The organism is Nitratireductor sp., from assembly GCF_017794765.1.
Taxonomy (GTDB): domain Bacteria; phylum Pseudomonadota; class Alphaproteobacteria; order Rhizobiales; family Rhizobiaceae; genus Nitratireductor.
In genome coordinates, this window is sequence record NZ_CP051236.1 from 2,050,640 (window position 1) to 2,165,982 (window position 115,343).

The 115,343-nt window shown below is 59.4% G+C and carries 103 protein-coding genes, 2 tRNA genes and 3 pseudogenes (1 of these 108 cut by a window edge); 64 read left to right on the forward strand and 44 right to left on the reverse strand.

All coding sequences use genetic code 11. The annotated features are described in order from the left end of the window. Positions 1–577 precede the first annotated feature (577 nt). Both purN and purM read right to left on the reverse strand, forming a co-directional pair. A complete protein-coding gene (gene purN, locus HF949_RS09700; protein WP_292894433.1) occupies positions 578–1,252 on the reverse strand; it encodes a phosphoribosylglycinamide formyltransferase in 675 nt (224 codons plus the stop codon). After that, positions 1,249–2,316, reverse strand: a complete 1,068-nt coding sequence (gene purM / locus HF949_RS09705; RefSeq protein WP_292894436.1) for a phosphoribosylformylglycinamidine cyclo-ligase — start codon at positions 2,314–2,316, stop codon at positions 1,249–1,251. Before purM ends, purN begins: the two co-directional genes overlap by 4 nt. 201 nt (positions 2,317–2,517) lie before the next feature. On the opposite strand from purM, the gene HF949_RS09710 reads away from it, so the two are divergent. From HF949_RS09710 to HF949_RS09740, 7 genes are all read left to right on the forward strand, one after another. Beyond that, complete coding sequence (locus HF949_RS09710) at positions 2,518–3,075, forward strand: CDP-alcohol phosphatidyltransferase family protein (RefSeq protein ID WP_292894439.1); 558 nt, start codon at positions 2,518–2,520, stop codon at positions 3,073–3,075. After that, positions 3,047–4,198: an AI-2E family transporter gene (locus HF949_RS09715; protein ID WP_292894442.1), complete on the forward strand. Its 1,152-nt coding sequence runs from the start codon at positions 3,047–3,049 to the stop codon at positions 4,196–4,198. The genes HF949_RS09710 and HF949_RS09715 overlap by 29 nt, the downstream gene beginning before the upstream one ends. Before the next feature lie 4 nt (positions 4,199–4,202). Continuing rightward, entirely contained in the window at positions 4,203–4,892 is a 690-nt protein-coding gene (gene hdaA / locus HF949_RS09720; RefSeq protein ID WP_292894445.1) for a DnaA regulatory inactivator HdaA, read from the forward strand. Positions 4,893–4,992: 100 nt separating this feature from the next. After that, positions 4,993–5,202, forward strand: coding sequence for a hypothetical protein (locus tag HF949_RS09725; RefSeq protein WP_292894448.1), 210 nt, complete (start codon positions 4,993–4,995; stop codon positions 5,200–5,202). Between the two features lie 115 nt (positions 5,203–5,317). Then, positions 5,318–5,394 (forward strand) — tRNA-Pro (locus tag HF949_RS09730). 71 nt (positions 5,395–5,465) lie between these two features. Next, positions 5,466–5,771 (forward strand): ETC complex I subunit, encoded by a 306-nt coding sequence (locus HF949_RS09735; RefSeq protein ID WP_292900108.1) that lies wholly within the window; start codon positions 5,466–5,468, stop codon positions 5,769–5,771. Positions 5,772–5,787: 16 nt separating this feature from the next. Further along, positions 5,788–5,864 (forward strand) — tRNA-Arg (locus tag HF949_RS09740). 346 nt (positions 5,865–6,210) lie between these two features. Here the strand turns inward: HF949_RS09740 and HF949_RS09745 are convergent. The 5 genes from HF949_RS09745 to HF949_RS09765 form a co-directional block, all read right to left on the reverse strand. Continuing rightward, complete coding sequence (locus HF949_RS09745; protein ID WP_292894451.1) at positions 6,211–7,191, reverse strand: LysR substrate-binding domain-containing protein; 981 nt, start codon at positions 7,189–7,191, stop codon at positions 6,211–6,213. 309 nt (positions 7,192–7,500) lie between these two features. Next, complete coding sequence (locus tag HF949_RS09750) at positions 7,501–8,604, reverse strand: helix-turn-helix transcriptional regulator (protein WP_292894454.1); 1,104 nt, start codon at positions 8,602–8,604, stop codon at positions 7,501–7,503. A gap of 33 nt (positions 8,605–8,637) precedes the next feature. Next, positions 8,638–9,030, reverse strand: a complete 393-nt coding sequence (locus HF949_RS09755; protein WP_366931258.1) for a hypothetical protein — start codon at positions 9,028–9,030, stop codon at positions 8,638–8,640. A gap of 63 nt (positions 9,031–9,093) precedes the next feature. Then, the gene (locus HF949_RS09760; RefSeq protein WP_292894457.1) at positions 9,094–9,915 is read right to left on the reverse strand and encodes a glutathione S-transferase family protein; all 822 of its coding nucleotides are present in this window, start codon (positions 9,913–9,915) and stop codon (positions 9,094–9,096) included. A 3-nt stretch (positions 9,916–9,918) separates the two neighbouring features. Continuing rightward, positions 9,919–10,368: a cupin domain-containing protein gene (locus HF949_RS09765; protein WP_292894460.1), complete on the reverse strand. Its 450-nt coding sequence runs from the start codon at positions 10,366–10,368 to the stop codon at positions 9,919–9,921. A 113-nt stretch (positions 10,369–10,481) separates the two neighbouring features. Here HF949_RS09765 and HF949_RS09770 point away from each other — a divergent pair, with 113 nt between their 5' ends. The 7 genes from HF949_RS09770 to HF949_RS09800 all read left to right on the forward strand — a co-directional run bounded on the left by HF949_RS09770 (position 10,482) and on the right by HF949_RS09800 (position 17,609). Further along, complete coding sequence (locus tag HF949_RS09770; RefSeq protein WP_292894463.1) at positions 10,482–11,432, forward strand: LysR family transcriptional regulator; 951 nt, start codon at positions 10,482–10,484, stop codon at positions 11,430–11,432. 129 nt (positions 11,433–11,561) lie between these two features. Continuing rightward, the gene (locus tag HF949_RS09775; protein ID WP_292894466.1) at positions 11,562–12,041 is read left to right on the forward strand and encodes a DUF805 domain-containing protein; all 480 of its coding nucleotides are present in this window, start codon (positions 11,562–11,564) and stop codon (positions 12,039–12,041) included. Between the two features lie 227 nt (positions 12,042–12,268). Then, the gene (locus HF949_RS09780) at positions 12,269–12,613 is read left to right on the forward strand and encodes a DUF3592 domain-containing protein (protein ID WP_441338358.1); all 345 of its coding nucleotides are present in this window, start codon (positions 12,269–12,271) and stop codon (positions 12,611–12,613) included. Beyond that, positions 12,606–13,121, forward strand: coding sequence for a DUF3592 domain-containing protein (locus HF949_RS09785; RefSeq protein WP_292894469.1), 516 nt, complete (start codon positions 12,606–12,608; stop codon positions 13,119–13,121). The genes HF949_RS09780 and HF949_RS09785 overlap by 8 nt, the downstream gene beginning before the upstream one ends. After that, a complete protein-coding gene (locus tag HF949_RS09790; protein WP_292894472.1) occupies positions 13,118–13,456 on the forward strand; it encodes a hypothetical protein in 339 nt (112 codons plus the stop codon). Before HF949_RS09785 ends, HF949_RS09790 begins: the two co-directional genes overlap by 4 nt. Before the next feature lie 10 nt (positions 13,457–13,466). Beyond that, complete coding sequence (locus HF949_RS09795) at positions 13,467–14,090, forward strand: hypothetical protein (RefSeq protein ID WP_292894475.1); 624 nt, start codon at positions 13,467–13,469, stop codon at positions 14,088–14,090. A gap of 156 nt (positions 14,091–14,246) precedes the next feature. Next, positions 14,247–17,609, forward strand: coding sequence for an autotransporter domain-containing protein (locus tag HF949_RS09800; protein ID WP_292900114.1), 3,363 nt, complete (start codon positions 14,247–14,249; stop codon positions 17,607–17,609). A gap of 279 nt (positions 17,610–17,888) precedes the next feature. On the opposite strand, the gene HF949_RS09805 is transcribed toward HF949_RS09800, so the two are convergent. Next, entirely contained in the window at positions 17,889–22,604 is a 4,716-nt protein-coding gene (locus tag HF949_RS09805; protein ID WP_292894477.1) for a PKD domain-containing protein, read from the reverse strand. Positions 22,605–22,986: 382 nt separating this feature from the next. Here HF949_RS09805 and HF949_RS09810 point away from each other — a divergent pair, with 382 nt between their 5' ends. The 6 genes from HF949_RS09810 to HF949_RS09835 all read left to right on the forward strand — a co-directional run bounded on the left by HF949_RS09810 (position 22,987) and on the right by HF949_RS09835 (position 28,417). Then, positions 22,987–24,456 (forward strand): sensor histidine kinase, encoded by a 1,470-nt coding sequence (locus HF949_RS09810; RefSeq protein ID WP_292894480.1) that lies wholly within the window; start codon positions 22,987–22,989, stop codon positions 24,454–24,456. A gap of 11 nt (positions 24,457–24,467) precedes the next feature. Beyond that, positions 24,468–25,160, forward strand: coding sequence for a response regulator transcription factor (locus tag HF949_RS09815; RefSeq protein ID WP_292894482.1), 693 nt, complete (start codon positions 24,468–24,470; stop codon positions 25,158–25,160). 688 nt (positions 25,161–25,848) lie between these two features. After that, positions 25,849–26,856, forward strand: a complete 1,008-nt coding sequence (locus tag HF949_RS09820; RefSeq protein ID WP_441338360.1) for an IS481 family transposase — start codon at positions 25,849–25,851, stop codon at positions 26,854–26,856. A gap of 49 nt (positions 26,857–26,905) precedes the next feature. Then, on the forward strand, positions 26,906–27,478 hold the full coding sequence (locus HF949_RS09825) for a tyrosine-type recombinase/integrase (protein ID WP_292900116.1): 573 nt from the start codon (positions 26,906–26,908) through the stop codon (positions 27,476–27,478). Beyond that, positions 27,475–28,149, forward strand: a complete 675-nt coding sequence (locus HF949_RS09830; RefSeq protein ID WP_292894488.1) for a hypothetical protein — start codon at positions 27,475–27,477, stop codon at positions 28,147–28,149. The genes HF949_RS09825 and HF949_RS09830 overlap by 4 nt, the downstream gene beginning before the upstream one ends. Positions 28,150–28,219: 70 nt before the next feature. Next, entirely contained in the window at positions 28,220–28,417 is a 198-nt protein-coding gene (locus tag HF949_RS09835; protein ID WP_292894490.1) for a helix-turn-helix transcriptional regulator, read from the forward strand. A 944-nt stretch (positions 28,418–29,361) separates the two neighbouring features. Here the strand turns inward: HF949_RS09835 and HF949_RS09840 are convergent. From HF949_RS09840 to HF949_RS09855, 4 genes are read right to left on the reverse strand one after another with little or no spacing between them, the layout of a single operon-like run. Then, entirely contained in the window at positions 29,362–30,423 is a 1,062-nt protein-coding gene (locus tag HF949_RS09840; protein ID WP_292894493.1) for a hypothetical protein, read from the reverse strand. Beyond that, the gene (locus HF949_RS09845; protein ID WP_292894496.1) at positions 30,420–31,166 is read right to left on the reverse strand and encodes a hypothetical protein; all 747 of its coding nucleotides are present in this window, start codon (positions 31,164–31,166) and stop codon (positions 30,420–30,422) included. Before HF949_RS09845 ends, HF949_RS09840 begins: the two co-directional genes overlap by 4 nt. Continuing rightward, positions 31,163–33,760, reverse strand: a complete 2,598-nt coding sequence (locus HF949_RS09850) for an N-6 DNA methylase (protein ID WP_292894499.1) — start codon at positions 33,758–33,760, stop codon at positions 31,163–31,165. Before HF949_RS09850 ends, HF949_RS09845 begins: the two co-directional genes overlap by 4 nt. Before the next feature lie 12 nt (positions 33,761–33,772). Continuing rightward, complete coding sequence (locus HF949_RS09855; protein WP_292894502.1) at positions 33,773–36,313, reverse strand: DEAD/DEAH box helicase family protein; 2,541 nt, start codon at positions 36,311–36,313, stop codon at positions 33,773–33,775. A gap of 457 nt (positions 36,314–36,770) precedes the next feature. On the opposite strand from HF949_RS09855, the gene HF949_RS09860 reads away from it, so the two are divergent. Then, positions 36,771–38,099 (forward strand): tyrosine-type recombinase/integrase, encoded by a 1,329-nt coding sequence (locus HF949_RS09860; protein ID WP_292894505.1) that lies wholly within the window; start codon positions 36,771–36,773, stop codon positions 38,097–38,099. A 110-nt stretch (positions 38,100–38,209) separates the two neighbouring features. On the opposite strand, the gene HF949_RS09865 is transcribed toward HF949_RS09860, so the two are convergent. The 5 genes from HF949_RS09865 to HF949_RS09885 form a co-directional block, all read right to left on the reverse strand. Then, positions 38,210–40,150: a tetratricopeptide repeat protein gene (locus tag HF949_RS09865; RefSeq protein ID WP_292894508.1), complete on the reverse strand. Its 1,941-nt coding sequence runs from the start codon at positions 40,148–40,150 to the stop codon at positions 38,210–38,212. 128 nt (positions 40,151–40,278) lie between these two features. Beyond that, the gene (locus HF949_RS09870; RefSeq protein WP_292894511.1) at positions 40,279–44,817 is read right to left on the reverse strand and encodes an ATP-binding protein; all 4,539 of its coding nucleotides are present in this window, start codon (positions 44,815–44,817) and stop codon (positions 40,279–40,281) included. A gap of 87 nt (positions 44,818–44,904) precedes the next feature. Beyond that, positions 44,905–50,025, reverse strand: coding sequence for a hypothetical protein (locus HF949_RS09875; protein ID WP_292894514.1), 5,121 nt, complete (start codon positions 50,023–50,025; stop codon positions 44,905–44,907). A gap of 72 nt (positions 50,026–50,097) precedes the next feature. Then, the gene (locus HF949_RS09880) at positions 50,098–51,321 is read right to left on the reverse strand and encodes a type II toxin-antitoxin system HipA family toxin (RefSeq protein WP_292894517.1); all 1,224 of its coding nucleotides are present in this window, start codon (positions 51,319–51,321) and stop codon (positions 50,098–50,100) included. Next, positions 51,321–51,707: a helix-turn-helix domain-containing protein gene (locus HF949_RS09885; RefSeq protein ID WP_292894520.1), complete on the reverse strand. Its 387-nt coding sequence runs from the start codon at positions 51,705–51,707 to the stop codon at positions 51,321–51,323. Before HF949_RS09885 ends, HF949_RS09880 begins: the two co-directional genes overlap by 1 nt. A 588-nt stretch (positions 51,708–52,295) precedes the next feature. Between HF949_RS09885 and HF949_RS09890 the strand changes: the two genes are divergently transcribed. The 5 genes from HF949_RS09890 to HF949_RS09910 all read left to right on the forward strand — a co-directional run bounded on the left by HF949_RS09890 (position 52,296) and on the right by HF949_RS09910 (position 58,856). After that, a complete protein-coding gene (locus HF949_RS09890) occupies positions 52,296–53,489 on the forward strand; it encodes a DUF932 domain-containing protein (protein WP_292894523.1) in 1,194 nt (397 codons plus the stop codon). A 134-nt stretch (positions 53,490–53,623) separates the two neighbouring features. Next, positions 53,624–55,678 carry a ParB/RepB/Spo0J family partition protein gene (locus HF949_RS09895; RefSeq protein ID WP_292894526.1) on the forward strand — a complete coding sequence of 685 codons (2,055 nt, stop codon included), beginning with the start codon at positions 53,624–53,626 and terminating at the stop codon, positions 55,676–55,678. A 209-nt stretch (positions 55,679–55,887) separates the two neighbouring features. Beyond that, positions 55,888–56,973 (forward strand): DUF7146 domain-containing protein, encoded by a 1,086-nt coding sequence (locus tag HF949_RS09900; protein ID WP_292894529.1) that lies wholly within the window; start codon positions 55,888–55,890, stop codon positions 56,971–56,973. 351 nt (positions 56,974–57,324) lie between these two features. Next, positions 57,325–58,266 (forward strand): DUF2493 domain-containing protein, encoded by a 942-nt coding sequence (locus tag HF949_RS09905; RefSeq protein ID WP_292894532.1) that lies wholly within the window; start codon positions 57,325–57,327, stop codon positions 58,264–58,266. Positions 58,267–58,394: 128 nt separating this feature from the next. Then, positions 58,395–58,856 carry a hypothetical protein gene (locus HF949_RS09910; protein ID WP_292894535.1) on the forward strand — a complete coding sequence of 154 codons (462 nt, stop codon included), beginning with the start codon at positions 58,395–58,397 and terminating at the stop codon, positions 58,854–58,856. A 28-nt stretch (positions 58,857–58,884) separates the two neighbouring features. On the opposite strand, the gene HF949_RS09915 is transcribed toward HF949_RS09910, so the two are convergent. From HF949_RS09915 to HF949_RS09925, 3 genes are read right to left on the reverse strand one after another with little or no spacing between them, the layout of a single operon-like run. Next, a complete protein-coding gene (locus HF949_RS09915) occupies positions 58,885–59,496 on the reverse strand; it encodes a LysE family translocator (RefSeq protein ID WP_292894538.1) in 612 nt (203 codons plus the stop codon). Then, positions 59,493–60,197 (reverse strand): B3/B4 domain-containing protein, encoded by a 705-nt coding sequence (locus tag HF949_RS09920; RefSeq protein WP_292894541.1) that lies wholly within the window; start codon positions 60,195–60,197, stop codon positions 59,493–59,495. Before HF949_RS09920 ends, HF949_RS09915 begins: the two co-directional genes overlap by 4 nt. A gap of 6 nt (positions 60,198–60,203) precedes the next feature. Further along, entirely contained in the window at positions 60,204–61,031 is an 828-nt protein-coding gene (locus HF949_RS09925) for a helix-turn-helix transcriptional regulator (RefSeq protein WP_292894543.1), read from the reverse strand. Between the two features lie 717 nt (positions 61,032–61,748). On the opposite strand from HF949_RS09925, the gene HF949_RS09930 reads away from it, so the two are divergent. Further along, entirely contained in the window at positions 61,749–62,072 is a 324-nt protein-coding gene (locus HF949_RS09930; protein WP_292894546.1) for a DUF736 domain-containing protein, read from the forward strand. Between the two features lie 51 nt (positions 62,073–62,123). Here the strand turns inward: HF949_RS09930 and HF949_RS09935 are convergent, their stop codons facing one another. Next, on the reverse strand, positions 62,124–62,345 hold the full coding sequence (locus tag HF949_RS09935) for a helix-turn-helix domain-containing protein (protein WP_292894548.1): 222 nt from the start codon (positions 62,343–62,345) through the stop codon (positions 62,124–62,126). 168 nt (positions 62,346–62,513) lie between these two features. Here HF949_RS09935 and HF949_RS09940 point away from each other — a divergent pair, with 168 nt between their 5' ends. The 21 genes from HF949_RS09940 (at position 62,514) to HF949_RS10040 (ending at position 80,153) form a co-directional block, all read left to right on the forward strand. After that, complete coding sequence (locus tag HF949_RS09940) at positions 62,514–62,783, forward strand: DNA -binding domain-containing protein (protein ID WP_292894551.1); 270 nt, start codon at positions 62,514–62,516, stop codon at positions 62,781–62,783. Between the two features lie 135 nt (positions 62,784–62,918). After that, positions 62,919–63,086: a transcriptional regulator domain-containing protein gene (locus tag HF949_RS09945; protein WP_292894554.1), complete on the forward strand. Its 168-nt coding sequence runs from the start codon at positions 62,919–62,921 to the stop codon at positions 63,084–63,086. After that, the gene (locus HF949_RS09950; RefSeq protein WP_292894557.1) at positions 63,055–63,633 is read left to right on the forward strand and encodes a DUF2285 domain-containing protein; all 579 of its coding nucleotides are present in this window, start codon (positions 63,055–63,057) and stop codon (positions 63,631–63,633) included. The genes HF949_RS09945 and HF949_RS09950 overlap by 32 nt, the downstream gene beginning before the upstream one ends. A 40-nt stretch (positions 63,634–63,673) precedes the next feature. Beyond that, on the forward strand, positions 63,674–64,537 hold the full coding sequence (locus tag HF949_RS09955; protein WP_292894560.1) for a hypothetical protein: 864 nt from the start codon (positions 63,674–63,676) through the stop codon (positions 64,535–64,537). Between the two features lie 169 nt (positions 64,538–64,706). Beyond that, positions 64,707–64,988, forward strand: coding sequence for a helix-turn-helix transcriptional regulator (locus HF949_RS09960; protein ID WP_292894563.1), 282 nt, complete (start codon positions 64,707–64,709; stop codon positions 64,986–64,988). A gap of 5 nt (positions 64,989–64,993) precedes the next feature. Further along, positions 64,994–65,452 (forward strand): DUF2840 domain-containing protein, encoded by a 459-nt coding sequence (locus tag HF949_RS09965; protein ID WP_292894565.1) that lies wholly within the window; start codon positions 64,994–64,996, stop codon positions 65,450–65,452. After that, positions 65,449–65,961 (forward strand): S26 family signal peptidase, encoded by a 513-nt coding sequence (locus tag HF949_RS09970; protein WP_292894568.1) that lies wholly within the window; start codon positions 65,449–65,451, stop codon positions 65,959–65,961. Before HF949_RS09965 ends, HF949_RS09970 begins: the two co-directional genes overlap by 4 nt. 3 nt (positions 65,962–65,964) lie before the next feature. After that, on the forward strand, positions 65,965–66,600 hold the full coding sequence (locus HF949_RS09975) for a lytic transglycosylase domain-containing protein (protein WP_292894571.1): 636 nt from the start codon (positions 65,965–65,967) through the stop codon (positions 66,598–66,600). Positions 66,601–66,850: 250 nt separating this feature from the next. Next, positions 66,851–68,605 (forward strand): relaxase/mobilization nuclease domain-containing protein, encoded by a 1,755-nt coding sequence (locus HF949_RS09980; RefSeq protein ID WP_292894574.1) that lies wholly within the window; start codon positions 66,851–66,853, stop codon positions 68,603–68,605. 23 nt (positions 68,606–68,628) lie between these two features. After that, positions 68,629–70,635: a conjugal transfer protein TraG gene (locus tag HF949_RS09985; protein WP_292894577.1), complete on the forward strand. Its 2,007-nt coding sequence runs from the start codon at positions 68,629–68,631 to the stop codon at positions 70,633–70,635. Positions 70,636–70,646: 11 nt separating this feature from the next. Continuing rightward, positions 70,647–71,051 (forward strand): CopG family transcriptional regulator, encoded by a 405-nt coding sequence (locus HF949_RS09990; RefSeq protein ID WP_292894580.1) that lies wholly within the window; start codon positions 70,647–70,649, stop codon positions 71,049–71,051. A 180-nt stretch (positions 71,052–71,231) separates the two neighbouring features. After that, the gene (trbB, locus tag HF949_RS09995) at positions 71,232–72,215 is read left to right on the forward strand and encodes a P-type conjugative transfer ATPase TrbB (RefSeq protein WP_292894583.1); all 984 of its coding nucleotides are present in this window, start codon (positions 71,232–71,234) and stop codon (positions 72,213–72,215) included. A gap of 35 nt (positions 72,216–72,250) precedes the next feature. Next, positions 72,251–72,544 carry a TrbC/VirB2 family protein gene (locus HF949_RS10000; protein ID WP_292900118.1) on the forward strand — a complete coding sequence of 98 codons (294 nt, stop codon included), beginning with the start codon at positions 72,251–72,253 and terminating at the stop codon, positions 72,542–72,544. Next, positions 72,544–72,813: a VirB3 family type IV secretion system protein gene (locus HF949_RS10005; RefSeq protein ID WP_292894586.1), complete on the forward strand. Its 270-nt coding sequence runs from the start codon at positions 72,544–72,546 to the stop codon at positions 72,811–72,813. The genes HF949_RS10000 and HF949_RS10005 overlap by 1 nt, the downstream gene beginning before the upstream one ends. 4 nt (positions 72,814–72,817) lie before the next feature. After that, on the forward strand, positions 72,818–75,271 hold the full coding sequence (gene trbE / locus HF949_RS10010; RefSeq protein ID WP_292894588.1) for a conjugal transfer protein TrbE: 2,454 nt from the start codon (positions 72,818–72,820) through the stop codon (positions 75,269–75,271). Further along, positions 75,271–76,035, forward strand: coding sequence for a P-type conjugative transfer protein TrbJ (gene trbJ / locus HF949_RS10015; protein WP_292894591.1), 765 nt, complete (start codon positions 75,271–75,273; stop codon positions 76,033–76,035). The genes trbE and trbJ overlap by 1 nt, the downstream gene beginning before the upstream one ends. A gap of 2 nt (positions 76,036–76,037) precedes the next feature. Continuing rightward, positions 76,038–76,322 carry a putative entry exclusion protein TrbK-alt gene (gene trbK-alt, locus HF949_RS10020; RefSeq protein WP_292894593.1) on the forward strand — a complete coding sequence of 95 codons (285 nt, stop codon included), beginning with the start codon at positions 76,038–76,040 and terminating at the stop codon, positions 76,320–76,322. 3 nt (positions 76,323–76,325) lie between these two features. Further along, on the forward strand, positions 76,326–77,618 hold the full coding sequence (gene trbL, locus HF949_RS10025; protein WP_292894596.1) for a P-type conjugative transfer protein TrbL: 1,293 nt from the start codon (positions 76,326–76,328) through the stop codon (positions 77,616–77,618). Continuing rightward, positions 77,615–78,304 (forward strand): conjugal transfer protein TrbF, encoded by a 690-nt coding sequence (trbF, locus tag HF949_RS10030; RefSeq protein ID WP_292894599.1) that lies wholly within the window; start codon positions 77,615–77,617, stop codon positions 78,302–78,304. The genes trbL and trbF overlap by 4 nt, the downstream gene beginning before the upstream one ends. Then, positions 78,301–79,284, forward strand: coding sequence for a P-type conjugative transfer protein TrbG (gene trbG, locus HF949_RS10035; protein ID WP_292894602.1), 984 nt, complete (start codon positions 78,301–78,303; stop codon positions 79,282–79,284). Before trbF ends, trbG begins: the two co-directional genes overlap by 4 nt. Then, positions 79,281–80,153, forward strand: coding sequence for a TrbI/VirB10 family protein (locus HF949_RS10040; RefSeq protein ID WP_292894605.1), 873 nt, complete (start codon positions 79,281–79,283; stop codon positions 80,151–80,153). The genes trbG and HF949_RS10040 overlap by 4 nt, the downstream gene beginning before the upstream one ends. Here the strand turns inward: HF949_RS10040 and HF949_RS10045 are convergent. Continuing rightward, a protein-coding gene (locus tag HF949_RS10045) for an IS630 family transposase (RefSeq protein WP_292894608.1) occupies positions 80,143–81,091 on the reverse strand; the annotation gives its coding sequence in 2 pieces (ribosomal slippage) (positions 80,143–80,754 and positions 80,756–81,091; 948 coding nt in all). The genes HF949_RS10040 and HF949_RS10045 overlap by 11 nt on opposite strands. Positions 81,092–81,181: 90 nt before the next feature. Here HF949_RS10045 and HF949_RS10050 point away from each other — a divergent pair. Together HF949_RS10050 and HF949_RS10055 are read left to right on the forward strand one after the other, a co-directional pair. Continuing rightward, a pseudogene (locus HF949_RS10050) lies at positions 81,182–81,544 on the forward strand (TrbI/VirB10 family protein); the annotation flags it as partial. Then, positions 81,541–81,762 (forward strand): DUF2274 domain-containing protein, encoded by a 222-nt coding sequence (locus HF949_RS10055; protein WP_292894611.1) that lies wholly within the window; start codon positions 81,541–81,543, stop codon positions 81,760–81,762. The pseudogene HF949_RS10050 and the gene HF949_RS10055, both read left to right, overlap by 4 nt. 153 nt (positions 81,763–81,915) lie before the next feature. On the opposite strand, the gene HF949_RS10060 is transcribed toward HF949_RS10055, so the two are convergent. Next, positions 81,916–82,551 (reverse strand): TetR/AcrR family transcriptional regulator, encoded by a 636-nt coding sequence (locus tag HF949_RS10060; RefSeq protein WP_292894614.1) that lies wholly within the window; start codon positions 82,549–82,551, stop codon positions 81,916–81,918. Positions 82,552–82,785: 234 nt separating this feature from the next. On the opposite strand from HF949_RS10060, the gene HF949_RS10065 reads away from it, so the two are divergent. Next, positions 82,786–83,952 (forward strand): nitrilase-related carbon-nitrogen hydrolase, encoded by a 1,167-nt coding sequence (locus tag HF949_RS10065; protein ID WP_292894617.1) that lies wholly within the window; start codon positions 82,786–82,788, stop codon positions 83,950–83,952. Positions 83,953–84,400: 448 nt separating this feature from the next. On the opposite strand, the gene HF949_RS10070 is transcribed toward HF949_RS10065, so the two are convergent. The 10 genes from HF949_RS10070 to HF949_RS10115 form a co-directional block, all read right to left on the reverse strand. Beyond that, entirely contained in the window at positions 84,401–84,949 is a 549-nt protein-coding gene (locus HF949_RS10070; protein ID WP_292894620.1) for an AAA family ATPase, read from the reverse strand. A gap of 192 nt (positions 84,950–85,141) precedes the next feature. Then, positions 85,142–85,894 carry a sulfite exporter TauE/SafE family protein gene (locus HF949_RS10075; protein ID WP_292894622.1) on the reverse strand — a complete coding sequence of 251 codons (753 nt, stop codon included), beginning with the start codon at positions 85,892–85,894 and terminating at the stop codon, positions 85,142–85,144. After that, positions 85,891–87,084 carry an MFS transporter gene (locus HF949_RS10080; RefSeq protein ID WP_292894625.1) on the reverse strand — a complete coding sequence of 398 codons (1,194 nt, stop codon included), beginning with the start codon at positions 87,082–87,084 and terminating at the stop codon, positions 85,891–85,893. Before HF949_RS10080 ends, HF949_RS10075 begins: the two co-directional genes overlap by 4 nt. 104 nt (positions 87,085–87,188) lie before the next feature. Then, positions 87,189–88,082, reverse strand: coding sequence for a LysR family transcriptional regulator (locus tag HF949_RS10085; protein ID WP_292894628.1), 894 nt, complete (start codon positions 88,080–88,082; stop codon positions 87,189–87,191). 13 nt (positions 88,083–88,095) lie between these two features. Beyond that, a complete protein-coding gene (locus HF949_RS10090; RefSeq protein ID WP_292894631.1) occupies positions 88,096–89,247 on the reverse strand; it encodes an MFS transporter in 1,152 nt (383 codons plus the stop codon). A gap of 168 nt (positions 89,248–89,415) precedes the next feature. Further along, positions 89,416–90,132: a 2OG-Fe(II) oxygenase gene (locus HF949_RS10095; RefSeq protein WP_292894634.1), complete on the reverse strand. Its 717-nt coding sequence runs from the start codon at positions 90,130–90,132 to the stop codon at positions 89,416–89,418. Further along, complete coding sequence (gene ada / locus HF949_RS10100) at positions 90,129–91,193, reverse strand: bifunctional DNA-binding transcriptional regulator/O6-methylguanine-DNA methyltransferase Ada (RefSeq protein ID WP_292894636.1); 1,065 nt, start codon at positions 91,191–91,193, stop codon at positions 90,129–90,131. Before ada ends, HF949_RS10095 begins: the two co-directional genes overlap by 4 nt. 75 nt (positions 91,194–91,268) lie before the next feature. Then, positions 91,269–91,913: a DNA oxidative demethylase AlkB gene (alkB, locus tag HF949_RS10105; RefSeq protein WP_026353834.1), complete on the reverse strand. Its 645-nt coding sequence runs from the start codon at positions 91,911–91,913 to the stop codon at positions 91,269–91,271. 132 nt (positions 91,914–92,045) lie between these two features. Further along, a complete protein-coding gene (locus HF949_RS10110) occupies positions 92,046–92,801 on the reverse strand; it encodes an SDR family oxidoreductase (RefSeq protein WP_292894643.1) in 756 nt (251 codons plus the stop codon). A gap of 169 nt (positions 92,802–92,970) precedes the next feature. Beyond that, positions 92,971–93,489, reverse strand: a complete 519-nt coding sequence (locus HF949_RS10115; protein WP_292894646.1) for a DUF6428 family protein — start codon at positions 93,487–93,489, stop codon at positions 92,971–92,973. Positions 93,490–93,565: 76 nt separating this feature from the next. Between HF949_RS10115 and HF949_RS10120 the strand changes: the two genes are divergently transcribed. Further along, positions 93,566–93,877, forward strand: a complete 312-nt coding sequence (locus HF949_RS10120; RefSeq protein ID WP_292894649.1) for an ArsR/SmtB family transcription factor — start codon at positions 93,566–93,568, stop codon at positions 93,875–93,877. 180 nt (positions 93,878–94,057) lie between these two features. Here HF949_RS10120 and HF949_RS10125 read toward each other — a convergent pair whose 3' ends face one another. The 6 genes and pseudogenes from HF949_RS10125 to HF949_RS10150 form a co-directional block, all read right to left on the reverse strand. Further along, complete coding sequence (locus HF949_RS10125) at positions 94,058–94,627, reverse strand: carboxymuconolactone decarboxylase family protein (protein ID WP_292894652.1); 570 nt, start codon at positions 94,625–94,627, stop codon at positions 94,058–94,060. A 137-nt stretch (positions 94,628–94,764) separates the two neighbouring features. Next, a complete protein-coding gene (locus HF949_RS10130) occupies positions 94,765–95,349 on the reverse strand; it encodes a TetR/AcrR family transcriptional regulator (protein ID WP_292894654.1) in 585 nt (194 codons plus the stop codon). Between the two features lie 137 nt (positions 95,350–95,486). After that, positions 95,487–96,548: a LysR family transcriptional regulator gene (locus tag HF949_RS10135; protein WP_292894657.1), complete on the reverse strand. Its 1,062-nt coding sequence runs from the start codon at positions 96,546–96,548 to the stop codon at positions 95,487–95,489. A gap of 60 nt (positions 96,549–96,608) precedes the next feature. Then, positions 96,609–97,085 carry a DoxX family membrane protein gene (locus HF949_RS10140; RefSeq protein WP_292894660.1) on the reverse strand — a complete coding sequence of 159 codons (477 nt, stop codon included), beginning with the start codon at positions 97,083–97,085 and terminating at the stop codon, positions 96,609–96,611. Continuing rightward, positions 97,085–97,888, reverse strand: coding sequence for a TetR/AcrR family transcriptional regulator (locus HF949_RS10145; protein WP_292894664.1), 804 nt, complete (start codon positions 97,886–97,888; stop codon positions 97,085–97,087). The genes HF949_RS10140 and HF949_RS10145 overlap by 1 nt, the downstream gene beginning before the upstream one ends. A 508-nt stretch (positions 97,889–98,396) precedes the next feature. After that, positions 98,397–98,576 (reverse strand): annotated as a pseudogene (locus HF949_RS10150) (Qat anti-phage system TatD family nuclease QatD); the annotation flags it as partial. Positions 98,577–98,670: 94 nt separating this feature from the next. Between HF949_RS10150 and HF949_RS10155 the strand changes: the two are divergent. Continuing rightward, positions 98,671–98,989 (forward strand): annotated as a pseudogene (locus HF949_RS10155) (DUF3363 domain-containing protein); the annotation flags it as partial. A 29-nt stretch (positions 98,990–99,018) separates the two neighbouring features. On the opposite strand, the gene HF949_RS10160 reads toward HF949_RS10155, so the two are convergent. Further along, the gene (locus HF949_RS10160; RefSeq protein WP_292894667.1) at positions 99,019–99,921 is read right to left on the reverse strand and encodes a LysR family transcriptional regulator; all 903 of its coding nucleotides are present in this window, start codon (positions 99,919–99,921) and stop codon (positions 99,019–99,021) included. Positions 99,922–100,102: 181 nt separating this feature from the next. On the opposite strand from HF949_RS10160, the gene HF949_RS10165 reads away from it, so the two are divergent. The 7 genes from HF949_RS10165 to HF949_RS10200 all read left to right on the forward strand — a co-directional run bounded on the left by HF949_RS10165 (position 100,103) and on the right by HF949_RS10200 (position 106,352). Continuing rightward, positions 100,103–101,335 carry an MFS transporter gene (locus HF949_RS10165; protein WP_292894670.1) on the forward strand — a complete coding sequence of 411 codons (1,233 nt, stop codon included), beginning with the start codon at positions 100,103–100,105 and terminating at the stop codon, positions 101,333–101,335. A 23-nt stretch (positions 101,336–101,358) separates the two neighbouring features. After that, a complete protein-coding gene (locus HF949_RS10170) occupies positions 101,359–102,369 on the forward strand; it encodes an alpha/beta fold hydrolase (protein WP_292894673.1) in 1,011 nt (336 codons plus the stop codon). A 108-nt stretch (positions 102,370–102,477) separates the two neighbouring features. Next, positions 102,478–102,645 (forward strand): hypothetical protein, encoded by a 168-nt coding sequence (locus tag HF949_RS10175; protein ID WP_292894675.1) that lies wholly within the window; start codon positions 102,478–102,480, stop codon positions 102,643–102,645. Positions 102,646–102,698: 53 nt separating this feature from the next. Next, positions 102,699–103,283, forward strand: coding sequence for a TetR/AcrR family transcriptional regulator (locus HF949_RS10180; protein WP_292894678.1), 585 nt, complete (start codon positions 102,699–102,701; stop codon positions 103,281–103,283). Between the two features lie 66 nt (positions 103,284–103,349). Next, on the forward strand, positions 103,350–104,222 hold the full coding sequence (locus tag HF949_RS10185; protein ID WP_292894681.1) for an NAD(P)-dependent oxidoreductase: 873 nt from the start codon (positions 103,350–103,352) through the stop codon (positions 104,220–104,222). A 4-nt stretch (positions 104,223–104,226) separates the two neighbouring features. Next, entirely contained in the window at positions 104,227–105,441 is a 1,215-nt protein-coding gene (locus HF949_RS10190) for an MFS transporter (protein WP_292894684.1), read from the forward strand. 536 nt (positions 105,442–105,977) lie between these two features. Continuing rightward, positions 105,978–106,352, forward strand: a complete 375-nt coding sequence (locus tag HF949_RS10200) for a hypothetical protein (protein WP_292894687.1) — start codon at positions 105,978–105,980, stop codon at positions 106,350–106,352. A gap of 147 nt (positions 106,353–106,499) precedes the next feature. Here the strand turns inward: HF949_RS10200 and glnQ are convergent, their stop codons facing one another. The 3 genes from glnQ to glnH all read right to left on the reverse strand — a co-directional run bounded on the left by glnQ (position 106,500) and on the right by glnH (position 108,763). After that, positions 106,500–107,231 (reverse strand): glutamine ABC transporter ATP-binding protein GlnQ, encoded by a 732-nt coding sequence (glnQ, locus tag HF949_RS10205; protein ID WP_292894689.1) that lies wholly within the window; start codon positions 107,229–107,231, stop codon positions 106,500–106,502. Beyond that, positions 107,228–107,884 (reverse strand): glutamine ABC transporter permease GlnP, encoded by a 657-nt coding sequence (glnP, locus tag HF949_RS10210; RefSeq protein WP_292894691.1) that lies wholly within the window; start codon positions 107,882–107,884, stop codon positions 107,228–107,230. The genes glnQ and glnP overlap by 4 nt, the downstream gene beginning before the upstream one ends. A 135-nt stretch (positions 107,885–108,019) precedes the next feature. Continuing rightward, positions 108,020–108,763, reverse strand: coding sequence for a glutamine ABC transporter substrate-binding protein GlnH (gene glnH / locus HF949_RS10215; protein WP_292894694.1), 744 nt, complete (start codon positions 108,761–108,763; stop codon positions 108,020–108,022). Between the two features lie 195 nt (positions 108,764–108,958). Here glnH and HF949_RS10220 point away from each other — a divergent pair, with 195 nt between their 5' ends. The 3 genes from HF949_RS10220 to HF949_RS10230 all read left to right on the forward strand — a co-directional run bounded on the left by HF949_RS10220 (position 108,959) and on the right by HF949_RS10230 (position 113,259). Beyond that, on the forward strand, positions 108,959–110,527 hold the full coding sequence (locus HF949_RS10220; protein ID WP_292894697.1) for a sigma 54-interacting transcriptional regulator: 1,569 nt from the start codon (positions 108,959–108,961) through the stop codon (positions 110,525–110,527). 86 nt (positions 110,528–110,613) lie between these two features. After that, positions 110,614–111,813 (forward strand): aromatic amino acid transaminase, encoded by a 1,200-nt coding sequence (locus HF949_RS10225; RefSeq protein ID WP_292894700.1) that lies wholly within the window; start codon positions 110,614–110,616, stop codon positions 111,811–111,813. 282 nt (positions 111,814–112,095) lie between these two features. Beyond that, positions 112,096–113,259, forward strand: a complete 1,164-nt coding sequence (locus tag HF949_RS10230; protein ID WP_292900120.1) for an MFS transporter — start codon at positions 112,096–112,098, stop codon at positions 113,257–113,259. Between the two features lie 27 nt (positions 113,260–113,286). On the opposite strand, the gene HF949_RS10235 is transcribed toward HF949_RS10230, so the two are convergent. Then, positions 113,287–113,940, reverse strand: a complete 654-nt coding sequence (locus HF949_RS10235; RefSeq protein ID WP_292894703.1) for a GntR family transcriptional regulator — start codon at positions 113,938–113,940, stop codon at positions 113,287–113,289. Between the two features lie 393 nt (positions 113,941–114,333). On the opposite strand from HF949_RS10235, the gene HF949_RS10240 reads away from it, so the two are divergent. Then, positions 114,334–115,343: the 5' portion of an Ldh family oxidoreductase gene (locus HF949_RS10240; protein ID WP_292894706.1), read on the forward strand. 16 nt of this gene lie beyond the right edge of the window; the window shows 1,010 of its 1,026 coding nt (coding positions 1–1,010); it begins with the start codon at positions 114,334–114,336; its stop codon lies beyond the right edge, outside the window.

A 115,343-nucleotide genomic window follows, 5' to 3' on the forward strand; every position in this document is an offset into this window, starting at 1 on the left:
GCAAGACAGGCTCCATCGTTGCCGCGCGGGGTTTTCCGCCGGGGTTTGCCATCAGTTCGGGAAACGGGGCGCGTTTTTCGTGCCTCTCTGTTGGGTATTGAAGTGGCGCGAAAAGCGCGCCCCGCCGGCCGCTGTCCCGTCTGCCGGCCGGTCACTCGGGCGATCTGTGCCCTAGCGGCTTTTCCGCAACCGGCATGATGCCGGCCGCCGGCCTTTCGCGGGCCCTCACAGGCCTCGGGTTACCGAACCCGAGGGGGAGGCTGCCGTCACCCCTCCTGATCCCCGGCTCCGGACCCGGTTCCCGACAGGGGCGATGGGTGGGAGTGTAGTGGAGGTTTTGGGGTGGGGGAGAAAAGAGCGAATAGGGAGTGGCGAATAGCGAGTAGGGAACGCGCTTCGTCGACGTCGTCATCCCATGGCCTGACCATGGGATCCATGCCGTTGCGGTGGTGACGGGGTGCGGGTGAGAAAAATAGCGTGTCGCCTTGAAGGGCCGAAGTTTATCCCCGGCGTCCTGGCATGGGTCCTCGGATCAGGTCCGAGGATCACGAAGGTGTGGAGAAGGGGGCTCTTTCCCTCAACCGCGTCGTTCGCCGGGAGAAACAATCGCGATGTCCCGGTGTTCGTCCTCGACGCCGGAGAATACGGCAACACCATCGGACATGCGTACGCGACCTTCCGCGAGAAGGCGGAGCGCCAGGGGGTAGAGCCGATGCTCGACCTTGAGAACCCGCTCGCCAAGTGTCTCTTCCGTATCGTCGGTGAGAACGGGAACGGCGGCCTGGGCGATGATCGGGCCCTCATCCATCTCCGGCGTGACGAAATGAACGGTGCATCCGTGGACGCGCACGCCGGTTGCAAGTGCGCGGGCATGCGTATCAAGCCCGCGAAAGCTGGGCAGGAGGGCAGGGTGGATGTTGATCATACGCCCCTTCCATTTCTGCACGAAATCCGGGGTCAGAAGGCGCATGTATCCAGCCAGGCAAACGATTTCTGCCTTGAACTCGGTCAGAGCCTTGTGGATGGCGGCGTCATGCGCCTCGCGCCCATCATAATCGCGCGATGACACCACTCTTGTGGGGATGCTGTGCGTGGCGGCAATCTCGAGACCGCGGGCGTCGGCGCGGTTGGAGACCACACCGACTATCTCGGCTGGAAACGACGGGTCGATGGCGGCCGCGATGAGGGCCGCCATGTTGGACCCGCGGCCGGAAATAAGGACCGCTACCCTTTTGCGTGTCCGGCGCGTCATAGGGCGAGAGAACCGCGATAGGTGACGCCGGCGGCCTGGCGCGGGACGATCTGGCCAAGCATGGTGACATGCTCGCCCGCCTGCTGGAGGAGTGCCGCGATCTGTGCCGCCTCATCGGCGGCAACCGCCACAACCATGCCGATGCCGCAATTGAAGGTAGAGAGCATTTCGCTCTCGGCAACACCGCCGGTTCTGGCAAGCCAGGAAAAGACCGCCGGCACATCGATTGCGTCGAGGTCGATCTCGGCGGCCAGATGATCGGGCAGCACGCGCGGCAGGTTTTCGGGAAAGCCGCCGCCGGTGATGTGGGCGAGCGCCTTGATGCCCCAGGCGGCCTTGAGCGTTTCAAGGATCGGTTTGACGTAGATGCGGGTGGGCTCAAGCAGCGCTTCGCCCATCGTCTTGCCCGGCGCGAAAGGAGCCTTGTCGTCCCAGCCCAAACCGGCATCGGAAACGATGCGGCGCACCAGCGAAAAACCGTTGGAATGAACACCGGAGGAGGCGAGGCCCAGAAGAACGTCGCCCTCGTCAACGTCGCCTGTGGGCAGAAGACGTTCACGCTCTGCCGCGCCCACGGCGAAGCCCGCCAGGTCGTAATCCTCGCCGTGATACATGCCCGGCATTTCCGCCGTCTCGCCGCCGATCAGCGCGCATCCGGCCTGCCGGCAGCCCTCGGCGATGCCCGAAACGATGGCCGCACCCTGGTCGGGATCGAGCCTGCCGGTGGCAAAATAGTCGAGGAAGAAGAGCGGCTCGGCACCCTGAACGACAAGATCGTTGACGCACATGGCAACGAGGTCGATGCCGACCGTGTCGTGTCGGTTCGCGTCGATGGCGATCTTGAGCTTGGTGCCGACGCCATCATTGGCGGCCACGAGGATGGGGTCGGTGAAGCCTGCCGCCTTCAGGTCGAACAGGCCGCCGAAGCCGCCGATCTCGCTGTCGGCGCCGGGCCGGCGCGTGGCGCGCACCATGGGCTTGATTTTTTCCACCATCCGGCTGCCGGCATCGATGTCGACGCCCGCATCGGCATAGGTGAGGCCATTTTTGCTGTCCTGAGCCATTTCGTTCTCGCCGCCGCGTTTTTTTCGGCTTCTGACATGAAGGGGGCGCTTCTGCAAGGCGGGAGATATTAACAGGCTGGCCTATTGAAAGCGTGTCCTTACCCTACAATGTGTGAAAGCCTGCGATAAGTGTGACCCGAAACTGCCTTTGACCGCAACGAAAAGGGCCAGGCAGCGGGCGGCGAGGGTGGAGATTATTCATTGACGATACCCAACATCATCACGTTGATGCGCTTCTTTCTTGTTCCGGGCGTGGTGTTCGCTCTCCTTAAGGGCGAATATGGCTGGGCGTTTGCCGGTTTTCTGGCGGCAGGCATCTCTGACGGGGTGGATGGTTTTATCGCGCGGCATTTCGACCAACGTACCGAGCTTGGTGCCTATCTGGACCCGATCGCCGACAAGCTGCTCCTTGTCAGTGTTTTCGTTGTGTTCGGCTATATGATGGAGTTGCCGCTCTGGCTGGTGATTGCTGTCGTTTCGCGCGATGCGTTGATCGTCGGTGGCGTGCTGCTCGCCAATGTCATGGGGCACCCGGTGGCAATGAAACCGCTGTTCGTTTCAAAGGCGAACACGCTGGCGCAGATATTGCTGGCGCTGCTGGTTCTGGCGGAGCTCGCATTCGGATACAGTTCGGGCGCGGTGAGGATCGCGCTCATCGTGGCAACCGGGCTCTTGACCGTAGCTTCCGGAGCGGCCTATCTCGTCGCCTGGATCAAGCATATGGGTGGTTATGCGGAAAGTGACGCCGAAGGACGCTGAAAACGGGGCCGGGCCGGTGATCGCCCGCCCGACGCTGGCGCGCCATGTCGCCTTCTGGGGGCTGGCGGGGCTGGGGCTCGTCCTGTTTCTTTATGTTTTCAGTTCCATCCTGCTGCCGTTCCTCGCGGGCATGGTGCTCGCGTATTTTCTTGACCCAGTCGCCGACCGGCTGGAGGCGATGGGGCTGTCGCGTATCGCTGCGACGGTGCTTATCCTGATTGCATTCGTGGTGGCGCTCGTGCTCGGCCTGATGATCGTGCTGCCGGTGCTGGGCACTCAGCTGGCCGATTTCGCAAGCCGCTTGCCCGAATATCTGACGCGGTTGCAGGAACTGGCGAACCAGCTCGAGCCGGCATGGCTCGACAATTTCATCAATGGTGAGACCGACGCGGTGCGCGAGAATCTGAGCTCGATCCTTGCGCAGGGCTCGAGTTTTCTGGGCACGCTCTTCAAATCGGTCTGGAGTTCGGGCGTGGCGATCGTCAACGTGGCGAGCCTTTTCGTCGTCACACCGGTGGTCGCGTTTTACATGCTCCTCGACTGGGACCACATGGTCGAGAAGGTGGACAGCTGGGTGCCGCGCGACCATGTGGAGACGGTGCGCCAGATCGCCCGCGACATCAATGTCGCAACGGCGGGCTTCGTGCGCGGGCAGGGCACGCTGTGTCTCATTCTCGGCATTTTCTATGCCGTTGGCCTGTCGCTGGTGGGGCTCAATTTCGGACTGTTGATCGGGCTTTTTGCGGGGCTGATCAGCTTTGTTCCGTATGTGGGTTCGCTGATCGGCTTCGGCCTGTCGATCGGCATCGCGCTGGTGCAGTTCTGGCCCGAATGGTGGTGGGTTCTGGCGGTGGCGGCGATCTTCTTCTCCGGTCAGTTTCTGGAAGGCAACATTCTGCAGCCGAAACTCGTCGGCAAGAGCGTGGGCCTTCATCCGGTGTGGCTGATGTTCGCGCTGTTCGCGTTCGGCTATCTGTTCGGCTTTGCAGGCCTTCTCATCGCGGTGCCGGCAGCGGCGGCCGTTGCCGTTCTGGTGCGTTTCGCCATCAACCAGTATCTCGCTTCGCCGCTCTACAGCGGACACGAAGACGCGCCGGCCAAAACGCCGAAATCCCGGGGCTGAAGCCATGTCATCGCGCCAGTTGCCCTTTGATCTGGCTCCCTCGGAAGCGTTGAGTCGCGACGATCTGGTGGTGACGCCCGCCAACGCGCGTGCGGCCGCCCTGATCGAGAACTGGCCTTCATGGCCGGCACCGGTGGTGATCCTCGCCGGCCCCGCAGGCAGCGGCAAAACGCACCTCGCGGCCATCTGGCGGGAAGAAACGGATGCCGTGACGGTGCCGCGCGAAGGGATCGACGCCGAGGCCATGGAGCAGGCGGGTTTGCGCCCGGTCCTGATCGACAATGTGGATGGCGGCCCGGTGGACGAGAACGGCCTTTTCCATCTGATCAATGCGGCGCGCTCGGGGGGGCAGGCGATGCTTCTCACCGCGCGCAGCTTCCCGAGCGCCTGGGGTGTGAAACTTCCCGATCTCCTGTCGCGGCTCAAGGCTGCCGCGATGGTGGAAATCGATGAGCCAGACGACATGCTCCTTGCCGGCGTGATCACGAAACTTTTCGCCGACCGGCAGGTCGATGTCGAACCGCATGTGGTGCAGTTTCTGGTGCGCCGCATCGAACGCTCTCTTTCAAGCGCCATCCGGGCAGTGGACGCCATCGACCGCGCGGCCCTCGAACGAAAGACCAGAATCACCCGCCCGCTCGCCGCCGAGATGGTGGCTGCTTTGGAAGCGGGTGAGAGGATGTTCGAAGGCTAGACCCTTGTTCGAAACGCCAAGGCGGTGTGCGCCTTGGGGGAACCATTTTCGCCGATCAAAGTTTTGCTCTCCACAGATCAGACAAGTGACAAAGGAGTGCATGATGACTGATGAGCGCAAGGATCGCACCACGGTGGTGACCTCAGGTGGCGGCGGGGGTGCCGGCTGGTTCATAGCCGGCGGGCTCGTCGTTGCTCTCGCTCTGGGAGGGTTCCTGCTTTTCGGCGGTGCACTGGGCGGCGGCGACGGTGGTGTGAACATCGATGTTCCGGAAAAAGTCACCATCGAAACACCCAAGCCATCCGAATAACCACTTTCATCGCCCGGCTTTGCCGGGCGATGTTGTACTTGTTGCCGCACTTCATGCGGAAATCATCGATTTGGGCTTGCGCGGAAAATTCTGAGACTATAGGGGTTCATTCGCTCGGAGCGTAGCGCAGCCTGGTAGCGCATCTGGTTTGGGACCAGAGGGTCGCAGGTTCGAATCCTGCCGCTCCGACCACCTTTTCGCATTTGTGCGGATGTCAGGTGGTGCCACCTGACTGAAAAATGCTCTGGAACGAGGTTTACGACGTGTCTGCGCGCATTTTCAGCCCGGCCAAGACGGCCATGCAGTCCGGCAAGGCCAAGACCGGCCTTTGGGTGCTGGAGTTCGATCCCGAAATACCGCGCAAGATCGATCCTCTCATGGGATACACCACGTCTTCCGACATGAAGAGCCAGGTTCGCCTGACTTTTGAGAGCAGGCAAGAGGCTATCGCCTACGCCGAACGGAACGGAATTCCCTTCCGTGTGGAAGAACCTCACAAGCCCAAGCGGCGTCAGGTTTCCTATGCGGACAATTTCCGCTATGACCGCAAGACCCCGTGGACACACTGAATGAGCTCCACACGTCGGTCCCGTAGCTCAGTTGGATAGAGCACCGGCCTTCTAAGCCGATGGTCGCAGGTTCGAATCCTGCCGGGATCGCCAACGATTTCAGGGTCCATTCTTGTCACATGGTTTACATTTGATACCGGAGAGATGGTTTACACTTTCTCCGGAGCGAATGGGTTTGATGCYGGTTCGACACGATCCTCCTTATTGTCGAAGAAACCCAGATCATAGTCGAGGAATGAGACGAGCCAAATTCCRTCATCGACTTCGCGCAGTCCCAGGATTTGGCCTGCGAAGACCTGGCTGAGATTGATTTTTCGTTTTCCGATGCAGATTCTGCCGCATCGTGTGACACGCACGGTGCGGTCATGGAGCGGGTAGTCCGGTTCGTCGTAGCCTCGAAGTTGCTCGCTTCCCGACATTATCCGTGGATTGGTGCGGCTCAGATGTTAGCCGCTTCGTCTGAAACCTGACGCTTGATCCATTGCCGGAAAACCCTGAAGGCCGGGCGGTTCTTGTTGTCGGCCCAGCACAGGTAATAGTGTCGCATGGCTCGAGTGCTCGACCGCTTCTCGCTGAACAGTTTCACAAGACGCCCTGAAGCCAGATAAGGCGCGGCATAAACATGTGGCAGCCACGCCACGCCATAACCGTCGAGTGCCGCTACGAGCGTGAGGGCGCTCGGCAGGCGCGTAACGCGTGTGTGAGTTTCGTATGCTACGCCATGATCACTGAACCAGCGGGCCATTTCCGTGTCCCTGTCCTCATCCAGCATCCAGGGCAGTCGCGTGAGGTCTGCGGGCGAATCGATGGCAACGTTCTCGACAACCGAAGGCGCCGCCACGACCACGTCCCAGCCCTCCAGCAGTTTCTCGCTGTTAATCCCCGGCCAGTTTCCGTCGCCATGCCGCACGGCAGCATCAAAATCACCCGCTACAAGATCGTGTACGGCGGCGTCGGTGTTGATACGCAAGTCGATTTCCGGGTGGCGCTGGAGGAAGGCTCCAAGCCGAGGGAGCAACCAATGTTGCGCGAAATGCGGCGTTACCGTGATGTTCAAGATGTTGTCGTCACGCCGAAAACGCTCGACATCACCGGCAATGTTTCGAAAGTTTTGAAGTAGGGTTTCGGCCAATCCGGTGGCCTCCGGCAACATCATCAGCCGATGTCCGGAACGGGCAAACAATTTCCGCTGCAGGCGGTCTTCCAGGTTGCGCAGATGCTGACTGACGGCCCCATGAGTCACGTTCAGCGCACGTGCTGCGCCTCCGACGGAACCTGAGTTGTGAAACGCCGCCAAGACCCTCAAGGAGTTCAATGGCAGCCAGCCAATATCGATCTCTCTCATAATGTTAGAAAAACTAACATTCAGGAAGATTTTCTGACAAGGAAAAATTCCAATTACATAATACTTTAGCGCCATCGCACAGCAATGAGGATAGAGTGATGGCTGACCATTTTTCTAACATGAGAGGCAATAGAGAGTCGTTACGCCCGGCGAAATCCTCCGGCATCGATGATGAGATGCTTCATCAGATCCGGCAGCAAGGTCGGATCGAAAGGGCAAGGATCGTACGCCAATGGTTTTCGGCGTTCCGGCGTATATTTGCGTCGGTTCGTTCCGTGGGATGCCGCTTGTCGATCGGCAGATGATCCCCGTCTGTTCCGGCCGCTCACTCCATTTGGGAAATCCGCGCCTTCGGATCAGAGCAACGTCTGGGCCTGTTTGGTATCATTCTAGCTCGATCAGAACCTTGATCAGCTCTGCCTGACGTGTGACACCGGTTTTCCCAAAAATGCTTGTCAGGTGTGTCCGCGCGGTGTTGATGGATATCCCACAGCGCCTGGCAGCGGCGGCGCGGCCATCTCCCTTGCGCATCTCCAGCGCAAGCCTGGCCTCGGCGGGAGTAAGACCGAAGCGCTTCTGAAGCACCACCAGGCACTGATCGCGGTCCAGTTCCGGATTGCTGATGTGGATGAGAGCCGAGGGCACTGGCGCGCCGGGAGCCGTGCTGGCGATGCGAATGGGGCGGATCTCCACTGAATACGGCATCGCATCCGGTTTTGGCCTCACCGCGATCCGCCGGGCATGAGGTGCGGAAACGCCGGTTGCAGAACAGGTGGATAGGGCGGCTTGCAGGGCAGCATGGGAGCGTTCTTCGGCGAAGCGCAGTCGGCCCTTGATGATGGAAATCCCTCTGCCCTCTGAAAACAGGCGCTCTGCCCCCGAATCTGCAAAAAGCACGCGCCGCTCACGATCTATGATAGCCGTGCTGGTCGCGGAGGGACCGTGTTTGCCGGTTTTCAGAAGCGAGGTTTCAAAGGCAGCCCTTTGAAGGTTTCGTGCAAGGCCGACGGCACGCACCAGGTGCGGAATGAAGTATGAGAAGCGCTTGACCGTGTCGGCTCCGATGCGATCCCGTCGGGCCGGTGCCTGCAGGACGATACTGGAAAAGCCTCCCCGGTCGGTCGATAGATTGGTCGCCAGCCGCTCGGCACCAAGACCGGAATGGCGCCAGTAGTCATTGTAAAACCGGCTGCAGAAGAATTTTTCACGACCGGTGTCCGCAAGGCTCGTGATCCGTCCCACCGGCATGGATGCTGTCGTTGCCGCGGTTGGATCATGCGCCCACCATTTTTCCGCGTATTGCGAAACCACATAAGGATCGGCGCGCGGTGTGATCACCGATGAAAAGTGGATGCTCGGGTCTGTCACGACCAGCGCGGCGTTCTCAACCCCGCAATAGTCTGCGAGGCTGCACAAAAGCTGCGGCCAGATCCCTGTGTCGAAAACAGCATCATATATCTGCCCGACAAGGTTGGATGCCTTGTCCATTGTGGTCGCTCCTGCATCAGCCTGCAGCGGACGTCACGCTGCCCTGCTGGCTGACCGTTCCGCTCTGCCCGTGAATACGATGAAAACAAATAGACCCATGGCCAGAATGGTGACCAGAGACCCGGCGATGGCCAGGCCCTCTGTGACGCCTTTGAGCGCAAGCACGATGCCAGGCACAATCATCCACAGGCCGAGCGAGGCCATCGCGAAATGGAGCCCTGCGAGCCTGCCTTCGGCCGCCTGAGGAACGTTGTGATAATAAAGCCCGCTCATGCCCAGCGTCACCCAGCCGATGAGGTTCAGATGAGCATGGGCGGAAGCCAGTGAATGATCCTGCGAAGAAGCCATATGTATGCCGAATGCCATGCCGGCCAGCGCATAGAGGCTGGCGCTCAGGAAAAAAAGAAAAGCTATACCGCGCATCATGTTATCTCCCATTGATGTGTTTGCGCTGCGGAAAGGCGGGCGGCGTTGGTTGTCGAGGCCGTCTCATGCGAGCCCCAGGTCCCGATCGCTTGCTGCCTGCTCATATTTGCTGGCCGGCGGCCAGGGCCGGTCTCGCCAGTGCGGATGAGCCGTGAAACTGGAGATGGATCGGCCGGGAGGCAGGGCGCCATTGCCCAGCCCGAGCGCATAATCGTAGTAGAGCTTGATGATCTCCTCGCGGCTTACCTGCTGCGCGGCGGGATGAGCGAGACAGGCGTCGCGCCAGCGTGAGACGCGGGCAAAGCCAGGTTCATCCGGCAATGCGAAGTCCTCGTAGTAGTCCAGAAACCAGAAACGCGCGAAGATCGGGGTGAACACCACTTCGGCCAGACCGAACTTGTCGAACAGAAACCCGTCAGCCTGATCCGCCTCAGATCCGTACGCGAGCAGGAAGTCGTTGAGATCCCTGTAGAGATCGAGCAGCTGTTTGTGCTTGCCATCACGCGCGTCGCGATCCTGGTTCATAACCAGCCTGTAGCCCGCCGTGATAAAGGGGCCTTCCTTCGCGATCAGCATGCGTTCGATGGCATGCTCGAAAGGATCGATACGCCGCACTGGCGGCCCCGCGGTAATCTCTTCGAGATAATCGAGGATCACCAGACTTTCCTTGAGAATGCCTCCCTGTGGCGTTTCAAGAACCGGTAGTGCGGTGGTGCCGCGTGTTTTCTCAAGTAACTCCGGATCGCGCGGCCGGGTGATATCGACGACCTGGAACTCGACAGCCTCGATCTGTCCCTTCAGGGCCAGCAGGATTTCCAGCCGCTGCGAGAAAGGGCAGGCCGGGATGTGGTAGACAATCGGTCTTTCATTCTGTCGGGATGACATGAGCTACTCCACACCGAGAGGCGGGCCGGTGAACCGCATGTTGTGGCGCAACGCCGCTTCATTGATCCGCTCCATGTCGTCGGGAATGCGGAACTGTTCCCTTACCATCTCGACAAAGAAGTTCTCGAACCCGCCGGGGGTGAAGATCACCAGATGGCGGCTCGGTTCGCCGGCCGAGGCGCGAAAGGTATGTTCGCGGCCACGCGGAATAAAGACACTTTCCCCGGGCTCGCAGGTGAAGCTCTTCCCCTCGAGCCAGAAATCGCATGAACCCTCGATGAGCACGAAGGTCTCGTCCTCCGCCTCGTGCACATGGCGGGGTGGGCCGAACCCGGCCGGAGACCAGCTGTCGACGATCGACATGGCACCGCCCGTCTCGGTCGGGGAGAGTATGGTCTTGTAGCGAACCCCGTTCCACGTGAAGACGCCGGGGCCGGTCAGTGCATCAGGCATCGTTTCCTCCATGAACCCAGGTCAAGGAAACGAAAGCGCTCTCGTCATTGCATTGTGTAGCAGGGTGGAATTAATCTGAAAAATCGTTTGATTGGATAGAGTCTATCGATAAAATGAATTTTGCGACATTCGACCTCAATCTTCTGCGTGTTCTCGACGCATTGTTGAGAGAAGGCTCCACGGTGAAGGCAGGGGAGAGGCTGGGTATGTCGCAATCAGCGGTGTCGGGCGCGCTTGGTCGGCTCCGCCATGCGCTGAATGACCAGCTGTTCGTGCGCCATGGCCAGGGTTTGCGGCCCACCGATTATGCGGTCTCCCTGTCTCTGCCGCTCAATGCGGAGCTTGCCCGTCTGGAAGCGCTATTGGCACCGCCGGCATTCGATCCGGCCGCCAGCACGATGAGTTTCAAGCTGGCTGGGGCAGATTTTTTTGCCGAGATGCTGATGCCCGAGCTTGCCCAGAAGCTACGGGTCGCAGCACCCCGGATGCGCATGCAGCTGATTGACCTGGTGCCGAACAGCTACCTGGATTCGCTGGAGCGCTATGAGGCCGACATGGCGCTCATGCCGGATCTGGATTTTCCCGAATGGACGGATCGTCGTCCGCTCTTCCACTCCAGCTATACGGTCATCGCAGCGGCTGACAACCCGGTACTGGCCCGGGCAGGCGTGCAGCCTGGAGAAGTGCTCGACATGGACTTGTTTTGCGAACTGGGACACCTTCTGTTTTCGCCCGAAGGCAAACACGCGGCCGCGGGCGATGCGGCACTGGCGCGTGTGGGACGCAGCCGCAGAGTTGTCATGACCATGCCGGTCTTCTCGGGCATTTGCCGTGTGGTGGGCGAAAGCGAGTTGATCTCGCTGATCCCGCACCGGCTGGCCGAAAGGCTTGCCCCATCGCAGAATCTGACGCTCTACAAACCGCCAATGCCCATCGACCCAGTCCTGATTGTGGGCGTGTGGCACAAGCGGACGACGGACAATCCGGCTCATCGCTGGATGCGAGGGCTGATCGCAGACATTCTGACGCCGCTTAATGAGGGCGAGCGCCCGGTGCCTGTTTGAACGGGCGCCCATCTGATGTGGCGCCTCACACAAACGTCGCATGACCGGATGGTTTCCCCGGCCTAAGATCCTTTGCAGATGAAGTAATGAGCTTGAAAGACGGTGTTTGTGCACCGCGGTTGGGGAGCGATGGATCTTTTCACCAAATTTGAGGGACGCATTTCGCGCCGGCGTTTCTGGCTTGGATTTGTCGGCATTGCGGCGATGGCGATGATCGCCGGTCTTGGTATTATGTTTCTTCTGCCCGAAGGGACTGTTCTGGTTCTGGGGCAGGTGCTGTTGTCAGGCGCCATCGTCTACATGTGGTCGGCAGTGGTGGTGAAGCGGCTGCATGATCGCGGAAAGCCCGCTTTGCCATGGGTCGTCATCTTCATGGCCCCCGGCGTGATCATGCAGGTGATGAGCATTCTCAAGATCGGCTATTCTGCGGTGGAACTGGGGGGCACCAGCGTCATGGTACCGGGAGTTGCGGCCATGGCTGTGATGTGGGCCGCCATGGCGGTTGCGCTTTGGATGATCGTCGAACTGGGGTTTCTCAAGGGGACGCAGGGGGACAATACCTATGGTCCTGACCCGCTCCGCACAATGCACGAAGCTCAGGCGACCTGAGCCGGGAAAGCGCTTTGACGCATTAGAGGCATCACCCAATGATACACACCGCCCTGATCCGGTTGAACATGACGCAGCTCTATCTGCTGCGAACCGGACCGGACGGAAAGCGTGAAGCGTCGTGACGGGTCTGGGTTCTCATCTTTCTGGCTCCTGTGCTGTTTCTGGGAGCTGCCGCCTCGATCGCATGGGAAACCCGCAGCTTTCTGCACAGTGCGGAACGCACCATGGGGGAGGTCGTTCATGTCTATGCCTGGGACGGTTGGAATCCTTGGGATGGCGTGACGACGGACTACAGCCCGGTTTTTCGATACCGCTTTACAGATGGTGAGATGACTCAGGCCAGCACCGGTCAATCTTCCCCCAACTGGAATTTTCCAGTTGGTTCGCGGCACGAAATATTCTTTACACCGGACCGCAAGCGGGATGTGCGTCAGAACAATTTCGAACAGCTTTGGGCTGTGCCTGCGGTGATTGCGGCTATGGGACTTGTGCTGCTGGTGCCGGCGTTCATTGCGACGTTCCTTGTCCTGCGATGGTTGAGAGCGCCCCCGAGGGTGGCTCATGGTTGAGGCGACGCCCCCGGAACGAAACGGCTCGGCTGTCGGACCATGGCGGCGTCTTGCCGAAACCGCCGTTCTGCTGGCTCCCTTTGCTGCTGCGTTGCTTTACGGGTTCTGGAGCTTCACGTCGTCCGACCGCCACTATGGCGCGCTCGACAGGTCCGGTGTCGAGACAATGGCCACCATCCTTGACAAGCGCGTGGTGCGCCACGGTACGGATCGCCCGAGATATCGCTATGAGATGACGATCGGTTTCACCGTGGGCGAAACCATGCGCCGGGGTACTGTTCAGGTTTCCTCCGGCTTTTACGAGCGCCATGAACCGCCTCAGCGCGTCCCGATCCGATATCTGCCAACAGACCCGCAGATCCGGTCGATTGACCCGGCCATGCACGGCAAGTCCATGCGGAATGCTATGACCATAGTTTTGCTGCTTCTGTTCATCGGCCTTGTTAACCTGGGCATGGCACGCAAGGCCAGATACGGTCGAACGTCTGTGAAGAGGGCAGGGCGATGACGATTTATGGCGTCCCAATCGCTGATGTCGCATGGACAACCTGGTGGATGCTGGGCTCTGCGGCGATCACATTCATCGGATTTATCGGCTGGAAGATCAGCTCTTTCTTCACCGGAGCGAAGGCCATGATAGAGCAGGATGCGGCAGGTCCCCGATACAGCTGGCTGCGTGCAAGGATATTGCCCGGCTATCTCGCCAATCAGCCTTTCAAGAGCAGCGTTTTATCGCGCCAGTTGCAGGGCGGGGTGAGCAGGTTCTTCTTTTACCTCCTCCTTGCCGGACTGGCCGGTCAGGTTGGTTTCTGGCTCTTCGCCATCAGTTTCATGCAGCAATAGGAGCTTCGTCATGCGCCGCATCCTCATCGGCCTTCTTGTGATTTTTCCGCTCGCCACCCCGGTGCAGGCCGGCTGCAAAGAAGATATCCAGGCCATGCTCGCTGCCGGTGAGAAATGGGAGAGTTACCGCATTGAAACCCGGACTCTCATGGGCGGTGTGACCGTACAGCATACGCAGCAATGGTTTCGAGATTACAGTCATTTTCATCAGGCTGTACGCGAGACCGGCGTCCATTGGCTGGTGCTGGGGTCTGAGGAATACACCTCCCACGACGGCGAGACGTGGCAACGCTCTCAGATGCGCAAGGAAAACTGGCTTGAGGAAACGCTGGCGCGCAATGCAATCCTCCGGGAAACCATCCGTGAGACTTCCTGCGACACGGAGACGATCGACGGCATCTCCCTTGTGCGATTTTCGCACACGCAGGAGACGATGGAACCTGTGAGGTCCGTTTCGCATGTGACCACCCTGCTTGATCCCAAAACCATGCGCCCGGTCGAGCGGCACATGAAAACCATGACGCCGGCGCAATCCATCCAGCAAGGGGACACGCGTGCCGAGATCATGGAATCCCGGATCGAGATGATGGTCGATTACTTCTGGGACGAACCCATCACCCTGCCAGCCCCCTGATGCCCGCAAAGGGTGGCGATAATCTACCCGCGATCGCACAAACGTCGCATGCCGCCTCAAGCCTCCACGCGTAAAAACGTCAGACTCGCGACAGTTGATTTCAAAACTGTTTCGGGCAGCGCGAGGTTTTTTCAAGGGGAATGCGACGTGCAGGAAATGTCCAACCACGGTGAGTTGAGAGAGCGCAGACAGGTTCGCCGCACTGTACAAGCTTCGTTCATGGCGCTGATGACGTCGACCACGCTACCCGTGTCGGCACTGGCGCAGGCGGTTATTGACGGAGGAGCCACGGAAACTGTTTTCGGAACGGGCGGGGGAACCCAGCCAAACACATGGAACATCGGCGATACACTGACCGTGGGAAATCTCGGTCTCGGAACCCTGATCATCTCCGACGGAGGTGTTGTCAGCAACACGCTGGGGATACTCGGCGCAACGCCGACGGGGAACGGCAAAACCGTCATCACGGGCGCCACCTCGCAATGGCTGAACAGCTCGACGCTTTATGTGGGTTCGCAAGGGGTGGGCACACTCAACATAACGGATGCGACGGTAGAGGCCGCCGCCATTCTGATCGCGCAGGGCAACGACACGCAGGGTACGGTCAACCTGATCGGTCCTACAGCCCAACTGAACGCCAACAGTGCCAACATGATTGTCGGCTTTTCCGGCCTAGGCACTCTTGAAGCCAGTACCGGCGCCTCTGTCTTTGCCGGCGCTGATCTCCTGATAGGCTATTCGGCAGGCGGCGGGGGCAGCTTCGCCACTTTGGATAATGCCACGTTGACGGTGACCGACGATACGAGAGTGGGGCGCATTGAATCCGGTGCGCTCAATATCCAGAATGGTGCGACATTTCTCTCCAACGGATTTGTCACGATTGGTGAAGGGGGTGGATCGGGAACTTTGACTGTCTCGGGAGCCAGCTCGAACTGGACTTTGGGTGCAGACACCTATGTCGGCACGGGCGGTATCGGCCAGATCACTCTCTCAGACGGTGCGGCGGTTCTTGGAAACCATAGCAATCTGTATCTCGGGTCTCACGATAGTTTGGGGCTGGGCACCCTGATAATCGACAATGCAGGCTGGACAGACGCGGGCGAGATCACTCTGGGGGCAGATGTCGGTGCCAGCGGTACACTCACCCTGTCGTCAGGAGGCACGCTCTCGTCTTCCGATTATCTGTTTATCGGCGATCTGGGTGATGGCACGACGCTTGTCACCGGTGCCGGCTCGCAGCTCACGACAGATCTCGGCGTTTATCTGGGCAATTCCGATGGGGGCACCGGCCTGCTGACCATCGCCGATGGCGGCGAGGTGAGCACCACCGATGTCAAGGTTGGCGCGCGACAGGACACGGTCGGAACAGTGAGTGTTTCTGGCCCGGATTCGGAGCTGAATGCCGATGGCGAATTGATCGTTGGGGATGAAGGCAGAGGCGCACTTGCCATCACCGGCGGAAAAGTCTCGGCCACCTCAACCATCACGCTTGGCTATGCGCCCATGGGCGAGGGGGCGGTTCTGGTCAGCGGTCCGGATGCCGGTTTGGCTGGCGACCACCTTTTCGTCGCGGAAGAGGGCGCCGGCACGCTGACAATCGCGGCAGACGGAACGGTGACCGTCGCCAACAGAGCCTATCTGGGCTTCAACGCGACCTCTGAGGGAACTCTCAATATAGGCGCTGCCGCCGGGGAGGCTGCAGTTGCACCCGGTAATCTTGATGCCCCGGAATTGTGGTTCGGTGACCACGAGGATGCGAAACTGTTCTTCAATCACACCGGGAGCGCCCACGAATTCGCAGTCGACATGATCGGTGAAGGCCGGCTCTACCAGCTTGCAGGAGAAACCGTGTTGACGGGAGATTCTTCGGGCTTTACCGGCGTTTCGCAGGTCTCCGGAGGCGCGCTTTTGGTCAATGGGAGCCTTGGCGGCAACGTGGTTTCTCTCAATGGAGGCATCGTCGGCGGGACAGGGACATTGACGGGGCTCGCCATAACGGCATCGGGCGGACGGCTAGCGCCGGGCAACTCGATCGGGACCTTGAGTGCGGCCAGTGTCCTCTTCGATCCAGGTTCGGTCTATGAGGTCGAGCTTGCGGACGGCGGTTTCACTGCCGGTACGCACAACGACCATTTGGACGCCGCCGGCTCGGTCACGATCAATGGAGGTATGGTGCATGTCACACCGGAGAACGGGATCGATGACGGGTCGACCTATACGCCCGGAACCTACACCATAATCTCGGCTGGCAGCTTGAGCGGTTCATTCGATACGTCCCGCCCAACCGATGACTATGTGTTTCTTGATTTCACGCTCGAGTACGACGCAACCAATGTCTATCTGCATTCAGAGCAGGCGGTGTTTTTCTCCGATATCGCCAGCACACCCAATCAGCTGGCGGTAGCAGGACCTCTCGAGGCTCTGGGCCGGGGCAATGCCCTCTACGACGCGTTGCTCGGTATTTCCGGCAGTGAGGACGATGCCCGAGCAGCATTCGACGATCTCACAGGCGAGATCCACAGCTCCATGAAAACTGCGCTTCTGGAAGACAGCCGCTTCCCGCGAGAAGGGGCGATGAACCGGCTTCGGGACACGCTGGGAGGGATTGGTGCCGATGGAAATGCCGGTGCGGCTGCCGAAGCAGACTATTCGATGTTTGAAAGCCCGGGTCTGTGGGCGCGTGGCTTCGGCGCACGGGGACAATCGGATGGCGACGGGAATGCCACCGCGCTGGACCGCAGCATTGGCGGTTTGTTGGTGGGGGGTGATGCAGCGTTCCTGGACACTTATCTGCTTGGTGTCTTCGGTGGCGTTTCCCGTTCTCGCTACGGAGTTGACATGCGCTCGTCATCCAGCACCGCTGACGGCTATACACTTGGCATTTATGGTGGCGGACACTGGGGCGGGTTCAGTCTGCAAGGGGGCGTTTCTCATGGCTGGCACAGGCTGGAAACCAGCCGCGCGGTGGCGTTCACCGGCTTCTCGGATCAGGTGTCGGCCAGCTACAATGCACGGACGCTGCAAGCCTGGGGTGAAGCAGCCTATCACGTTGACGCTGGTGGCGCCCGGCTGGAACCCTTCGCCAACCTTGCTCATGTGCGACACTCCACCGATGGTTTCTCCGAGAGGGGAGGCTCTGCCGCTTTGAGCGTGACAGCTGGTTCGGACACGGCCACCTTGACGACGCTTGGTCTGCGCGCTGAAACTGACATTGCATTGGGCGGCAGATGGGGCGGCAGACGGGGCGGCGGATGGGGTGGCATGAATGCTTCCCTGAGCGGAGCGGTCGCCTGGCGACACGCCTTCGGTGAGACGCCGACCTCTCAGGTCTCGTTCGCCGCCGGCGGGGAGGGCGTTCCGATAGCCGGAGTGCCACTGGCGCGCGACGTGCTGGTTCTGGATGCCGGCCTGGAGATGACGCTTGGCAGCGCCGCCACGCTGGACTTTTCGTATGGCGGGCTGTTTGGTTCCGGAGTGGATGATCACTCAGGCACCGTCACATTGAACGTCCGGTTCTGAGGTGGCGATAAATCCGATCCGGCGATTAGAGCGGTTCACCGTTTCACGGAAACTCTGTTCGGCACTACCTATCAGTTTTTCCGCATTTGTGCTGACGTCAGGTGTTTCCACCTGATTGCAAAACGCTCTAGCGAGTGCCCTTCAGCCCTGCGTAGGTAGTGATCCGGACATGGCACCCGGTGCGAAGAACGGGCATCTGGCGAGATATCCCAGACACCCGTTGTTGCCGCCCGTGCACGCGATTGCGAATGAAGCAGTGATCGAGCTTTCAAGCCAGCGTCAAAAGGCGATTCTGTACTTCAGACCGGCACCGTATTTTTCGTAGTCTCCCGAGCCCAGACCGTCATAGTCGAAGTCGAGCGCCAGTTTCCCGCCATTCTCGAAGAGATAATCAACGCCGATCCTGAAGCCCAGTCGTGCGCCATCCGTTGCGGAGGTTACCGATGCTGCTTCCCCGCTGCCCGATGTGCTGGCAAATGTGAGGGGTACGCCACCCCGCAATGTCAACGCGCCGAAGGGAACGTCGATCGGCATTGAGGCGTCAAGGCTCAATTCGAGCGAGTTCATGGTGATCGACTGGTCGGGAATGACGTTGCCCAGACTGTCCGTATAGGAGCGCTGCCGGTCAAAAAGATGAACGGCGTCAAGGCTGGGTGTCAAGGTGATCAGACCGAGCGATATGTCGCCTGCCACCGTGACGCGGAAGAGTCCACGCTGCGTTCTGACGGTATCCGTATAGGTCCCGAAAGGTGCGTGACTGTTCCGGCTCTGGCCGAGCAATGCCTGCGCACTGAAATAGAGCGGATGCCCGGGCAATCGGCCAACCAGATAGGGACCGGCCAGCCAGCCCGTGCCGGAAATGGAAGTATCCTCGTTTTCATGCGCCAGATGATCGACCTGAACCATAGCGCCGGCCGCAAGATGTGGCGTCAGCTCGAAATGGGTCCCGGTGCTCAGATGCACATACCGGTTCGTGGTACCTGAATTCTTCGACCAGGACGCCGACAATTCAGCCCAAATAGGATCTGTTGGTCGCGTGGCGAAGGTGAGGTTTCCGTCTTCGGATGTCGCCTGAGCACTAAGAGAGCCACTGCCATTCCCGCGATAAAGCGCGATGAGGTCCGGCTGACCGCTGATCAGTTGTGTGGCGCGCGCCTGCATGAAACGCGCCATCTGCTGCTGCGTTTCCCGCACAGTGGCATTAGAAACCACAACCGTTCCCGAAGCCAGGTTTGTGTTCCCGGCGGCATCGCTTGCAACGCCCGACGGCACCGACACCGACAGATCCCCTTGTCCCGAAGCGACTATGGTTGCGTGATACAGGGTGGCTGCTCCGCTCAGCGAACGGACGTGCCCGTTCAACACCGCGATGTCTGCACTGGAAAACCCGAAAACCGGCTCGGAGAAGAGGATTTCCACGACGACACTCTCGCCCGCCACGACTTGCGTGTCCGGTCCGGTCACGGAAACGCTGGGGCGCGTTGTATCGCCATTTGCAGCAACGGTTATCTCGACCTGATCCGTTGCCGAAGCAAAGCCGTCATTCACCTCCAGATCGAAGGTCAGAACGACATCGGGGGCACCGGTAGCGAGCGTTGGAGCGTTGAATGTGGGGGAGACGCTGGCCGCGCCGGTAAGCGTTACCGCGGGCCCACCCGTCTGTGTCCATGCATAGCTGAGAGGTTGTCCCGCATCATTGGATGAGGACCCTGATCCGTCCAGTGTGACGGACGCTGCCGAGACAACCGCCTGGTCAGCGCCTGCATCAGCCGTCGGAGGCGTATTGCCCGGCGCAGTAACGGTAATTCCCACACTGTCTGTCGCGGTCGCGAAGCCATCGTCAACTTCAAGTTCGAAGACCAGAACTTCGTCCGCATCGCCAATGGAAAGGGCGGGGGCCGTGAAGGATGGCGAAACACTCGTCGCGTCTGTCAGCGCGACCGACGGGCCGCTGGTCTGTACCCAGCTGTAGGTCAGCGGCTGCCCCAAGTCATTCGCAGAAGACGATGTGCCATCCAGTATAACTGATGCCCCGGAAGCAACTGTCTCGTCAGAACCGGCATTCGCGGTCGGCGGTGTGTTGCCGGGTGCCGAAACCGTGATCGTAACCGAATCAACTGCTCCCGAAAAACCGTCATTCACAGTGAGATCAAACACCAGAACTTCATCAGCAGCGCCAATGGCAAGGTTCGGAGCCAGGAAGGATGGTGATGCAGTTGTCGCCCCCGTCAACGTCACCGATTGACCGCTGGTCTGGGTCCAGGAATAGGTCAATGCCTGCCCGCCATCATTGGCGGAGGAACCCGATCCGTCCAGTGAGACAGACGCGCCAGAAGCAACTGTCTGGTCGCTACCGGCATCGGCCGTGGCGGGGGTGTTGGGTGGTGCGGTCACGGTGATGGTCACGTAATCAGTGTCCAATGAAAAACCGTCATCGACCAAAAGCTCGAAAACGAGAACCGCGTTGGCATCACCGATCGTCAGCGTTGGGGCCGTGAACGTCGGCGTGGCTGTGCTGGCCCCGGTCAAGGTCACCGATGGGCCGCTGGTCTGAGTCCAGGAATAGGTCAGTGTCTGCCCGCTATCATTGGCTGAGGATCCTGAGCCGTCGAGTGTAACCGGATTGCTGGAGCCAACCGTCTGGCTCGCCCCTGCATCTGCAGTGGCAGGAGTATTGCCGGGGGCACGAACCGTCACGGACACTGAATCCGACGCATTCGCGATGCTGTCATCAACGGTAAGCTGAAAGACGAGAACCTCGTCGGCATCGCCAATCGCCAGCGTGGGGGCCGTGAAGGACGGGGTGGCAGTCGATGCGCCTGTCAGGGTGACAGTCGGGCCACTCGTCTGGGTCCAGGCGTAGGTCAGGCTTTGCCCACTGTCCGGGTCGGAGGACCCCGTTCCGTCCAGTGAGACCGACGCACCGGAGGCTACGGCCTGATCCGTGCCGGCATCTGCCGTTGGCGTTGTGTTGCCGGGAGCCGTCACCGTGACGGTGATTGAATCCGTAGCTCCTGCCACGCCGTCATTCACGGTGAGGTCGAAGGTCAGAACTTCATTCGCAGCGCCGATAGCGAGCGTCGGGGCGGTGAAGGAAGGCGTGGCTGTCGAGCCACCGCTCAAAGTCACCGATTGACCGCTGGTCTGCGTCCAGGAGTAGGTAAGTGTTTGACCGCTGTCATTGGCTGATGAGCCGGTCCCGTCCAGCGAGACTGGCGCACCGGAGGCAACGGTCTGATCCGAGCCTGCGTCCGCCGTCGGCGGCGTGTTTGGCGGAGCTTCGACAGTGATGGAAACGGAATCTGTCGCCGTCTCGATGCCGTCATTCACCTCAAGTTCAAAGACGAGCACGGCGTCCGGCGCCCCGGGGGTGAGTGCCGGCGCGGTGAACGACGGGGTAGCGGTTGTCGCGTTCGTCAGCGTCACTGCCGGCCCGCTCGTCTGGCTCCATGCGTAAGTCAGGGTCTGGCCGCCATCATTGGCGGACGATGCCGAACCATTGAGCGAAACCCCATCCGCGGAGGTGACTGTCTGGTCAGGCCCGGCATTCGCGGTCGGTGGGGTGTTGGGAGGCGGTGTAACGGTAATGGTCACAGTATCCGATGCCGCTTCCATGCCATCATTGACCGTCAGCTGGAAGATCAGGATCGCATTCGCTGCACCGGGCGCAAGTGTTGGAGAGGTGAAGGACGGTGTCGCCGTTGAGGCCCCCGACAGGGCGACTGCAGGTCCGCTGGTCTGGTTCCATGCGTAGGTCAGGGTCTGGCCGCCATCATTTGCTGATGAGGCGGATCCGTTGAGCGAAACCGCACCCCCGGAGGTGACCGTCTGGTCAGACCCTGCATTCGCGGTTGGCGGGGTGTTGGGAGGCGGTGTAACGGTAACGGTCACGGTATCGGTGGCCGTTTGCGACCCATCATTGACGGTAAGCTGGAATACCAGCGTCGCATTCGACGCTCCCGGAGAGAGCGTCGGAGCGGTGAAAGACGGAGTGGCGGTGGATGCCCCTGACAGGGTCACAGCAGGACCGCTGACCCTGCTCCACGAATAGGACAATGTCTGCCCGCTATCATTGGTAGAAGATGCCGCGCCATTCAGTGCGACTGCCGCACCGGAGTTTACCGTCTGATTGGAGCCCGCATTGGCGGTAGGCGCTGTGTTGGTCGTGTCTCCGGAAATGGTGAAAGTGAAGGGGTCTTCATCTGCATCATTGTTTCGAAGCGTCATTGTGGCAACTCTCGAACCCGGTGCTCCCACCGGAGAGAAGCGAACGGTGAAGGTGCCCGAACCGCCAGGCGCGATCGATGATGGAGGAGGGGATGTGATGGTGAATTGCGAGGCATTTGCCCCGGAGAGGCTGGCGCTGGATACGGTCAAGGTGCCCGTGCCGACATTCCGGATGCCGAAAACCCGGTTGATCGGATAAGAGCTTGCGGAAATGGTTGAGCCAAAATGGGTCCAGTTTGCCGTGTCGGTGGACGTTGTGCCATCCGTAATCGGTTGTGCATTGCCGGTGATCTCGATCTCGGGCTTGGCTACGCAATCAGGATCGCTCGCCATGTCGATGAAGGTATAGCCGCGGGTTCCGCTGGCTGGACCGACCCGATCAGCTGCATTGACTGGGCTGCGCGCGTCAGACCAGACGGACCCGTCATCCCAGTTATCCCGCAGTCCCAGATAGACATTGCTGGTTCCTGTAATGAGAAATTGATCAAGGACCTCGACGATGTCGCGCTGCGTGGGCATCTGTCCCACAGGCGCATTCAGATAGGCTGGAACGGTGGACCGGGCATTACCAGAGGCCTCATCCCAGACAATAAGCTGGAGGAATCTGCCAGCCTCACTATCGGTATTGTAGGCCGTCCAGTCGACGACAATTTCGGTGGTCGTGGCATTGGCGTAGGGCCCGGCGATACATTTTCCATCCTGCCCGTTGAACGAGAGCGACACGGAGGGGTTGGTCCAATCGGCGTTGGCATGTTGGATGCCGGACATGAGTGCCGCGCCTGTCAGAGCGGCGGTCGCAACGCCGCGAACCACTCTGGGGAGCGTGTCGCTACACGTTCCGAAAATCTTCCTGAACGCCCCTTTGAAAAACGGATCTCTCGACAACGGCATTTCCCCCACGCAACACCTGACCGCCCGAGACCTTGCTCACCCTGCTGGTGGGCCCTGATGAAGAACATCGATTTTCGGGCATGATCACATCAGATACGAAGAGTCCTGCCAGTGATTCCAGCTACCAATTCTGACCAATTCTGACCAATTCTTGCGGCGGGCGATTCCGTTAATAAAACCCCCACAAAAAACTTCCTTAAGGGCGGTGTTGTTCTGAAAGAATCTTGCGATAGCCGGCAAAATGGGCCAACACGTCTGCATGCTGGATTTGAAGACGCTATTGCTGCTCGAAGTCTGCACGACTGCCTTGCAGGCCTTTGCATGGCTTCTGGTATGGCGGTCCTGGCGTTATCTTTACGAACTGAAGCTTATCGCCGCTGGTTTCAGCGCCATTGCGTTGGGCTTGTTTCTCCTGATGCTGCGTGGGCCTGATCCCCATCCGCTGCATCTTTTCGTCGACAACATGACTATCAAGCTCGGATTGGTTTTACTGGCAGACGGTATGGCGAGGTTCCTCGGCCATCCGGGGTGTCTCAGGGTCGGGCTGGTCATTCTTGCGGTGCATACGGCGCTCTGGTGTCTCGCCATGGCGCTGGCTCCGCACGACCTGTCTTTGCGTATTCATGCCTCCACGGCATTTACCCTTGCCATGATGGGGATGATGATCCGGATCCTCTATGTCGATAGGGGACAGCCCGCATTCCTGCGCTGGATCACGATTGCGCTTCTGGCGGAGTATATCGGTGCCAGTCTGCTCCAGAGTGCGCTTGCATTCTGGTCCCCGCATCTGGTTGCCAGCGCGCCGATCGTGAGCAACATCAACAGCTGGTACTTCTTTCAGGGGCATCTGTTCATGGTGGGGCTGTTCATCTGCATGCTCTTCATGGTCGGGATGCGGCTGTCCATCGACCTGCGCGACAGGAACGCGGCGCTTGCGGAGGAAGTGACTGAACGGCGACGCCTGGAAAGTGAGCTCTCTGCCAGTCTTGATGAGGAAAAGGCCGCCCGTGAAGAACAGCGCCAGTTCATGCATATGGTGAGTCACGAGTTTCGCACGCCTCTGGCTGCCATACGCTACGCCACAGAGATGCTCGGCGTCATGATCCAGAAGCCACCGGACGCGGTTGCAAAGCGTTTGACTGGCATCGATGCGTCCGTTTCTCGCATGACCCAGCTCATTGACCGCTTTCTGTCTACCGAGCAGCAGGTGGGAAGCACGCTCAAAGTCGAGAAGCTCAACCCATTACAGCTGACACGGGAAATCCAGCAGTACTTTGGGCATATCGGTCAGAATCAAAGGCTGCAGATGAGACCACTCGTCGATGTCCCTGATTACTGGGGTGATGTGGAGATGTTGCGGACCGTCATCGTCAATCTGATTGACAATGCACTAAAATATTCACGGTCCGATAGGCCTGTTGAAGTGGCGTTTTCCAGACGGAACAATCTTCTTGTCGTGGAGGTGGCAGATCGCGGGATAGGCATACCGGATGGAGAGCTCAGCCATGTGGGGCGGCGGTTTTTCAGGGCCTCAAACACCCGAAGAACGGCCGGCAGCGGCCTGGGTCTTTACACGTGCAGAAAATTGATCGGATATCATCGGGGGGCGTTGGATCTGCGGCCGCGCCGTGGGGGAGGAACCATCGCGACCATACGCCTGCCGATCCCCGGTCTGGAACCTAAAACACCTGAAAACGAAACTGCCGTGGGGGAGACAGAAAGGGCATGAACCGAATTCTTGTGGTCGAAGATGACGATTCGCTGCGCGGAGATCTGGTAGACTATTTATGCCTTCAGGGTTTCGACGCGACCGGTATCGGCACCGCGGGCGAGCTTGCGGACGCATTGCGAGGGGGCAGCTTGCCCGATCTTGTCATTCTCGACATTGCGCTTCCCGATGGCGACGGCTATTGCCTGGCAAAGGACATCCGCTCAAAGCTGAACTGCGGGATCATCATGCTGACTGCGCATGGGGATACCGAGAGCCGTGTGCGTGGCTTTGAAAGTGGCGCCGATATCTATCTGGTCAAGCATACGGCACTGCGGGAGATCGCGGCGGCGGTCCACAGCCTGTTGCGGCGGCTGCCGCAGGAGCGGACTTCCAGGGAGGCATCGCAAGAATGGGTTCTCGATGCGGTGGGCTGGGTCTTGCAGGCTCCGGACGGACAGGCAATCAAGTTAACCGCGACCGAAAAGACTTTCGTTGAAGCCTTGATGGGGAACGCGGGCAAACCGTGCTCCAGGGAAGAGCTGGCCCGCGTCTTGTCCCGGCGGCAAACCACCTTCGAAAACCGCCATCTCGACGCCGTTGCCAGCCGTTTACGACGGAAAATATCCACTCATACCAACACTGACGCGCCAATAAAGTCTGTATACGGGATTGGCTATTCCTTCAGCGCGATCGGCACGATTGGCAACAGAAGGTCCGAGTGAACGCAAACGGGGTACCTTCCGGGCCTGGGAACGGGTCTGGCCTGGTGGGGAGAGCTGAATGCCACGGCGCTTCGCTTTGAGAGCAGCGCAGGCTGGCTGCAAGGCTTCTCACCATCCGCGTTTGACCAATCGCGCAATCATGAAGCTCAGCAGGCCTTCGCGATCGGATTTCCCGAACGATCAACCCTCTGCGGGTGAAGCGGGACAACAGTTATTTGGATGAAAGGCTCAGCATTCCAGATCGCTTCACCGTTTCACGGAAACGCTGCTCCGTTCTATCTATCAGTTTTTCCGCATTGTTGCGCACGTCAGGTAATTCCACCTGACTGCAAAATGCTCTAATGGACTGCATTCCTGGGGACGTTACATTGGCTTGTCTTCAAAGGCGCTGCAGATCCTTGGGGAAGGGGAGGCTAGGCAGCTCTGGTCCTACAGAGTTGGAGGCGGATTTTCAGGATCTATCCCACTGTTCGCCGCTCTGAGTGTGGCTTTGGCTCTCGAAGGAGAGCGGCAGATTCTGAACGGCCAGAACCGCAGAATGTCTCAGCCCGGTCTTCCAGCCCGGTGCAACGCCGCTCATTCTATCGGAACGCTGAAACAGCCCAAGTCTATGATGAGCTTATCGAGAGATAGGTGACACTTCATACCGGACACATGGTTTACACATCTCGCATTTGGGGGAACCCGAATGCCTTGGAAAGAGTGTAAGCCAATGGACGAACGTCTCAGATTCATCGCTCGTCTGCTTGAAGGAGAGCAGATGGCGCCTCTTTGCCGGGAGTTCGGCATATCACGGGTCACCGGCTACAGGATTTTCGAGCGCTACAAGGAGTGTGGCCTTGACGGGTTGAACGACCGCTCACGGCGACCCTATCGCCAGGCCAACAGGCTTCCCGTCCAGATCGAGCGCTGCATCCTGGGTCTGAAGCGCGAACATTCATCCTGGGGGGCGCCAAAGATCCGCGACAAGCTGATCCGGCAATATCCGATGATCAAGCCCCCCGCCATCAGCACGGTGCATGCGGTGCTCGACCGGCACGGCCTGGTCACGCGCCGCAGACGGCGCCGTTACAAGGCCCGGGGGACTGCTCTCCGCAGCGCAGTTSAGGCGAACGGCCTTTGGTGCGCCGACTACAAGGGAGAGTTCAGGCTCGGCAACCGGCAATATTGTTACCCCCTGRCCATCACCGATTATCATTCGCGCTATCTGCTGGCCTGCGAAGGCTTGACCTCGACGAAGTCGGACTTCGCCTTCTCCGTTTTCGAGCGGGTTTTCAGGGATTTCGGAGTGCCAGSCGCAATCCGTACCGATAACGGCRCRCCCTTCGCCAGCCCGCATGCGCTGTTCGGATTGAGCAGGCTGTCTGTGTGGTGGYTGCGTCTGGGTATCACAATCGAACGCATCAAACCCGGTCATCCGCAAGAGAACGGGCGCCACGAGCGCATGCATCTCACCCTCAAGAAGGAAGCCGCAAAGCCGGCCGCCTTCAACTTCCTGCAGCAGCAGGAGCGCTTCGATCGCTTCATCGAGGTTTACAACAATGAAAGGCCCCATCAGGGACTGGGCGGTGCCTATCCGGGCGAACTCTATACACCGTCACCCCGCGCCTATCGGCCGCCCGACGAACCGGACTACCCGCTCCATGACCGCACCGTGCGTGTCACACGATGCGGCAGAATGGCGCGGACACCTTGATCAGATTCTGCCGCCACCGAAACGGCTTGTGCGCGGCCATCACGCTGCGATGCCTTTCGGTGATGTCGCTGACTTCTTGAAGAGACTGAACAAGGTGGGCGGCGTGGCAGCGCGGGCATTGGAGTTTACGATCTTGACAGCCGCGCGATCAGGAGAGACGCGAGGAGCCTCTTGGAGGGAGATCGATCTTAAGGCAAAAATCTGGACGATACCGGGTTCGCGAATGAAGTCTGGTCGCGAGCATCGGGTGCCTTTGTGCAATTATGCCCTTCAAATACTTGAGGCGATGGGCGACCGCGCCATTGATGACCTTGTCTTCGCTGGAGCAAAGCAGGGACGACCGCTTTCAGACATGAGCCTCGCCAAGGCGCTGAAATCGGGGGGCGGTGGCGATTTCACCGTTCACGGCTTCCGAAGCTCGTTCCGTGACTGGGTGAGTAAAGCAACGAATTTTCAGCGTGAGGTCGCTGAGGCCGCACTCGCCCATGCGGTCGGTGATAGCGTCGAACGCGCGTACAGGCGCGGTGATGCGCTTGAGAAGCGCAGGCAGTTGATGGATGCATGGGCAGCATATGTTACCGGAGCACCGGATGGAGTCGTGCGCCTGGATCGTGCGTCATGAAACCGTTCAAATACTCATCGGGCCAGATTGAGCAACTCAATGCCGCGGCAGGCGAGCGGCTAGATGGATACTGGCTAACGATGCTTGAGCAGCAATGTGAAGAGTACATTGATCGAGTGCACATGTCGCGCTCAGGCGGTGGAGCTGATCGATCCGTCAGAATCCGAAATTTTGAAGAAGTGTTGCGCGAACTGCCTCTTTGCGAACGCACTGAAAAATCGCTTGATGATTTGTTTACCCGTTTTCTTTCGTCGAACCTGCCCCCTATGAAATCGATGGCCGCGGTTGCTGTTTCCGGGCGCGTAGATTGGGTGGACTACAATCGATACATCGCGCGCCGCGAAATACGGCAGCTAATCAAAATGCTGGAGTTCAAATCTGCAGAGGAAGTGGACGCGGCATACCGTCACAAGCTGCCTCGAAATGACCTCTTTGTCGGAGCCTTTCTGGTGTGGACGGATCTGAAGAACTTGCCTCCGGCGACTGCACCAATATCTGACCCGTTGGAGACCCCCGCTCAGCGTTTCATCAAGGCTGCTACCCTTCCGGCATTGAAGCTAGGGCACGATCATTTGGGGGGCAGTCGAAACAGGGAATACCCTGATGGCAAGACAATAGTGGCCGCCATACGGGCCTTTCAGAGTACGAAAAAACGCGCTTCAGAATATTAAGTAATCTTTCGTATCGGTATGACCGCGAAAGCTGGAATGTTCACCTCGCACGATACAAAGAGGTGAAAGAGTGACTGAGAAACCTGCACTTATCTCGTTGAATGATGCTTGCCGCCTCACAAGTTTGAGCAGGACAGCAATCAACCGGGCCCGACAGGCAGGCCGTTTCCCACAAGCCGTTTGTCTTGGTGAGAAGCGCGTGGCCTTCGTTCGAAGCGAGGTGGAGCAATGGATCGCTGATCGCATTGCCTCCCGGGTCCAGGCTTGATGCCAGAAAGCGGGAATGATCGCGGCATCAAGTGAATTCTAGTTCATCGCCCTGGCCGGCGCTGAAATCGCTTCTTTCCAAATCCCACAAAATCGCACCTGCTGTGTCTGCTCGGAGGTTCCCGGCAGTGGAGGCGACGTTTTGTGCCTAATTGGCGGTCTTCTCATGATCTTGCCCCGCCGATGGTCCGTCAGGGCCTTTGATGAAGATCATCCGGTTCGCCCCGGCCAGAAGCGGGGAACTGAAAAATCGCGGGTTCAGGTGTGCCCATTCCTTCCCGCGGCCTTGAGACCGGGCATCCCCCGGAGGGTGATAGGCGGCTTGCTATGTCATCGGGATGACGACCTGACCAGAGCAAGCCGTGATGGAGCCCAGAAAACCATCAGCGGACAAAGCGGGGACAACGCTTTGGCTCTTCTGCGGAAGAGCAGGGAGAAACCAAGTACGCGGCCGGAGACGGCTCCCCATCGTCAGGGGCTTGAGAGGTAACTATATGCACTCTCAAGGCGGAAAGGGCTGAAGCTATGCGCAGACGTTATCAGCTGGGCTAGTACGATCGCCATCCGAGCACAAGCGTCGAACGGCAGGTGTGAATACCACTTTGAGGAGGCCAGGTTCTATTAATCCTGATCATTGGGCGGGTGCGTGGCAGCGCATCATTCGCATGATTTTTCGATGGACAAATACACACTTCGGATTCGCATTGAGCGCAGACCTACAGAGGGTAGGTCTGAACCCTTGCTCCGTGAGCATCTGAGTGAGAAGCGAACGCTTATACCTCGTTGGCACCATGCCCCCACGAGCAGGTTCTTTCCCTCGGGATCATTACGCGGGTGCGTGGCAGCGCACTATTTAAGCGAATTCATACATTTAATTTCTTCGTTTCGGATTCTGAATATCGATGGGGTATTGCAGGTGAATGAGGCTGATTGATCCGCAATCTGTCAGCGTCGTTTAACACCCGGCTTTGCCACCTCGAACTCTTCAACCAAGAAATCCACAGTCGCCTGGTCACGCAGCTTGCAGACGATATTCTGGTTGGCGAAGGCGCCCTTGAACCATTTCGCCTGAGACGGCTCTACCGTCTTACACCAATCGACGCCAACGACATGTTCCGCTCGGTCAGCCGGTTCACCAGCACGCTTCATTCGGGGTTCAGCAAGTGTCTGCTCGAAGAGCGGGCCGTCCGGTGTCATGAACTCAGAAGCAAGCTGTGCTTCGCTTGTGACCGTTCCGTAGCCGATATAGCCGTTGCCCTTGTCGTAGACGAATATCTCGTCGCCGACGGTTAGTTGCTCCAAGCGCTTGGTGTAGAATTCGCCGCCGCCGGCGCTGACGAAGCTGTAACGCTTCATGTCCGTCCATGAGCGGTGTTCGCCGAGACCGGCATTGACGAAATAGTACCCTGACCACGGAGGGCGAACCTTGCGCTCGGAACGCTCTTCCACCTCTTCCTGATCGAGCAGGAAATCCGTCGTCAGCCATTCCTGGCCGTTGGCTTCGAAGACGTTGAAAAAGACGGTGTTGATGGCAACGCCATGCTCTTCAGACAAATATTCTACGATCCGTCGGGACGCCGGGTCGAGTTCGCTTGCCACGATCAGCATGGAGTGGCTGCCATTGAGCTGTTCCGGAATGGCTTCGCCGAATTGCTCGCGAAATGCGGTCACCAGGCGCGTCTGGAGATACCGCTCAGCTCGCTCGTAAATCTGAGGAGTGGTCAGCTTGCGAACCCAGGAGGCATAATCAAGCACCTGCGCCACGATTTCGCGCGGGGTGCGGTCCTTCTTCAGTTCAATGATGATGAGAGCCCCGGAGGCGTCAAGCGCCAGAAGATCGATGAATTTGCCGTGGTCCGTCGGCACCTGCCGGCCGATCACCATAGCATTGAGGCCGAGTAGCGACGGATCGTCAGCAACCCAATCCTCGATCAGACTTTCCTTCATCAAGGCACGGCGCGTGGCCGGTTTCAGCTTGCCGTCAATAATGGAGTAGAGCGAGCTCATGCGGCCTCAGTCTCCTCGTCTGACGGGTATAGGTCGGCGAGCGTTTGGTGGAGCGTCTGGATCGCGGAGAAACCAGGTTCGCCAACCAATCCGCTGATGTCATAGTCACGACAAAAAGCGACGTCACTGGCGGACATGTAAAGCTCTTTTACCAGAACCTCTTCAATCTGCTGGGTGTCGTCAGTGTACTCCCGTTCCTCAGGGTCTTGCGAGGCAAGCAGGAAGGCCTTGTAGCCTTCTCCTATGGCCGGAGCGCTGTGGCGCTGGATTTCGTCAACTGTGCGTAATACATCACGCACCTTGCGGGCCAGTTCGTCTTCGGAGTTGAAGAAGATGTTGCCATTGGCATGGGCGGTGTCGTTGCGTTCGTCCACCAGCTTGGCATAGGTGCCGATTTTGGCGTTGTCACACTGGATCAGTTTCAGGAATCGCAGCGCTGAGCGCTCGTTCACTGCGCTGAAAACGAATGGCGAGGTCGCATTCATTAGGTCCTTCTCAACGTCCTTGTGAAACCCGATCATGGCCGTCTCAAACGCGTCAGGACGGATCAACCTGATCTGCCAGATGTTGAAATAGACAAAGCTCATGACCAGCATGTGGTAAGCGAGAAAGGCGAATTGATATTTACCGTGCTCGTTATTGGTTTCGAAGGCCTCCCAGAGAAAGCGGACATAGTCGCGCTCTTTGGTCGTGCGCCAGGACATCGGCAAATACGTTTCCAGCCGGGCAGCATCTTCGATCATGCGGCCGCCTCTGCCTTGGCCTCGCCCCAGACACGGGCAATGGTGTCCTCAATCTTTTTCTCGAAACGGACGATAAGGTCGCGGTTGCCGTTGACGAGGGCTTGCTCCGCTTCGATTTCGGCGACTATAGCCTGTTGCACGCTCAAATCCGGCTGTGGGATCAATTCTTCTTCTATCACTGCGCGCGGAACACGTTGGAGGCCGCCAGTTCCGGTCATCTTCGCTGACGCTCTTGCGCGGAACTCGGGCGTTGTTAACCAGTGAAATAGCCACGCAGGCAGGGTTTCATCACTCGCACGGACAACGTAAAATTCGCTCGACCCAAATCCGATGTTGTTCTCGAGCCCTTGCGCGATGCCTGCTTTACCGTTTTCGAAACAAGGTGTGACCTTGGCGACCAGGACATCGTTTTCGCGAAAGTACGTGTAGCGGCCCATGACTTCGCCAAGCGTCTTTGTCTCGACTGGATCAAAGCGGATGTCGTTTTCGTTGAGGGCTGACATAGGAACAAATGAGACGACCGTCGAAGGATTCACACCTCTTAGATCGCACTTCTTGGGGTTGACCTGTGCCACCTCTGAAAGCGGCCGCATCGGCCATTCTGGATCAAGCGGGATGTGAGGGCGGTAGTTGTCGACAACGGCGCGGGCGCCGTCGATGACGCGCTGATAGCCCTCCACCTCGGCCACAATCTCGCGCTGCACTTCAAGCGGCGGGAGGGGGATTTCCAACTCGCAAAACTTGCTCTTCGAGATTTCCGCGAATGTACCGCCCGTTGCCCAACTCTGCATAGTCGGCACAAGCTTCGTGACGGCCAAAGCGACATACTCGGGTAGCACCCGTGCTTCGTCTGCAATGACGATGTTCTTGAAGCCTTGGTTTGTAGCCAGCGGAACGCGGTTAATTGCAATTCGCCCGATGGTCGCGCGAGACGAAACCAGCACAGAGTTAGCTGGTAGGATCTTGGCAGATGAGCCTTTCAGGCCTGCCTCACTAATGGTTCGGACGGTACTCGTAATCTCAGTAATGAAATTTGAGGCGGGCAGGTCGACCAGCGTCGCCCATGGAAGCCCCCCGTCCCAATACTCGGGAACGTCGGATTTGGGGGTGCCTCCACTTTCAACCTTGAAAAGGGTTGTATCGCTAAGCGAAACCATCGGGAAGCCGGACTTCCCCACTTCTCGTGTTAAATACCGCTCGGCGCTCAATGCGATCGACCCTTCGGCCAGCAACTCTTTGCGCTCCACCGCAAAGCCAAGGTTGCTTTCCAGCCCTTCACCACTGCCCGCCCGGGCGGCATGCACCCACGTCACAAGCTCGGCCTTCACCTGCGCCAGTTGTGACCCTTTCACCGCCTTGCGCTGTGCGCCAAGGGTGAAGCCGTCATTCTTTATCTTAAAGAAAGCGACGTGTCCGCTGGCCTTGGCCACCGCGCGGTCGAGAATCAGGATCGAGGTCTTCACGCCCGAATAAGGGTTGAATACGCCTGCGGGCAGCGAGATGACGGCGGCGAGGTGATCTTCCACCAGCATCTTGCGCAGGGACACATAGGCGCTCTGGCTTTGGAAAATGATCCCCTCGGGCACGACGATGGCGGCGCGGCCGTTCGGCGTCAGGTGTTCCGCGATATAATCGACAAACAAAACCTCGCTGCGCTTGGACTGCACGCGGAAGCGGGTGTGTGGCTTGATCCCTCCCTTCGGAGACATAAAGGGCGGGTTGGCGAGAATGACATCGGCCGTCTCGGTCCATTTGTCTTCGCTGGTGAGCGTATCGTATTCCTCGACCTTCGGGTCAGCGAAGCCATGCAGGTAGAGGTTTACAAGCGACAGGCGCACCATATCGGGCGAGATGTCATAGCCTAGGATGTTTTGGGCAAGGCGGGCGCGGTCATCGGGCTGCAATAGATCGCCAGGATAGCGCATCGGACTTTCCAACGCCTGCTCGGCGGCGTCACCCTCAGTGCTGGCGCCATTGCCGTTCACCACATCGGTCGAGTTCTGCTTCAGGATATGCTTGTAGGCCGAAATCAGAAAACCTGCTGTTCCGCAGGCCGGGTCCAGAATGACCTCGTTCTTCTGCGGATTGATGATTTCCACCATGAAATCGATGATGTGGCGGGGTGTGCGGAACTGGCCTGCGTCCCCCTGGCTGCCCAGAACGGACAAGAGGTACTCGAACGCATCCCCGAGCTTCTCGCTGTGGTCGTAGGTGAAGCTGTTGATCTCTCGGAGGAAGGCGCGAAGGGTTTCGGGGTCGCGGTAGGGAAGGTAGGCGTTCCGGAAAATGTCGCGGAAGAGTTTTGGCAGCCCCTCGTTCTGCACCATATTCGTCAGCGCTTCCGAATAGGTATTGAGCATGTCCTGCCCAGACACGCCGAGGGCCATCAATTTCGCCCAGCGATACCGTTCGTAGTCTTTGGTGAAGAAACGCCGCTCTCCGCCTAGTTCCTCGGCCTCAAGGTCCATGTCGTCCATGAACTTATAGATCAGCGCGATGGTGATCTGTTCGACCTGACTTTTTGGATCGGGCACCTTGCCCACAAGAATGTCACGGCACGTATCGATGCGACGTTTGGTTTCTTTATCGAGCATTTCGGGCTTTCATCACATGAAGGGATTCAGGGACACGTAGTCCTTGACGTATTCGGGAATCCGTTTGCGCCACGGCGTAGGCACTTCCCTAAGATCGCGGGTCGTGAAGGACGGGTTAACGTTGAGGTCTGCGAAATGGCCAGCGTCGATCAGCGCCCGAACCTTGGGGTCGCGGATGTAGGCCTCGAAGTAGTAGCGCATTTCACGAATACGGTCGGCTTCCTCGGGTTTTTGGTCTACAAGGAATTTCTGAAATTCGTCATCGATCAATTCCCCTTTGTTCTTGAACTTGGGAATGTAGCCGAAGGCCTTTTCCACCAGTTCCCGCACTGAGATACGGCGATCGACACCGGAGGCGCGGCGCAGCTTCTCCAGGGTGAAATATTCGCTTGGCTTGTCGAAGAGTTCCTCGACGACGTGGCGTGTGGCGGCATCCCAATCACGCTGCTCAACCAATTCAGCGAGTTTCTGATCAGAGCGCGCCGTTTCCTCGAATTTCTGGAAGAGCTCACGGTCGATTCGCATGCCCTCCAAGCCGATCTGCTCCTCAACCTGGTAAACAACCTGATCGGGCTCCATAAATTCGTAGCTGGCAGGCTGTGAGGTGACCGTCGAGCTATGATCACTAGTATTTGAGAGCGGCATGGCGGAAGGCTTTGGCAAAGCCAATGCCTGATCATAGTCGAACTTTTCTTCGAAGAACTCGCAATTGGCGAAGAAGTCGAATAGCCGGAAGGAAGCTTTCTGGACATCCGGAAGCGCGGCCTTTTTGGCAGGATCAAACAGCTCTTCCGCAAAATCGTGTTTGCGTGTTCCACGTCCCTTCATTTGGACAAAATCCGATGGAGAGAAGATTGGCCGCATGAGAGCAAGGTTCAGTATGTCGGGGCAGTCGTAGCCGGTTGTCATCATGCCGACGGTGACGCAAACCCGGGCCTTACTGGTACGGTAATTTTCAACGAAATCACTGTGACCGCCAAGATTATTATTCGCAAAGTTGATTGTCATTTTCTGCGAGGCCTGCACATCGCTGGTCACCTGCATCGCAAAATCAGACTGGTAACGCCCCGGCCACAACTGATCAGCCAGATCGTTGAGGATCTCCGTGATTCTGAGGGCGTGGTTCTGGCTGACAGCAAAGGCGATCGTCTTGCCGAACTCGCCGGATATTGGGTCCCGCATCCCACTTTCCAAAAGCGCTCGACAAAATGCCCGATTGGTTGCTTCAGCGAAAAAGCGCTTCTCGAAATCGCGACCACTAAAGGCTTCCTTGATTTCGGTGCCATCTTCAGCCGTGAGATCAATGGTGAAGCCTTCATCGGACAAAAGCTTTGTAGTGACACTGGTGCGTGCGTCGATGACGTAGGGATTGATGAGGAAACCTTCCCGCACACCATCCAGAAGAGAGTACCGGAAGGTGGGGTCGCCGGACTCGCAGCCAAATGTGCGATAGGTGTCGAGCATCATCCGGCGCTCGGCTTCTCGCGGATCTCGTTCGGTCGGCTTGTCCTTCCTCGACTGTTTCAGATAGTCCTTCGGAGTTGCTGTCAGGCCGAGCTTGTAGCCGATGAAGTACTCGAATACGGCGCGAGCGTTTCCTCCAATCGATCGATGCGCTTCGTCTGAAATGACGAAATCGAAATCTGTAGGCGAAAATAGTCGGCGGTATTTGTCGTTGAACAGGAGACTTTGAACCGTAGTGACAACGATATCTGCCTTCCGCCAATCGTCGCGTTGTTCCTTATAGATGATCGAGGTGAAATCGTTTTTCAGATAGGCCTTGAAGGCTTTATCCGCTTGGGTTTCCAGTTCCAGCCTATCGACGAGGAACAGAACGCGCTTTGCGTTGTGCGTTTTCAGGAAAAGCTTGATGACCGCAGCCGACGTCAGTGTCTTTCCGGTGCCGGTCGCCATCTCAAACAGAAACCGCGTCGCTCCCTTCTTGGCATTCTTTTGGATCTCGCGGATCGCCCGTATTTGGTAGGGACGAAGGAAGCGCAGCTTTTGCTTCTCGATAAACGTCTCACGCTCTGCCTTGTTCTTCCACGCCGCTTCGTTCGCATAGCCGGGCATCTGAGTTAGAGCGATGAAATCGTGTTCCACCTTTTCCGCAAAAAGCCGTTCGGCATTTGGCTCGAAGGCGTAATGGTTCTTGATTTCGTCAGGGCCAGGGAAGTCAGGGATGACTGTTGGATTCCCCTGTTCAAGGTCCCATAGGTAATGAATATTCCCGTTACTCAGGATTACGAAGCGGGCATTCTGGGAGCGGGCATACTTGCGCGCTTGCTCCTTGCCTATTCGAGGATCTTTATCTTCGGATTTCGCTTCCAGGACGATGAGCGGCTTGCCGTCCTTGTCTAGCAATAGGAAATCGATGAAACCCTTCGCACTTTTTTCGAAGTCAGCGCCGAGATTTTCAATATGCTCAGGCTTCAGCTTAACATTAGGTTCCAGAACCACATTCGCGGGGCCGTTCTCATCATCGAAAAAGCGCCAGCCGGCGGCTTCGAGCAGGCGATTGATTTTGATCCTGGCCGTGGCTTCCTTTTTCAAAGGCAATGCATCCTCCCCGAATAACCGCAATGGATGCTTACCTCAGAGTTGTAGAAACTAAAACTCTGGAGAGCTGCGGACGATACGTTTTAGTTAGTGGGATGCTGGCATACTGCCGCTGTTGCACAGGGCATCGCGTTAAAGCCAATTCATCCACGTTATGAATAATATTATGAACATGGCGCATTCATTTTATTTAGCGCAATAAAATCAGGCATTTAGCCCGAGTATATGGCGCACCCGACAGGATTCGAACCTGTGACCTCTGCCTTCGGAGCTGGCTTAATGGCCTTTCCGAATTGCGCGACAGAGCACGCTGGAGCACGATAAATCACTGTTTCACATAGACTTTCTGAATCGACGCTCCGAAAACTCTATCCCGCGACAACCCCGGAATTTGCTCCCAAGTGCTTACGTGGTGCTTACGCGAAATCCGGGTCCGACAGGGACCGAGACGATGGCGAAGATCACGAAACGAACCGTAGACGGCGCCGAAGCGCAGACCAAGGACTACATCATCTGGGACGATGAACTGCCCGGCTTTGGGCTTCGGGTCTTTCCGTCAGGCAAGCGAAGCTACGTCATTCAGTATCGCGCTCGGGGACGGTCACGCCGCTATGCGATCGGGTTGCACGGAGTGTGGACCCCGGAAACCGCCCGCCGCGAGGCGAAAATCCGATTGGGTGACGTCGCGCAGGGCGATGATCCCGCAGCCGAGCGGGAGGAAGAGCGTCGCGCGGTCACCGTTCGGGAACTGTGCGAGCAATACATCGCCGATATGGAGGCGGGCCTTGTGCTCGGAAAAGGCGGTCGCCCAAAGAAGGCCACCACGGTCGCGACCGACGTCGGGCGCATCCGTCGGCACATCATCCCTTTGCTCGGTACACGAAGGATCAAGGACATCACCAAGCCGGACATGAACAACCTCATGAAGGACATCATCGCCGGGAAGACGCGCGTCGTGATGAAGACGGAGAAGCTGCGCGGCAAAGCGATCGTACGCGGCGGCCGCGGCACCGCTATCCGTACCATGGGCCTCCTTGGCGGCATCTTCACCTACGCGATCGAGGCAGGGATCATCGATCAGAACCCGACGCACGGCCTCAAGAAACCAAGATACAAGGTGCGTGACAGGCGTCTGAGCGAAGCCGAGTATCGGACACTGGGTGGCATTCTAAAGAACGTCCAGAATGACAGTCACTATGGCATCCACGCAGAGATCCTCCGCCTCATCGCCCTGACCGGCTGCAGGCGTGGCGAGATTATCAGCCTGCGGTGGAGTGAAGTCGATATCGAGGGCAGCTGCCTTCGATTGAAGGACAGCAAGGAAGGCGCTTCTGTCCGCCCCGTCGGTCTTCCGGTGATCGATTATCTCGAAGCCGCCCGCCTTAGAAGGGATGGGACGTATGTCTTTCCCGGCCAGGGCGAGGACAACGCCGTCGGAAACTTCCCACAGAGCTGGAAGAAGCTCTTCTCGGACACTCCGCTTTGGGACGTGACGCCCCACGTCCTGCGGCACAGCTTTGCCAGCATGGCCAACGACCTCGGCTTCACCGAGATCACCATCGCCGCGCTCATCGGGCACGCCAAAGGCTCGGTTACGAGCAAGTACGTCCATACGCTGGACTCGACCTTGATCATGGCCGCCGACACTGTGTCGGGCTACGTGAAGGCCCTTCTTGAAGGAGTCGAGTTCAGGCGAAACACATACACGCTTGACCGACAGACACGTAGGAACGCGATTGACGATATGTTGATTGAGGCGAGGCCAACAACGTCGGTCTAGAACTGGCTCGCAACCACCTTTCGTTCTTCACTTCCGCACCGGCAGAGCTCTCCTCAACCGAACTCCTCAGCGCGCGCACAGTCTGGAGGAATGGGAAGCCATGATTGGCGCTAGAAGAGAGACGGAATCCTCGCGCGGATTTCTTCCGCGAGTTCGTGATTTGGAAACCTCTCAATCGCCCGACGCCAAACCTGCTTGGCTGCAATGATGTTTCCATCGTTCCAATGAACGCCTCCTAGGTTGAACATCGCGATGTCGTACTCGGGGTCGAGTTCTATCGCCTTTTCATAAGCTGCGATCGCCTCGGAAGAACGTCCAGTATTACCGTTTGCCACGCCCAACTGGAACCAGCTCATAGCATCCGGTTGAAGGTGCTCCGCCTGCTCGAGGAGGATTGGACGACTCTCTTCAAAACGGCCGAGGAAATTGAGCGCGGTGCCTAGGCAATAACCATAGTGGCCTCCCACCAGTTCGTACGCCTTGCGGTAACAGAGCTCGGCTTCCTCCCAATTTCCTTCGTCCTGTGCCCAGTGGCCGAGGCGATCCCAAGGTAGCGCGGCATCTTCGGCATCCACAAGCGCGATATGCTGGCCGAACATCGATCGAAACTCAGAATACTCCCCGATATCCTCACCTTCCGAGCGCAGATAGAAGCTGGTGAGCAGTCGTTCGGCGCGAGCACGCCCCAACTTGGGATGCGTCGCTATGCAGCGGTCCCAGAAGATCAGAGCGAGTTGTGCGCTCTCGACGGAGGTACGCCCAAAAGCCGCGATCTGCCGAGCGCACCAAGGCCATATCCATGGTTCAGAATCCGCATTGCTCAGCAGGCCATTGATTTCGCGGAAGGCGGCGCGGGCATCACCGAGATTAAAGAGAATGTTTATGCGCCAACCCGAAATTGCCGATGGTCGACCCAGTTGCCGATCCGTGAAGACAACGCGGTCGAAATGTTCCAGCGCCTCCTCATATCGGCCATTACGATGATGATAGTGGGCAAGTGCGTTATGTGCCTCTGGCAGGTTCGAATTCAATCGCAATGCTTCGAAATAGTGTTCGGCGGCGATATCCTCCTCGCCGAGCCGCTCAAAGCTCGTGCCGAGGTTCTTGTAACACTGCGCGGCCATCTCCGATGAACTACTGAAATCGGTATCTTCAAGCGCTGCGATGTATGATGTCTTTGCTTCTTGCTCGTTGCCAAGCACCGAGAGCGCGTTACCGATTGTGTAATGTAAGCTTCCGATTTGAAAGCGGCCTGTATGAAGCCTCGATCGGAAATGCGTCACTGCCGCCTCGATCCGCTCCACGTCAGGGGACTGATATCCCATTCCTAAGTTTATCTCGGCCATGTAACAAAAGCCCATGGCGTCGTGATCCGCGCCGAGCACCGAGAGAAACTGCTCGAAAGCAGCGCTGAGGACACGATCCGCGCCGCTTTCATATAACCGTTCAGCAAGTTGCTGCGCGAGGTCGGGGTCCTCTGGTACGTGGAGCTCCGGATTCGCGTCTCGCACCACGTCAGGTATTGCCTCAATTGCCGCGGTAGTGTGAGCGATCCTGCGATCTCGTGCGATTCGCGCCCCAGAAAGCGCAAGACTTGCTAATCGGCTTAGGCGCTCCACCGTGAGCTCTTCGGTAAATGAGATCGTTAGGCTCTGCTGATCGCCCCAATCCTTTCCGCTGTGCTCGTATCGGCGCAGGATCTCATCAACGAAGCTGACGCGAAGCGATTTCGTCGGTGCATGATATCCGACATAGAAGCTGTATGGCTGTGCAATCAGATAATTCAGATTGGTCCTGTCGACCACGATGCTGAGTGAACCGTCGGTATTGAGGGCGCGCGCTGTTCCCTTTAATTGGACATACACCCGCACATTGGTGGCCCGCCCATCCAAGGCCACCTCGATTTGGCAGTCGATGCCATAATCCTTCCGATCAGAACCTTGAAAAATGAAGTCGTCGCTCCGCGAGATTAAGGCTTGGAACGCAGCTTCAGCCTCGTCTTCCAGTGCGTGGTTACGATCACGTTTGGGTAATTGGTCGAACGAGCTCATCTCATCTCTTCTAAGATATTTACTGTCTTGACACTTAGCAACTTAGATACCCGTTTGCATTGTACCGGATAGACCAGCCAAAGAACAAAGAGCATGAGAGATGAGCCAGTGATCTACCCGACAGTATGTCAGCGATGAGAGAGGAATTCGGCGAGCTGCCGATTATCGGCGTCCTTCCGTTCAAACTGGAGCTGACCGTTAATCGAGCTGCCATCGAACCGGTAAATGCCCCAGTAGTCGAGCTGACCACCCCATCCGCTTCTATGCGGACGACCGCCGTGCGCACTTTTCTCACCGAGGAATATCCAGATCAATTCCAGGCCATCTCGTTCTAGAAGCGCGGTCAAAGCAGCCCGGTCGATGAGGGCCGCACTATGGCCAGCCGCTTCGGCGGACGGATCCTTAAACTGGATAGTGCCCTGCGCATCGCAAAAGGCGAGCGAGCGACCTTCTGCAAGTCGGAGTTCAAGACCTCGGACCAGCCGGGGGCCTGGAATCGAGAGGTTGAACGAGCCCTCGATCGAATAATTGTGCCCGGATCGCTCCACATAACGGTTGGCGATCGTGCCGAAGACCTCGATCTTCGACGTGCCCAATTCCCAATCACCATGCAAATGATCATAGGACGGGTGCCAAGGGTACTCGCCGAGATAGGCGCGCCACGGCAAATCAATCTCGGGTGGGTGGTCGCGCTCGCGCTCCGAGCTGGTCAGCAGCCTAACGAGGCGATCCGCATCCCCTCGCGCGACAAGAAGCGAATGGACCTTGTGCCAAGTCATGCGCAGGAACACGGATTCGCCGTTGTCGATCACCGATTGATTGCGGGTTGCACCTATATCGAGGACCAGCCAACGACGGCCATCGGGATCGGTCACGTCCAACTGCTTGAGAACGTCGGGTACGTCGCGGCTCTCGTCGCGCATCCAGGCAATCCGAGCTTGGGGCGGTTCCTCACGCCAGCGCGGCGCATGCGGTGACCACCAAGTCGCGGGTTGTCGGCTGCTTTCCCGCTCCTTTGTGCGCGTGATCAAAATTGTGGGATCCATCTCACGCGTATCAACCTGCCAAGGACCGCGATAAGGCTGGGGCTGATCGCGGAAACCGCCATTGACCGCGACAAGATCAGCGAGCCGGCCCGTCAGCTCATGATAGGCAATCCACTGATACTTCTTCCCGATCCGTTCGATGCTGTGTTCCATCCGACCTTGGCTCGGCATATGGCGTTCAAAGCGGGCAAAGCGTTCGGGCGTCCATCCGAGGTCGTGCGCGCGCCAAGCGACCCATCGCCGCGCCGTCTGGCCACTGAATTTCGGATGCCGGAGCGATGCCTCAGCATCCCACATCCCCTTTTCGACCCAACCCTCAGCATAGATCTCATAATCCTCGTATTCCGCGTCGCTGAGCAGTAACCGGAAATCAGCCGCTGCTGCATCGCGTTCGGCTTGGACCTCCTTTCGTGTTGGCCCTCCATTGCCGCCGTCCGGAACATCCTCGATATCGTCGAGCCATCGGTTGAAATCGGATGGCATGGCGCTCAACCGCCCGGAAACATCTATCAGGCGCTCCAGCGCCTCCCCGCGGCCGCGACGCCCCGCTATCGTCCGGGCGTGCCACTCGTTGTAGCGAGCCTCGTCCGAACGCCCGACCTCATCGCGCGGCAGTTTGAGGAAACGATGCGCGAGTGAATCGATCTCATAGCGCGCAAAGTCCCCGTCTTCGAACGCCGAACTCATGATATCATCGCGCAGGAATGATCCCGAATAATCCTGAACGAAGCCAGCTAGCACTTCGTCGCTGACCGTTTCCAACCGTGGCCCGGCCGGATAAGGTGGCCTCGCACGATCGAGCGATACGCTTGCCGGTAGGACGCCGCGGTATGCAGCCAGTTCGATGATACCCCGTGCATGGTCGCGGATCAGAGCATGAGCTGGAACGGGATCATTCGCGAACACTGCCGAATAGGCGGCTTCGGCCAACGTTCCGAGCCCTTCGTCGCTGCCGCTACGCGTCGCGCCGCCATAGACGGCTGCCAAAACACGATCGACGACATATGCATCGTCGAGGTTGGCAAATCCGTCGATGAGATAGGCGCCTAGTTCACGCCGATTTACCAGCAGTGCCGCTAGCGCCTTGGTAGCCATGTCGCGGACGATGCGATGACTAAGGCTGGTGAGCCAAGCTAGCGTGATCGCGGCCAGCCTGGCACGCTCGGGCTCGATGGGATTGAGGCCATTGGCCAGCACCCATTGGATCAGCGTATCAATCGCATTGCCATCATTGGCCGCGAGGTAGGTCGCACGCACTGACCATAGTTCGTCCCGCTCCGGCATCGACAGCGGGCGCAACCAATGGTCGAGATAGTCCGCATTAAAGGCATTGCCGGGTTCGGTTGCAATCGCGATCAGAGTTTCGAGCCAGGGATCGCCGTCCAGATAGTCGGCGTGTTCATTTAGCAGTTCTAGCGTGCGTTCTTGAAAAGCGTCCTGCCGTCGCCACAGCAGGCTGGTTTGGAAGCTAGGTAGTAGGTCGTAGATCGCCATATCGTCCTCGATCAGATCGAGAAGTTCGGTGCCGAAGCGTTCGGGTAACTGTACGGCGAAGGCTTCGGCAATGCCGGCAAAGCGATACGCGTTCGTTCCGTCGACGTATTCGCGAAGCGCTCCGTCCGGTGCAAAGGCAGGCGCCGGATCGCAACCTGTGATTGCTGTTTCGAGCAGCGCTTGAGCGATGCGGTGGTCGCTCAAGCGCTCGAAGGTGAAGCGGACCAGCTCCACCATCTTCGATCCGTCGATGACTGGTTCGACGGTCAGGACTCCCTCATTCTCCAGCTGGAAGAAGAGGCTCTGCTCGGTTTGGTTCTGTGAAGAGTGCAGCTCTTCGAGTAGCGCGTGGGCCTCGGCCATCGGCAGGTAGCCGCTGCGCGCCTCCACCATTGCTTCGGTGAGCCGCTCAAGGGCCGTCTCGACGATACGAAGACGCGGGAACAGGCCCATACGCGCCGTGATCGCCTCCGCGACGGCTCCAAAATAGAAGTCGAACACGCCCGATACACCGGCGAGCCCTCGTGGCAGTTCCTGCTCGCCGCGGCGCTCAAGCGCGTCGCAGCAGGTGCGCAGGAACAGGGGGTTTTCGAATTCGGGGGAGAAGTTGGGCGCTGCCATGCGCACAATGCCGCGGGCATCGAGATAACGCTGGGCGGCCTGCGCGGCCTGGCCGGCGAAGCCGGGATGGGCGATGCGAGGCAGCGCCTTTTCGTCGATCTCGCGAACGATGTAAGGCAGGAAGGTCGTGCGGCAAGAGAGGATTACCGCCACATGCGAGAAGCGGTCCGCCGTGGCGAGAAACGCTGCAAGACGATTGGCCCATAAAGCAACCCCTCCGCGTTCATTGATTGCATCAATCATGACGAGCGCACGCGTGCCCGCTGCTTCGCCAGCGGCATCCAGCGTGCCGAGCAGCTCATCAGGCGTCGTATTGGTCAGGCCGAGCTGATCGGCGACCTGTCGCCAAGGCTCGCCATCGACAAAGCTGCCACCCAGGACCAAGACCGCAGGGAAACCTTGGCCGATGTGATGGTTCGCCACATCGGCGAGCAGATGAGACTTGCCAGTCCCGGCTTCGCCCGTGACAAGCAGTCGATGCTCGTTCGCCAGCCGGCTGATTGGCCGCTTGATTTCGTCTGTTACTTTCCCGATCGCCTCGTAAAGCTGATCGACATAGAACTGGGCGTGGCGCACCTCTTCGCGATCCCCGCCTTGCTGGGCGCGCAGATCCCAGATTGCCGCGGAGCAGGTTCGTAAGGTCTCGCTCGCAACATCTAGAGCTTCTATCCAAGCATCGAAGGGTACTGGGTCGGCCGGGCCAATCGATGCTGTTCGGATCAATCCGATGATAGTCTGAAGTTCTGCATCAAGGCCTGCGGCGGGCGCAGCTGCCGACCCTCCAGAAAGCAATCTCGCGATACTGGCGGTCGCGCGATGCCGGGCCTCATCGATATCGTCGGCGCGTCGGGTCAAGCCCTCAACAAAGCTCGGGTCGCGAGCGATCGCGAGTAACCCTCGGCGGATTGGGAGCTCTATGTTGAGTTCGGGCGTGTAACGCGTGCCGAGCGCATGGCGGGTAATTGCAAAACGCGTTTGAAACCAGTCCGGCGTGAAATGCAGAAGGTCGAACCAGTAGTGCCGCCGTCCAGCGTATCTTGGCTCGTTCCGGGAAAGTCGTTCTATGAGCTGCGTTTCGTCCCATAGTTCAATTGCCACCTTACGTGGAGCGACCGCTTTGGTGCGGGCTTGCAGCCAGCGATTCCAGCGATCCTTTTCGGAGATTCGGTTCCCAACCCGTCCGTCTGAGAGATTGAATGGCAGACTGACGATGAAACGCGAAAGCTGAGGGTGACGCGCAATCGCTTGCTTGAAGGATTTCGTCAGCTGCGCAGCTTCCTTGCTCCCAAACTCGAAAAAGTACTTTGCCTGCCAACCAGTCTCTCTTCCATCAGCTTCCACTCGGTAGCATTCGAGCCCGGCATCGGCGCCTGCACCCTTGCGGTGAAATCGAACATCTTGAGCGGTTTCCAGGACTGCAAGCTGGCAGACCATTTCCTCAAAACCGCTATGCTGGCTCCCATGATGCGGGCGAATGCTACGGAAATTGATCGTGGGAGAAGACATAATCACTCTGGGCTTAGATTTCGGGTTGGACGACTTCGATGAGCGCAAATGTAAATCGAAAATCCTGCATATGGATGCTGACAGTTTCTAGCCATTCACTCGCCTCAAAAACTCCGCGTCGACGGTCACACCGGCCGTCATGAGTGCATCACAGACTTTGTTCCAGACAGAAACGTTGGATAGCTTTTCCGCTTTCTGCCCGATTGAAAGAACACGTCTGCCAATGCCGAGTTCGTTCCAAAACCGATTGTTCGCTGCATCGGCCCATCGGTCGGCTGCAGCCGCGAGCGGGACCTCAGCAGTCGATGGCTCTAGGCATTCGAGAATATGTAAGAACAAGTATGCGATAGTAGGGCATGATGGCGCTTCTCCAGTGATCTCAAGCAACAGCGGGATGAAGGGCATCAATTCGGGATCAGCCAAACCCTTCGTGTAAGCTTGGCCCTCACCAAACCCATAGCTTACTCGCATGAAAAAGGCGCTGATGAGTTCCTTCAGATGGATTTCCATACCGTCGCTTGTCGACCACAAATGACCGCGCCAATGCCGTGTCTGCTTAAGACGCGGCCAAAGACCCTCGCGCACCGACAGAAGATAGATTCGATCTTCTGCATCGCCTTCGATCAAATGAAGATCGCTCTGCACAATTAACGCCGCGGCAGCATCGATGAATGCTTCATCAGAAAAAGCTTTTAGGACATCGAATACCAATGCCTGGCGCGTATCCTCTTGCCAGTGTTGGGCATGCACAGCAGCGAAATGCATCAAACCTCGCGTCCAAACGCGTTCGATATCACCATCGTCTTCGCCGTCCTCGCCTGGCGCGTTTGTCGCTAAGAGCCAGTCCCGATTGGCGCGCATGAGCGTTCGCGATATCGCCATGGCACTTGTGCCGAGACGTTCAAGCGTTCGAAGCCACGTGGTTCCTGTTTTCTCGTCGAAATAGTAGTCTGGCCATTGCGGCTCGGGCGCAGCGCGCTTCTTCGAGCCGTTCTTCCCACCAATCGTCAAAGTCCGTCTTGCACGCTTCGAACGTCGCGGAGGCGGCGTCGGCCACTCAGGCTCTGCGCCGTCCTCTCGCCATAGACGTTCTGCCTCGATCGCGGAGGACAAACGCAGTTTCAGGTCTGCGCATCGCTTGTCATAGGAGGCTTCGTCCTCATCGTAGTTCGCACGGCGGGGAATCCAGCAGCCGAGAATTGCTAGACGACAGATCGAGATCAAGGCCTTCTCATCGATCCTGCCTGCCGCGGTTCGATGCCGCAGAAAGACTGGCGCAGCATTCATCGGGAATTCCACCACAGACCTCAAAAGCCGGTCTGTATCCGCCTCATCACCGCTAGCGGCGGCTAGATAGAGGAGGCCAGAAATCGCCAACGATCTCTCGTCGTACATGACATCGTCGCGCGGCCACGTCCTTTCCTGGCCCTTGGACTGCAGTGCTTCGTCAAATATCGATCTGAGCTTAGACCGATATCGCGCTAGGTCTTCAGGCGTGCCAAGGCGGGCGACAAATGCTGCAGCTGCGATGCGCGCCAGCCAAGGATCGTTTGGGTCGTGCGACGTATCTTCGTTTTCAGCCGGCGTGACGTTGGCGGTCTCGTCCAAGATCGCTTCTGCATCTACGACGTTTGCACTGACCGGCTTTGTCTCCTCGTCCATCGCCATGCGGACTGCCAGAGACCGAGTGAACGCTGAATGTTCCGCGCTCGCAGTGGCGGCACCTTCTTCCAGCCATCGTTTTTGTCCTGGCGGCCAATCGTAAGCCCATCCTTCGCGTTTCTCGCCCGACGCGTCCTTCTCCTTGACCTGCCTGTAGTGAATCCGGGATGAGAGGCGGAGCGCGTGGGACGCCATGAATTCAGGCGAGCCCCATTCGACAGCGTCTTGGGTCCACGGCCCAAGTCGTCTCACAGCCGCATCGAGCCGCTGCTGCAGCACAGCAAGCTCTTGCTCAGAACTTCTGAAGACAAGCTGAGGTATGACGTCGTGCAGCGCAAGGCTTCTTGACACACGGTTCGCCAGATCTTCTTCGACAGATCGGTCGGATGCCGGGGCCGACCGCCAGGTGCTGCCGAGCAGCCCCCCTCCGATCGAGTCAACCCTGTCGATATTGGCCCGCTCTGCGTCCAATGCCAGCGTTTCCGGTGACGCGAGAAGATCTCGTAGGATGTTTCCGTTCAGCGAAGAATGAGACAAGACGAGATCGACAACAACGAGCCATAGCGCGCCGAGTATCGGTCCCTCACCAACTACATCTGCAATTACCGATTCAAGTGCATCGCCTTCGTCAAGCCTGTGATGGGACCAGTGCTCTAGAGCCTGAAGTGCCTTGGCCAGCATTGCCGATGGCGTACGTCCGCGCGACCAGCCATAGCTGAACGACGCCGCAATCCTGCGCGTCTCGCCCATGAATTCTATGGTAAAGTGCGGATCACCGTCTTCAGGCGCACACGCGCGCGTTGTCAGTTCTCTGATGAAGGACGTGCCAGTGGCAGGTGCTGCCTGAAGAAGCTCTGTAAATACGCCCATGCCGCATCGGCCAAGTACAAACGGACTGTCGACACGCGACAATGCATAGGAGCGCCGACCCCTTGTTATCGTATGGTAGTCGTCGTCATCTTCCTCGTCTTCGGTCGCGCGCAAAAATGCTGCTGCGAATTCCGCAGGCGCTGCGCTCGACAAGCGCCCCGGAAACTCGAGGATCTGGCTCATTACTGCTTCCGGACGCTTCGAGTTTTTGACTGCGTTCAAATAGCGGGCCGCAACCTCTGGCGACAGCGGCGCCCAGAGCGCAATTTGAAGTCGAGCTGTTTCGAGAGCGTCGCCGGTGACCGCATACTTTATTTCCGGGAGTGTGTCTCGATACCGAGGCAGAGGGCGGTCTGTCTGCTCGATATCGGCGACCAAAATATCGGCCAAGCGACCCAGCAAGACTGGCGTCACTGTCTTTTCTCCAAACGCTGCAAGAACCAGCCAGTTTTGGAAAAGATCAACGACCGCTGACAAAGCAATTGGCTTCAAACGGTCAAAGCGCCGCAGACACCACAGGATGAGTCGCATCCACACCGGACCTGTTGGAAGGGTCATGCCTTCCGGAACTTCAACTCCGTCTGGCAGAGCCTTGCTTAAGAGGGGTGCTGCGGACTGAGTGTGCGATGCGATGAAGCGTCTGACGAGTTGCGCTGCTCGCTCCCCCTTATCCGCCAAGAGAAAATGGTCATATCGATCGAGCAAAGAGTCGGCATGTTCCGATCGGATAAGCGCCAACAATACGAGACCCGTCCATCCTGAGGCAGCGCCTTCACCCTCTAGTCGCGCGAGTAGTTCCGGCCACGCCTCGTCCGAGCTGCTTTCGGCAAGCATCCGGCACGCAAGTTCAAACCCGCGGGCCATCCAGAAAGGTGGCGGCGCGGCAAAGGGCAGACCGTCCATCACGACGGGATCATCCGATAAGACGCAAGCGGTCGCCCAATCTGTAAACAAATCGTGCCGGAAGCGAACCCGGTCCGAACGGATTTCGACCAGCACTCCTTCCGCAATCAAACCCGCAACAGCCTGCGCGTCCTGTCCCGTGACATCGACTAGACCGGTGCCCTCGATGAGGCCTTGGCCGACCGCGTAGATCACGCGCTTGCGCGCGCGGGTCTCTCCGCTCGTTCGCTCACTCTTCCCCCCGCCGGAGGCCATCCAGTCGTTTGCGAGTTCCGCCTCACTGATTGCTTCGGTAGTATCGAGCCGCGTTCTGATGAGCAGCCGCAACTTCAACAGGTTTCGGGCGAGCGGTTTCGCCGGATGATCCGGTCTTAGCAGGTATGCGAGCTGCGGAGATGCTGCCGCAAGCGCTTCTGCCTCATCGTCATCGAGCCCGTCCAACATCAGTCGTCTGCGACTAGACAGCTGCCCGAATGTCTCTTCGCCGATCCATGTAGCGGCTTCTTCCTCCCATCCAGGTCGTGCAGTGAACAGAACCGTCAGTCCCTGACACTGCAACCCTGCACGTAAGAGGTCGAGGACAGTCTTTCGTTGCGCGCCGTCGCGAAACCGATCAAGACCATCGATACAAAGGTAACCACCCCCGTCGCAGGCAAGATCGCTCAGAAACTCGTCTGCCGTCGCCTGTATATCGAACTGTGAGCGCATCGCGGACCAGCCGCCAGGCGGGGTCCGGTCTGGGGCCAGCACCAATATGCGAGAAACCGCTCCGCGACTCTCGACAACAGTTCTAAGCAGACCGGATTTACCAACGCCGCTAGGCCCCGAAATCTCAACCACGCCGTCCAGCGTCTCCGCTGCCTGAAGCATTACCTCCAATTCGCGCCGAGGCTTTTCCCGCGCGAGCCGGCATTCATTCACCGTAAGTCCGATATCGTCGAGCGCATGGCGGCTCAGTTCCTCGATATGGCGGCGCGCCGCCGCAAGCGTCGGCGCTGAGCCGATGCTGATGTTCACAGCGTTCAGCTTGCGGATCAGCTCGCTTCGGTTCAGTTCGCCTCCCATGGCGTCGGCGCGAACTATAAGCCCGAACAGCCCGTCATAGGGATCGGGGCCACCGTCGGCGGATGTCAGCTGCTTTGCACGAAAGCGGTCATGCTGCTCGGCTATCGAGTTCGGGCGGGCATAATCGAATGTCAGGACTGAGAATGATCGAAGGATCTCGTAGAGAGTATCGCCCCCAGTCTCGCCGCTCGTTTCGAGGTGAACTCTGAACGCAGCGACGAACGCGCGCATGTCCTTGTTGCTGCGCCCTGGCGTCTCAAGGAGCTTCAGGAACGAAGCGGCATCGATCGTCTGCTGCGCAAGTTCTAAAGCTTCCTGCACGCCATTGTCGATCGCACCCGTGGTGCGCTCGATGGCAACCGCAAAGCGGCGGTTCGGCTCGATCTTTCGTGCTCTGACGATTGCGTTTACGATCGAAGCGAAACTGGCGTCGTTCTCTGTAAACGCCATCGATCGTTTGACCTGAACTTCAAGACAGCGATCTTTGCCTCCAGACGTCTTGCAATGCACGATTACGTCGTCGAGCGGATGCTCCTGACCGCCTCTTTGAAACTCAACGCGATCAACGATTGCTCCCGGCAATCCGAATGGCTCGGTGCTGGCTAACAACGCTAAAGCGTAGTGTGTGCCAACTTTAGCTTCAAACTGCGCACCGGCGGGACCGGTCGATCTGGGGCTTGAATCTTTTGCGGGGCGCGCTGGTTGCATCACACTTCCCCCGCTGCGGATTGGGACAGATGCACGCGATCACTGGTTTTCAGTCGCTGCATGCCGAAAGGGTCAAACCGCAAGGGCACGATTGATCTCCTCGTGCTGAAATGCATCTGCGTAGGTTTGCACGTCATCAGTCGTGCATCCTTCTGACCGCAGCGCCTGCTTCCAGTTCTTTGAAATTATGTCCGCCATCTCAGATAAATGGGCTTTCGCGCTCTCGACCTTCACGTCAAAAAACTCACAAGCCTCCAACGCGATTTCGAGCGACGCTTCGAATGAGCCGCCTTGGATGATGCCCGTTTCCAAAACGCGGTGCCGGGAAGGCGATGGGTTGATGTCGAACGCCGGTGACAACCGCCACCGGTCATTCCCGGCATAGATGAACCCGTGGTTCTTGAGATGATCGTCCTTGTTCGACACCAGGATGGTGAAAACGATCCGTCGCCAGAGTTCGTGCAGGTCCTCGACCGGCTTGCTCGAAATCTGACGGATCACATCGGCGATGTCGGTGTAGAATCCGGCTTCCTCGCTCTGCCAGTCCAGCGCGGTGCGCGCCGAGATATAGGGAATGCGCGTGTCGCCGCGGCGGTCGAACCGGCGGATCAGCGCTATCGGACTGTCGCCGTCGCGAAGCTCAAGCCGGGCATCGGCCACGCGCAGCCCACACATGCGCGCCAGTTTCAGCGTCGCCACTTCGGCGCGCTCAACCGGTTTGGTGTCCTGTGCTGAGGTGAACTTGGCAATCCAGAGATGTCCGTCGCCTTCGACATTGGCTTTCGGTCGCGCGCCCCCCAGTGATCCTGCGACACCAGCAAGATCACGTGCTTCCTCTTCCATACCGCTCGGGTCCTGCTCGAAGCGCTGCGCCAGCGTGCGCAGGTGTTCAAGCTCCACCAACCGGGGAATGGGCGGCGTGAGGTCGGATAGTGGCTCCATGTCCTCGCCGAGGAAACGCAGCGCTCCTTGCCGGGTGCGGTCATCTGACAGGACGAGATAATCGAACTCGCTGAGGCCGCCGCCAAGCGCCTTGGTCATCAGCGCGCGCCCCCAGGAATCCGGCGCTGCATCGGCAAAGCATCCCGGCAGGGCCGAGCGCTTGTCGTCCTTCCCCGATGAAAAATGGCTGCCTTCGCGCAACGGCAGTCCCGGCGCGAGCGCAAAGCGATCCTCGGCGGCGAGCCAGGCCGCATCGTATTCGAACTGCGAATGCTGACGCCGCCCGTCGCTTTCAAAGCGTAGGCGTCCCACAATCCGTTTTCCTTCACCAAGCGCGACGATGGCCTCGGGCATCAGAAGCCGACTCCTTCCTCGTCATCGCCATCAGCGATCGGAGTAGCCTTGTCCTGGCCTTGGCTCGAAGACTTCGGCGTGCGCTTGCGATCGATCCGTTTGGGCAGGCTTTCCCGGTCGAGCAGCAATCCAGTGTCATCTGTGCCCGCGTCCAGAAAGTCCGAGATGCGGTCAATCTCGCCAAGGACGAGGCATGCCATGGCGAGCGTGCCAATGCTCACACCGTCATCGCCTTTCTCGAGCCGGGCCACCGTGCTTTCGGACACACCAATCCGTTCCGCGAAGCCTTTCACGGAGATGCGCCGTTTCAAACGCGCCGTCTTGATATTTGCGCCCAGAGCCTCCAAGGCTCGGCGTGCGCTTACAGAGTTCACTTTAACCGCCATATCTGACGCCCAAACATTATTTAACCGTCAAATATGACTGATAGTGTAATTTCCCCCATTTGGCAAGGTTGCCGTCGGTTGAGCGGTCCGAGCCGCTGTTGTCCGAAATCTGCCTACACGCGTCGGACAGGCCATGCCGAGCGTTGTGCAGGGTTTGGCAAAACCAGAGGCCTGGTGCTGTCAACCGTGGCGACGCCTCAGAACCGACGGGGTCAAGTGCCAACGATCTGAAGCTGAAATTCATATTCCTAAGTGCGCGCCAGACGCGGAGATAGCATTATGATTTTGCGAAGCCACGAATAATACCTTTCCTCCCACTCTGGGTGCCGTTGTTGGAGGTTTCATATCACCTGAAGTTCAGAAGGGCGTCTCCCTGCGGGCCAGGCTGTCGGCAAAGCGGAAGCCACGGCCGGTCTTCCCCCTGACGGGCGTCCATCACTGACGTGGGGTGTGCGGTGCGGGTTGCCGGTATGGAGACGGTTCACCATGTTGTGCGATGCGGCCAGAGTAAGAGGCCTGCGGCTGTTGCCGTGACGGGTTTGGAGGTCGAGAGAGAGGCTCTCGGACCGCCCGTTATGGAGAATAGCCATGACAGCGATTGAGATCTTGAACGGCCGCCCCGAGAGCAGCGGCTACAAGGTGGATGTGTCCCGCGGCGGGCATAACGGGCGGGTATCGTCCGAATGGTTTTCCCGGCCCGATGACGAGAAGTATCTCTCCCTGTCGGACCTCTACACCGCGGTGAAAGGTCGCGCCGAGCGGAGCAAGACGCGCACGGTCGAGAGCGCCGCGATTCGCGTCGAAGCCCATCGCGATGATCCAGAAAAGCTGGCGTTGGTCTTGCCGAATGCGGGAGCACCGGTCGCGCCAACCCATTGGAGTTTCGGCCAGCTCGCGAACCTCGTCGGCGCGCCAGCGGCCTATCTGCGCCAGCTTCCCGCGCCGCTCGCCGGGATCAACCTGCAGTACGGCCTCACCAACCACCGGGCCGAACAGGTCAAGACGATGGAAGTCGCCAACGGCCGCACCGAGCTCCGAGCCGTGACCGGCCCGGACTATGGCCGCATCTACGACCACGAACTGGTCTCCGCCGTGCAGCGTATCGCGGGCGACGGCGTCGGCGACACGCGCTGGAAGGTACCAGGCGTGCTCGACTGGTCGACGGGCATCTACAATCCGATGGTCGACATCACCAAGGACACGACCACGCTCTACGCCTCAGACCGCGACGTCTTTCTCTTCCTGGTCGATGATATGAATCCGATCGAGGCCGGTACGCTACCCGACGGCTCACCCGATCTCTTCTTCCGCGGCTTCTATTGCTGGAACTCGGAGGTCGGGGCGAAGACGCTCGGCATCGCGAGCTTCTATCTCCGCGCAGTCTGCCAGAACCGCAATCTCTGGGGTGTCGAAGACTTCCAGGAGATCACGATCCGGCATTCCAAATATGCAGCCAACCGCTTCGCGCATGAGGCGGCACCGGCGCTGGCCAACTTCGCCGACTCCTCACCGCAGCCCTTCATCCAGGGCATCCGCTCCGCACGCGAACGTATTGTTGCACGCAGTGATGACGATCGCGTTGCATTTCTGAGAAAGCGCGGCTTCTCGAAGGCGGAAACCGGCAAGATCGTCGAGACGGTCCTCGCCGAGGAAGGCCGCCCGCCCGAGAGCGTCTTCGACTTCGTGCAGGGCATTACCGCTGTCGCCCGCTCGAAGCACCAACAGGATGCGCGACTCACCATGGAGACCCGTGCCAAGAAGCTGCTGGAGGCCGCCACCTAGGCGTTGCCGTTCCGCTTTTTCCCAACCCTCCGTCCACGGTCCATCTCCTTCAAGAGGAAGAGGTGGGCCGTGGTTTTCGTGACGGGTCTGGAGGTCAGAGAGAGTCTCGTGATCGCCCGTCGCGGAGAAATCCCATGACAAAGTCCAAGAAGATCACCCTCAGCGCCTCGCGCGACATCCCCTTCAACAAGCTCGTGCTCAGCCAGTCCAACGTCCGGAAGGTCAAGGCCGGCGTCTCGATCGAGGAACTCGCCGAGGACATCGCCCGGCGCACGCTCCTGTCGTCGATCACGGTGCGCCCGGTCCTCGACGAGGATGGCGCGGAAACCGGCATGTTCGAGATCCCGGCCGGCGGGCGCCGCTACCGCGCACTCGAACTGCTCGTGAAGCAGCGTCGCCTCAACAAGACCGCACCCGTTCCCTGCATCGTGCGCACTGACGGTCTCGCGGAAGAGGACAGCCTCGCCGAGAACATCCAGCGCGCGCCGCTGCATCCGCTCGATCAGTTTCGCGCCTTCCAGTCGATGCGCGAGAAGGGCAAGTCCGAGGAAGAGATCGCTGCGGCCTTCTTCGTCTCCGTGGGCGTCGTCAAGCAGCGCCTCAAGCTGGCCGCCGTCTCGGCGACACTGCTCGACGCCTATGCCGAGGAGGAGATGACCCTCGACCAGCTCATGGCCTTCACGGTCAATCCCGACCATGAGCGCCAGGAACAGGTCTGGGATGCGCTGAAGCAGCACTACTCCAAGCAGCCTTATGATATCCGCCGCATGCTGACCGAAGGCGCCGTGCGCGCCTCCGATCGGCGGGCGCAGTTCGTCGGTCTCGACAACTACGTCGAAGCTGGCGGCGAGGTGCTGCGCGACCTGTTCCAGACCGACGATGGCGGCTGGCTGCAGGATGCTGCCCTGCTCGAGACCATGGTCGCCGAGAAGCTGAACGAAGCAGCCGAAGCCATTCGCACCGAAGGCTGGCACTGGATCGAGGTCGCGACCGATTTTCCTTACGGCCACACCTACGACCTGCGGCGCATTCGCGGCGAAGCCGAGCCGATGAGCGATAAGGAAGACGCGACCTACGCCGCACTTAAGGCCGAGTACGACAAACTCGAAGAGGAACACGCCGAGGCTGACGAGCTTCCCGAAGAGGTCGACGAACGGCTCGGCGAGATTGAGACGGCCATGGAAGCGCTCCAGAACCGTCCGATCCGGTTCGAGGCGGAGGACTTCGCCATCGCTGGCGCCTTCGTCAGCATCGACAGCTCCGGTGGTCTGCGGGTCGAACGCGGCTATGTGCGGCCCGAAGACGAGCCGGCACTCGAGACTGGGCACAGTCCCGACGGCGAGACGCTCGATCCCGACACGGACGATGCAATCGCTGACGCATCCGATCCGGTGACGGATCAGGATGAGGAAGAGGATGACGACGGCACCAAGCCGCTGTCGGACCGCCTCATCTGCGAACTGACGGTCCATCGCACAATGGCGCTGCGCGATGCGCTCGCGAACGATCCGCAATTGGCGATGCTCGCCTGTCTGCACGCGATGGTCCTGCAGCTCTTCTACCACTACGGCCAGGACAGCTGTGTCGAGATCACGCCGCGTTCCACACAGTTCGGATCACAGGCGCCGAATCTCGGCGAGGCTTCCTATGTCCAGTCGATCGATCTCGGCATCGAGACCTGGGCGGGCAATCTCCCGAAGCAGTCGGAAGATCTGTGGGACGCGCTGACCGAATGGGACAGCGACAGCCGCGACGCGCTCTTCGCCCATTGCGTGGCGATGACGGTCAACGCGGTGCAGGAGCCTCACCATCGCAAGCCCCGCCAGATCGCCCATGCAGATGTTCTGGCTTCGACGCTGGGGCTCGACATGGTGAAAGCGGGCTGGACGCCGACGGCGAACAGCTATCTCGGCCGCGTGACCAAGGCGCAGATCCTCGCCGCCGTGCGCGAGGCGAAGGGCGACAAGGACGCCGATCGCATCGCCGGGTTCAAGAAACCCGACATGGTCGAAGCCGCGGAAGAACTGCTGGCGGGCACGGGTTGGCTCCCGCAACCGCTGCGCACGGCTCCGCTTGCGGAAGAGCCCGACGAGCCGGAATTCGAAATCGTCGATGACGGCGATGTCACGCCTGACGAACCGGCGGTCGAGGACAGCGAAGAGGCGATCGCGCTCCAAGCCGCCGAGTGAGCGCACAAAAACAGGCGTTCGGCGGCTCTTGGTCGATGGTTCGACGCACCCGATTGGGCGATGATCAATCTGTCGCCGAAGCCGCCTTCGCCCAATTCTTCGAGCAGTTAGCGACCACCAACCGAGGGAGACGCTCCCCCAACTCCCTCGACCTGGGGCCTGTCGGACGCGGCAGGCCCTTTTTTCTGCGCATCATCCAGGAGACCACCATGGATAGCCCCGCCGCAGACCTTTCGCAAAAGCTCAGCCGCGAAGCCGAGGCTGTGTGCCGTCAGTACCTCTCCAATGGGAGAAAACATGGCCAATACTGGGTCGTCGGCGACGTCGACAACACTCCTGGTCGCAGTCTCTATGTCCGGCTCACCGGCCCTGCGCGCGGCAAGGGCGCGGCGGGCAAATGGACCGACGCCGCCACCGGCGAACACGGCGACCTCCTCGATCTCATCGCGGCCAATCTCAATCTCTCGACGCTCCGCGACACGCTCGACGAGGCGCGGCGCTTTCTCAGTCTCCCGAGACCGGAATCTCCTGAAAAGAAGCCGCAGACGCCGGTAACGCGTGGATCACCCGAGGCGGCCCGACGGCTTTGGGCGATGGGCCAACCGATCGCGGGGACATTGGCGGAGCGCTATCTCTTTGCACGCGGATTGAAGGAGCTTCGAAGCATGAGCGCGCTTCGGTTCCATCCGAGCTGCTACTACTGGCAAGAAGACGCACACATTGACGATCAGCCCAACGCCTGGCCCGCATTGCTCGCGAAAGTCACCGACACTGCCGGAACGCTGACCGGCGCCCATCGAACCTGGCTGGATCCGCACGGGTTTTCGGAAGTCACGCTCGGCAAGGCGCCGATCGACACGCCGCGTCGCGCCATGGGCAATCTGCTCGGCCATGCGGTCCGCTTCGGCGTTGCGCGCGATGTCATGGCAGCGGGCGAAGGCATCGAGACCATGCTGTCACTGAAGCTTGTCCTGCCGCAAATGCCGATGGCGGCCGCGCTCTCAGCCGCTCATCTCGCCGCGATCCTGTTCCCCGACACCCTGCGCCGACTTTATATCGCTTGCGACGACGATCCGGCTGGCGCGGGCGCGATGCAGAGCCTTGTCGAGCGGGCGAGCATGGCCGGAATCGAGGCGATCCCGCTTGCGGCATGTCTCGGCGACTTCAACGAGGATCTGCGCAAGGACGGCATCAACGTGCTACGGCAGAACGTGCGCGTGCAGATCGCGCCGGAAGATGTTGACCGCTTCATGATTGCGGCGGGATCGACCGGGAGAGAGGCGCTGCCGGGCTGAGCATCGTCGACGAGATCGGATTGGGCATGGCGTCCCGCCGGAGAGAGCCGCGACCTCGGCCTTCTTCGAGAGGGCGACAGAACGGCAAACGGTCCGGTCCGGCAATGGCTGCGCCCGGTTCTTTTCCGGCGGCGGCAGAGCCGCCTTTCCATCGCGAAGCAAAAGAACCGGGCTCCGCCATCCTCCGCTGCCGCTGCGGCCCTGCGCTCCTTCTCGGCATGATCTTATCCCAAAACCGGTGGCCATTTTTGGGGATCATGCCCGTCGCTCCGGGTGCAGGCCCGTCCCGCCCACCGTCTTTCGTCGCCACGAAGGCCGCGGCGGTCGCGGCCCCCGACGAAGGACCACACCATGTTCACCGATCCCGACGACATTGATGGCGAACCCCAACTTAGCGCATCGCCGACAGACACGATCTGCACCGAACTCCAGCTCTTCGGTCACCGTCCACCCGAGGGCGAACCTGACCCGCGCGAGGTGCCCGAAGACGCCCGCATCGAATGCGCCGTCGCCGACATCTTCGATGCTCTCGTCGCCACCATGGCCGACACGATGCTCGATCACGACCTCGACGAACTCCTCTGGTCGACGGTCAACATGTTCCATCGCGCCACCGACCGGATCGAGCGCAAGCTCGACGATAACGAACAGGCACAGAAACGCGGGCAACGCGAACAGGACGGCAGCGAGGTCAAAGCCGTGGAACTCGAACGCCTGATCACGATCGGACAGTCACTGATCGAACGCCGCGACTGCATGGAAGTCTATCGCGACAGTGCTGCCGAACATTATCTTTGCCTGACGGGTTCACCCTGGTCGGCACGCTCAGGATCGCGGGTCAACCATCGCAACCTCACCTCTGCGATGATCGACAGCCGCGACTTCCTCGCCGCGAAAAAGCGCGCCGAATCGCAAGTACACCTGCCGCAAGGCCCCAAGATCGCGTTCACCGGCGGACTCGACTTCAACGACCATCGGCTGATCTGGAACACGCTCGACAAGGTCCGCGCCAAGCACACCGACATGGTGCTCCTGCATGGCGGCTCACCAAAGGGCGCCGAACTGATCGCCGCCAAATGGGCGGAGACCCGCAACGTGCCACAGGTCGCCTTCAAGCCCGACTGGACGCGCCACGGCAAGGCTGCTCCGTTCAAGCGCAACGATGCGATCCTCGATGTTCTGCCGATCGGGGTCATCCTCTTCCCCGGCACCGGCATCCAGGACAATTTCGCCGACAAGGCGAAGAAGCTCGGCATCACGGCCTTCGATTTCCGCCAGCAGATGCGGGCTTAAGCTCGAAACCTGATCCGCTAATCGCATCACCGATCCTGCGCCGGCGCATTCCGGCGCAGTTTTTTCTCCGATAGACTGCGCTAGCGCCGTGGTAGTGATTGATTGCGTTCCATCAAAGGAGGCCGCCTATGTTCCTCTCGGCCGCCCTCAGCATCCTCGGCCTCGGCGTCATCGTCTACGTGCTCTTCACGTTGGCCGTCTACGCGCTGCCCTTCTTCGTCGCGATGACGGTCGGTCTCTATGTTTATGAAAGCGAGGCGGGCGTCCTCGCGACCATCATCGCCGCGTTCCTGTCGGGCGCTGCGACGCTGATCCTGGGACAGATCGCCTTCGCCACGGTTCGATCTGTTCCGATCAGACTGGCGATCGGCGCGTTCTACACGATTCCAGCTGGTGTCGCCGGGTTCCACGCGATCAAAGGGCTGTCCAAGCTTGGCGGCGCTGGCGAGACCTCAACGTTCGTCTTAGCATGGATAGGTGCCCTGATAGTCGGGATCACGGCTTGGGCACGGATCGCATCTCTCACTGAACCAGGAGAAAACGCAACGGCATATAGGCTCGGCAAGCGGCGTTTGATCAACGATGGATGACGGTTTTTTCGAGAGAGCTGAAGTGCGGTTATCGCCCAGTGAAAGCAAGTTTGAATCCCAGCAGCGCGAATGAGGCGGCGAAAGTTCCTCGCAACCAAGCCATGGCTCGAGGCTTCGAAAGAACGTGCTTGCGAAGGGCGGAAGCGAAAGCGCCATAGAGGGCGAAGGCCGCAAATGTCATTGCCATAAAGACCAACGCTAAGAAGAACATCTGCCGGGTGGCGTCGGAGGCACCCACAGGAACAAACTGTGGGAGGAAGGCAAGAAAGAAAACGGACAGCTTTGGATTTAGCACATTCAAGAGCACGCCGTCTTGTATGAGCATTCGAACAGGAGCCTTGGTGTTCCGACCTTCGATTGTCAGCGCACCGCGGCCTCGCCAGACGTTCCACGCCATCCAGATAAGATAGGCCACTCCGGCCGCCTTAACGACCTGAAAAGCTACTGCGCTGGCATGCAGAAGTGCCGCGAGGCCCAGGATTGAAGCTACCATGTGCGGAACGATACCGAGTGTACAGCCGAGAGCGGCAACAAAGCTCGGACGCAGGCCCTGACCAATCGCAACCGCTAGCGTATAAACGACGCCCGTTCCTGGAATCAGAACGACGACGAGTGCGGTGACCAGAAACTCCCAACTCATATGTCTTCCTCTTCCGGTTGGAAGTGTCCCACACCGCTGCGCAAAATGCCCTTCCGAACCACGGCACCTGCTTCGGTAAACAGTTCCGACAATGTGTCGCGCGCTGCCACGACATCGGCTTCGGCCTCGTCATGCAGCCCCTCGATGACAACCAGAACCCTTTGCGTATCCGGCGAGACGGCAGATGCCGCACTCTGCCGGTTGGTCCAGCGCCGGGCATGAGCCACGCCCGCGTCATCGGCGAAAACGACCTCGCCAGGATTGGGGTGTTCGATCGAACCCCCAAAGGTCGAATATGTCTCGGCGCCAGTTGCGTATCGTACAGTCAGATTGCCTGCGATCCGGTCCAGGTCGAAGGCTGCAACGGGTACGGCAAGGGCGGCCGATGTCGCGTTACAGGCGTCCACTACCGGATTGAGCGTGGGCAGATCTCCGTCTTTGCGCAGCCGACGCAACAGCGCTTCGGATGCGCAACGGTACTGTGTGGGCTTCAGCCCCATCGCCGAGAAGGCCGCGCGCCAAGCCCGTATTGCGAGAATCTCGCTCTCTGATCCGCCTGCAAGGCGACAAAGGGCATCGCCATGCAAATGCGCGATCTGGTCGGTCAGGTCGATGTTTTCCGGCAGGTCACGGATGAGGACGAGGCTTGTAAATAGGCTGGGAAACTTCTTCCCGATTTCAGGATCGTATCGAAAGATCATGGGGCCTCATACCCCGCGCCCGCGCTCCCCGTCTTGAACGATAGTGGCGTTGGCCGATCTGTAGTGGCCGGGCGGCAGGCCGAATTGCCGGACAAATGACCGAGTCAGATGGCTCTGGTCCGCAAAGCCCAGATCAAGAGCAACTTCTGCCGGGGTGCTTCCCGCAGCCAATGCCCGTCGGGCGAGGCGAAGTCGCATTTGCATCGCGTAGTCGTGCGGCGTTGCGCCGACCTCTCTGCGAAACCGGCGCAGCGCGCCCGTACGGTGCATGCCCATCAGGCCTGCCACCTCATCCAGCGAGGGCGGAGCGTCAGGCCGATCACGAATGCGCTCCAGCACGAGGGTTGTTGCGCGGGACGGGCCGCGATCGCCGGCCGGCCGCTTCTTCAACAGAACATCGCTGAACAAAGTCGTCAGCGCCTCTTCCGCTACGGCCTCCTCGCCGGCGCGAAGCGCCACAAGTGCATGTTCGAGATGAGTCAGCAGGGATGGCGCCGATCTAGCAGCAAAACCGAGCTCCCGACCGGCGGCTTGCGTTCCGGCCATACGCGCGACGGTCGTCGGTTCGACGAATATCATGTCCCAGCACCGCGACGCGCCGATTGGCGCACCGTCGTGGATCTCGTTCGGGCTGACGGCGATCACGTCACCTTGGCCTGCCTCAACTTGGCCGGATTCCGACCAAGACATATGTCCTCCGGCCCGCATAATGCCAAGTCCGAACTGGTCATGTGCGTGTCGCGGAAAGCGACGAGCCGAACAGATCGAAAAAACTTCGACGCCCTGAAGGCAGCGGGGTGCGAGGCGAACTCGATGCTCGAGAAATACTGTCATTCCCTTTACTTACCATAGGGTTTTCCGCGGTACATCAATCAATCTCCGCAAGTCGGTGCAACGCATCCACCTCTCACCGAGTGAAGCCATACCAGCCGGTTCAGTCGGGGACGCTTCGGCGACGGCGCATGTATTCAACGGTGGACGTCCGACCAATGACGGCTAGCAAAACCATCAACTGCCATCTCGCATGCTGTTCATTCGTGTGATCTTGGCCGGGAAGAGGGATCGCATTATTTGGAGCCGAGGGCCTGTTCAAGGATGGTTGCAGAAGACTCACTTCGGGGGGGCGGCAAGAAACCGTGGATTGGGACCGGCGTCGCGAGGCGCGCGTTCTGCTGAATGGAGCGATGTACCTCCGACCGTCGCATGCCAGAGCCTGTCTTCGCACGATCATCAGTGCCGCGGTCTTGCCGGTCACGACAGGCAGCCTTCATTTCTTCTCCGACGCTTCGACACCCACGCCCGTCACGGCCTCTCATGGCTTGATCTGGCCGGGGTCGGCTGACGCCTCGACCGCCTTGTCCGCAACGGCACGGCCGGAACTTTCTTCCCCTGGGCTCACGCCCATTCCTCGCGGGCACAAGAAACTTCCGTCCGCGCCGTCCTCCACTGGCGTTTCGGGCCTAACGGCTGCGTCGGCGGATCGCCCCGGCCCTGCGATCACCATCGAGGCCGCGACGGGCGCGGGCTCGAAAACCTAAAGGAGAACTGAAAATGGCTACCATCGGCACCTTCAAGAAGTCCGGCAACGAATTCACCGGCGAAATCGTCACCCTCAACGTCCAGGCCAAGAATGTCCGCATCGTCCCGGAGACGGGCCAGACCAGCGAGAACGCCCCCAGCCACCGCGTCCTGGTCGGACGCGCCGAAATCGGAGCAGCCTGGTCCAAGCAGTCGAACGAGGGTCGCGACTATCTCGGCCTCAAGCTGGACGATCCGAGCTTCACCGCTCCGATCTACGCCAACCTCTTCGACGATGAAGACGGCGAAGGCTACAGCCTCATCTGGTCCCGTCCCAACCGCCGCAACGGCGACTGAGCGACCGGCAGCAGGCCCCGCCCGGACACCTGGGCGGGGCTTTTCTCCGCGTTACTGCTTCTCGTCTTCGTCTTCCAGCAGTGCGGCCGGTTTCACATCGAGCGCCAGCGCGACGTGCCAAAGCGTGACGATGGTCACATTTTGCTGGCCCCGCTCCATCGCCGACACATGCGCACGGTCGACGCCCATCTTCGCAGCCAGCGCACCCTGGCTGAGATCGCGTTTCGTGCGATAAATTCTGAGATTTCTTCCGAAAAGTTCCTTGATATCCATCCGCACGATAAATGCGGATCGCGTATTTTGATGCGACGCACTATAATACGCGGACGCTAGCGCCAACGTCAGCAGTCTGTCGGAGATCAGCGATTTCAACCCACCGGCAGTTGAGGGTGATATGGTTTCTGGTTCATTAATATTAACGCTTGTGCGACAGGACCAACCATGACGACCACGCAGACGCAAATCGCCGACGCTCCACCGGACGAGGCGGGTTTGACGGTATACGACCGCGATCACTTGAAACTCTATATGCGCCTGCTGGACGCCGAGAGCGCCGGCGCGACGCTGGAAGAGGTGTCATCCGTGCTGTTGGGAATAGACGCCACGGCGGAACCCGAACGCGCCCGGCGCGTGCGCGACAGCCATTTGAGCCGCGCCCGCTGGATGACCGAACAGGGCTATCGCGAGATTCTCAAGCACGGCCTGCCGTGACTTAGCGAACGGGTGATGCGCATACCGGATCATCTTATGCGCGCCCTCTCACTAGCCAAATTCAACTTCCGGCGGAATCATCCAGGCCGAGAAACGTCATCTGTCTGCGGGGGCTAGTCTGTGAGGAGGACGGCCATGTCCAAGGATTGGCTCGACAACAGCATCTACGATCATTTCGACGACCTCGACCTTTCCGGGCTGGCCTGGGAATGTCTGAGGCGGAACGAAAGCTACCGATCCGACTACGCCGCAAGGGAGGGCGACAGCGCCTGTGCCGCTTGGGGCCTTCGATTTCGCGGTTGATCCGGAGTGCGACCCACCCGCCGCGCCGGTCTTCTGGAACGCCGCCGATGCGCCGGCGATCGTCAATCAGATCGCTTCCGCACATCAATTCGGTGACAAAGTCTCAAGCATTCGAACCCTTCCGGTCGTCGCACGCGCTACCGATTCCGAGTTCATCTGGCTCAAGCTCGATAACGGCGCTCAACTTGTCGCCAGGAGCTTTGCGGACGACGCCGACTTCGGTGTCGTCGTGCCGTTCGACGACGCTTGGGCCGTCCATCTCGCCGCCGCCGACAGGCTCTATCGTCATCTCAGGGGACTGCCGGTCGAGCATCCGCTGACGCGCCAACGTCGCCAGCGCTTGAAACATGCGCTCAGAACCGTTGACGCGGTGCATCAGGGCGCGACCTACCGCATGATCGCCGTCACTTTTTACGGCGAACCGCGAGTGTCGGACGAACCGTGGAAGACCAACGCGCTCAAGTCCCAAATCGCGCGCCTCGCTGCATACGGACGCAGAATGATTGACAAGGGGTATCGAAGGCTTTTGCAGGGTAAACATCGATAGAGAACTGTGAACATCGCGAAGTTTTCGTTATGTTCTCGCCATGACACAGCCTTCTCAAAACCTCGATTCAAGCACCGTAAAGATACTCGGCCGGACGCGTCGCCTGCTAACCCACCAGCGCGCAGTCTTTGATCAGATATTCCACAGCGGTGGCGGCTATGTTCTCGACTTTTCCGACAGGACGATAGCCGAATGGTTCGAAGAGAGCTTCGGCCTCGACATCTTTCAGGCTCGATTTCAACTCGAGGGCACGAGCAAGGGAAAGACGCTGCGGGGTTTCGTCGAGGTCGCGGAGCCACGGCTCGTCGCGCATGTTCTCCGCACGCTCTGGGCCTATAGGTGCGGCCTCTCCGACTATGTCGAAACCAAAGAAGCCGAAGAAGCCCGCCTGAAATCCTGGCTTGAACAGTTCACGACCGATCTGGAGAACGCATCTACGTTGAAGCTCGACGACGCGTTCAAGGACTTTTCCGGCGACACGACACTTCCCAAGCTCCGCGCTTCTATTGCTGCCGACCTCGTCGCCGAAAAGCCCGACGTCGCGCTCGACCGCGTGCATACCTACTGTGTCAAACGGTTCCGCGACTTGCTGTCATCGCGCAGGCAGCCTGTCGATGCGAAGACGCCGCTGCACGCCATTTTCGGCGCTTATGGCAAGGCGCTGCGTGATGAAGGCGCCGTGAGCGCGTTCGCGCTGCCAACCCTGCGTGTCCAACATAGGCTCTTCGAGGGGCTGAACGAGGCACGCAACAAGCGGTCCTTTGCGCACGATAACGAGCTTCTCGCCGTCTCCGAGGCGCAATTCATTATCGACTGTGTGCTCGCCTCACTCGCTTTCATCGAGCGGTTGGAAGCGGAACGCCAGGCTCCGGCGGCTGGTCCAGCCGACGATTTCCCATTCTGATCAGCAGGCTATCCTCGCCTTTTTACACGCCCTTTTACACGCCCTTCGAGGGGTAGCGTTTTCCCTCTCCCGTCTTCGCCATCCCCCCTGACGGCATTTCTGCGCTTTCCTCGCCTCCGACAGCCCGCCGCAGGTCGCGGCCCGGCACAGCAACCGGAGGCGCTACCCTATGCCCGATCCCAACGCAGGCCTACCGCCACGCTATCTCAGAACCCCCGAAGCCGCCCGGTTTCTCGGTCTTTCCGGCCGCACGCTGGAGAAACATCGCACCTACGGCACCGGCCCCAAATATTCCAAGATCGGCGGGCGCGTCGTCTATTCGCTCGATGACCTGCAGGCCTGGGTCAGCCGGGGCGAGAAGAACTCGACATCCGACGATACCGGCGACACGGTCTTGCCCGCCAAGCGCCACGCGGCAATTTCGCCCGCCTATCGCGACAAGCGCCAGTGAGCGGGATGCGCACCACCGTCGAACTCCTGTGGATCGAAGGGCGGATCGAGCGCTGGATTCGCTTCGGTCACATCGTCCAGGAAACGATCCAGAGCCGAAGCCGCCGCACCGTCGGCTTCGATCCCGGCGCGGTCTTTGCCTTCGTTCGCTGGACAGCCAGTGACTACGGCACGGTCGACAGCAGGATCGATATCCTGCGCGCCGTTGGTCGCGGCGAGGCCTACGCGACCGTCCCTTGCGTTACGCCCGGCGGCGAGAGCCTTCTGCACATCTCCGGCTGGCCGAAGGTCGAGGCGGTGCTCACCATCATCGACCGCATCGAAGCGCTCGCCATCGCGCCTGAGGAAGTCTGCCCGGATCATTGGCGACATGTCCATCATCGGTTGACCGCCGGTCTGACACCGCGCCCTTACACGAAGGCACGCCACGCCGCCTGGCTCAAGCGCCGGGAAATCGAGATATGACCCGCACACGCCGAACACTCTTCCTGGCCGGTGTGGCGATCGGTCTGATTGGCGCTTCGGCGGCCGTACGCAGTGATCCGATCCTCATCTGGAACGCGTCGGCAAGCGTTCCTGTCGGCATCTACGTCGTGACGCCATTGCGCGACCCGCAGGTCGGTTACCTCGCCGTCGTGCGCCCACCCGAAGACCTGTTGAACTGGCTCGTCGCGCGCGGATATCTCGGCCAGGACACACCACTCCTGAAGCACGTCGCGGGCCTTCCGGGCGCAGAAGTTTGCCGTTTCGGCATCACGATCACCATCGATGGCACGAGTGTGGCGACGGCACGGTCGGCTGATCGGCACGGTCGCCCATTGCCGGTCTGGAGTGGCTGCCGGGTGCTGCGCGAAGGAGAAGTCTTCTTCCTAAACAGGCGCGAACCGGCCAGCCTTGACGGGCGATATTTCGGGCCGCTCGACGCCGACACGATCGTCGGTCGGGCGGTTCCGATCTGGACCCGGGAGGATTGAGCCATGTCTCTCCTTCCTCTTTCCGGCCGTCAGTCATCTGTCGCTCGCATGACGATGGCGATGCTCACGATCGCCATCACCGCCGGACCGATTCCGGCATCCGCGGAACCGTCGCAACGTATAACAGATGACCGACCCGCAGCGGTCCGACCGTCTTCTATCGACGTGTTCGTCGCGCAAGCGGCGGCGCGGTTTCACATCCCGGAACGCTGGATTCGCGTCGTCATGCAGGCCGAGAGTGCGGGCAATCGACGTGCGGTCAGCCGCGCCGGTGCGATGGGTCTGATGCAGATCATGCCCGCGACCTGGGCCGAACTTCGTGCACTACATGGGCTCGGCGACGACCCGTTCGACCCGCGTGACAACATCATGGCGGGCGCGGCCTATATCCGCGCCATGTATGATCGCTTCGGCGCGCCCGGCTTCCTCGCGGCATATAATGCCGGTCCGGAACGCTATGCTCAGCACCTCGCCACCGGACGCCCGCTGCCGCGCGAAACACGCGCCTATCTCCGATCGCTGGCGCCGCTGATCGACGCGTCCTTGGTATCGCCATCGCAAGGCGACGGACGGCCGAATGTATCCGACTGGCGTGAAGCGCCGCTGTTCGTCGGGCTCCAAAACCGGGCAGACGAGTGATGATGCCGTGTTTCGCAGCGCGGCGCGTGCTGGCGTGCTCTTTCGCGGGTTTGACGGGAGAGCAAACGGTGGAGGTGTCAACAACGAAGGGATGGCGAGATAAAAGGCGCGGCACCAATGCGCGTTATGTTGTTGTTGTTTTTGGGATTTTTGCACGCCACACGGAGTCGCGCAGTGCCGCGCATAGCGCTTACGCTTTGATATCCAAGGTCTTTTACCGTGCCACTCATCGATCTTGCGGGCATGAAATATGACCGGGCGCGACGATGACCTCCGTATCAAACCTGGCCGTATCCGGGACCGTGGGCCGCGCGGGCGCAAGGCGCAGAGCTTCGTCGGCGAGGTTATGCGTGCGGCCAAAAAAGCCGGCCACACCGGCTATCGTTTCAACGGCGCAAGGCGCACCGGTTCGGCCTCGACTTTCGGGCGCGGGCGGTTCGCGGCGACCGCGCGCAGCCTCTCACGAACCCAGCGCCGTGTCATCGTCAAGGCGCGTGTCGTTCGCCATCGCGGGGCACGTTACCGCTCTGCGCCGCTTGCCAAGCACATCTCCTATCTGAAGCGCGACGGCGTCACACGGGACGGGCGCGACGCGACCATGTTCGATCGCGACGGTGACGCTGACGAACGCGCCTTTGCGAAACGCTGCGAGGGCGACCGACACCACTTCCGCTTCATCGTCTCGCCGGAAGATGCGGGCTCCATGGAAGATCTGCGCGCCTTCACCCGCGATCTCACGGACAAGGCCGCACGCGATCTCGGAACCGATCTCGATTGGGTCGCCGTCGATCATTGGAACACTGACAATCCCCATGTCCATGTTCTGGTTCGCGGCAAGACGGAAGACAGCAAGGACCTCGTCATCTCTCGCGACTATATCGGTCGTGGCTTCCGCGCCCGCGCCGAGGAACTGGTCGGGCTCGAACTCGGGGCCCGCACCCAGCATGAAATCGCGGCAAGCCTCGACACGGAGATCGGCGCCGAGAGCTGGACCGGGCTTGACCGCGCCTTGCGTGCTCTTGCCGATGAAAGCGGCGGCGCCGTTGATCTAAGATCCGGCGCGCCGGAACCATCGGATCCGGAACTGCGTCGGCGATTGATAGGACGCGCACAAACATTGGAACGTCTCGGTCTCGCCGACAGGTTGGCGCCTGCCGTCTGGGAACTGAAACCGGGCATGGAACGCACTCTGCGCGAACTCGGCGAGCGGGGCGACATCATCAGAACCATGCACCGCGCCCTTGCGGACGGTCCCGCGCGATCCCTTTCGGACTTCGCGGTGGAGAGCACTCCAGCCGAACCGATCCTCGGACGACTTGCCGACCGTGGACTACACGACGAACTGACGGGCGAAGCCTATGCCGTCATCGACGGCGTCGACGGGCGGATCCATCACCTGCGCTTTCCCGACCTGGACCGGACCGGCGATACACCCACTGGCGGGATCGTCGAGACGCGATCTTGGATAGCACCCGATGGGGGTGCGGCGCGCCTGTCCCTCGTTGGCCGATCCGATCTTTCTATTGCCGCGCAGATCGACGCGAATGGCGCAACCTGGCTCGATCGTCTGCAATTGGCGAAGGACCGGGTGCCCTTGAGCGGGAACGGGTTCGGCGCGGAAGTGCGCGACGCGCTCGAACGGCGGGACGATCATCTCGTCGCAGAGGGCTTGGCGACCCGGCAAGGCCGGCGCGTCACGTTTGCCCGCGACCTGTTGGTGACCCTGCGCAAACGCGAACTCGATGCGGCCGCGACGAAGCTCGCGGCCAAGACCGGCCTTCCGCGCAGAATCACGAGCGAGGGCGAGGCTGTCGTCGGCACCTATCGCCAGCGCCTCGATCTCGCCTCGGGCCGCTTCGCCATGATCGACGACGGGATGGGCTTCGAACTCGTGCCCTGGAAACCCCAACTCGAAAAGCATCTCGGCAAGACCGTCACCGGGACCATGACACCGGGCGGTGGCGTGGATTGGTCGCTCGGCCGCAAACGCGGCCTCGGTATCTGAGTCAAAAGGATGGACACGACACGATGACGCAAGACCCTCGCCAGTCACCCGCCACCGCGATCCTCTGGGGCCAGATCGTCATCGTCTCCGCCGTCGCGCTGATCTTCGTCTGGGCCGCGACGCAATGGACAGCCTGGCGGCTCGGTTTCCAGCCGCAACTTGGCGCACCCATGGCCGAACTCTTTGGCTGGCCGGTCTATCCGCCTTGGAACTTCTTTGTCTGGTGGTACTTCTACGACGCCTACGCGCCTCGCGTATTCGTCGAAGGCGCCATCATCGCCGGATCTGGCGGGATCGCCGTGATCGGTGTCGCCATCTTCCTCTCGGTCCTGCGCGCTCGCGAAGCGCGCGACGTCACCACCTACGGCTCGGCTCGTTGGGCAGACCGGAAGGACGTGACGACCAGCGGGTTGCTCTCGCCGGACGGTGTCGTGCTCGGTCGCTTCGAACAGCGCTATCTTCGTCACGACGGTCCCGAGCATGTGCTCTGCTTCGCGCCTACGCGATCCGGCAAAGGCGTCGGTCTGGTCGTGCCCTCGCTCCTGACCTGGCCGGGGTCTGCAATTGTCCACGACATCAAGGGCGAGAACTGGCAGCTCACCGCCGGTTGGCGGTCGCGTTACTCGCGCGTGTTGCGGTTCGATCCCACCGATCCGAACTCCTCCCGCTACAATCCACTGCTGGAAGTCCGGCGCGGCGACAGCGAGGTGCGTGACGTCCAGAACGTCGCCGACATCCTGGTCGACCCCGAAGGTCTGCTGGAACGGCGGAACCACTGGGAAAAGACCAGCCATTCGTTGCTCGTCGGCGCGATCCTGCACGTGCTCTATGCGGAAGCGGACAAGACGCTCGCCGGCGTCGCCGCTTTTCTGTCCGATCCACGCCGACCGATTGCCGCGACACTGACCGCCATGATGCGCACGCCACATCTGGGCGACCGGCCCCATCCCGTCGTCGCGCAGGCCGCGCGCGAACTCTTGAACAAATCCGAGAACGAACGCTCCGGTGTGCTGTCGACCGCGATGAGTTTCCTCGGTCTCTATCGAGACCCGGTCGTCGCGAAGGTCACCAATCGCTGTGACTGGCGCATCCGTGATTTGGTTGAAGGCAAGAGCCCCACTACACTCTACCTTGTCGTGCCGCCCTCAGACATCTCTCGGACCAAACCCTTGGTTCGCCTCGTGCTCAATCAGATCGGCCGCAGGCTGACAGAGGAACTGAATGCGCCGAACCGCAGGCACAGGCTCTTGCTCATGCTCGATGAGTTCCCGGCGCTCGGCCGACTGGACTTCTTCGAGAGCCAGCTCGCCTTCATGGCCGGATACGGCCTCAAGGCCTTCCTGATCGCCCAGTCGCTGAACCAGATTGAGAAAGCCTACGGGCAGAACAATGCCATCCTTGACAATTGCCACGTCCGGGTCGCCTTCGCCACCAATGACGAGCGCACCGCAAAACGCGTCTCGGACGCGCTCGGCACCGCCACCGAGATGCGGGCGATGAAGAATTATGCAGGTCACCGGCTCTCGCCCTGGCTCGGTCATCTCATGGTCTCGCGGCAGGAAACGGCCCGTCCGCTGCTAACCCCCGGCGAGATCATGCAGCTCCCCCCGGATGACGAGGTCGTGCTCGTCTCCGGCGCACCGCCGATCCGGGCGAAGAAGGCGCGCTACTATTCGGACCCACAGTTCAAGCAACGTATCGTGGCGCCACCCAAGCCGAAATCCTCGAATGGAGAGGCAGGGATCGATTCCGACACAGACGATTGGAGTGATCGCCCGCCGATCACAGCCCCGGCGCCAGCGTCCAAAAATTCGGGAAGCAATGAGGACAGCGACGGCGGCGTGCGCCGCGAACCTGATTTGCCCGAGCACGAAGAAATCGCACCGGAAACGACGCCAGCGCGCGAAGAATTTGCTGTACTCGACGAGGAACCCGACGACGAGGCGCAGCGGACCAAGGAACTGCAGGGACGGTTCCGCGGTGTCGCCCGTCAGGCGGCGCTCGATCCCGATGACGGGATCGAGCTCTAGGAGAGGCCGGGATGAGGAAAGACAGATTGAATGTTTATTTCGATCCGGCGCTTTCGCCGGAGCTGGATGCGCTTGCCGCACGTCGCAGAGTCTCCAAATCGGCTGTCGTCGAGGCGGCGCTGGCCTCCTACCTCTCGCCCGATGCCGCTGAGCAGAACGAGGCCGCGATCGTGCGCCGCCTTGACCGGCTGACTCGCGCCATCGAGCGGCTTGAGCGGGATGTGTCGATCGGCAATGAGGCACTCGCGCTCTTCGTCAAGTTCTGGCTGACCACCACCCCACCGCTTCCGGACACCATGCGCAATGCCGCCAACGCCAAGGGGCGCGAACGCTACGAGGGATTCGTCGAGACACTCGGCCGGCGGCTGGCGAAGGGGAACACGCTGACGAAAGAGGTGTCGGAGAATATCGAGTGATTCGACCGATCCCCGTAAGGGCTTCACTAAGCAAGCTACCTTCGACAGCTCTGTCGACTTGACCGGTCTTCTCATTCMCCTGCCTTTGCCCGCCACAGCCCTACTACGCCCTCAACACTGTTGCCGCTGACCTGAGAACGGTCTTCTTGATGCGCCTCGTAACCAATTGCGGGGCCGCGAATGACCGTCCAACCTTTTCAGACAGAAGCGATCCAGCGCGGCTCCCGCATGCTCCGTACGGCGCTCGGGTCACACGTTGCCACGTGGCTCGAGGACACCACCGTCGTCGAAGTCATGCTCAACCCGGACGGACGGCTCTGGGTGGATCGACTCAGTGAAGGGCTCGCGGATACCGGGGAGCGGTTGTCGGCCGCCGATGGCGAGCGGATCGTTCGCCTGGTCGCGCATCATGTCGGCGCTGAGGTCCATGCGGGAGCCCCACGTGTGTCGGCGGAGCTGCCCGGGACGGGGGAACGGTTCGAGGGGCTGCTACCGCCGGTCGTTGCCGCACCCGCCTTCGCGATCCGCAAACCCGCTGTCGCCGTCTTCACCCTCGACGACTATGTCCGCGCGAACGTCATGGATGCGGACGCCGCCGAAGCGTTGCGCGAGGCGATCGCCATGCGCGCCAACATCCTCGTCGCCGGCGGCACATCGACCGGCAAGACCACCCTGACCAATGCGCTTCTTGCCGAAGTCGCCAAAGGTTCAGACCGCGTGGTGCTGATCGAGGACACGCGCGAACTGCAATGCCTGACACCGAACCTCGTAGCGCTACGTACCAAGGACGGGGTCGCCACACTCTCCGACCTGGTGCGTTCATCGCTGCGATTGCGCCCCGACCGTATCCCCATCGGTGAAGTGCGGGGCCCCGAAGCGCTCGATCTCCTGAAGGCCTGGGGCACTGGTCATCCGGGCGGTATCGGCACCATCCACGCCGGCACAGCGATCGGCGCACTGCGCCGCCTCGAACAGCTCATCCAGGAAGCCGTCGTCACGGTGCCGCGTGCGCTCGTCGCCGAGACGATCGACATCATCGCCGTACTCGCAGGCCGAGGACCCGACCGCCGGCTCGCGGAACTCGCCCGCGTCACCGGCCTCGATACCACGGACGACTACGCCCTCGAACCTATCCTCAGCCAACCCGAAGGAGACCTATCGTGATCCGTCTATTACCCATCCACCCGCGCTGGCCACAGATCGCCGGCGCTCTCGCTCTCGGCCTCGTCATAGCCGCTGATCCCGCCCATGCAGCAGGGTCCGGCATGCCCTGGGAAGCGCCGCTGCAATCGATCCTCGAATCGATCGAGGGACCGGTCGCCAAGATCGTCGCCGTCATCATCATTATCATCACCGGCCTGACGCTCGCCTTCGGCGATACGTCGGGCGGGTTCCGGCGGCTCGTGCAGATCGTCTTCGGTCTCTCCATCGCATTCGCCGCGTCGAGCTTCTTCCTCTCCTTCTTCTCCTTCGGCGGCGGAGCGCTGGTGTGATGCGCGACGGCGACGACATTCCCGGTTTCTACGCGCCCGTCCATCGTGCGCTGAGCGAACCGATCCTCTTGGGCGGCGCACCGCGCACGGTCGCCATCGCAAACGGCACGCTTGCCGCCGCAATCGGGTTAGGTCTGCGCTTGTGGATCGTCGGCATCCTCTTCTGGCTGATCGGCCATCTCCTCGCGGTCTGGGCCGCGAAGCGCGATGCACAGATCGTCGACGTCGCGCGGCGCCACCTGCGCTACCCGAGCTGGCTGCGGGTGTGAGACGATGATGCGGCTCGCCGAATATCGCTCCAAGACGGCCTTGGTGGCAGACTATCTGCCCTGGGCGGCGCTGATCGACGAGGGTGTCGTGCTCAACAAGGACGGCAGCCTGCAACGCACGGCTCGGTTCCGCGGTCCCGACCTCGATTCCGCGACACCCGCGGAACTGGTTGCGACCGCTGGCCGGCTCAACAATGCGCTGAGACGCCTCGGTTCCGGCTGGGCGGTCTTTGTCGAGGCGCAGCGCGTCCCGGCGCGCGCCTATCCTCTGTCCCGGTTCCCCGATCCCGTCTCGGCACTGATTGATGCGGAGCGGCGTGCGCAGTTCGAAGAGGCCGGAAGCCACTTTGAGAGCCAGTATTTCCTGACGCTCGTCTGGATGCCCCCCGCCGACGAAGCGAGCCGCGCCGGACGGTGGCTCTATGAGGGTGCGGCCGAGACAGGCATCGATCCGCGCGAACATGTCGCAAGCTTCGTCTCACGCACCGACCGGCTGCTCGACCTCTTCGACGGTTTCATGCCCGAGGCGGCATGGCTTTCCGATGCCGAAACGCTCACCTACCTCCATTCGACGATCTCGGCGCGTCGCCAGCGCGTGCGCGTACCCGAAACGCCGATGCATCTCGACGCGCTTCTCGCGGATACTGCGCTCATCGGCGGCCTCGCGCCGCGGCTTGGCGACGCCTACATCAAAACACTCTCCATCGTCGGTTTCCCGACCGCGACCTGGCCCGGTCTGCTCGACGAATTGAACGGGCAGGCCTTCGAATATCGGTGGGCGACACGCGCCATCTGCCTCGACAAGACTGACGCCACGAAGCTCTTCACGCGGATCCGCCGCCAATGGTTTGCCAAGAGGAAGTCTGTCGCGGCGATCCTCAAGGAGGTGATGACCAACGAGGCCTCGACGCTGCTTGATTCCAACGCCGCCAACAAGGCGGCCGATGCCGACGAGGCGCTGCAGGAACTCGGGACCGACATGGTGGGCGCCGCCTATGTCACCGCCACGATCACGGTCTGGGACGAGGATGAACGCATCGCGGAAGCCAAACTCAAGGCCGCGGAGAAGATTGTTCAGGGCCGCGACTTCACGGCTATCCCTGAGACGCTCAATGCGATCGAAGCCTGGCTCGGCTCGCTGCCCGGTCACCTTTACGCCAATGTTCGTCAGCCGCCGGTCTCGACACTCAACCTCGCTCATATGGTTCCGATCTCCGCTGTCTGGGCCGGGCCAGCGCGCAACGATCATCTGGACGGCCCGCCGCTCTTCTTTGCCGAGACCGAGGGCGCGACCCCGTTCCGCTTCTCCACCCATGTCGGCGACGTCGGCCACACGCTGATCGTTGGCCCGACCGGTTCGGGCAAGTCGGTCCTTCTTGCGCTGATGGCCCTCCAGTTCCGCCGCTATGAAGGCTCACAGATCTTTGCCTTCGATTTCGGTTGCTCGATCCGCTGCGCCACTATTGCAATGGGCGGGGACTGGGAGAATCTCGGTCTCGCCCTGTCCGAGGATGAAGCCGCCGTCCAGCTCCAGCCGCTCGCGCGCATCGATGACGCGGCCGAACGCACCTGGGCGCAGGACTGGTTGGCCGGGCTGCTTGCCCGCGAGGGCGTTTCCATTGATCCAACCGCCCGCGACCATCTCTGGTCGGCGCTGACCTCGCTCGCTTCCGCACCGGTCGAAGAGCGGACCCTGACCGGACTGTCTGTGCTGCTGCAATCGAATGAACTCAAACGCGCGCTCGCGCCGTTCTGCCTCGGTGGTCCGTTCGGCCGTCTCCTCGATGCCGAGCGAGAAGAACTCGGCGCAGCCGATGTTCAGGCCATCGAAACCGAGGGGCTGATCGGGTCTGCCGCGMCCCCCGCCGTGCTCGCCTATCTGTTTCACCGTATCGAAGGCCGGCTTGATGGACGCCCCAGCCTAATCATCGTCGACGAGGGTTGGCTCGCGCTCGATGACCAGACCTTCGGCGGCCAGCTCCGCGAATGGCTGAAAACGCTCCGCAAGAAGAATGCGAGCGTGATCTTCGCCACCCAGTCGCTCGCCGACATCGACAGGTCGAACATCGCACCCGCGATCGTCGAGAGCTGCCCGACCCGCATCTTCCTGCCAAACGAACGCGCCTTCGAGCCACAAATCGCCGCCATCTATCGCCGCTTCGGGCTCAACGAGCGCCAGATCGAGATCGTCGCTAGGGCGATGCCGAAGCGCGACTATTACTGCCAGTCCCGGCGCGGCAACCGGCTCTTCGATCTGGGGCTCGGCGAGGTCGCGCTCGCCTTTACGGCCACTTCGTCGAAATCCGACCAGGCCGCCATAGCCGAGACGCTGGCCGAACACGGCCGCGAGGGTTTCGCCATAGCTTGGCTGAGACGCCGCGGGCTCGATTGGGCCGTCGAACTGCTCGGCGACACCATCACCGCGATAATCCCCACCGAAACAAAGGAGAACTCCTGATGACACGGTTTCGAAAACGCTCGCTCCCCGCCCATCTCCTTGCGGCAACGCTGCTGGCAACGCCGATAGCGCTCGGACCCATGATGTCCGAGCCAGCGCACGCATGGCGTATCGTCTACGACCCGTCCAACCACGCCCAGAACATCCTGCAGGCCGCCCGCGCTCTGGAGCAGATCAACAACCAGATCACCCAGCTCCAGAATCAGGCGCAGATGCTGATGAATCAGGCGCGCAATCTCGCGAGCCTGCCATACTCGTCGCTCGCCGAATTACAGGCTTCGGTGCAACGCACACAGCAGCTCCTGAATGAGGCGCAGCGCGTCGCCCACGATGTCGCCGACATTGAGCGCGCCTTTACTGAGCAATATGGGACAGCCGCCGCGTCTGGTGATTTCGACGCGATGGTCGGCAATGCACGCGAGCGGTGGGAGAATTCGGTCGCAGGCTTCGAGGACGCGCTCCGCGTCCAGGCCGGCGTCGTCGGCAACATCGAGGGCGCCCGGTCGCAGATGCAGGCGCTCGTCGCCCGCAGCCAGGGCGCGACCGGCGCCCTACAGGCGGCCCAGGCGGGCAACCAGTTGCTGGCGCTGCAGTCGAGCCAGATCGCGGATCTCACCGCGGCCATCGCCGCCTCAAACCGCGCCCAGGCTCTGGAGGCCGCGCGCGTTGCCTCAGCCGAAGCACAGGCGCGCGAGAACCTCAACCGCTTCCTCGACTACGGCAGCGGCTACCGTCCGGCGACCGTGCGCATGTTCAGCAACTGACCATGGCGAACGGTCCTGATCATATCCTGCGGCTCATTGCCTTTGGCCTTGGAGGCCTCGCGGCGCTTGCCGCCGCCTTCGAGTTCCGTGACGTCGTCGCCCCGGAGCAGACGCCTGCGTCGGTGTCTGAAGCAGCCGACGATCCGCTGCACGCCACGCTCCAGAGCTGCCGCGTGCTCGCCGTAGAGGACGTCGGGACCGAGACCGTCTGCCGAGAGGCCTGGGCCGAGAACCGCCGGCGCTTCTTCGCGCCGGGCGGTACTGGTTCTGGCCGGGAGGAGGAATAAGCCATGGGGGGCGTCGGCGTCATCGACCAATTCCTGGACATCTTCACCCGCTATATCGATAGCGGGTTCGGATTGCTCGGCGGCGACGTCGCCTTCCTCGCGACCACACTCATCGCCATCGACGTCACGCTGGCGGCACTCTTCTGGGCCTGGGGCGCGGACGACGACATCATCGCGCGGCTCGTCAAGAAGACGCTCTTTGTCGGTATCTTCGCCTACATCATCGGCAATTGGATCCAGCTCGCCCGTATCGTCTTCGAGAGTTTCGCGGGATTGGGTTTGATCGCCTCCGGCGGTTCCCTGAGTGCCGGTGAGCTTCTGCAGCCCGGCCGTATCGCTGAGGTCGGGCTCGAGGCCGGACGGCCACTGCTTGAGTCCGTCCGCGACCTCATGGGCTTTGTCTCCTTCTTCGACAACTTCATCCAGATCGCGATCCTGCTGTTCGCCTGGGTGATCGTTCTGCTCTCCTTCTTCATCCTCGCCATCCAGCTCTTCGTCACGCTGATCGAGTTCAAGCTGGCGACGCTGGCCGGCTTCATCCTCGTGCCCTTCGGGCTCTTCAACAAGACCACGTTCATGGCCGAGCGCGTGCTCGGTCTCGTCATCTCGTCCGGCGTCAAGGTGCTGGTGCTCGCCGTCATCGTCGGCATCGGCTCGACCATCTTCGGCACCTTCACCGCGGGATTTACCGGCGAGCCGACGATCGAGGATGCCATGGCCATCGTTCTCGCAGCACTCTCGCTGCTCGCGCTCGGCATCTTCGGTCCGGGTATCGCCAACGGCATCGTTTCCGGCGGACCACAGCTCGGTGCGGGCGCGGCAGTCGGCACGGGCCTCGCCGCCGGCGGCATGGTTGTCGGTGGTCTGGCGGGCGGCAAGATGGCCGCATCCGCAGTTGGCGCAGGCGCACGCGGCGCCGCTTCGATCGCGGGCGGCGCGTCTACCGCCTACAAGGTCGGACATACGGCTGCAGGTGGCGGTGCGGCAGGCGTCGCCGGTGGGATGGCTAGTGTCGGCAAGGCCGGCATGAGCGCCGCCGCAAGTCCGCTCCGGCGCATGAGCCAGTCCATGAAGGATAGCTATCACGCCGGATCACGCGCGGCCTTCGGCGCGACCGGCTCGGTCGCCGGCGGAACCGCGTCCTCTTCGCCTGTCAATGATGGCCCGCCAGTCTGGGCGCAAAAGCTCAAGCGCCAGCAATCCCTCCACCACGGCGTCGCCACGACCGCCCATGTGATCCGCTCAGGAGACCATGGCGGCGGCGGAACGTCGGTCAGCCTCTCGGAGAAACCATGAGACTCTTCAAACGCCCCAGCGTGCACTACGGCAAAACGCCCGAGCCGGTCACCCCCTACCAGAAGGCGGCCCAGGTCTGGGACGAACGCATCGGTTCGGCCCGCGTTCAGGCGAGGAACTGGAGGCTGATGGCCTTCGGTTGCCTGCTGACGACCGGCGGGCTCGGCGCGGCGCTCGTCTGGCAATCCACGCAGGGCACGATCGTCCCCTATGTTGTGGAAGTCGATCGTCTCGGCGCCACGCAGGCCGTCGCGCCCGCCATCGTGGATTACCGGCCGACCGATCCGCAGATCGCCTTCCACCTCGCGCGTTTCGTAGAGAATGTCCGGCAGGTGCCCGCGGACCCGATCGTGCTGCGCGAGAACTGGCTCAGGGCTTACGACTTCGCCACTGATCGCGGCGCGCTCGCGCTCAATGACTATGCCCGCGTCAACGATCCGTTCGCCAGAGTCGGTGAAGCCCAGGTCGCCATCGAAATCTCCAGCGTAATTCGAGCATCGGAAAACAGTTTCCGCGTTGCCTGGATCGAACGGCGCTATGCCAACGGTCAACTCGCGGCAACTGAACGCTGGACTGCGATCCTGACCGTGGCCCTCCAGCCGCCCCGCACAGCGGAACGGCTCAGGAAGAACCCCCTCGGCGTCTTCGTTCATGCCATCAACTGGTCGCGGGAGATGCCGGAATGAACCCCAGAACCCTGACCCTTCCGCTCGCCCTCTTCATGGGCGTGTCTCTCGCGGGCTGCGCCACCTTCCGGCCGCCCGAGATCACCTACGACGAGGACGTACCATCGCTGCCTGCACCGCCACCTCCGGTTGTCGAACAACCGCCGCGACCGGTCCATACGCCGCCCGCCTGGACGCCCTCGCGTGGCGGCGAGAACGCGCGGACGCCCGAAGCACGTGTCATCAATGCAAACGCCGCCGCACGCGTCGAACCGCGCCGCGAGGGCTACTTCAACGCCATCCAAATTTTCCCGTGGAGCGAGGGTGCGCTCTATCAGGTCTACGCCGCCCCAGGACAGATCACCGAGATCGCTCTGGAGCCCGGCGAACGGCTGATCGGCGAGGGTCCGATTGCCGCCGGCGATACCGCCCGTTGGATCATCGGGAACACCCGCAGCGGCAGCGGGCGCACCGAGCGCGTCCATATCCTGGTCAAGCCGACCCGGCCCGAGATCACCACCAATCTCGTCATCAACACCGACCGGCGCACCTATCTCGTCGAACTGCGTTCGGACGAGGAAACCTACATGCCATCGGTTGCCTGGGCCTATCCGCGCGTCGCAGGTGTGACCCGGCTACCGGCGGTGATCCGTCCAGAGATTCCCCCGACCGCCCAGCGGCATTATCGATACGCCATCGAGGGCGACCGACCACCCTGGCGGCCAAGATCCGTGTTCGATGATGGCCGCCGGGTTTATATCGTCTTCCCGCGCGGGATCGTACAGGGCGACATGCCGCCGCTCTTCGTAATCGGCGCCGATGGCGGGACTGAGATCGCCAACACCCGCGTCCACCGCAACGTGCTCATCATCGACCGGTTGTTCGCCGCCGCCGAACTGCGCCTCGGCGGCAGGAACCACCAGATGGTCCGCATCGTCCGCTCCGATGGCGTACGGCGCGGGCCAGCTGCGGCTCGGCGCCAGAATGGAGAGTCCAGATGACAGATGAATCCCAACCAGGCCGAGCCGGGCATGGTCAGACGGAGAAGCCGCGTTCCGAACGCGATATCGCCGAAGAGCTCCGGCTACGCGCCGATCCACCCCCCGTCATGCGTCTGTCCCGAAGGGCCATCACGGTTCTTGCAACTGGCGGCGGGCTCGGCCTCGCCGCGATCCTCATCTTTGCGCTCCAGGACCGTGGAGCAATCGACGGCCCGGACGAACTGCTCTCGACCGAACGTATCCAGGAGGCCGAAGGACTGAGCCGTCTCCCTCGTGACTATGGGAGTATCCCGCAACTCGGACCGCCGCTGCCCGGCGAACTCGGCCGCCCGATCTTGAGCGCCCGGGAACGCGGCCAGTCCGTGCCTGCAGTGACCGCCACCGGCCCAGCAGTCGATCCCGAGGAGCAGCGGCGGCTTCAGGAGCAGGAGGCGGCCCGCCTCAGCCAGCTCTTTGCCGAGGCGAACACGATCGCGCGCGGTGACACCCGTGCGCCGAGTGCAACGGTGCCAACGAGCAACGGGAACCTTTTTCCCGTCTCGGACGAGGCGGCACCGCGCAATGCGACCGATAGGCACGAAGCGTTCCTGGGGCGCGACGTCGATCGGCGTACGATGAGCTCTGACCGTTTGACGAGCCCGCCGAGCCCCTATGTCATCCAGGCGGGCACTGTGATCCCGGCCGCACTCATCACCGGCTTGCGCTCAGACCTGCCCGGGCAGGTTACCGCCCAGGTCACCTCCCATGTCTATGACAGTCTGAGCGGGCGCTATCTCCTGATCCCGCAGGGTTCACGCCTCCTTGGTGAATATGACAGCCGCGTCGCCTTCGGACAGAGGCGGGCGCTGCTAGAGCGTTTCAGTTTTTGACGGAAGCGTATCCAGCGTTTTCGAGATAGTTTCTGCATTCGGTTGGTTGGATCGTCGCGATGAGATGGCCGATGTGTCGCCATGTATCCTCGATGGTGCGCTTCTGGGCCTGTCGCATCCAGTGCTTGATCTTGGCGAAGGCCTGCTCGATGGGGTTCAGGTCGGGGGAATAGGGTGGTAGGAACCAGAGCCTTGCTCCAGCGGCCTTGATGGCCTGACGGATGGCCGCAGCTTTATGCGATCCGAGATTGTCCATGATGACGATGTCACCAGGTCTGAGCACAGGCACGAGCTGCTGTTCGACATAGGCGCGGAAGCACTGCCCGTTAATCGGTCCATCGAAGACGCAAGGCGCCGTCAGCTGGTCGCAGCGCAGCGCGCCGAGGAAGGTCAGCGTGCGCCAGTGGCCGTGCGGGGCGAAGCCGCGCAGGCGCTTGCCCTTCTGTCCCCAGCCGCGCAGCGGGGCCATGTTGGTCTTGATCCACGTTTCATCGATGAACACCAGCTTGTGTGGATCGAGATCCGCCTGAAAGGATCGCCAGCGCCGCCGCCTGCGGGCAGTGTCGGCGCGGGCCTGCTCAAGGGCGAACAGTGTTTTTTTTGAACCGAAGCCCCTCACGGCGCAGGAAGTTCCACACCGTGTCGTGCGACACCTTCACCCCGCGCGCCGCCAGTTCATCCTTCAGCCCGTGCAGCGTCAGATGCGATGTCTGGTTGATACGCTCGACGATGAATGTCCGATGCGGTTCCAGAACGCGCTTGCGATGCCCACCCATCTTGCCGGGCGCCACCGAGCCGGTAGCCCGGTAGCGTTGATGCCACTTCACGACCGAGGAAACAGAAACCCCGAAACGGGCCGCGACAGACCGGCAGCTCTCGCCGCCTTCGAGCGCTCCGACAACGCGCTCACGAAGATCATTGGATAGAGGTGCTGTCATCAGATGCTGGCCTCCTTCCCAGCCAGCATCTTGAATCACAAAATCAGCAATCCGGGAATCCCTACCGATTCAGTAAAGCTCTGAACCGCTCTAGTCTGGACGCGGTTGATCCTCCCAGACGGTCACTCCATCGTCCTGGAACGTCAGCTAGGCGCCGACACCGCCGGCTACGCCGGGCTTGAGGATCGTGTCGATCACCACTGGGGCCGATTGTTCCTCGCCGCCGGCCTCGCAACGATCCTCAATATCGGTGCGGAACTGGGGGCTGACGATGACAGCGGTATCACCCGCGCCATCCGCGAAGGCACACAGGATACTGTCGGCCGCGCCGGTGACGAGATCGTTCGCCGTCAACTCGCCGTGCCGCCGACGCTGACCATCCGGCCCGGCTTCCCCGTCCGCGTCGTCGTAACCCGCGATCTCATCCTCGAACCGCAAAGAGGCTATCAATGACCAAGCTGAAACTCGGCCCGCTCGCCGATGACAAACCGGTAAAGGTGACCGTCGAACTGCCTGCATCCGTCCATCGTGATCTCATCGCTTACGCCGAAGTCCTGGGGCGTGAGACCGGACAGCAAGTGAAGGAACCGGTGAAACTCATCGTACCGATGATCGAGCGGTTCATCGCGACCGATCGCGGGTTCGCCAAGGCACGTCGAACCGCTTCATAGTACACACTCTCGCGCAATATTTTATCACGCAACCAAGGCTATAGACACGTCCCACGGGTGGATGAGTTTCAATATATTAGTTGTTAGACACCTACGGTCAAATCCAGACTGGCGAAACCTTCTTCACTCGAGGAGGTGAAGAAATAGCGATATTCAGGTCTTACCGGAAGTCAGCACGATTCCGCGCACGAAGGTATCGACCACCTGCGAAACTGCGGCTTCGACATGTTCCTTGGACGGCTTTCTGACTCCTAAAGTAGCGGTGAGATGGAGATCGCCGCGCACTGCACCCAGGAACTGCTCGGCAACGACCTGCGGATCGTCGATCTCGATCGCACCTTGATATTTCTGTTCGCGGAAGAAGGCGGCAAGATGCCGACTGGCGCGACCTGGGCCGTTTTCAAAGAACGCCCGTGCGAGTTCGGGAAAATGCGGTGCCTCAGAGATCATGGCGCGGTAAAGCGCAAGGCCTTCAGGAGACAGCAGGACATTCAGATAATCGATACCCATCTTGAGAAGCGCGTCCGACAAATCCTTGTTGTCCAGGGCGGGACTCAGGGCGGCAAGCACGCGGTTTGACACGTCGAAGATGATTGCTTCGAACAGCGCTTCCTTGTTGCGAAAATGGGTGTACAGCGTCCGCTTTGAACCTCCGATCCTAGCGTGAACCTGATCCATGCTGGCGCGACCATATCCGTCGTTTAGAAAGATATCGGTCGCAACGGCAAGGATTTCGCCTCTCTTGTCCGCTTTGCCAACCGCGCGTGGAGCATCGAACGATCGCGCCATTTTTTTCCTCCTGATGCCTCCCCCGAGTGGGAGCTTGACGAGTACGGTACGATACCGTATCTTTTAACGGTACGATATTGTACCTAGCATAGTATGACTTCACGGCCACGGCCGCTCAATAAGTCAATCACGGTGCAGCGAGATTTGTTCGCAGCCTTAATGCATCTGTTTCGACCTGTATGTAGCGCCGCCAAATGTTGCTTTTTTTCACTTGATTAAGATGGAGAATCAACGATGTCACCGGTTCTGAACACTCCGCCGAGGATCGTCTCACGGCAAACCAATCGCAAACGTATTCTGGGAGGGAATGATTCCGTCAAAATCGCGATCGTTCAGAAATCGCATCCTTATTTGGATCGGGATGGAACGCTTGAAATAGCATGCGAGGCAATCTTAGAGGCGGGCCAGAACGGTGCCCAGCTTGTTGTGTTCCCGGAGAATTGGCTTGCCGGATATCCCTACTGGTCTCCCGGCTGGAACACCGACGGAGCTAGGTTTCGCCAAGCCTATGCCGACTGGCATGATGCCGCCATCATGGCGGGCACAGAAGACACGGAACGCCTCGGCGCGGCTGCCCTAAAGGCGGGGGTTTATGTAGCGATAGGTTGCAATGAGATGGATCCGCGGGTGGAGTCAGATCAGATTTATAGTTCCGTAATGTTGTTTGAACCCAGCGGGAAGCATATTGGCACACATAGAAAAACCATGCCGACCTTTCAGGAAAAAATGTTTTGGGGCATGGGAGATGCAAACGATCTGAAAGTTTTCCCTACGGATATCGGTAATATCGGGATCTTGATCTGTGGCGAACACTCGATGACGCCTCTGCGTGCCGCCCTCATCGCCCAACGTGAAGACTTTCATGTTTCTGTCTGGCATGGGTCCTTTCACCTCAACAAGGGACCAACACTTGTCGAAGACGATCAAGACCAAAGCAATTTTATAGGTGTTCCTCTCTCTCGATCCCATGCAATTGAGTCTGGCGCGTTTGTAGCCATGGCCTGTACCTATCTTGACCCCGCAGATATCCCAGACGATCAACCTCTGACCAAAGGCGATCCGGATTTCAGGAACTTCAACCATTCCAATGGCGGCAGTACGGTTTTCAACCCGATGGGGATGGCAATGACCGAGCCGCTCATCAATGCACCAGGTATCATCTATGCAGATTGCCCCGCCTGGATGCGGAAGACTCGAGCTGCCATCCTCGATACATTTGGCCATTACGCTCGTCCCGATCTTGTCCAGGTTCTCGTGCGCAAGCCCGGTATGGGCGGCTGGCGAATTGCGGGGCCGGAGCGGCAACAACTCGACACAAGAAACCTTGACGCGCTTCATGCCGCTGCCGAAATCAATGATGTAGATCCAGAGCTAATTTTGGCACAGATTGAACTGGAATAAGTGAACGAAATGGGAAGCGTTGGGGATCCTGCTCTATACTCTCGAACTGGTATGGAGCAGGCCGGGTTTCTTAGTTTACCGCCGGAAGGGGATTGTTGATCAATGCTATTGAGATTAAATCGTGGCTGAAGTTCGAAAGCAGAACATTTGTTGTTTGGACTAGGTCGTTTATGAACGACCTCGTTCTCTATACTTTTCGTCCTTGACCACCCTCAATGCGCCCCGAAGAATTAGAACCGAGGCATACTATCCTTGGTGGTACGCAGTCGAAAATTGGCCGCCAAATTGGCAAACCGATTTGCATATCATCTATGACCACTTGCCTTGTCCGGCAATTTGCACCTACTCGCCGAATTCTGATCGAAAACACGAACCCCGCAGTTTCAGAAAATGAGCGGCCGCAGAAACTGAGGCCGCAAACAATGCCTTTCGTCTACATTCTTCATGCTCAACGCGATAAAAGTGAAGTCAGAACGAATTGAGCTCGTTCCTTGACATCGACTTTAGGCAAAATGGTTGTTGTGTATTGAAGTTTACGGAAGGCATTGAGCAAACGTTGGTATTCGCGAACACCTTCCTCGAAATCTTGATGTCTTTCGCCGTCGGTTCGGTAAATTTCTGGCCAGGGTGGCACCAGAAAGACTTGCTGATGGAAGCGCGGCTGCTTGTTGAGCGTTCTGGAGACAGGAGTCCCAGTCGCATGCTCCAATGCAACCGCCGCATCGACAAGCCCGCGATCATAGAAAACCCATCCCCTCGCATTTCTCATGCGCTCATGATCGGAAGAGGCCATCTCGATAGCGCGCCGCGCGAATGCCTCCAGATCAACCCAGGGAAGTGCCCGTCCCCCACAGAGCATTTCTTCTGCAACAATCCTTCTGCCGGGTTCCTCGACTGTCTCATAACCCCGGTGTTTTAGCTCGGTGAGCAGCGTTGACTTTCCACCACCGGAACAGCCGGACAATATAACGTGATACCTATCGGAATTGTTCTGCATTTACTCTCTTCTAGCATTTGCTCGTACAAATAGTGTTATTGTCCGCCGTGTTTGAACCCATTTGGAAATAGCGGTGGGAAGATGAGATGCTTTATGATCCCACACCAGCTATTTTTTGCGCGCCCAGAACGCAAGCGGTGCACACGCGACGTATTTCATCACAGGCGCAAGGTTGGGCTGCAACGGCTGCGCCTACCGCAGCACAAGATAAATCCCGAGGCAAAGTAGCACCCAGAGAAAGGTGGTTCGGAATAAAGTCGGGTTGGTTCGCCGCCGAATGATCGCGCCGACCCACATCCCTCCGAACGCACATATCACAGCGACGAGCGATGCGAGGCTGAACACTGCTGGAGCGTGATGCGAAACGGATAAGTTGATCGCCAAAGAAATTGTCGAAACCGTAAACGACAACCCCATGACCTGAATGAGCTCGTTCTGATTGAGATCCAGTGACTGGAGGTAAGGAACGACCGGCACGGATGACACGCCTGTGGCGGCCGTGGCAGCACCCGTCAGCCCGCCAATCACGGGCCCGAGCCATCGCTGGGTATCTGTGCCGATTTTGACTGCCAACTTCCGCAAGGCGCTGGCCGCGTACAAGATCAGCACGACGCCAAGCAAAGTAATCGCGGAATCACCGTTTCCACGCGCAAGCCAACCCGTGCCGAGGATGGTCACAAGAGCCGCTACAACCAAAAGAGTCCAAAACCGTCGCAGGAGGCTTAGAAGGGCTCCCCCGCTGACCGCCTGCCAGAGATTCGTCAGCAACGATGGAACGACCAGAAGGGACGCCGCTTCAACCGGCGGCATCGCAAGGACGAGGAACGCCATGGCGATCGGTGGAAGCCCGAGGCCAACGCCGCCCTTGACAATTCCCGCTACTGCAAATGCCAAGGCAATTAGCAAGAGAACCGCGTCAGAACTGCTCGCTTGCCATGCGCTCACAATCGATCCGCCAATTTGACCAGGCAAAAACTGATCGCGGAGAAGCCCGCGAAAGCGAGTACAAGCGGAACACTGGAACCGCTATAAAAGCTGCCGATCAATATTGCCAGAGGTACGGATACAAAGGTGGTGACAGCCCCCACCACAGACGCTCCTGTTCCAGCGACGGCGCCTAGCGAACGCATCGCAAGCGCGTTCAGATTACTGACGAGGAGGCCAAAGCAGAACAACATAACCGCAAGATAAAGGCTGAGCTCGGTCAAGGATTCCTTGCGCCCCATCGCACGTGTCGCGGCGGCCATGACAATGGAGGATGCGCACATGACGACAACGCCGATCGTGGCTAAGCGTTCGACACCAAGTCTCACCACCAGACGCCCGTTGAGAAATGACGCCAAGGCCAGGCTGAGTGACATCAGCGCGAAGAACAGCGGGTAGCGGGACCCGAGGCCATGTTGCACCTCAAACAATTGCTGCGACATGTTGAGATAGGCAATAAATGCACCAGACACTACACCGAGCGCACCGGCGTACAGCATCGCAGGACCGTTTCTGAGCACGGCGCCGAAATTGAACGCGAGACGCTGGAACGACAGCGGCGTGCGCGCATCTGTGGGGTGCGTTTCCGCTAGTCTCGTGTTGAGCCATATGAGCATTGTCAGCGCTCCCACCCCGAACAAGACAAAGAGGGCACGCCATCCAGCCAATCGTATGACGCCCTGGCCAAGATAGGGGGACACTGTTGGAACAAGAGCAAAAATGACCATGATAAAGGACATGGTCCGGGCCATCATCGCACCTTCATAACGGTCGCGGACAATGGCAACCGTAACCACGCGTGGCGCGCCCAAGCCGACGCCCTGAATAACTTGCCCCGCAATGAACCCCCAGAACGAGCTGCTAAAATACGACAGTAGGGCTCCGCCCAAAAAAATAAGCAATCCGATGTTTAACGACAACTTTCGTCCGATACTGTCCGACCAAGCGCCGAACAGGATCTGTCCGAATGCGAGCCCGATGTAAAGCAGGGCGACGGACAGACCAATCCTGTTCGGATCGGGCAGGTTGAAGTGTCCGGTCATGTGCGAGAACGCTGGAAGGATCATATTGATGGCCAGCGCCACCAGAGCCATAAGCATTGCGTTCAGAGCGATAAACTCCAGTCCCGATATATCTTTCGCACGTGACATTTTTCACCTTCAAGCCGATTGGACGGATTGAGATATTTTGCGGATGTTCAGGTTCTGAACTAGTCGGAATAACGGAAGAACTTTATGTCCTGCGTGTCCGGAATTTAGGCCGGTAGATCAATAGTCAGATTTTTAGCAACGAAGTCTAAAAAGACCTGGAGCTTCTTGGGCATCAGTTTACGGTCGGGATAGAGGGCGTAAAGCGGTCGGGAGGGCATGGTGTAATCGGCCAGCACTTCGACAAGACGGCCCGCCGCAATGTCGTTGTCCGCTATGAAATTCGGCAAGCGGGCGACCCCGAGACCTTGTAGAGCGGCGTCCCTTACGACCTCGCCATTGTCCGACCTGAAATTGCCACTGACGGGAATCTCGATATTGCTTTCGCCGTTGGCGAAACACCAAACGTCCTTGTTGTGGCGATGTGTGTAGATCAGGCAGTTATGCGCGGCCAAATCTGCCGGATCGTCCGGCACTCCCTTCTCTTTGCAATAAGCCGGCGACGCACAAACTATGCTGCCGAGTTCGAGAAGCTTGCGGGCGATATAAGACTCGGCCTGAACCGGGCGTGCCGTGAAGGCGACATCGAGCCCCCGAGACAGAAGGTCGGGCGTATCGTCGCTGAGCGAAAGGTCCAGAGTGATCGATGGATAGCGCTTAAGAAACTCCGGCATGAGATTGGACAGGTGCAGCTTGCCGAAACTCATCGGTGCATGAACGCGCAGCGTACCCTGCGGTTGCGACTGCAAGCTGGTTGCCGCATCCCGGGCCCGGTTTGCATGAAGGACGGACAATCGCGCCCCGGCAAGATATCGCGCTCCTGCCTCCGTCAGCATGAGCGATCTGGTCGATCTTTGTAAGAGCTTTACACCAAGGTGAGCCTCGAGCCTGTTGATCCGCTTACTGACCGCCGATGCCGATATCTTTAGCCGTTCGGACGCGCCAGCGAAGCTCATCTCTTCGGCCACTGCCACGAAGGTTTCCAAATCGGATGTCTGCATCGCCAGTCCATACTTATCTGTCGGTTACACCTAGTGTATCTCGAGGCTTTGCTAAGTATACCGTAGCGGTTAAGGCTAGAAGAACGATGCTGGCCAATGGCAGCGTCCGAGCGCCGGTTTCGGCAATTGTCACACCTCCGATGAACGTCCCGACGGTCAGACCGGCATTGCCCAGAGAGATGAAGAGGCTATTGGCGAATTCCGGCGCTTCGGACGCAGAGCCATTGACCAGTTGTTGTCCCAGCAAAAAACCGGTCGAGTGCACCGTGCCCCAAATTATGATCAAAGCGACAACCGCAGGGGTGACATGGGCTAGCCCATAGATCAGTGCAAAGGTCAGGCAGAGGATCAACACGAACCCGGTTACCAGCCGGTTCAGATGTTTGTCGACAAAACGGCCGGCGGCAAGTGTGCCCAGAAACCCGGCGGCGCCGAAAATAAAAAGCATCAACCCGATCATCGATCCTTCCATTCCGCCAGCGACGGCGAGATATTCCGCGAAGTAGCTATAGATGCAGAATGTCGACGCCATGATCAAAAACAGCACCGCCAGGCTCCACCAGAGCTTGAGCTTTTTGAGCACCCAGATTTGAGTGCGAAACGTCAGCCTACGAGTGGCGGCAAATGACGGCACAAACAGGAGAAGGGCGATCAGGGCGACGCTGTTCAGGCCCGCAAACAGGATGAAGCCGGCCTGCCATCCGTGTGATACGGATACAAACGACACCATGGGCACGCCAAGGACCGTCCCGGCGCTCAATCCCGCAAAGATGACGGAAACTGCCTTACCACTATCTTCTTCCGCGACGGTTGAGCTTGCGGCCGCCATGGCGAACGACCAAAAGACCGGATGGAAGAAAGCGGGAAGGATACGAAAAAACAGCAGCCAGCCAAAGCTTTCACAGAACAATGACAGGAGGTTGGAACCGGCAAAAATGGCGAGCACCAGGGAAAGGCTCAGCTTGCGGTCAAATCTTGAAAACGCCAACGTCATCCAGGGGCCGGTGATCGCAATGGTCAATGCAAACCCGCCGAGAAGCCACCCGGCCGCGCTAATCGATACATCGAACGCTTCGGCCAACTGAGGCAATATCCCGATGATGCCGAACTCGGTCGTGATAAGGGAGAATGCTCCGAATGCGAGAACGAATACGCTGAAGGGCATGTGTTGATCTTTCTTGCAAGTTGGCCAGCAATGAGTTGACGTAGGCGAGCGGACGCATTTCGGTGTGGAAACCGGCAATGGAATTTCAGGATTGGCGGTATGGGTTGGCGGCTCCGCCGGACCTTATGGAGCCGCTGGCATCGTCACCCCTGCTGCCGGGATCAGCATTCAGTTTGCATCGTGAAAAATAATACCCAATGTGTGCCGCATGCCGCTGCGCAGGCGGCTGACGCCGTGACGCATGTTGACGCGATAAGTGCCCTTCGTTCCTTTGACGGGCCGGTTGCGCACGGCGAAAATGACGGCGTCTCCCTGCCGCAAGGGCATTACCTCAGCGCGGCTCTGCATCCTGGGCCGCTGTTCGGTCAGAACGAACTCTCCACCAGCGAAATCCTTGCCGGGTTTGGAAAGCAGCACTGCCATTTGCAGCGGGAACAACAAATCACCATAGACGTCCTGGTGCAGACAGTTGAAATCCCCCTCGACATATTGCAGCAACAATGGTGTGGGCCTGAGCTGCCCCGCATTGTGGCATTGCTCCAGATAGGCGCGGTGCACTTCCGGGAAACGGGTGTCGATCCCCATCCGCTCGTTCCAATCATTGGCGATCGGGACCAGGAGCGGATAGACTTTTTCGCGCACCGTCGCGACGACAGCCGGGAGAGGGTAGTCGAAATACTTGTATTCGCCCTTTCCGAACCCATGGCGAGCCATGTGAATCCGGCTCCGAAATTTCTCATCTTCTGGATAGAGCGCTGCAATCTCGGCACACGCCTCGTTGCTTAAGAGCGACGGGACCAAAGCACATCCGAACGATCCCAGATCATTTTTCAGAGCATCCGCGTCGATCTCGTCGATACGGGATTCAATCTGTGCGATAGTCATGCCGTTTGCTCCAGTTCAAGCAGCGCCCGCTTGCGCTCGATACCCCAACGATAACCGGATAGCCCGCCATCTGAACGAACCACCCGGTGACATGGAATGGCCACCGCGAGGGCATTGGCGCCGCAGGCTTGCGCAACGGCTCGGAAAGACGTTGGTGCGCCGATCGTCTCGGCAATGTCGCGATAGCTTGCGGTTTGCCCCGCGGGAATATCGCGAAGGGCCTGCCAGACCCGCTCCTGAAACGCCGTGCCCTGAATATCGAGCGGCAGATCGAGACCGAGCCGGGGAGCATCAACAAAACCCACGACCCGCGCGACAAGCGCCTCAAAGGCTTCATCACCGCCAATAAGCTCGGCTTGCGGAAACATGGATTGAAGATCGTCCAGCAATTTCTCGGCGGTGTCACCGAGTAGGATGGCGCAAACGCCTTTTTGGCTGCAGGCCACCAGTACCGATCCCAACGAACACTCACCCACAGCGAACAGGATACGCATGTTCTGCCCGCCATTCTTGTAAGCTGAAGGGCTCATCCCAAGGGCTTGTGTTGCAATCTCATAAAAGCGGCTGCTGGAGCTGAAACCAGCGTCATACATCGCGGAGGTGACGGAGGGTGCGTCGCCGTTCAAGCTCTTTCTAACCTTTTGCATACGATGCGCCCGCGCATAGGCTTTCGGCGTCACGCCCGTCTGGGCTTTGAACAGTCGATGAAAATGAAACACGCTGAGGCCGCATGACTTTGCGAGCGCCTCCAGACCTGGCTCTTCTTCGGCTTCTTCGATGGCCCGGCAGGTGGCTGCAATTTTTTCAGCCATAACCACATCGGGCGCCGTTTCGTCTGGCTTGCAGCGTTTGCAAGCGCGATAGCCTGCCTTCTGCGCCTCGACGGCACTGTCGAAAAACTCAACATTTTTTTCATTCGGGCGCCGCGAGGGGCAGTCCGGCCGGCAGTAAACGCCGGTGGTTTTCACCGCGTAGATGAATGGGGGCAATGAGCTTGCATCGCGCGCCAGAACAGCCTGCCATCTGGCAGCGTTCTGTGACCTATCAGGTTCGTGTTTCATGTCATGGTCTTCCAAGATTTGTGTCATGGCCCAATCTAGCGCCCGAGCCTGTTCCAAAAACTCCGGTTCTTGTGATCAAACCACTTTGCGGAAGGTCAGATTGATCCGTTGTTTACCGAACGCTGGGTGCTCACCTGTTTTCAGGGTGTTGACGCCATGGTAGCAAAGCCTCGACGGCCCGCCCCAAACGACAACATCGCCATGTTCCAAGGTGTATTTTTTCACTGCATCTTTCCGCTTTAAGCCCCCGAATAGGAAACTGGCGGGCAGACCAAGCGAGACAGAGACAATCGGCTGAGTGAAATCGGCTTCGTTGCGGTCCTGATGCAATGACAGTTTTGAACCGGGCAGATAGCGGTTTATGAGACACGCATCCGGCTGAAACCCCGAATATCCCGCAGCCACCGCCGCCTCTGTCGCAATCTTGAGAAACGAGGCTGGCATCTCGGGCCAGGACCGGTTGGACAGCGGATCAACCGGGTCGTACCGATAGCCAGTCTTATCCGAAACCCAGCCAAACTTGCCGCAATTGGTCATCGCGACGGACATCCTGTGCCCGCCCGGCGTGATCATGTGGCGAAAGGGTGAGGCCGCTTGAATGGAATTCAGAAATGATAGGATATCGGCGCCTAAACCTAGTGCAAAACCCGGAAGCAGGACGGCCCCTTCAGCCAGGATCACCGTCGGCTTGGGGAGGAAATCGAAGAAGCTCTCTTGCATGGGTTTGGTATCCCGCAGACGACCCTCGGATCTTAACTCCCGCGCCAACATCCAAGCAGCCCGTTTCTTGCGCATTGAAGTGGTGAGCCGGGGAGCGAAGAACCCCCGGCTCTTTCTGTGCCAGCCAGGCGCTTACACCAGACGACTGGAAATGCCGCCATCGGCATTGACATGGCTGCCGGTTACGAAGCTGGCGCGATCGGACAGCAGGAACAGCGCCGACTGGGCGATCTCTTTTGCTTCCCCCATCCGTTTCAGCGGGTGCAGACTATCCAGGAATTTATGTATCTCAGGATCGTCACCCGACATGGCGGTCTTGATGCTGCCGGGCAGAAGCGCATTGACGCGGATCCCGTTCGGTCCGTGCTCGCCGGCGAGAGATAACGTCATGCCGATCACACCTGCTTTCGCCGCCGCATAGGCGGCCATGCCCGGCATCCCGGAATTCGAGAAGCCCACGAAGGACGATGTGAAGACCATCGACCCGCCGCCCCGCTTTTCCATCGCCGGGATCTGATACTTGGCGTTGAAATAGGCGCTGGTCAGATTGGTGGCGATGACATTGTGCCAGTTGGCATTGTCCATCTTGGGAACAGATACCATCTCGCCGACAATGCCTGCATTGTTGAAGGCGCCGTCAAGACCGCCGAACTCGCTCTCCGCCATATCGACCAGAGCCTGAGAATAGTCCTCCTCCGTAACGTCGCCGGCGAGGACAGCGGCATTGCCACCGTTCTGCCTGATTTGATCGGCGAGCGCCTCCAGCTCGGCCTTGCGCCGCGCGCCCAGAACGACATTCGCCCCCTCTTCAGCGAAGAGCAAGGCCGCCGCAGCACCGATGCCGCTGCTCGCGCCGGTAATGATGATCGTCTTGTCTTTCAATTCCATCGTGTAACTCCTGCATTGCGATGCAGGAGATATCGCAGGAACCGGCGCGCCGAACACTCCGGTTCTTGCGGTGGATGTTTTTGCCCAGGCGCTGGATTCTCTTCTCGAAATGTCGCGGCCCGGCCGAGAATAAAAAGCAGGCTCAACAGAGATCGTTCGACCACAATGATCATGCGCAGCAAGCATCTCTCTGCATTCCATCCGCTGCAGGTGCGCAACACGCACCCATTGCCGTTGTTCCCTCACAGCAGCCGATCGTGGCGGCGCCCGACGATTGGGCCCTGTGCGCCGGTTTGCAGACCGCTGCGGTGGCACGAAGTGTGATAAAAACGCTTTTGTCTCTGGCGATTGGTTGACCTAATTCCATAAGCTGTAGCCCGACGTTTTTCGGGGCGAATTCGACCATGACAGAGCCATCCGCAAGCGCAGGAAGCCTGGTGAGGCTTTGTTCCAAAATTCCGACAAATTTTCCGACCCGCATATGGGCGTCGCCGGCGCCGTCTAGTAGCTGGAGCCGCGCCTCCGACCACCTCTCGACAGTTCCACCACAATCGATCCCGGTCGATTCAGAATGCCGTAATTCCGTCACATGGTAGCCGGCGCCGATTGGTTCCCCGTTAGCCTCGAACACCAGGGCGGAATCGGCGTGGAGTGCTTTCAATTCGGATAGAAGATCTGCAAGGGTCATTGTTACACTCTTTCATTTCAAGGAATCTTGAATTAAATTCGCATGGGTCAAAGAATAATTCAAGAGGTGTTGAAATATGAAGGAGGAGGAGGCTGCGACGGTGTTTCAGGCGCTTTCGAACGCGGATCGGTTGAGGATTATCCGGATTTTGGTTGCGTCCGGACCCGAAGGGCTTAGCGCTACTGAAATCGCTGAGAAAGTGGGTGCCAGCCCATCACGAACTTCGTTTCACCTTGCAGGACTGACGGAAGCCGGACTTATTCAGCGTGAACGGCGATCGCGCAGCCTTATCTACACGGTGGATTTTGTACGCCTCGGGGGCTTGGTGACATTCTTGCTAGACGATTGCTGCAACAAAAGCCCGAAGCTCCGCGCCTGTTGTTCCTGAACTCTGGGAGGTCTCGGGGGAGGGCTTCAATTCAGCGCGTCGTCCCCGTTTCGGTATCTCAAACAGCCGGCGGTGCGATCAATGAGGCGTGCTCATGCCGATCCACTATTCCGCCCCGGTGAACAGAGACCCATTTTGAAGGAGTGGTACAGCGCCAAGGGTGACGCTGCACCATTTTCCTTATTCCGCGGCGCGGGCTTTGCTGGGCGTCCAGGCAAATGGTTTGAACGGATCGTCAAGCGATGTGTCAGCCAGATGGTTAGTGTAGTTGGACAGTACTTTCTGCGCCAGGCCAACAAGGACGTCCAGGATCGCGCGCGGCTCGAAACCGGCATCCAGGAAGGTTTGAACCTCCGCAGGCGACGGATTGCCGTTTTTACGCACTAGGATCAGCGTGAACTGGCGCAACGCCTCCAGGCGCGGATCGTCAAGTGGACGCTCCTCTCGAAGCGCGTTGACGATGGCGTCATCGACCCCTTGCGACTTGGCGATCGCCGTATGCGCCGGCACGCAATAGTGGCAGCGATTTTCCACATTGATCGTCATCCACACGACATTGCGCTCGTCCACCGAGAGCGCCGTTTGTTCAAACATTTCATGTAGTTTGTGGTAGGAGGCCAGCAGTTCAGGCGAGGACGCCATGACCTGATAGAGGCCCGGCAACATGCCATAATCCCTGATGGATTGTTCCAGCATGCCTTTTGCCGCCGCAGGCGCGGTGTCGACAGTGTGAAGCGTGAATACACTCATGTGAGAGGTCCTTTTGATGGTGGTTCAGGGTTCGACAGGCCGAGCGCGAAAGCTGAGCCTTGGAACAGAGCTATTTATGTATGTCTATTCATAAATTGAGCACGAAACTTTCATGTCTCGTTTGGAGCCTTTTCTTGTTAGGTCAGTAGAGAGAGAAACGCGTCATGCGCGGTGCGCGAAATGCCTGGATCACGTCGCGCCACGGCTTGCAGCATGGCACCCTGGCCGGCGGACACCGCCAACCGGGCAAGCGCCTCGGGCGGTAGCGCGGTCGTTAACTCGTTATTGTCTTGAGCGCGATGGAAAGCCTTGGTGAATGCGTTCATCAGGCAAGCATCGCCGCGCCGTAGCACGTCTCGCATCTCCGGATTGTCGCCAAGTTCGGCGGTGGTGCGCACCAAGAAGCATCCGCGTCCGCCGCCCGAGGACACATCCGCTTCCCAAGCGTCAAATACAGCACGCACGTTCTGCATCACCGGCAAATCGCGGGCGAGCAGTGCCGCAGCCTTTTCAACGCGTTTGTCGATGTAATGCGCCATAGCGAGGCGAAAGAGGCTAAGCTTCTCCCCGAACACATAGGACAGGCTTTGCCGATGCAGCCCGGTCGCCTTCTCCAGATCGGTATAGGTGGTGCCGTCAAACCCACCCTGCCAGAATGCCTGCATCACCGCATCGAGTGCGATGTCCTTGTCAAAACTTCGAGGGCGTCCTGAGTTTACCATGACTCATTTATGCACCACCATTCATAAATGAGTCAAGCCGCACTTCTTGGGTCGATAACACCATCGTCAAGGCTTTTGAGGCAGTCGTTCTCGGCCGAGGCAAAGTGTCCACAAAATTGTCTGAAAACACTTGTCAATTAAATCAAGATGGAAGCTGTTTTTTCAATATGATCTGGAGATTTGGTGCCGCAACAAGACGCGCAATTCTGCCTTGCTTGTCGCCGCGCCAGACCAATCAATCTGCGAAGCGCGGGGTTGTCGTTTTCCGGGCGCCAGCTCAGCGATAAGGGTACGCACTCTTCTTCATGACCAATTGGCGCCAGTGAGACGTTTGGATATCTGGCTCCAAGTGCGTGGTCACAAACGAGCGTCACGCCAAATCCCAAGCCAACCAGGTTCATGATACCCTCGCGACATATATGATGTCGTGTAATTGAGACCCCGCGCCCGAATTCAGTCACCTGACGGACGATGTAGTCGTGGAGTTCTGACCCAGAATCTCGGGCGCTAACGACGAACTTCTCATTCATTACATCCGCCCACCTTAGTGGGCCAACAGAGGCTAATGAGCTGTTGCCCGCGACAGCCAAATAGACCGGCGTATAAGCCAGAACCAAATGGTCACTGGTCTGGCAAGAAGGGGCACCGATTGCTATGACAGCGTCGATTTCACGGTGTCCCAACATCGTCATCATTTGGCGCCGCCCACATTCGACAAAACTCAGATGCACGGCAGGGTGGGATTTGGCGAAGGCTTCTATCAACGCGCGTTGCGATCCGTTGGAGAGCGAGAACATCGTGCCGATGCGAAGTTCTCCATCACCCGCGATGGCATTAGACTGAGCGCGTGTCACACCGGCTTTCAGATTGTCATAGATCGTGCTCGCACAGTCGACGAACTCGCTTCCTGCAGCTGTCAAACGGGCGCCTGTTGGCTGCCGCTCGAAGAGCGAAACACCAAGCAGATTTTCAAGCTTCTGAACTCGTCTAGATACCGCCGATTGGCCAATTTCCAAGTGGTTCCCGGCCTTTCTGAAGCTGCATTCCTCTGCGACAGTCAGAAGCACCTCCAGGTCCAGAACATCTACCTGCCGGACAATATTAACTAAACTAATCTTTTTCATAGCGACAGGTTTTCCGCCGCCACTTCCGCGTGACAGGCTGAGCGTGGGAACGGGGAAGTCGCCATGCGAAACCATCGACGGCTTCCATCAATTGATATCTATCCGCCCGAAAGCCGGTGGGTGAAGTGCGCTTCTTCATTCTTTACGCCATTCGTAAGGATGCGTTGAGGAAAGCGGATTCTCGACAAATGCGCTCAGTCCCTCCCTCAGGCTTTCCACATCGCCCCCAAAGGCGATCAGGATGAAGGCTGCGGCAAGCGAAACGTTCTTCAGGAAATCCCAGAAAACCGGCATCGCCTTGCTGTCGGCGCGGAAAGCAAAGTCACCTAAATCCCAAAATCGTTTGTAAAACAGTGCGGTGATCACGCAGAAACCGGTCAGGGCGATCGCGCCCAATCGGTCCGCCATTCCGCTAACAACTGCCAAGGATGCAAGGACCTTCAGCAGCAAGGCGCCGCCCGCCATTACCGATGCGGTCCCATCCTGCACGCGGATGGATTTCACATACGCTTTCATGCCCTTGAAATCGACAACTACGTAAAAGGCGCTGAACAGAAACACAGCGACCAGTATGAACCGAAGGCCAAACACGATCAGGGTCTCCGCTAGCATCAACCGTTGCTCCCTTGATCGTCGGAACATCCGTACGGCTGCATCAGCACGCTCGCCACGCGCGCCTCCACGTCCTCAACCAACGCCTCGAAACACGCACCTGCACGCGCCCTTACGGCCTGACCTGCCATGAAATCCAGAAGGAGCCGCGCACGCACCTTCGGCGATGGCGCACTTGCAAGCTCGCCCTTGATGATGGCGGTTGCAAAGCGCGCGGCGATCTTCGCTTCCAGCATTGTGAAGGACTGCGCGATGATCTGCTGAACATCCGCCATTTCTTCAGCGGCGGTTGTTGCGCAACAGACCAGAAGGCACCCCGAAGGGTGTGCGGCAGAAGTGTTGTTCATCGCCGACACCAAAAGAAAGGCGCGGACGGCACGAGTCAGATCCGCCTCGTCCTCGAAGGCTTGCAAAGCTTCTGCGGTGATCGTGTCTTCATAAACCTGGAGCGACTTGAGAAAGAGCGTTCTCTTGTCTTTAAACGTCCGGTAAAGACCGGGCCTTGACGTTCCCGCAGCCTCGACGAGGCTGTCCAGTGATGCGCCGTCATATCCAAATTTCCAGAACACCTGAATCGCGCCAGCAAGCGCACTCTGCTGATCAATAGATGGCGGCCGGCCGCGCCCTCGTTTGGTTGAAGACGCCGCAGCGTCGCTAGGCTTCTCGGACACGTGATCGCCCTCGCGTACTGGATATGCGATTAGGATGGCATTAATGTAACTATTCAGTACGAAAATAGCAACGGGTTCGATCGAGAATGATGTGGTCGCTGATGATAGAAGAGTGGTGAGGCCATTGAGCACTCGACGAATACTCGGCCGTAAAGGTGGAAGCCTGCACGATTGTGTTTCCAACCAAGGCAGCCAATTGCCCGAAGCGCCGGTGCCGATGAGAACATTTTACTCGTTGCCAAGTACAAACTCAGCGCCGAGCTCTGATGGTTAAAGCTTCAGATAAGTCCCATCCGCAGCGACAAAGATATAAAATGTTGGGTTACAGCGTCCTGGCTTTTTCTGCAGAACTACAATAAATAAAAACAGGAATATGCAATCAACGTGTCAGAGTATAGTATTGACAAAAATGGGGGAGGGGGTGATGTGTCACGTTTGGTGAATATGAAAAATATGCATACTCCATAGCTCTCTAGTGATCGCCAAAAATTGATTGAGGAGCATCCCGTATGTATACTTAACTCATCTAGGTATATTCTGAAAGAAGGGCTTTCAGATTCCTAATGATCGTGGCGGACATTTCGGTCGGCCGCACTCCATGCATGTGCGCTAGTTGTGCTTTCTCATGAGGTTGTTCAGCGCCTAGAGCCGCGCGAACGTAACGAGTGTCGGACGACCGTTCGTTATTCCGCGGCCAAGCCTTGGGTGTGGTGGTCACCGTCAGGGTGAACACACCATCGCGTTGGCAACGCTCTACCGCGGCCGCGTGGTCGGGGTAGAGATCGAGATGGCAATGAAAATCTACGAGACCTGATCGCATAAGCCCCCCTGCGACGGTGCGGCGCGAACGCCAGCCAGCAAACGCCCAACCTCCTTTAATCCGCAGCGATAGACATCAGCTAGGTGCGCGGCGTCAACGGGTGCGCGATGCCATGGACCAGCGCCGGGAGCATCATATTGAACAGGGCGACGCCACGCGAGCACGGGATGGCCGCATCTTCCGCCGGCGCCGCCGTTCCGGGCGACGGCGGACGGCGAGAAGATCAGCGGCAAGTTCAGCGCGACCGTGCAATTATCGAGCGGCAAGTTCGCCATAGTCGACAGAGCCGCGAGTTCACGCTTGTCCCGTGGCGGCCGATCATCGATCGTCAGCTCGGATGCGAGGTCGTAGGCGTCATGCAGAGCGGCTCTGTATCGCGGCAGTTGGGGCGGCAGCATGGGTTGGTGCTTTAAGGAAAGTAACGGAGCGCTTGCTTCAAGAGCTATCCCCAAGGCGGACCAGCAGACCATTCACTGCGAACAGTCTCAATGAACATGCGCACCTTAGGCGACAGGTTGCGCCGCGTCGGATAGACGGCGCAGACGGGTGACTCCTCACGTCCGAACTCTTCGAGCACGGCGACAAGTCGTCCACATTTTATGTCTTCGCCAACGAGGAATGCACCAATCTGGACAAGGCCCAGGCCTGCGAGCGCTGCATCCCGCATCGCTTCAGTATTGTTGAGACGCATGCTCCCCTGAACCGCGACCTCCCGATCTTCCATACCAACCCTGTAACGCCACGGCACAATGCCGTTCGCATGGGTGAAGACAATCTTGTCGTGGTGCGCCAGCTCGGCAGGCGAGCGTGGTGCGGGGTTTCTTTCCAGATACGCTGGCGCTGCACAGGTGATGTAGCGATGTGGTGCCAGGACCTGTCGGATCAGGCGGCTGTCGGTTGGGCCGCCGATGCGGATGGCAACATCGATCCCTTCCGCGACGAGGTCACGGTAGTTGTCCGAAAATGACACGTCGGCTTCGAGATCGGGCCATCTCGCGCGGAATCTTTGGAGCACCGGCAAGACGTGCAGACGTCCGATGGCGATGGGTAGATCGAGGCGAAGACGGCCCCTGGGAATCTGGTTCCGGTGCGCCAATGCCGCTTCGGCGTCGTCCACTTCACACAGGATGCGCATGGCGTGCTCATAAAAGAGCCGGCCTTCCTCCGTCAGACTGACGCTGCGGGTCGTGCGATGGACGAGGCGCGTCGCAAGGTTCTCTTCGAGGCGCGCGACGCACTTGCCGACCGCAGATCGGGAGAGACCGAGCCGTTCGGCCGCCCGCGTAAAGCTTCTGCTGTCCGCTACACGCACAAAGGCCAGCACATCCCCAAGATGGTCGATCATCAGAATATCCAATTAGGCACGTTTCGTCCCCAGTGTTTCCACAATAAGACACTTTATCGCAAATACGAACACAGTGAAGATCGAAGGACGCACCGCAGATGAGTGATGCGCATGATTCTACGTATTGGGGTGGGCGCCACGATCCTCGCTTTCTCGCCCCATGATGAAAAGGAGCGAGTGGATGGAACCTCAAGAACAACAGCCATTGGCGAAACCGCAAAGCATTGATGATCGCCGGGCGTGGCTGTCCGTCTGTGCGGTAGGCCTCTCCACATTCTCTGTTGTGACCACCGAAATGCTGCCCGTGGGGCTGATGACGCCTATCTCGGAAAGTCTGCGGACCTCTGTCGGCACCGCTGGACTGACGATCTCCGTGCCGGCCATCCTCGCCGCCTTGTTCGCGCCTGTCGTCGTTATTGCGGCCGGAGGTATCGACAGGCGGCGCATCTTGTCCGGTCTGCTCGTGCTGCTGATGGTCGCGAACGTGATGTCGGCGCTCGCCCCTACTATCGGCTGGCTTCTGGCCGCGCGTGTCATCGTCGGCTTCTGCATGGGCGGCATCTGGGCCATTGCCGGTGGTCTCGCGCCTAGGCTCGTGCCCGAACGGTCGATTGGCCTCGCAACAGCGATTATCTTCGGAGGAGTCTCCGCCGCTTCAGTGCTCGGCGTGCCAATTGGCGCGGTCGTCGGCGATTTGACAGACTGGCGCATAGCTTTCGGAGCGATGGCGGCGTTCAGTGCGCTCGTGCTCGCGATCAATCTTTGGGCGCTCCCAGCACTCCCGGTCGGCCAGTCCGTGCGGCTCGGCCAATTTACGGAGCAGATCACGCAGCGGCCGATTCAGCTTGGCTTGGTTGTCACCTTTCTTTTTGTCGCCGGTCACTTCATGGCCTACACCTTTGTCCGGCCGCTGTTGCAAAGCGTGTCCGGTATCGCAGTCGAATGGATCGGCGTTCTTCTCTTCGTCTATGGCGCGGCGGGGATCACCGGGAATTTCCTGGCTGGCATCATCGCCTCAAAGCGGACAGCCGCTACCCTGATCGTCATTGCCATTGCTCTCGCTGCGACTATCTTTGGCTTCGCAGCTTTTGGCGGCACGCCAACAGGCGGAGCGATTATCCTTGTCTTGTGGGGCGTTGCCTACGGCGGGGTCTCCGTCGCCTTGCAGACCTGGATGATGAAAGCAGCACCATCGGCGATCGAGATCGCCACTTCGCTGTTCGTCTCCATGTTCAACATCGGTATCGCGCTCGGATCGTTCGCGGGAGGGCGCGTGGTCGACCGCTTCGATCTTCATACCAATTTGCTGCTGGCGGCGATCCTGCCAACCCTCGGGCTTCTTTTTGCACTGGCGATCCAACTTCACGTCGCGCGCGCAGCCGGAAAATCAGCCGCTGTACCCGCTAGACATTAATCGTTTTGGAAAAGGCTGACGACATGACCTATGAGATTTTCGACCTGGGCGACGTTCACTTGCAATCGAAGCGATGCCTTCGCAATGCAAAGCTCGCTTACAAGACCTATGGCACCCTCAATACGGCGAAGGACAATGCCATTGTCTATCCGACATCCTTCGCCGCCACGCATGATGATGCTGCGTGGCTGATCGGGCCGGGCCGCGCGCTCGACCCGGGAAAATACTTTATCATCGTGCCCGATGCCTTCGGTAACGGCCTATCCAGTTCCCCCAGCAACACGCCCGCGCCTCATGACGGGAACCGCTTTCCGCATGTCACCATCCACGACAATGTGGCGCAGCAACGACGCCTGCTGACGGAAAAGTTCGGTATCGACCAAATCCGTCTTGCCATAGGCTGGTCCCTAGGAGGGGCGCAGGCATTCGAATGGGCCTCGGCGTTCCCTGACAAAGTGGAGCGCCTTTTTGCTTTTCAGAGCGCGGCCAGAACCTCGCGCCATTTCTATCTCTTCTTCGATAGCGTGCGGGCGGCGATAGAACTGGACGCCGATTTTCGGGAAGGCTTCTATACGCAACAGCCGCAGCGTGGCTTGCGGGTCGCGGCCCGCATTTATGCCGCATGGGGTTTTTCACAAGCCTTCTTTCGCGAGCGGCTGGACGAAAGCGCGCTGGGCTATGCTTCCATCGACGATTTCCTTGTCGATTTCTGGGAAGGCTGGTTCCTCAAACGCGACGCCAACAATCTGCTCGCCCAGCTCTGGACAGGGCAGCACGCCGACATCGGCGCCAATGATCTCTATCGTGGCGATGTTGGCAAGGCGCTCAGCGCGATCCAGGCGGACACCATCGTCATGCCATCGTCGAGCGACCTCTATTTTCCAGTCGAAGATGCAGCCGGAGAAGCACGCCGGATATCCAGGGCGGAGTTGCGCGTCCTCGAGTCTCATTGGGGTCACGTCGCCGGCGAGGGGCTGAATGATGATGACACCACAGTCATCGAACAGGCCATAGCTGAATTGCTTGCAAGATAGGACGGCGAATGGCGGCAGCTTTCGGCGGAAACCTTCCTCGTGCGCCATGGCGGCACCAGCCCGCAGGTTCATGCTCTGATCGTAACGCGCTCGGCCGGGAAGTGGCCGGTGCCGACGATCCTACGTGTCGAGGTCGGCCGCGGCGCTCCGCTGTCGATGAGTGCTGCCGAACACGAGGTTTCGCTCTTGGTTGAGGGTGACGCGACGAGGAACAAGGCGAATGTCACATTCCTGCCGCTGCGCGACGAGCCGGAGATCATCCCGTTTTATGGTTGACTGATTGAGGCATCTTATTATGGTATGAATGTTACACAATTAATAGGTTCGCCATGGCCCGCCCCAGAGAGTTCGACGAAGACCGCGTGCTTGACGCCGCGATGGAGACCTTCTGGCGCAAGGGCTATGAAGGGACTTCCGCCCAAGACCTTGTGGACGCCACGGGTCTCGGGCGCGGCAGCCTCTATGCCGCCTATGCGAACAAGCAGGGCATTTTCGAGCAGGCGCTTCGGCGCTACCACAAGCGCGCGCAAGGCCATGTCGATCAACTCCGCGAGCCGGGCTCCCCTGTCGAGCGCCTTCGCGCGTTGATGGAGGGGATTGTCGATGTCGATCTTGGGGCGTCGGAGAAGCGCGGATGCCTCGCCACCAACAGCGCGATCGAGGTCGCCAACCGCGATCCGCATGTTGCCGATCTGGTGCGCGGGAATTTCGACATCCTGACACGCGGTATCGAGGAAACGATTCGGCGCGGTCAGGACGCTGGCGAAATCCGCTCCACCACCGATGCCGAAACGCTGGCGCTTTTCGTCTTCAACGCCGTGCAGGGGCTGCGTGTACTGACCAGCACCGCCGGCGCGAAGGATCGCGCCAAACTGACCACGATCATCGACCAGACTTTAATCGCCCTGACCTGACCCCCTTTTTTTGGTCGATTATGGAACGATCATTAAATAATATCCACAGCATCACAGGAGCACCCTATGGCAGAGAATAATCCCACCGTTGCAGTTGCCGTTCTCGGCACCGGCCTCATCGGCGCAGCCATTGCCCGCAATCTCGCCCGCAAAGGATTTCATGTCCGCGCGTGGAACCGCACGGCTGAGAAGGCCCAAATCCTCACGGCCGATGGTGTGCAAGCCTTCGACAATCCGGTCGATGCCGTCCGGGACGCAGATGTCATCGTCACCGTGCTGAAAGATGGTCCTGTCGTGCATAAGGCAATGGCGGCGGCGCTGCCCGGCCTGCGCAAAGGCGTGATCTGGCTGCAACTCAGCACGGTGGGCGTCGAAGCCATCGACACGCTCGCCGCCCTCGCCGAGGAAAATGGCCTCCTCTTCTACGACGCACCCGTTCAGGGTACCCGCCAGCCTGCCGAGCAGGGCAAGCTGGTCATTCTCGCCTCCGGTCCCGAAGAAGGTCGGCGCGTTACGCAATCGGTCTTCGACGCCATCGGCCAGCGCACCCTTTGGGTGTCGGACAGGCCGGGTGCCAGCAGTCGCCTCAAGCTGGCGCTGAATGCCTATATATTCGCGCTCACGCATGGCACGGCCGAAACCCTCGCCATCGCCAAGGCGCTCGGCGTCGATCCGGCGCTGGTTGTCGAGGCCGTAACCGGCGGGCCGCTCGACAGCGGTTATTTTCAAGGTAAGGCCATCGCAATGCTGAAAGGCGATTTCACCGCCAGCTTCTCCATCGCCAACGGGGTGAAGGATGCGCGCCTCGTCGTGGACGCGCTGACCGGAACCGGCGTTCAGGCGGATTTGGCGGCCGCTGGTCTGGCCCGCTTCCAACGGGTCGCGGAGGCCGGACATGGCGGCAAGGACATTGCGGCCTCTTTCCTGGCGGATGCGTAACGCCATGACAGTTTCCGAAAACATCCAGACTGAACGCCCGGAAGCGGAAGGCGCGCACGAGCGTCTGCCGGTCGGGCAATTGCTGGCGTTTACGGTGGCGGGGTTTCTCGCCATCATGACCGAGAACATGCCCGCCGGTCTTCTGCCGCAGATCGGCGCAGGCCTCGGCGTATCGGAAGCCATGGCCGGGCAGACTGTGACGCTCTATGCGCTCGGCTCGGTGGTTGCGGCCATCCCGGTCATCGCGGCGACAAGAAGCTGGAATCGCCGCCCGCTGTTCCTGTTGGCGATTGCCGGGCTTCTGATCTTCAACACAATGACGGCCGTGTCGGCGCACTACGGCATGACGCTTCTCGCGCGTTTCATCGCCGGCATGTCGGCGGGCGTGGTCTGGGGACTGGTCGCGGGCTATGCACGCCGGCTCGCGCCGCCGCATCTGCAAGGCCGTGCACTCGCCATCGTTGGCGTCGGTCAGCCCATTGCGCTGTCGCTCGGGGTGCCGCTTGGCGCGTGGCTCGGTGGCCTGTTCGACTGGAGGGTGGTCTTCTGGGTCATGTCCGCCGTCGCCTTGCTGCTGATAGCGTGGGTGCGCTTCGGCATCCCCGACTTCCCTGGTCAGGCACAACACCAGCGGCTGCCGGTGCGCAAGGTGTTCCTGATCCCCGGAATCGGCCCGGTGTTGCTGGTGCTGTTCGCATGGATATTGGCGCACAACATCCTTTACACCTACGTCGCGCCGTTCCTAGGTGCTTCTGATACAGGGTTGCAGGTTGAGGTTATTCTTCTCGTCTTCGGCATCGCATCTGTCGTCGGCATATGGGGAACCGGCGTTCTGGTGGACCGCCGTTTGCGGGGCGTCACGCTTATCAGCCTCGCCGCCTTCGCAGTCGCGGCGGCCTTGCTGGCGATACCGCATGGATCAGCTGTGTTGGTGCTGTTCGCCATCGCCATCTGGGGGCTGACTTTCGGCGGTGCGCCGACCTTGCTGCAAACGGCGCTGGCGGATGCCGCAGGTGAACATGCGGATGTCGCCCAATCCATCCTCGTGACCATCTTCAACCTCGCTGTCGCGGGCGGCGGACTGATCGGCGGTCTGGTGATCGACGCGGCCGGGCCATCATGGCTGCCGTGGACCTTGTTGCCGCTGATCGTCATCGCATTGGCGACGGCGTGGCAGGCGAAGGCTCACGGCTTCCAGGCCGGTCATCGCGGGAATTGAGGCCATGTGATGACAACACTCAACATTACAAGAACAATAGGACATAGTTCATGAGCAATTCGGCACTCGCTCTCATCAAGGCGCGTATCTCCGACGATTGCTCGTAGTTGGAGAGACCGCGATCGTACGGAGGGTACGCGCTGACCCAAGCAGGCAACCTTGGCTCGCGGAGCTTCTCGAACGAAAGGCTGTCCGGGTGGCAACTGTCGGGCTAGCCAACAAGACTGCACGGATCGCATGGGCGATCATGAGAAGAATGGAAATCTACACCGCCTGAAATCGTCCCGATTGCCCATACGAGGCGAAGGGATGGTGAAAGAGGAGTGAGTGGTGATGACAAACCGGTCAGACCGGGGATCGGCCAAACCCGGGGGAGCAGAGCGCTAAGAGCGCGTTGACCTGATCAGGGAACCGATCCGCGGAATTCATCAGGGCCAACAGACATGTCGAGCTGCACAAACAGGCCGAACACATGGATGCACCCGACCGGTGCTTGTCGCATCAAAAATCCTCTGCACCAAGGGAGCCTTCCACACATGATGAAGGACATCATCGCCGGCAAAACACGCGCGACCATGAAAACCGAAAAGCTGCGCGGAAAGGCCATCTTTCGCGGCGGTCGCGGGACCGCGATCCGGACCATGGGCTTGCTCGGCGGGATCTTCTCCTATGCGGTCGAGGCCGGGGTGATCAAGCACAACCCTACGCATGGTCTCCGCAAGCCGAAATATGAGGTCCGCGACCGCCTGCTCACTGAGGCCGAGTACCGGTTTCTAGGCGGCATTGTCAGGGATGCGCAGGCGAGCGACCACTACAGGCTACATGCCGAAATTCTCAGGCTGATTACGCTCACCGGCTGCCGGCGCGGAGAAATCGTCAAACTCAAATGGCGTAGATTAAGGTTATTGTGACAATCATGAGAGAGAAAACCAACCTCAATATCTTTTCTCATGGGTTTGGATTCCTGCTTTTGCAGTCAATAACCGCGCCGTTTGTCTGTTTACGTTTTTGGATTTCGAAATCGCACGAAATTATATGATAAGAATTTCCAAGGAGAGCTACGGCACGACATGCCGTAGAAAATCGCGGAGGCGGGGATTGTCAGTATTGGCAAGCATCTCCTGCGGGTTCCCGTCGACAGAAATATGACCGTTTTCCATGAAAATCAGACGCGTTCCTACTTGTCTGGCAAACCCGATTTCGTGCGTTACGACGATCATTGTCATGCCTTCTTCCGCAAGAGATTGCATGACTTGGAGAACTTCATGGCGGAGTTCCGGGTCCAATGCGGAGGTAGGCTCGTCAAAGAGCATGACCTTCGGTCGAACCGCTAACGCTCTGGCAATTGCGACGCGTTGCTGCTGGCCTCCTGAGAGCTCTGAGGGATAGTGAGACGCGCGTTCTGCAAGCCCTACTCTTGCCAGAAGCTCGTTGGCCTGATCGCGCGCTTCCGCTAGGGAAGATCCCCGAACTCTGCGGGGGCCGAAAGCGACATTTTCGAGAGCGGTCATTTGGGGGAAGAGGTTGAATTGTTGAAACACCATCCCCGCCTCTTGGCGGATCAGGCGAATGTTTGAGCCGCCCTCGGTGATGCTACGTCCATCCACAATGAGATCGCCTCCCTGAATTTTCTCCAAGCCATTGATGCATCGCAGCAAGGTGGATTTTCCCGATCCCGAAGGCCCAATGAGAACGATTTTTTCCCCGGGCTCGACAGCAAGATCGACGCCATCGAGAATGGTTACGCTTCCAAAGCGCTTGGTCACATTTTTGAACTCAATAATACTCATAGAATGCGCATCCTCTTTTCAATGCCGCGAAGTACAGAAGCCAGAACGGTCGTCATGATGAAGTAGAGGATCGCCACAGCCGACCATATTTCCACTGCTCGGAAGTTTGTCGCCATTACTTCCTGGCCCTGCCGGGTGAGCTCTCCCACCCCGATGACGATGAACACCGATGTGTCCTTCAGGCTGATGATGAACTGGTTTCCAAGAGCCGGGATCATGCGGCGAAAGGCCAGGGGGCCTGTGACATAAGTCAGGACCTTCCATGCTGGGAGACCCAGAGAAAGACCGGCTTCCCGCAGCCCCGGGTGGATCGATAGCAGTGCACCGCGAACAATTTCTGCTGTATAGGCGCCGGAATTGATCGTGATGGAGGTGATGGCCGCCGTCACTGGATCGATCCGTATGTCGGCGACCAGCGGCAAGGCGAAGTAGATGAACATCACCTGCACGATGATCGGCGTGCCGCGTATCAGTTCAATATAAGCGAATGCCACGAGACTGATGATGCTGTTGCCATAGGCGCGCATCAGGCCGGCCACACAGCCGATAAGAAAACCAATGCCAAGACCGATTACGGCGATGGTCAAAGTGAGCTGAGCTCCTTTCAACAATTGTGGAAGAGCTTCGAGAATAACAGACCAGTCGAACTGCATTTTTCCCCTCCGGGCGTTGCCTCGCGTGCAGCGAAGCAACGCGCCGTTGCATGTTTGAGAGTTGGGCAGGCAGGGACGCTCGCGCCCTGCGAAAAGTGTTCCGGCGCGCGGAGGCGCAGCCGGAACGCGATATGCCTATTTTGCCGGAGGCTCGGAGCCGAACCACTTCATGTAGAGTTCAGCGTAAGTGCCATCGTCCTTGATTTCAGCCAGCGCCGCATTGACCTTGGGGACGAGAGGGCTGCCTTTGGGAAACCCGATGCCATATTCGTGGGCCATGACCTGCTTGCCGGCTGGTCGCACTTTTCCCTGACCGTTTGTCTTGATGTAATAGAGAACGTTTGGCGTGTCGTGCATGGCGCCATCCACTCGGCCGGTGACAACTTCAAGATAAGCGTTGTCGCTCACAGGGAAGAGGCGCAGCTCGGTCTCCTTCATGTGCTCCTTGGCATAATCGACGGTCGCGGTGCCAGTCTTGGCTGCCAGTACTTTTCCGGCCATGTCTTCCGGGCCCTGAACATCGCTGTCCACCGGGACCATCAAAAGGAAGCCGCTGTCATAATAGCCGTCGGAGAAGTCAATGACCTTCTTGCGGTCTTCCTTGATGGTCATTCCAGCGATCGCGATATCGATCTGGCCGGTCTGAAGGCCGGGAATGATGCCGTTGAAATCCATCGGTTGGAGTTTGTATTTCACGCCGATCCGTTGAGCGACCGCATCCCAAAGGTCGATATCGAAACCAACATATTTATCGCCCTCCTTGTACTCAAAGGGCACGAAGGCCGTGTCGGTGGCGACAACCAGTTCTTCCTCGGCCCAGACGGCAGTGGAAATCAAACCAGCGGCAATAGCGATAGCAAGCTTTCGTAGTGACTGCATTTTAATCCTCCCAATTCAGGTCAAAGGGCTGGCTGGCCCCTAAACGGATGCGACCTTTCCGGCATCCGGGAATGCAGTCACGCAAGGGTTGTGCCAGTTTTGGATCGCGATCTGACCGGCACTTGCTTGCCGAATGGAAAGAAATGTGTACAATTTTGCGCGAAATTTAGCAAACCGTAATGGATTTCTTACAGAATGCGTATTGAACTGATTACCGAGACACGGGTAGGCATCACGAGGGAGGTGCTGGATGTCTTCGCCCAGATGGACTGGCTCCTGCGCGGCATCGAGGTGGTATGGCATCACATCTACCTTGATGTGCCGAACCTCAAACCGGCAGGACTTGCAGCAATCACTGACCGGCTCCTTCAAGTACCGGGTGTCTGGTCGGTGCGCGAGATCGACCTGCTCCCTGGCGAGCGTCGGCGGATGCATTTCGACACGCTGCTTGGCGCTCTTACGGATCCTGTTCTGGCGCTCGATGCTGGCAACAGGATTCTGGCATCCAATGACGCCGCTCTTGAGGCTCTGCGCCTTCCGCGAGCCAGTCTTGGCGAACTGCCGAGGCTTGAGGCTGTCGTGACGCCCGACATTGCGCGTGCGATCAGGGAACGACGCGAGGATGGTAGTAGCCGGGAGGTGAATATCGGAGGCCGACCCTACCGTGTTGATCTCCTGTCAACGCCGCCAGTAGTGGAAGACGATCCGGGAGGTCCGCACGGAGCCGTTCTCCTGTTTCGCCCTCCAAGCAGTCTTGGTGAGGATCTTTACGCTCTTTCCCGCCATGAGGGGGATGAAGGCGCCCGTTTGGTGGGTCATTCTTCCGGCTTGAAGAAGGTCAAGGAGCTGATTCGCCGTTTCGGGACTGTCAATGCACCGCTTCTGATTACGGGGGAAACCGGTACGGGCAAGGAACTGGTCGCCCATGAATGCCATCGCGCTTCAGATCGCGCGGACAAGCCGTTTCTTGCACTTAACTGCGCAGCCCTTCCGGAAAATCTCATCGAGAGCGAACTCTTTGGTTATGCGGCTGGGGCGTTCAGCGGTGCGCAGAAGAATGGAAAACCAGGGCTTTTTGAACTAGCTGACCGTGGTACCGTTTTCCTCGACGAGGTGGGAGAGATGTCGCCCTATCTGCAAGCCAAGTTATTGAGGGTTTTGCAGGATGGCAGCTTCATGCGTGTTGGCGGAAGGGCCGAGACCCGTGTCAATGTACGCATTCTTGCTGCGACGCATCGCGATCTGCCGGCTATGGTGCAGGAAGGGAGTTTCCGGGAAGACCTCTACTACCGGCTGAACGTCCTTACGATTCACATTCCACCGTTGCGAGAGCGGCGTGACGATATCCCACTGCTGGCTGACCACTTCGCGCGCCGCGCGGCGGCGCAGATAGGTCGAACGTTTGCAGGGATATCAACGACTGCCGCGGCAATGCTCCGGGAGGCAGATTGGCCCGGAAATGCCCGGCAACTGGAGAATGTGTTGTTCCGTGCGGTGACATTGGCAGAAACGGACGTTCTTCAACCAGGGGATCTCGGAGATGCTCGGGCAGGACAATCTAAGGGCACGAATGAAGCCCTGGGCATTGCGGACACTTCTAATCATGGGGAGCCGGAAACACTGGCTGAAGCCGTGGAGCATGCTGAACGCAGTCTCCTTTCTCGGCTATATGCCGAACATCCAAGCACACGCAAACTTGCGACCAAGCTCGGGATCTCTCACACGGCGGTCGCGAACAAGCTGCGCAAGTACGGCATTCAATGACAGCGGTTGGCATGTGAATTGCTTCCCTGAGGTAGCGTGCATTTTTGTATTAGAAAGCGCGATCTCACTGGGAGGATTTCCTGCACATGTTGAATGCAATTACACCCACGCCAACCGATCCGCTTTGGGCGCTTACGGGCCGTTTCAAAGCGGACCCGCGGCCTGAAAAGCTTGATCTTCTCATTGGCGTTTATCGTGATGAGAGTGGTGAGACCCCGGTTATGGAAGCTGTCCATCAGGCGGAAATGCACTGGGCGCGGGGACGAGTCTCCAAGACCTATCCTCCTTTGGCCGGGCATGAAACCTTCAATCAGTTGATGTCGCGGCAACTGCTTGGCACTCCGGCATTGATTGAGCGCGCGGTGACGCAGCAAACGGTGGGTGGAACCGGAGCTTTGCGGTTGCTTGCAGATCTGATCGCGCATCTGAGGTCTGATGTGACGATTTGGGTAAGCGATCCCGGTTACGTCAACCACGAACCGATCTTCAGGGCCGCCGGTCTGAAGGTGCAGAAGTTTCCGTACCGCCAAGTGGGCGGTGACCTGGATGTCGCTGCCATGCTGAACGGTCTTGAAGGTGCGCATCAAGGTGATGTTCTGGTCCTGCATGCGTGCTGCCATAACCCTTCCGGCATAGACATGCCGCCCGAACTCTGGTCTTCGCTTTCCGGGCTTTGTCGCAAGAAAGGTATCGTGCCGCTGATCGACAGTGCCTATCACGGGTTGGGAGATGGACTTGAGGCCGACCTCGCAGGGTTGCGCTACATGGCTGAAACGGTGGGCGAAGTCCTGGTTGCCGCGAGCTGTTCAAAAAATATGGGTCTCTACAGTGAACGTGTGGGCTGCGCGACAATCTTGAGAGAGAAGCCTGGAGCGGCGGATGATGTTCGCGGTGTGCTTCAGGGGTTGGCGCGCCGCAGCTACTCCATGCCGCCATACCACGGTGCCTCGCTGGCGGCGATGGTGATGGAGGATGAGGCGCTACGCGAAAGCTGGCTTTTGGAGCTGGAAGAGATGCGCTTGAGAATTGTCGGCAATCGTCGTGCGCTCGCCGAGGCGTTTTTGAACCGGACCAACCGAGCCGATCTGATCGCGGTCGGGAAGCAAAAGGGCATGTTTTCGATACTGCCTCTCAACACGGATCAAATGATGCGTCTGCGGGAGGGTTTCGGGATTTATGGAACGGATTTTGGCCGTATCAATATTGCCGGTATGTCTTCGAGCGATGCGGATCGTGTTGCCGATGCAGTGCTTGCCGTCATGTCAAATATGGAGCCGCCCGGGTAAAATGGGCGACCCCCAATCATCGTATGTTTGGTAGTGAATCGATTTTTCATTTAGCCTCTGCCTCGATCAAAACCCCAGCCGTGAACAGGGTTCCCCGGATGTGTTGTGACCAAGCCTCTCAGGAACTTTCGGTGGTTGGCTTCCAGAAACGGGACGTGGCTCGATGAAGTCACCTTTTCCGGTCGGCAATGCTGGAAGCTCAAGCGCCATGTGGGCGGGGGAGGACGCTTGACAGATGATTTCAGGCGGCAGCGCCGCAGGTGGGCAGTGGCAACGATCATTGTGTGCCAAGTCGCGAGTATGGCGCTGTGGTTCTCGGCCTCTGCGCCTGCGGCCCAGATGCTTGAAACCGGTGACCTTACCGCCCGTCAGGCCGGGTGGCTGACGATCGCTGTCCAGCTCGGTTTTGTGGCGGGAACATTGCTGAGTGCTGTTACCGGCCTTTCGGATCGTTTTGATCCGCGCCGGGTTTTTTGTCTTGCAAGTCTCATGGGGGCGGGTGCGAATCTGGCCCTGCTTCTCACTGGGTTCGACGGGAATGGACCCATCGCTCTGCGATTTTTGACGGGAATGTTTCTCGCTGGTGTCTATCCGGTCGGGGTCAAGTTGGCCGGGGGGTGGGCAAAAGGGGCAATGGGGTTGATGATCGGAGGGCTTGTCGGCGCTCTGACACTCGGCTCCGCGCTTCCCCATGCATTTTCTTCGCTGGGGAGCGTGGATTGGCGCATGACAGTGGTGCTAGCGTCAACAAGCGCGGTTGCTTCGGGATTCTTCATTCTCAGTGTAGCGCTCGGCCCGCAGCACCGGCAGAGCCCTGCATTTCGCCCGGCGGACGCATTTGTTCAACTGCGCCGTCCCTCCGTGTTTCTGGCCAATGGCGGGTATCTGGGACACATGTGGGAGCTCTATGCCATGTGGACGTGGATTCCCGTGTTCCTGGTCTGGGCTTTGCCGCAAACCGGCTCTGACTGGACGGGGCGCGAAAGTCTGGCTGCATTTGTCGTGATCGCCATTGGCGCTGTCGGCTGTGTTGCAGCGGGGCTTCTCGCCGACCGTATCGGGCGCAGCGTCGTCGCGACCAGTGCGATGCTCATCAGCGGTCTATGCGCTGCATTGATCGGATTTGCACCGCCGCTTGGCCTGTGGTGGTTGATGACCATCGCCCTCATATGGGGTGTAAGTGTGATCGCTGACTCTGCCCAGTTTTCCGCCGCAATTGCAGAACTCGTCCCCTCTGAAATGGTCGGAACGATGGTGACACTTCAAACGTCGTTGGGCTTCCTTTTGACCATCATGAGCATACAGCTCATGCCGTTGGTCGTGGAAGCTGTGAGTTGGCGCTACGCGTTTGCATTCCTTTCACTCGGGCCAGCCTTCGGGGCTGTCTGCATGCTTTTGCTGCGAAGACAATCTGATGCCGTTCTCATGGCTGACGGGCGGCGCTGACTGGCGCTGGGTACCAGATGCGCGTGGTCATACGTCCGGTTCCTCCTCAATATCCTTGAAGAAGGGCTCCATACGCTCACGCGACGCGATGATGTGTTGTTCCATCGCGCGGTGGGCGCCTTTGCCGTCTCCCGCAACAATTGCCTGCACAATTGCATCATGTTCCTTGATCGCCTCACTGGTGACGGCCGAGTGATAGCGTAGCCGGAAAAGTTGTGAGTGAATATGAAGCCGTTCGAGCGCATCGACCACAACCGTGTTGCCGCCCTTGCGGGCGACCCACAAGTGAAATGCACTATCGCTCAAAGCGAAGCGCCCATACTCCGCCCGCTTGCCAGTCGCGAGCGGGCGCTGCATGGCCCCGGCAAGGGTGGTCAGTTCCTTTTTTTCCTTCGGTCCAGTCCGTTCAGCAGCACGCCTCGCCATGGGAGGTTCCACCAGGAGGCGAAAGTCATACATGTCGGAGAACTGGTTTGCGGTCGGCAAAGGGGCGGCGCTGTATCCCACATTGTGTGCGCTCACCACCAAGCCTTGAGTTTCCAGGCGGATCAAGGCCGCGCGGATCGGAGTTTGGGAAACCTTCAGCTTGCGGGCCAATGCGTCGACGGAAATCCGGCTTCCTGGAGGAATTTTCAATGAAATAAGTGAGGCCAGCAGTCGCTCATAGACTTCGTCTCCCAAGGACTGCCTTTGTCTTATGGGGGGAACTTCTAGCATTTGGAATCCTGTTTCTAACGGAAGCGAGGTGGTGCCGTGCAGCAAGAACTCCCGTTGTAATATCGTATCGTATTTTCGAGTGCTAGCCGTGAAGTTCATAGGCTGTCGAAGGCCGGTGCCAGCTTTTCTGCTGGAAAGGAGTGTTGCGCCGACCCGCCTGGTGCGAAAACTCCCTCCCTGTCACCTGCATGCCAAAAAGCTAGCCGGGTCTTAAGCATTTGCTTTTGCTCAGAAAAGGAAACTCGCCCCAAATAATCAAGGCGTCCGTTTTACCAACTCCTGCTCTCCACGCTTGACAGAGGCGAGAAGTACTCTTACCGATAATATATCGTATCGGATTTGATTGATGGGAACGTTATGCAGATTTCAGTGGAGGAGGCGCATCGCACGGCACTTGCGGCTTTGATGCGCGGGGGCGTTCCGGAGGAAAACGCGAGAACGCAACTCGATGTGTGGATGGAAGCTGAGTTGCGCGGTCACCCGTCACACGGTCTGTTGCGCCTGCCAAGGATCGTGGAGCGCATCGCCAATGACGTTGCCAACCCGACGACAAAGGGCAAAAGCAACTGGAAAGGTAAAGCTCTTCTCGCCGTCGAGGGCGAAGGCGGTTTGGGACCAGTTGTCGCCAACACTGCCATCGCGCAGATCTCCGCGCGAGCGGTGACGACGGGTATCGCTGCCGCCGCGATCCGCGACAGCAATCATCTCGGCATGCTGGCTGTTTATGCCGAGCGTGTCGCGGAGAAAGGCCAGATCATGCTGGCCCTGACCACGAGCGAGGCTCTGGTTCATCCGTGGGGTGGACGGTTCGCTATGGTTGGCACCAATCCGATTGCGATTGGTGTTCCAGCCAAGCCTGCTCCCCTCGTTCTCGACATGGCGACCAGCAAGGTCTCGATGGGCAAGGTTCATGACTATGCCAATCGTGGAGAAGCTCTTGAGCCCGGATGGGCGCTGGACGCCAAGGGCGATCCCACCACGGATGCTGCGGCCGCGCGCGACGGTGCCATCGCGCCCTTCGGCGATGCCAAGGGCTATGCGCTTGGCCTGGCTTTCGAGGTTTTGGTTGCCGGTATGACCGCCTCGGCGCTGGGGCGGGACGTAAAAGGAACACTCGACTCTACCGTGCGCTGCAATAAGGGCGATCTCTTCATTGTCATGGAGCCCTCCGATGCACAGACGGTGGAGAATATTGGTCACTATCTCAACGCAATCCGCGAATGCGAACCAGCGCACCCTGATCGTCCCGTGCAGGTGCCGGGCGACCGGGCGCGCCGCAGTCGTAAGGAACGGGCCGGGAAGACACTGGAGATTGCGGAGCCCGTTTGGCAGCGCATCTGTGCGTTGGCGGGAGAGCCGAACAACCA

Coding starts and splice junctions, on each gene's coding strand:
- HF949_RS09795 (WP_292894475.1), top strand. CDS start 13,467: ATGCGCCGCATCCTCATCGGCCTTCTTGTGATTTTTCCGCTCGCCACC.
- purM (WP_292894436.1), bottom strand. CDS start 2,316: ATGGCTCAGGACAGCAAAAATGGCCTCACCTATGCCGATGCGGGCGTC.
- HF949_RS09960 (WP_292894563.1), top strand. CDS start 64,707: ATGCCCGATCCCAACGCAGGCCTACCGCCACGCTATCTCAGAACCCCC.
- HF949_RS10180 (WP_292894678.1), top strand. CDS start 102,699: ATGGCCCGCCCCAGAGAGTTCGACGAAGACCGCGTGCTTGACGCCGCG.
- HF949_RS09910 (WP_292894535.1), top strand. CDS start 58,395: ATGTTCCTCTCGGCCGCCCTCAGCATCCTCGGCCTCGGCGTCATCGTC.
- HF949_RS09990 (WP_292894580.1), top strand. CDS start 70,647: ATGAGGAAAGACAGATTGAATGTTTATTTCGATCCGGCGCTTTCGCCG.
- HF949_RS09870 (WP_292894511.1), bottom strand. CDS start 44,817: ATGTCTTCTCCCACGATCAATTTCCGTAGCATTCGCCCGCATCATGGG.
- HF949_RS10090 (WP_292894631.1), bottom strand. CDS start 89,247: ATGCCCTTCAGCGTATTCGTTCTCGCATTCGGAGCATTCTCCCTTATC.
- HF949_RS09865 (WP_292894508.1), bottom strand. CDS start 40,150: ATGAGCTCGTTCGACCAATTACCCAAACGTGATCGTAACCACGCACTG.
- HF949_RS09715 (WP_292894442.1), top strand. CDS start 3,047: ATGCGGAAAGTGACGCCGAAGGACGCTGAAAACGGGGCCGGGCCGGTG.
- HF949_RS09810 (WP_292894480.1), top strand. CDS start 22,987: ATGCTGGATTTGAAGACGCTATTGCTGCTCGAAGTCTGCACGACTGCC.
- HF949_RS09825 (WP_292900116.1), top strand. CDS start 26,906: ATGCCTTTCGGTGATGTCGCTGACTTCTTGAAGAGACTGAACAAGGTG.
- HF949_RS09965 (WP_292894565.1), top strand. CDS start 64,994: ATGCGCACCACCGTCGAACTCCTGTGGATCGAAGGGCGGATCGAGCGC.
- HF949_RS09930 (WP_292894546.1), top strand. CDS start 61,749: ATGGCTACCATCGGCACCTTCAAGAAGTCCGGCAACGAATTCACCGGC.
- HF949_RS10070 (WP_292894620.1), bottom strand. CDS start 84,949: ATGCAGAACAATTCCGATAGGTATCACGTTATATTGTCCGGCTGTTCC.
- HF949_RS10055 (WP_292894611.1), top strand. CDS start 81,541: ATGACCAAGCTGAAACTCGGCCCGCTCGCCGATGACAAACCGGTAAAG.
- HF949_RS09805 (WP_292894477.1), bottom strand. CDS start 22,604: ATGTCCGGCATCCAACATGCCAACGCCGATTGGACCAACCCCTCCGTG.
- HF949_RS09970 (WP_292894568.1), top strand. CDS start 65,449: ATGACCCGCACACGCCGAACACTCTTCCTGGCCGGTGTGGCGATCGGT.
- HF949_RS10060 (WP_292894614.1), bottom strand. CDS start 82,551: ATGGCGCGATCGTTCGATGCTCCACGCGCGGTTGGCAAAGCGGACAAG.
- HF949_RS09830 (WP_292894488.1), top strand. CDS start 27,475: ATGAAACCGTTCAAATACTCATCGGGCCAGATTGAGCAACTCAATGCC.
- HF949_RS09785 (WP_292894469.1), top strand. CDS start 12,606: ATGGTTGAGGCGACGCCCCCGGAACGAAACGGCTCGGCTGTCGGACCA.
- HF949_RS10220 (WP_292894697.1), top strand. CDS start 108,959: ATGCGTATTGAACTGATTACCGAGACACGGGTAGGCATCACGAGGGAG.
- trbF (WP_292894599.1), top strand. CDS start 77,615: ATGAGACTCTTCAAACGCCCCAGCGTGCACTACGGCAAAACGCCCGAG.
- HF949_RS10095 (WP_292894634.1), bottom strand. CDS start 90,132: ATGACTATCGCACAGATTGAATCCCGTATCGACGAGATCGACGCGGAT.
- HF949_RS09755 (WP_366931258.1), bottom strand. CDS start 9,030: ATGATGCGCGGTATAGCTTTTCTTTTTTTCCTGAGCGCCAGCCTCTAT.
- HF949_RS09940 (WP_292894551.1), top strand. CDS start 62,514: ATGACGACCACGCAGACGCAAATCGCCGACGCTCCACCGGACGAGGCG.
- HF949_RS09985 (WP_292894577.1), top strand. CDS start 68,629: ATGACGCAAGACCCTCGCCAGTCACCCGCCACCGCGATCCTCTGGGGC.
- HF949_RS09980 (WP_292894574.1), top strand. CDS start 66,851: ATGACCGGGCGCGACGATGACCTCCGTATCAAACCTGGCCGTATCCGG.
- HF949_RS10005 (WP_292894586.1), top strand. CDS start 72,544: ATGCGCGACGGCGACGACATTCCCGGTTTCTACGCGCCCGTCCATCGT.
- HF949_RS09860 (WP_292894505.1), top strand. CDS start 36,771: ATGGCGAAGATCACGAAACGAACCGTAGACGGCGCCGAAGCGCAGACC.
- HF949_RS09840 (WP_292894493.1), bottom strand. CDS start 30,423: ATGAGCTCGCTCTACTCCATTATTGACGGCAAGCTGAAACCGGCCACG.
- HF949_RS09780 (WP_441338358.1), top strand. CDS start 12,269: ATGGGGGAGGTCGTTCATGTCTATGCCTGGGACGGTTGGAATCCTTGG.
- glnQ (WP_292894689.1), bottom strand. CDS start 107,231: ATGAGTATTATTGAGTTCAAAAATGTGACCAAGCGCTTTGGAAGCGTA.
- purN (WP_292894433.1), bottom strand. CDS start 1,252: ATGACGCGCCGGACACGCAAAAGGGTAGCGGTCCTTATTTCCGGCCGC.
- trbJ (WP_292894591.1), top strand. CDS start 75,271: ATGACACGGTTTCGAAAACGCTCGCTCCCCGCCCATCTCCTTGCGGCA.
- HF949_RS10165 (WP_292894670.1), top strand. CDS start 100,103: ATGGAACCTCAAGAACAACAGCCATTGGCGAAACCGCAAAGCATTGAT.
- HF949_RS10120 (WP_292894649.1), top strand. CDS start 93,566: ATGAAGGAGGAGGAGGCTGCGACGGTGTTTCAGGCGCTTTCGAACGCG.
- HF949_RS10170 (WP_292894673.1), top strand. CDS start 101,359: ATGACCTATGAGATTTTCGACCTGGGCGACGTTCACTTGCAATCGAAG.
- HF949_RS09915 (WP_292894538.1), bottom strand. CDS start 59,496: ATGAGTTGGGAGTTTCTGGTCACCGCACTCGTCGTCGTTCTGATTCCA.
- hdaA (WP_292894445.1), top strand. CDS start 4,203: ATGTCATCGCGCCAGTTGCCCTTTGATCTGGCTCCCTCGGAAGCGTTG.
- HF949_RS09760 (WP_292894457.1), bottom strand. CDS start 9,915: ATGTCATCCCGACAGAATGAAAGACCGATTGTCTACCACATCCCGGCC.
- HF949_RS09890 (WP_292894523.1), top strand. CDS start 52,296: ATGACAGCGATTGAGATCTTGAACGGCCGCCCCGAGAGCAGCGGCTAC.
- HF949_RS10135 (WP_292894657.1), bottom strand. CDS start 96,548: ATGGTTTCGCATGGCGACTTCCCCGTTCCCACGCTCAGCCTGTCACGC.
- HF949_RS09845 (WP_292894496.1), bottom strand. CDS start 31,166: ATGATCGAAGATGCTGCCCGGCTGGAAACGTATTTGCCGATGTCCTGG.
- HF949_RS10200 (WP_292894687.1), top strand. CDS start 105,978: ATGATGAAGGACATCATCGCCGGCAAAACACGCGCGACCATGAAAACC.
- HF949_RS09725 (WP_292894448.1), top strand. CDS start 4,993: ATGATGACTGATGAGCGCAAGGATCGCACCACGGTGGTGACCTCAGGT.
- HF949_RS09790 (WP_292894472.1), top strand. CDS start 13,118: ATGACGATTTATGGCGTCCCAATCGCTGATGTCGCATGGACAACCTGG.
- trbB (WP_292894583.1), top strand. CDS start 71,232: ATGACCGTCCAACCTTTTCAGACAGAAGCGATCCAGCGCGGCTCCCGC.
- HF949_RS09925 (WP_292894543.1), bottom strand. CDS start 61,031: ATGACAGTATTTCTCGAGCATCGAGTTCGCCTCGCACCCCGCTGCCTT.
- HF949_RS10140 (WP_292894660.1), bottom strand. CDS start 97,085: ATGCTAGCGGAGACCCTGATCGTGTTTGGCCTTCGGTTCATACTGGTC.
- HF949_RS10125 (WP_292894652.1), bottom strand. CDS start 94,627: ATGAGTGTATTCACGCTTCACACTGTCGACACCGCGCCTGCGGCGGCA.
- HF949_RS09975 (WP_292894571.1), top strand. CDS start 65,965: ATGTCTCTCCTTCCTCTTTCCGGCCGTCAGTCATCTGTCGCTCGCATG.
- HF949_RS09765 (WP_292894460.1), bottom strand. CDS start 10,368: ATGCCTGATGCACTGACCGGCCCCGGCGTCTTCACGTGGAACGGGGTT.
- HF949_RS09750 (WP_292894454.1), bottom strand. CDS start 8,604: ATGGACAAGGCATCCAACCTTGTCGGGCAGATATATGATGCTGTTTTC.
- glnP (WP_292894691.1), bottom strand. CDS start 107,884: ATGCAGTTCGACTGGTCTGTTATTCTCGAAGCTCTTCCACAATTGTTG.
- HF949_RS10130 (WP_292894654.1), bottom strand. CDS start 95,349: ATGGTAAACTCAGGACGCCCTCGAAGTTTTGACAAGGACATCGCACTC.
- HF949_RS10080 (WP_292894625.1), bottom strand. CDS start 87,084: ATGTCACGTGCGAAAGATATATCGGGACTGGAGTTTATCGCTCTGAAC.
- HF949_RS10110 (WP_292894643.1), bottom strand. CDS start 92,801: ATGGAATTGAAAGACAAGACGATCATCATTACCGGCGCGAGCAGCGGC.
- HF949_RS10115 (WP_292894646.1), bottom strand. CDS start 93,489: ATGACCCTTGCAGATCTTCTATCCGAATTGAAAGCACTCCACGCCGAT.
- HF949_RS09880 (WP_292894517.1), bottom strand. CDS start 51,321: ATGCCCGAGGCCATCGTCGCGCTTGGTGAAGGAAAACGGATTGTGGGA.
- HF949_RS09920 (WP_292894541.1), bottom strand. CDS start 60,197: ATGATCTTTCGATACGATCCTGAAATCGGGAAGAAGTTTCCCAGCCTA.
- HF949_RS09900 (WP_292894529.1), top strand. CDS start 55,888: ATGGATAGCCCCGCCGCAGACCTTTCGCAAAAGCTCAGCCGCGAAGCC.
- HF949_RS09775 (WP_292894466.1), top strand. CDS start 11,562: ATGGATCTTTTCACCAAATTTGAGGGACGCATTTCGCGCCGGCGTTTC.
- HF949_RS09745 (WP_292894451.1), bottom strand. CDS start 7,191: ATGGCGCTAAAGTATTATGTAATTGGAATTTTTCCTTGTCAGAAAATC.
- HF949_RS09945 (WP_292894554.1), top strand. CDS start 62,919: ATGTCCAAGGATTGGCTCGACAACAGCATCTACGATCATTTCGACGAC.
- HF949_RS10160 (WP_292894667.1), bottom strand. CDS start 99,921: ATGATCGACCATCTTGGGGATGTGCTGGCCTTTGTGCGTGTAGCGGAC.
- trbK-alt (WP_292894593.1), top strand. CDS start 76,038: ATGGCGAACGGTCCTGATCATATCCTGCGGCTCATTGCCTTTGGCCTT.
- trbG (WP_292894602.1), top strand. CDS start 78,301: ATGAACCCCAGAACCCTGACCCTTCCGCTCGCCCTCTTCATGGGCGTG.
- HF949_RS10190 (WP_292894684.1), top strand. CDS start 104,227: ATGACAGTTTCCGAAAACATCCAGACTGAACGCCCGGAAGCGGAAGGC.
- HF949_RS09800 (WP_292900114.1), top strand. CDS start 14,247: ATGTCCAACCACGGTGAGTTGAGAGAGCGCAGACAGGTTCGCCGCACT.
- HF949_RS09895 (WP_292894526.1), top strand. CDS start 53,624: ATGACAAAGTCCAAGAAGATCACCCTCAGCGCCTCGCGCGACATCCCC.
- HF949_RS10065 (WP_292894617.1), top strand. CDS start 82,786: ATGTCACCGGTTCTGAACACTCCGCCGAGGATCGTCTCACGGCAAACC.
- alkB (WP_026353834.1), bottom strand. CDS start 91,913: ATGCAAGAGAGCTTCTTCGATTTCCTCCCCAAGCCGACGGTGATCCTG.
- HF949_RS09770 (WP_292894463.1), top strand. CDS start 10,482: ATGAATTTTGCGACATTCGACCTCAATCTTCTGCGTGTTCTCGACGCA.
- glnH (WP_292894694.1), bottom strand. CDS start 108,763: ATGCAGTCACTACGAAAGCTTGCTATCGCTATTGCCGCTGGTTTGATT.
- HF949_RS09955 (WP_292894560.1), top strand. CDS start 63,674: ATGACACAGCCTTCTCAAAACCTCGATTCAAGCACCGTAAAGATACTC.
- ada (WP_292894636.1), bottom strand. CDS start 91,193: ATGAAACACGAACCTGATAGGTCACAGAACGCTGCCAGATGGCAGGCT.
- HF949_RS09935 (WP_292894548.1), bottom strand. CDS start 62,345: ATGGATATCAAGGAACTTTTCGGAAGAAATCTCAGAATTTATCGCACG.
- HF949_RS09875 (WP_292894514.1), bottom strand. CDS start 50,025: ATGCAACCAGCGCGCCCCGCAAAAGATTCAAGCCCCAGATCGACCGGT.
- trbL (WP_292894596.1), top strand. CDS start 76,326: ATGGGGGGCGTCGGCGTCATCGACCAATTCCTGGACATCTTCACCCGC.
- HF949_RS09905 (WP_292894532.1), top strand. CDS start 57,325: ATGTTCACCGATCCCGACGACATTGATGGCGAACCCCAACTTAGCGCA.
- HF949_RS10040 (WP_292894605.1), top strand. CDS start 79,281: ATGACAGATGAATCCCAACCAGGCCGAGCCGGGCATGGTCAGACGGAG.
- HF949_RS09850 (WP_292894499.1), bottom strand. CDS start 33,760: ATGCTCGATAAAGAAACCAAACGTCGCATCGATACGTGCCGTGACATT.
- HF949_RS10225 (WP_292894700.1), top strand. CDS start 110,614: ATGTTGAATGCAATTACACCCACGCCAACCGATCCGCTTTGGGCGCTT.
- HF949_RS09885 (WP_292894520.1), bottom strand. CDS start 51,707: ATGGCGGTTAAAGTGAACTCTGTAAGCGCACGCCGAGCCTTGGAGGCT.
- HF949_RS10085 (WP_292894628.1), bottom strand. CDS start 88,082: ATGCAGACATCCGATTTGGAAACCTTCGTGGCAGTGGCCGAAGAGATG.
- HF949_RS10185 (WP_292894681.1), top strand. CDS start 103,350: ATGGCAGAGAATAATCCCACCGTTGCAGTTGCCGTTCTCGGCACCGGC.